Genomic DNA, 115,343 nt, shown 5'->3' with positions numbered 1-115,343 from the left:
TGAGGCTGAGCTTCTCGACCGGCCGACCGCGTCTGCGCACCTCCGCCCGCGGTGTCGAGGCGACCACCGCGCCGCCGTCCACGAGGCCGGCGACGATGTCGTACAGGGTGGTCCGGGACAGGCCGCAATGCGTGGACAACTCGGCCCGGGTGAGTGGGCCGTGCTTGCGGAGGAGGTCGAGAACGGACTGCTCATGGCTCTTGCGCAGCCGCGTCAGCGGACCGTCGTGTGCCTGCATGCCGAACAGCATGGGGAGCGCCACGTTTTTCGTCAATGATCCGGAACAAAGGAATTTCCGGCCCCGTCCGGCGGGTAGGGAGTGGGCACGGGGCCCCGCACCGCGCCTTAGCTGCGGTGTACGGCCTGCGGCGGGCAGGGGAGCGGCGGCCGGAGACATGATTATTGTTCGCACCATTGACATAAATCTTGTGAGGGCCGGAGCATGCCTCGCGTAGGACCGGTCAAGATCGCCCCTCCTCCCCGTCGTTCCGCCTTCGCCGCCCCGACGATCCGCCGCTTCCCACCGCCCTCGCCGACCCCACCGCTCCCATCGACCCTGCCGCTCCCACCGACCCCGTAACGACCGAACCGAAAGGGTCCCCGTGCGCCCCAACATGCTCTTCCTCATGACCGACCAGCACCGGGTGGACACCCTCGGCGCCTACGGCAACCCCCATGTCCGTACCCCGAACCTGGACCGGCTCGCGGCCGAAGGCACCCGCTTCGACCGCTGCTACACGCCCACCGCGATCTGCACCCCCGCCCGCGCCAGCCTCCTCACCGGGGCCGCGCCGTTCCGCCACAAGCTGCTGGCCAACTACGAGCGCAATGTCGGCTATCTGGAAGACCTCGCCGACGACCAGTTCACCTTCGCCGGGCAACTCAGCTCCGAGGGATACCGGTTGGGGCTGATGGGCAAGTGGCACGGGGGAGTGCGGCGGACCGCCGCCGACTACGGCTTCGAGGGCCCCGACCTGGCGGGCTGGCACAACCCGGTGGACCACCCGGACTACCTCGCCTACCTGGAGGAGAACGGCCTGCCGCCGTACCGCATCACCGACCCCGTACGCGGCACCACACCCAACGGCAGCCCTGGCAACCTCCTCGCCGCCCGCCTCCACCAGCCGGTGGAGGCGACCTTCGAGCACTACCTCGCCACCCGCACCATCGAGATGCTGCGCCGCTGGGTGGCGGACGGGGTGGGAACGCCGCCCGGGGAGACCGCGGCGGGATCGGGGACCGGCTCGGAACGGCCGTTCTTCCTGGCCACCCACTTCTTCGGTCCGCACCTGCCGTACATCCTCCCCGAGGCGTACTACGACCTGTACGATCCCGCCCTCGTCGAACTGCCCGCCTCGATGAGCGAGACCTTCGCGGCCAAGCCACCGGTGCAGAGCAACTACAGCAAGCTGTGGGCCTTCGACACGATGCCGCTGGAGGAGAGCCGCAAGCTGATCGCCGTCTACTGGGGGTACGTGACCCTCATCGACGAACAGATCGGACGGATCCTCGACGCGGTCCGCGAGCTGGGCCTGGAGGAGCACACGGCCGTGTTCTTCACCGCGGACCACGGCGAGTTCACCGGCTCCCACCGGCTGCACGACAAGGGCCCGGCGATGTACGAGGACATCTACCGGATCCCCGGCTTCCTGAAGGTCCCCGGCGCGCCGAGCGGCCAGGTCCGCGACGAGTTCGTCTCGCTGACCGACTGCACCGCCACCATCCTCGACCTCGCCGGGAGCGACACCGGCCCGGCCGTCGACAGCCGCAGTCTGCTTCCGCTGGCCGCCGGCGAGCGGCCGGAGTGGGACGAGCACCACCTCGCGGAGTTCCACGGCCACCACTTCCCGTACCCCCAGCGCATGTTGCGCACCCGCCGCTACAAGCTGGTGGTCAACCCCGAGTCGCTCAACGAGCTGTACGACCTGCGCACCGACCCCGACGAACTGCACAACCGCTACGATCACCCCGAACTGCGCGACGTGCGGGCCGAACTGACCCGCAGGCTCTACCACCTGCTGCGCGAGCGGGGCGACAACTTCTTCCACTGGATGACGCCGATGTACGACGTGGAGACCGATTACGACACCACGCTCTCGGCCTTCGAGAGCGAACCCGGTGGCGACCCCGCGCCGGTGGGGGTGCGGGAGGAGCACGCGTGAACCCGGCGGAGTCCGACGCGGAAACCGTGGCCCGCTCCTGCTGCGCGCCCGCGCGTCGGCCGGCCGAAGCCGTAGCAGAGGCTGAAGCAGAGGCCGAAGCCGAAGCCGCGCATGGGGGTGCGGCCTCGGTCTCGGTCTCGGTGGCGACTGCCTCGGAGGCGGTCGTGGCCGAGGCGTACCGGACACCGGTCGAGCTGCCCGGCGGCACGTTCCGGATGGGCAGCGAGGACAGCGACGTGAACCCCGGCGACGGGGAAGGACCGGTCCGCGAGACCACCGTCGCCCCGTTCGTCCTGGACGCCCACGCCGTGACCAACGCGCGCTTCGCCGCCTTCGTCGGGGCGACCGGCCACCGTACCGAGGCCGAACACTTCGGGTGGAGCTACGTCTTCGCGGCGTTCCTGCCCGAGCAGCTGCGCGAGACGTCACCGAGCCCGGCCGCCACCCCGTGGTGGCGCGGTGTGGAGGGCGCCCGCTGGGACACGCCGGAGGGGCCCGGCAGCGCGTTGGACGGGCGCTGGGACCACCCGGTCACCCACGTGAGCTGGGCGGACGCCGCCGCCTTCTGCGCCTGGGACGGCGGGCGTCTGCCGACCGAGGCGGAGTGGGAGTACGCGGCGCGCGGAGGGCTCGACCAGGCCCGCTATCCGTGGGGCGACGAGCTCACCCCCGGCGGGGCACACCGCTGCAACATCTGGCAGGGCACGTTCGCGGACACCGACACCGCCGAGGACGGGTACGCGGGCACCGCTCCGGTGCACGCCTACCCGCCCAACGGCTTCGGGCTGTTCAACGTCTCGGGCAACGTCTGGGAATGGACCGCGGACCCCTGGCACCCGAGGGCGCCGGGGCTGCGGGCGATGCGTGGCGGCTCGTACCTCTGCCACGACTCGTACTGCAACCGCTACCGCGTCGCCGCACGCACCGCCAACACCCCGGACAGCACCACGGGCAACCTCGGCTTCCGGGTGGCCCGTTCCGCTCCCTGAGCCCCCGTCCGCTCCGTTCCCCGAGCCCCCCGTCCGCGTGCTCAGTCGCCGCTCGTACGGCTCCGGTCGGGGCGCTGGACGTACAGGCGGTTGCCCTTCGGGCCTGTCCACTCCAGCCGTACGACCCCGGCCACGGCGGCGTCCGCGATACGCGACGGGTGCGACCAGTAGCCGAAGTTCGGGTTGCGGAAGAACGTCCCCCACAGGTCGCCGCGGCTGTCCACGAAGAAGTTGTTGTGGCCGGCGGCGACCCCCGCGGTCCAGCGCTTGGAGTACGGTCCCTCGAACCTGTCCGCCACGGCGACGATCGCGTCGTACTGGTACTGCACCCGTCCGTCGCCGGGCGGCTCGTACGCGTATCTCGGGCTGCCGTCGGATTCGATCGAGGTCCGGTCCCACGCGGCGTGCAGGAGGTAGTACTTGCCGCCGTGCTTGAACACGTACGCGCCTTCGAGGTACGGCTCGGGCGTGTACGGCGTCTGCCGGAACGTGGGGAGGTTCGTCGTGGTGACGATGTCCTCCATGTCGGGCCGGAACTTCGCGTACAGGTCGTTGTGGAGCACGAGCCAGGCGTTGTCCCCCTCGGAGTAGAGGCTGCCGTCGATGTGGTGGTAGGCGCCGGGCTCGATGAACGACGGCCCACCGATGAACGAGTCGCCGAACGGCTTGTCGAGGTTGCCCTCGACGAGCCGGTACGGGCCCTCCACGCCGCCCTCGCTCACCAGCATGAACGAGCCGACCTTCCGGGAGTGGTCGCCCATGCACGCGACCATGTACCACTTGCCGCGGAAGTAGTGGAGTTCCGGGGCCCAGGCCTGACCGCGCTTGCCGAACCGGTCGTCGTACCAGTACTCCTGCCACGGAGCGACCACCGTACGACCGGGCCGGTTCTCGCCGACGAACTCGGGCGACCACACCTTCCCCTTCTCGGCGCCGGGCCGGATACGGGTCGTGTCGGCCAGTTTCCACGGTCCCCGCAGGGACCGGGACACCCACACGAAGATGCCGTCGTTCCACGGGCCGGCCGCTTCCAGCCCGGGTACCCGGGTGGTGCCCGTGGCCACGTACAGCGGACGGCCGTCGACGACGAAGCAGTTGACGTAGGTGTCCCGCATCCAGACCTGGCCGCGCGCCCTGTCGCGGGGGCGCAGTTCGAGCGGGAGGACGAAGGAGTTGTCCTCGCGCGGCCACAGGTCCGACCCGGGGTCCGCGAGGCCGTACGGCTCCAGGGTGGGCCGGTTGGACGGATAGCGCCCGCCCGGCGCGCCCTGCGACGGCGCCGTCCGCGCCGGCCCGGTCTCCGCGGGCGTCGCCTGCGCGGTGGCCGCGGGCAGTACCGCCGTCACCGCCAGGGAGCCGGCGACCCCGGCCAGCAGGGACCTCCGGTCGACCTGCGACTCGCTCTCGGAACTGGTCATCAGTCACGCCCTTCTCAGTCGTCCAGGATGCCGGTGCCCTGCCGGAAAGCCGTCCTGGGGTGGCATGCCGTCCAGCATGCGAAGGCGCGCTGAATTTCGTCAACTCCCCGGAAAATTAATCCGGGGGCGTCCCCCGCTCCGGCGGACCCGGACCCGGACCCGGCCAGTCGCTGAGCAGGAGTGCGGAGCATGAGAGTGGACAGGAGCGTGGGCATGGGCATGGACGAAGCCTCTGGGGCCAGTTGGCCTCGGAGGCTTGTCCATGGCTGTATCGAGCCGTTATGCGACCGCGAATTCCGAAGGTACGGTCACTCCGGCGTCGTTGGCCGCCACGACGACGTCCTGCACCACTGCCGAGTCGGTCTCGTTCTGCGCCAGCGTGTCCCAGATCGAGGAACCGGTTGCCCCGATGAGGCACCCGGCCACTGCCCCGGCGTATGCGGCAGCTGTCACGGCCCCCGCTTCCGCCGCGATGGTGCCGAGTCCTGTGAATCCCGTCGCCTCCAAAGCCGTCAGCGTGACCTCCATGCCTCCGGCGGCCTCCGCGGCATGATGGAGTTCCTCAAGGAAGTGGAGAACCTCTTCTGCCGAGTCCACCGCCTCCGCAGGCGTTGGCAGGCTGGAGCTGTGCATGCAAAACGTGAACTCGCTTTCAAAACTCATGACATCCCCTTGGTTCGTTTGCCCCCGTCCGTGTCCGTGTCCGTGCCCGGCCGACGGCGATGCCGGTCATTCCTCGCGCTCGAGAATGGGCTCACCGGGTCCGGGTCCGGGTCCGGGGTCTGGTCCGGGTCCGGGGTCAGGTCCGGGTCCGGGGTCAGGACCGGGTCCGGGGTCAGGACCCGGATCGGGGCCCGGTCCGGGGTCTGGTCCGGGTTCCGGTCCGGGTTCGGGACCGGGTTCGGGTCCGGGTTCGGGTCCGGGTTCCGGTCCGGGTTCCGGTCCGGGGTCAGGTCCGGGTCCGGGTTCGGGTCCGGGTTCGGGTCCGGGTCCTGGGTCAGGACCGGGTTCGGGCCCCGGGTCTGGACCAGGGTCTGGACCAGGGTCTGGTCCGGGTTCTGGACCAGGGTCAGGACCCGGATCGATCGTGTTCGCGACCGTGGTCACGGTGTCGGCCGACTGCTTCAGCGTGTTGTCAGCAGCAGAGATCGCCAGCCCCAACGGCGCGGCGCTCGCCCCCAGGAAGGCGATTCCCACGTCAACAGCCACACGGCCTATTGCAACGAACGCAGCCACGATCGCACTCAGAGCCGCGGCAATGCTTGAGAGACTGCCAACGTTCGCCCTGCCGATCATGTCGAATGCCTTCTCGGCTGCGGCTTCTGCGTCTATCACGTGCTGAAGCACGACCGCGGCCGCACTGCCGAGAACGCCACCGTTCTGGGCAAGAGAGGTCTGCAGGTCCTGAACACGGCCCTTCACATCCTGCATCGACTTACCCTGGGCGACCGAGCTGAGCACGTTCGCGAACGACGTGCCGATGTCGCCGATTTGAGGATTGACGGCGCGTTGAGCAACCTCTCCGATCTGCTCGGCCAGCTTGCCCGATTGATTCAGCCTGTCCTGGACCAGTTGCGCGTCCGGTGAACCTGAAACAGGGACCTGAAAGAGTGTTACGGTGCCGTTGGACATGGCCCCTTCCCTTCTCTCACTCGATGGTTTTCGATCTCCGATCGAGGACGCGGACCTCACCGGTTGCCGAGCCGGAATCCAATTCGCACAGCGTTGCAAGTACCTGCTCCACGCTGACGATTCCGGGGAAGGTGTTGGGAGCGATGACGTTCACCCGCACTCCCGCCGGTTCGAGTTCCAGGGCCAGGTGACGGCTCGCCATGGTTAGGGCGGCTTTGCAGGAACTGTAGCCGATCTGACCTGAATCGGGATAAACGTTGAACGCTGCCACCGATGACAGGTTGACGACGTTCCGATTGGCTCGGCGATTTTCCTCGGGGGTCGCGTGCCATGATTTTCGGTACATCTCTGCGACAACCTGAAGAGGGCGCACGACATTGATGGTCAACTGACGGGGAAGTCGCTCAAGGAATTCGAGCGAGGTACCTGGCCCCCAGTCGTAGTGCACAGCGCTGTTGACGACGAGGTCGATGTGGCCGAAGGCGGCAAGGGCGAGCTCCACAATGCGCTCGCTGCTGGTCGGATCGGCCAGGTCGGCGGCGATCGGATAGAAGTGCGTGCGTATTTCGGGGGCGGGTCGGTCCGGTGCCAGGGGATCGATCACCCGCTCCTGTCGCCGCACCTCCGTTGAATTACCGTTACGGTACACCGCGGCTATACGGTAGCGTGCGCCGAGATGCTGGCAGAAACTCCTTCCCATTCGTCCTCCGGCGCCCAGGAGCAGGCACACCCTCGATTCGTTTCCGAGTTCCTGGCCAGTCATCTCCGCTGCCCCCTTGGCCACGACGCGATCGCCTGCTCACCCCAGCGGCCAGCCGCGTCCTCTTTGGGGCGGTGCCACCACAAGACCAATGAGTTGCGTGGTCTACGGCTCTCCAGATACGTATGAAAAGAACGAGGCGTGCACTCGAAGGCGAGCATGGAGTTGTCCTTCGGAGGTACCAGGGCGGCCGGTTCCGTGACGGGAACGGTGTTGCTGAGATAGAGCCCCGTTTCACCACCGTGCCCCGGGAACCATGGTCCGTTGTCCAAGTAGTAGATGAGCGCCAGGGCGCGCACCATCTCCACGACCTCCACACCGGATTCCTGCGTCGCCCCGGATTGGTAATTGCATTGCGTGGAGTCCGAAAGATTCACCGTGGCGTCAGGTGAAGGGCTGGATGACCGGGCAGGGAACCACCCCGGACTGAGGTCGTTGTGTACGCGACCACTTCGGGCTCCGGGTTTATGGTGATGTAGGCCTGCGTCGACGTCACAGGTGAGGGGCGCACCGGAAACAGCTGACATCAGCCGACGGAACTCCGCTGAGAAGAAGACGTCGAAGGATCCTCGGTAGCCCGGGCGGAAGCTGTGTCCCGTTGCGTCGTAGCCGGGCATGTTCCGCTGGAATCCATTCCCATCGGGCGCGCCGAGCAGGTGACGGAACTCCGCAATCATCTGCTCGTACCGCGTTGGGGTGAAAACAGACTCAGCCCATATGTGACGGAACGGGAACTCCCGCAACAGCCATCGGCGACCGTCCAGAAGTTGATTCAGATCGGTTCGCATGGCCCACCCTCCAGCTTGTCGACTCAAGCGATACAGATCAGGGAGAGGCGCTCAATTCAGTCTCGTGCAGCCCGGGTGGACTCGCAACCGGGGTCGACCGCGACGTCGTACGCGGGTGGAACCACATGAACTCCCCCTCGAAAACGACCGAAGCGGCCATGCCGAGCACGCCCCGTGCGCCCACCACCGCGCCCCGTGCCCCGCACATCGGGCCGTTTCCTCGACCTGGGCGAAGAAGCACCGCTGCGCGGGCACGTGGCCGGTCGCCGTGATGTGGTTCGCCGCGCCCCGCGGTATGCCGGTGTCCCCTCCGGGCAGTGGGTGACGGGCGAGTTCCCACTCCAGGTACGTGTTGTACGGGCGCGGTCGGCGGTCGAGGGCGAAGAGCGGTTCCAGCGGGAACCGGAGGCTGCCGGCGGCGTCCGGGCGAGCGGGTGTCCGTCCCGGGCGTTCTTGACATAGTGGTAGCGGGAGTTGGCGCCGAGGCGCCGCCGACCTGGCCGGCGGTCAGGACGAGGACCAAGGGCCGCCGCCGGTTGTCGGCAGCCCGGTGCCGGTCCTCATCGGCGTCGGCCTGGGCCATCAGCTGATCCAGACGAAAGGGCCTAGGGTCTTTCGTTTGGATCTGGCCGGGTCAGGGAGCGCCCGCCGCGTCAGCGGCTGATGTGGCCCGTTGGTGCCGTGGATCGCAAGGCGGAGGAGGGAGGCGACGCGGGAGCGGATGGGGTCTCCCCTGGTCGAGCGAAGCCGAGACCTTGGGGATGCGTGACGACAACGCCGCGAGGCGCGGCCCGCCGCGTCAGCGGCTGATGTCACTGCGGGCGCGCGAGCCTGGCAAGATCCAAACGAGAGGCCCTAGCCCTTGAGCGGACCGCCGTTGATGGCGACGCGCTGGCCGTAACGGCTGTACGGGTAGTAGTCGTACGTCGCGTGGTGCTGCACACAGCGGTTGTCCCAGAACACCAGTGTGTTGGGCGCCCAGCGGACCCGGCAGCTCAGCAGGGGCCGGTTGGGCACCACGTCGAAGAGCATGCCGAGCACGGCCCGGCTCTCGTCGTGGGACAGCTGGGGGATCCGCGCGGTGTACGCCCGGTTCACGTACAGGATCTTCCGGTCGGTCTCCGGGTGGCGCACCACCAGCGGATGTTCGCTCTTGGGGACCACGTAGCCCGGTGGCGGAGTCTGCCCCTGGAAGGCGACGAGACCGTCGTGCACGGCGGTCACACCGTCGAGGAGAGCGCGCAGGGCGGGGGACAGCATCTCGTAGGCGAGGTGCATGTTGGCGAACAGGGTGTCGCCCCCGCTGCCCGGCTCCGGCACCTGGGTCAGATAGAGCATGGAGCCGAGGGAGGGCTCCGCGTCGGCGGTGCCGTCGGCGTGCCAGCCGTTGCCGGCCACGTTGGCCGCCTCGGCGCTGGTGCTGATCTCCAGGATGTACGGATCGCCTTCGGGTGGCGGCGGGTTGACCGGGCGCAGCTCGCCGAAGTGACCGGCGAAGCGCTTGTGGTCCTCCTGCGTGAGGACCTGGTCGCGGAAGACCAGCACATGGTGGTCGAGGAACGCGTCCTTCACCTCGGCCAGTTGCTCCTCCGACAGCTCCCGCGAGAGATCGACGCCGGAGACCTCGGCACCGATGACGGGGGTGAGGGAAGCCACCTCCAGGGTGCGGTACTCCTTCGGGGGCCTGGTGGTGACGCGTGCGAGCGCTTCCAGTTCGTAACTCTCCACAACTTCCTCCAGTGAGGTGGGCGAACAGGTGCTGACGAGCGGGGGGTTGAGCGTGCGGTGCGACGCCCGCAGACGTCGGGTCAGCCGCTTTCCGGGGCTTCGTAGGTGGCCGCGTTGATCGCCTCGGCCACCGTGGCCACGTAAGGCTGCCGGACGACGCCGTAGTGGGTGGTGTCGAGCGGATGCCAGGAGCACGACTCCGTGAGGTACGGCCGCCACCGCCCCCACTGCTCCTCCGGCGACCCGAGTGAGGGGACGCCCGCCACCGGCTGCCGCGCCAGCCACAACCGCGCGGGGGTGGCCGTGAGCCGCCGTACCTCGTGCGTGGCCATGCTGCGCAGATTGGCCCGGCAGCACGCGGCGAGCCGTTCGGCGTAGGCCCGCGCGTGCTCACCGGACGCCGCACCCCCGCTGGAGCCGAGTTCGGCCGCGAACACCGTGTCGAGCTGGGCCTCGTCGTACGCCTGGAAGCGTGCACCGGAGCCAGGCGGGGGCGGGTCGAGCAGGTCGAGCGAGGCCACCGGGTGGCCTGCTGTCTCGGCCTCGACGGCCATCTCCGCGGCCACCCAGGCGCCGAAGGACCAGCCGGCCAGCCGGAACCGCCACTCCTCGGCGGGGAACCGCGCGACGAGCGCCGCGTGGTAGCGCCGGGCCCGATCGGCCAGCGTCCACTCGGGCAGACCGGGCCGGCGGAGCGCCGGGTCGGCGATGAGACAGACGGTCAGCCGCGGGTCGAGCGCCGTGACCAGCGACCGGTACGCCTGGATGTCGCCGCCGACCGGGTGCACCAGGCACAGCACCTCGGGCCCGGTGCCCTCCTGCCAGATCTCCAGCTCCACGTCGGGGGACGTCCCGTCGTGGGCTGTCGTGGCCAGTCGGGTCAGGATCTCGGTGAGGGAGACCCGGTGGCTGAGCCAGGACAGTTCGAGCTCGACCCCGAAGTGCCGTTTGGCCTCGCTGATCAGGTCCAGCATGGTCAGCGAGTCGGCGCCCAGGTCGTAGAGCGGGACGTCCGGGTCGAGTCGGTCCACCCCCATCCACTCACACAGCCGGTCGGTGAGCAGCTCCACCGCGTCCTTCGCGGGCCTGACCGTTTCCGCCGGGGCAGCCGGGAAGTGCTCCACCGGCTCCTCGTAGAACACCCGGGACGCGTCGAGATCCGTGGTGGAGACCAGGAGTTGCGGCAGCCGCAGCGCGAGGGCCCGCCCGAACAGCCGCTTTCCCTCCGCCACGGTCAGACCGACCGCGAGGTGCGCCTGATGGCGGGCGTCCGCGCGCGGCGCCCGCAACGCCATGCCCGCCTCGCGCCACACATCCCAGTTGACGGTGAGCCGCGCCGTGGTCTCCCCGTCACCGGACCGGTGGTGGGCGAAGCCGTCGAGCAGCGCGTTGGACGCCGCGTAGTCGAACTGGCCGACCCCGCCGAGCAGCGCCGACATCGAGGAGCAGTAGACCGCGAGCCCCGGCAGATAGCGAGCGATCAGCAGCTCCGTCAGCAGCGCGCCCCGCACCTTGGCCGCCGTCGCCGCACGCATCGCGGTGACGTCACGCCGTACGAGCAGGCCGCCCGCCGCCACTCCAGCCGCGTGGATCACACTGTCGAGGCGGCCGGTCCGTCCGCCGATCAGGGCCGCGATCTCCTCGGGCGCCGACCCCGCGAGGTCCGCTCCGATCAGCTCGACCCGGTCGGCCCAGGGCGTCAACTCCGCCGGGAGCACGGGCTTTCGGGCCAGGAGGAGAACCCGGCCGCCGGTACGCTCCAGCAGCCAGGCAGCGACGGCGGTGCCGATCCCGCCCGTACCTCCCAGGACGAGATGGACGCCGTCGGCGCCCGCCATGTCCTCCGCGCCGTCCGGGCCGCCCGTGTCGTGCCCGCCCGCGGACACCGGAAGGGTGATCCGCTCCCACCAGAAACCTTGCCGCAGGGCGAGCTGCCCCGGCAGCGCGGGCGCGGCGTCGGTGTCATCGGTTGCGGCCAGCAGCGCCGCCACCCGTGGGGCCCAGTCGGCCGGATCCGCGCTCGGGAGATCCAGCCAGTGTCCGGCCACCGCCCTTTCCTGCGGGGCTACTTCGACTGCGCCGGCCAGCAGGTTCGCCTCCGGCCGCCGTACGGGGCCGTCCACCGGCGTCGCCCCGTACGACAGCCACCACGGGCGCATCCGCGGCGCCCCGGGCGCTTCGGCCACCGCACGCAGCAGGGCGGCCGGTGTGTCCAGGCAGGCCCAGTGGGCGCGCTCCAGGGTGCCGGCGCCGACCGGTCCTTCGAGCCCCAGCGGCAGCGCGTGCAGCCAGTCGATGCCGTCGCGGCCCGCCTCGGCCAGCGCGTCGAGGAGTGCGCGCAGGGACGCGGGGTCCGCCGGGTCGACCTCGTACCCACCGTCGTCCCGCCGCGCGAACCCACCGGCGGCGACGACCCGCACCACCCGGGCGTGGGCGGCTTCGAAGGCGCGGAGCGCCTCCGGCCGTACGGCGCCGTCCGTCATCACCACCAGGAGGCGGGAGGAGGGGGACGCGGTGGTGGCGGCGTGGCGCAGCCGTACCCATTGCGGCTGGTGCAGCCACGCGGCCTCCGGAAGCCGTCGCGGCCCCTCCTCGACCGCCCGGCCGGGCGCGGGACCACTCCCGTCGGCCGGGCGCGCGGCGCGCGCGAAGTCGTACTCGGCCGTCGCGAAGGCGGGCGCGGGGAAGTCCCACGGTGCCTGCGCGGGACCCGCGGGCCAGTCGACCGGCCGCCCGGACGCGAACGCCTCGGCCAGCTCCCGCGCCGTACGACCGGCCGCCGGGACCGGGTCCCCGGCCGGGGTCACGGCGACCGGGACCGCCGTACGCAGCCACTCCACGGCCTGGGCAGCGTCCTGGCAGACCGCCGCGATCCGCCAGCGACGCGCGGGCCGGCCCGCCTGCACATGGCGCAGGACGTCTCCGTACGCCTCGGGGCGGACGGTCAGATACGCGGCGATGCGGGCGGCGTCGGCGCGCAGTCCGCTCTCGCTGCTGCTCGACAGCGTCAGACACGGTGTGACGTCGACGGGCACGGCGGGCGCGGCGGGCGCGGGCGCCGCCGAGGCGAACGCCGCGTCCCGCGCGGCCGCTTCGACGATCACATGGGCGTTGGTGCCGCCGATGCCGAAGCTGCTGACCGCCGCCACCCGGTCCCGCCCGGTGGGCCAGGGACGTGCCTCGGCCGGGATGTAGAACGGCGTCGGGTCCGGCCCGATCCGCGGGCTGAGGGCGCGGAAGTCGGAGTGCGGCGGGATGAGTCGGTGGTGGACGGCGAGAGTCGCCCGTATCAGCCCGACCACCCCGGCCGCCGCGCCGAGGTGCCCGATCTGGCTCTTGACCGAACTCAGGGCGCAGCGGCCGGACTCCGTCACGTCGAACGCCTGGCGCAGGGCGGCGACCTCGACCGGGTCGCCCAGCGCGGTGCCGGTGCCGTGTGCCTCCACATAGCCGAGGTCGGCCCCGGTCCGGCCGCCACGGCGCAGGGCGGCCCGGATCACCTCACGCTGGCCGGTGAGGGAGGGCGCGCTGTAACTGAGCTTGTCGGAGCCGTCGTTGTTGAGGGCCGAGCCGGTGATCACCGAGTAGACGGTGTCGCCGTCGCGCTCGGCCAGGCTCAGCGGTTTGAGCACCACCACCCCGACACCACTGGAACCGATGGTGCCGCTCGCGTCGTCGCTGAAGGGCCGGCAGTGGCCGTCCACCGAGAAGATGTGCTGCGGCCGGTAGCGGTAGCCGCCGGCCAGTTCCATGTCGATCAGAACGCCGCCCGCCAGCATCACCTCGGCGTCGCCCTGGCGGAGCAGACCGGCCGCGAGATGGACGGCGACCAGTGAACTGGCGCAGGCGGCCTGGGCGGTGAAGGCGGGACCCGTCAGACCGAGGTGGTAGGCGGCCTTGGTGGCGAGGAAGTCCTTCTCGTGGTGCAGGGCGAGCTGGAAGCCGTCGGGCAGGAGGGCGGGGTCGGCCTCGCGCAGCATGGCCTGGAAGTACGTGTTCTCCCCGGCGCCGGCGATCAGCCCCACGCTCAGGGCGGACGGATCGGCGATGCCCGCGTGGGCCAGCGCGTCCGCGCAGCTCATCAGCAGATGACGCTGCTGCGGGTCCATCAGCCTGGCCTCCTGCCGGCTGAGGGAGAAGTGCTCGGGGTCGAAGGCGAGCGGGTCGTCCAGCAGGCTGCGCGCCCCGACGACGCCGTCGGGGGCGTCGAAGTACTCGATACCGCTGCCGCCGGTCCGCACCATCTCCCAGAACGCGCCGAGACCGGCCGCGCCCGGTACCCGTACCGCCATGCCGATGACGGCGATGGGCTCACCGTCCGTGGCACCGGGCCGGCTCGCGGCCGGCCGTGTCGCGGGTGCCTGGCCGTCGAGGAAGCGGGCCAGCGCGCGGAGTGTGACGTGTTCGAACAGGTCGGCGACGGTGAGGCGCAGGCCCAGTTCGGTGGTGCAGCGCAGATGGAAGCGCATCAGACCGAGGCTCGACGCCCCGGCGTCGAAGAAGGTCTGGTCGGGTCCGATGGGCGAGCCAGTCGCCGCCTCGAACGCGGCGGCCAGCCGCGCTTCCCGTCCCGAAGGATCGTCCGGCGCCGTCTCCGGGGGTACGGTCGCGGCGTCGGCCGGTCCCTCGGTGTCGCGGGGCAGCTCCTCGCCGGGGGCCCGTAGCGCGCCGTCCCGGTCGAGTTTGCCGCTGGGGGTACGCGGCAGGGCGTCCAGCCGCCGGAAGCGGTCGATCCGTACGTACGGCGGCAGCAGCGGCGCGAGATGCGCCCTGAGCGCCCGGACGGTCGGTGTGCCGGTGTGGGTGTGGGTGCCGGTGTGGGTGTCGGTCTCCGGTGGCTGGGACGCCCGTGTGCCGGCCGCCGCCGACCGGTCGCGGAACTGGAGGCAGGCCACGAGACGTTCGCCGTCACGCACCACCACGGCCTGCACGATCTCCGGGTGGCGCAGCAGGGCCGCCTCGACCTCGCCCAGCTCCAGCCGGTGGCCGCTCAGCTTGATCTGCTGGTCGTCGCGGCCCCGGTAGTGCAGCAGGCCCTCCCGGTCGAAGGAGGCGCGGTCGCCGCTGCGGTAGAAGAGGCCGAGACCGGGCACCTCCACGAACCGCGCCTCGTTGAGCGCCGGATCGCCGAGGTAGCAGCGGGTGACCATCGTTCCGCCGATCAGCAGATCGCCCGTGCACCCGGGCGGAACCGGCTCGCCCGTCTCGTCCACCACACGCAGGACGGCGCCCGCGACCGGCCGCCCGATGGCGGGGCGTTCCGGCCACCGGGAGGGGGCGCCGTCGAGGCGCAGCGCGCTCACCACGTGCGTCTCGGTGGGACCGTAGTGGTTGAACAGCCGGGCCCCCGGCATCCCCGCGAACCACCGCCGGATGGCGTCGGTGCAGACGAGTTGTTCGCCCGCGGTCACCACCTCGCGCAGCCGTGTGGGGTAGCGGCCGAGGTGGACGGCGTGTTCGGCGAGGAGTTGCAGCGCCACGTACGGCATGAAGACGCGCTCCGCGCCGGCCGCCTCCAGTTGGGCGAGGAGCGCCGGGGGATCCTGTCGCCAGGCGGGCCGTACGAGGTGGAGACGGCCGCCGCCGCAGAGAGTGCCGAAGATCTCCTGGAAGGAGACGTCGAAGGAGAGCATGGAGAACTGCTGGGTGGCGGCGGGGGCCGCGAGACCGCCGGACGCGGCCTGCCACTGGAGCAGGTTGCACAGCGTACGGTCGGACACCCGCACCCCCTTGGGGACACCGGTGGAGCCCGAGGTGAACAGGGTGTAGAGCGGCCGGGCACCGCTGTGCGGTGGTACGGGCGGGACCGCCGCCTCCGCCCCGGTCGCCGTCGACAGGGTGACGGTGTGACGTGCGATGCCGCCCGGGTCGACGGCGTCGAACGCGGCCTCCCCGCCCGGCGGGAGCAGGACGCAGAGCGGACGCACCCGTTCCAGGATCTGCCGCAGCAGGGCCGGCGGGTAGGACGGGTCGAGCGGTACGACGGTCAGATTGAGCCGGGCCAGGGCCAGCAGCGCCACCACGTGCTCGACGGAGGGTTCGAGGTGGAGCGCGACATGGCAGGGGGCGTCGTCCTGCGATGGCAGCGGGTACGCGGTGCGCAGTTCGGCCGCGAGGGCCGCCGCGTAGGCGTCGAGGCCGGCGTAACTGATGTCGCGCGCACCGTCGTTGAGGGCCGGCGCGCCGGGCGCCCTGGCGACCTGGCGGGCGAACCCCTCCGCCACCGTCGTCCAGGCCAGGGGCGCGGTCACGCCCCGTCCGGGGTCGGGCAGGGTACGGCGGTACGGCGCCGCCAGTTCGGCCGGGGTCGTGGCCGCCCCGCCGGCGAGCAGGTCGAGGGCGCGGGTGAACAGGTCGGCCAGCGCCGCCACTTCGGCCGCACTGAAGTGGTCGTCGGCGTACTCCCACAGGCAGTCGAGACCGTCCGGGCGCTCGACCACGGAGAGCGTCATCGGGCACTTGGCCTCGGCGGGCGCCCACCACAGGGGCCGGGAGTCGCACCCCGGCAGGGCCAGCGCGCCGAAGTCGGTGTTCTCCAGCACGAACAGGAAGTCGAACGGCGACGTGCCGACGCCGCCCGTACGGCCGCCCGCCGCACCCGCGCCGCTCTCCCGGTCGGCCAGCGCATCTGCCAGTGCCACGTCCTGCCGCTCCAGCACCGCCCGCGCACCGGCGCCCAGCCGGGCCACCTGGCCGCGCAGGCCGTCGCGGGGCGCGACGGTCAGCGGCAGCAGCACGGTGTTGGCGAACATCCCCACACTGTCCTCGAACTCCCGCACCGGCCGGTTGGCCACGGGGCCGGCCAGCCGCGGCCGGGTCAGGCCGGTCACTCCGTACAGAGCGCACGCGAAGACACCGAACAGCAACTCGAAACGGGTCAGACCGAGTTCGGTGCGGATCCGGTCGACGGAGGCGCGGCGTCCGGTGTCGAGCGAGGTGTGCAGCAGCCGCCCGGCGGAGAGGGCGTGGCCGGTGGCCGGTACGGCCTGCTGGTCCACCGTCGCCGCCGGGCCCGTGTAGTGGTCGCGCAGCGCGCGGCGCTGCTCCCGGTAGGCGGGGCTGGTGAACCAGTCGCTCTGCCAGAGCGCGTAGTCGAGCGGGGTGGGTGCGCCGGACTCGGGCCGCGGCGCGGGCTCCGCCGACGCCGGTGTGTCCGCGTCCCGGAGCGCGTCGGCGTAACCGGCCGACAGGTCGGCCAGCAGGACGTTGAGGGACCAGCCGTCGACCGCGATGTGGTGCAGGTGCAGCAGCAGCATCCCGCCGCCGTCCCCCGGCAACCAGCACGCCCGGAACATCCGGGGCTCCGACAGCTCGAAGGGCCGGCCGAAGAACGCGTCGGTGAAGGACGGGGCGCCCGCCCCGTCGCCGGGACCGGGTTCGCTCCAGGGATCGTACGGGTCGCCCACCACCTGGCGCAGCCCCTCGGGCGCCGCCTCGAAGCCCGTACGGAGCGCCGGGTGACGCTCGACCAGTCCGCGCAGCGCCCGGCGCAGGGCGGCCGCGTCGACCGCACCGTCCAGCCGGAACGCCTGGCCCACGTGGTACGCCCGGGAGCCCGGGGAGCGCTGTTGCAGGAACCACAGGCGCTGCTGTTCGGTGGTGGCCGGCGCGGTCCGGGCCCCGGAGGGCGCGGCGGGCACCGGACGGGGCGCGCCACCGGACACACGGCCGGCCGGGGCGCCGGTCGCGCCCCCGGCCGTGTCGCCCACCGCCTCGGCGATCCCGGCGAGGGTTCCGTCGAGCACGGCCGTCTGCGGCAGCTCGGCACCCCAGCGCCGCCGCACCTCGAAGCGCAGCCGCAAGGCCTTGAGCGAGTCGCCGCCGAGGGCGATCCAGCGGTCGTCGAGGCGCGGGTCCGGTACGCCGAGGATCCCCGAGGCCAGGTCGAGCACCTCGCGCTGCCGGGCGGTGACCGCGACCGGGTCCCCGCCGTTGTCGGGGCGCCAGACCGGGACGGAGCGGCGCAGCAGAGCGGCCTGGTCGACCTTGCCGTTGGTGGTGCGGGGGAGGGCGTCGACCCGGTGGAGGCGGTGCGGGCGCATGTAGCCGGGCAGCCCGGCCGCGAGATGGCGGTCGAACTCCTCGAAGGGCACCTCCCGCCCGAACACCACGTACGCCAGCAGCTCGTTCGGCCCGTGCTCCCCGTCGCGGCGGGTGCACACGTACGCCTGGCGCACGGCGGGGTGCGCCACGATCCGCCGCTCCACCTCGCCCGGCTCGATCCGGAAGCCGCGGACCTTCACCTGGCGGTCGGCGCGCCCGACGTACTCGACGACACCGTCGGCGTCCGCGCGTACGAGGTCACCGGTGCGGTAGTGGCGCGTACGGCCGCCGTCGTGCCAGGGGAGCCGGACGAAGCGGCGTTCGGTCTCCTCGGGGAGGTTGCGGTACCCGGCCGCGAGGCCCGCGCCGGACAGCAGGAGTTCGGCCGTCTCGCCGGGCGCGGCCGTCCGTTCCGTACCGGGGACCACCAGCAGGGTCCCGGTCTCCGGCAGCGCCCGCCCGATCGGTACGCGGTCCCCGCCGAAGTCGCGCGGGACGGGATGGCACAGGGCGAACGTGGTCGCCTCCGTCGGCCCGTAGACGTTGTGGAGCCGGGTCGCGCTCGTCGCGTTGTGCGCGTACCAGCGGCGTATCAGCGCCGCGTTGAGCTGTTCGCCGCCCACCAGGACCTGGCCGGTCCCGGAGAAGCAGTCGGGCACCGTGTCGACGACCGCGTTGAACAGTGCCGTCGTGACGAACGCCGTGTCGATGCGCTCGCGCTCCAGCGCCGCCGCCAGCTCGTGCGGGGTACGGACGGCCTCGTCGCCGAGGACCACACACCGGCCGCCGGTGAGCAGCGGCACCCAGACCTCGAAACTCAGCGCGTCGAAGGCGGGGTTGGCGAGCCAGGCGTAGCGCGCGCCCTCGGCCGTGCGCAGGTAGCCGGGCATGGCCAGCCGCAGGATTCCGGCGTCCCGCACCTCAACGCCCTTGGGAACGCCTGTCGTTCCCGAGGTGTAGAAGAGGAAGGAGACCTCCGGATCCGGGAACGGCGTTTCGGGGAAGTCCTGTTGTTCCGGGCCGTCCGTGTCCGTGGCGAGGAGCGCGCCGACCGGCAGAGGGCGTACGGAGTCCGGCAGGGTGCCGGTGGTGTGAGGGGCGTCCGCTGTGCTCCGGGCGTCCGGGGGCGTCCCGTCGTGGATCACCGCCACACTGGCCGAGTCGGTGAGGATGTGGCGGCGGCGCTCCGGCGGGCTCTGGAGGTCCAGGGGGACGACACGGGCGCCGAGCCGCAGCACACCGAGCATCGCGCAGACCAGCCGCCAGGAGCGGGGCAGGGCCAGGGCCACCGCGTCCCCCGGGCGGACCCCGGCGCGGCGCAGACCCTCGGCCACCGCCCCTGCGGCGGCGACGAGTTCACCGTAGTCGAGCCGTCGCTCCCCGTCGGCCACGGCGACGGCGCGCGGGGTGCGCAGCGCCTGCTCGTACACCGCTCGGGCCAGGCCGCCTGCCGGTCTCATCGTGCCTCCCGCGTGACGGAGGCGTGCCGGGTCAGCTCCGCGGTGATCAGCTCGGCCACCCGGGGCACCTCGTCGCTCTCCAGCATGTCCCAGTGGCCGCACGCCACCGGCTCGGTCAACCACCCCTGTCCGGAGCGCCGTTGCCAGAACTCGCGCACCTCGGACCCGTCCTCGCCGTCCGCGGTGGCCTGGACGAACACCAGCCGGGCCGCCGACGGCGGGGGCAGATAGTCCCGGGCGGTCCTCCGGTTGTGGTTGTAGATACGGAAGTACCGGTCGATCTGGGCGTCCTCGATGCCCGGGTACATCCCGTTGAACCGGACGAGCTTCTCCCGGAACTCGGCCGCGTCCACCGGCTCGACCGCCGTGCGCAGGGCCGCGTCCTCCGTCCCGTGGGTGTCGAGCAGGACCACACTCAGCCGGGTGTGTCCTGCCGCCGCCAGCCGCCGCCCCATCTCGTGGGCGACCAGACCGCCGTACGAGAGCCCGCACAGCACCAGGGACTCACCGGGTTGCGGGTCGACGCGTTTCAGATACTCCTCCGCCATGGCCTCCACGCTCGGCAGCGGCAGCTCGCCCGCGTCGACACCGGGGGACTGGATGCCCTGGACCCCGACCTCCGCCGGCAGCGCGGCGGCCAGCGACAGGTAGCAGAACGCGGTGCCGCCGGCCGGATGGACACAGACCACCCGCCGCTCCCCGTCACCCGCGCGGAACTCGATGAGGTGGTCGTCGGGGCCGTCCGGCCCCGGCCGCCCCGTGGCCCCCTTGCGCAGCCGCTCGGCCAGCGCCTCGACGGTCGGATGCAGCAGGATGTCCCGGATCGGCAGCTCCTCGCCGAACTCCTCGTGGACGGCGTGGGCCACCTTGATGGCGGAGATCGACGTCCCGCCCAGGTCGAAGAAGTTGTCGGTGATGCCGATCCGGGGATGGAGCAGCAGCCGGCTCCAGATCCGGTGGAGCGCCATCTCCACATGGTCGCGCGGGGTGCCCGTGTTGACCTGGGACGGCAGCGCGGCCCTGGAGCGCTCCAGCAGCTCCGTACGGTCCAGCTTGCCGCTCCGGTTCAGCGGCAGGTGCGGCAGTTCGACGAAGACCGAGGGGATCATGTAGTCGGGCAGCCGCTCCGCGAGCGCCGCACGCCACGCGTGCGGCGGCCGGGGCTCGGCGTCGCCCCGGCCGACGCCCGCCACCAGACGCGGCTCCCCGGGGCCCGTACGGTCGACGAGTACGGCCGCCTCCCGCACGGCGTCCAGCGCCAGCAGCGCCGCCTCCACCTCGCCGGGTTCGATCCGGAAACCGCGCAGCTTGATCTGGTCGTCCACCCGGCCCGCGTAGGTGGCGTTGCCGTCCGGCAGCCACCGCGCCAGGTCGCCCGTACGGTACATCCGCTCGCCGGGCACGAACGGGTCGGGCACGAACCGTTCCGCCGTCAGGTCAGGGCGGTGCGCGTAGCCCAGGGCCAGGCTCGCCCCCGCTACGCAGACCTCGCCCGCCACCCCCGGCGGCACCGGCCGCCGCCGCTCGTCCAGCAGATAGAGCCGGGTGCCCGGCAGGGGCCTGCCGATCGGGCAGGGCCGCTCCAGCGGCCGGAAGTCGGTGTACGCGGTCGTGTACAGGGTGGCCTCGGTCGGCCCGTAGCCGTAACAGATACGCAGCGCGGGCAGGATCTGCCGCATCCGGTACAGCGCAGTCTCGGGCAGGGACTCCACCCCGGTCAGCAACTGGCGCAGGGCCAGCCCCTCCAGACGGGCCTCCGGAGCCTCGTCGATCCACTTGACGTAGGCCGGGGGCAGGAAGGCCTGCGTGACGCGGTGCTCCCGCAGCCAGCCCATCAGCGCCTGAGGGTCGCCGCGCAGCGCGTCGGGGACCAGGTGCAGTACGGCGCCGGTCGTGAGCGGCAGGAGGAGTTCGTGCACCGAGGCGTCGAAGCCGATGCTCGACCAGGCCGACGCCGCCTCGCCGGGGGCGTCCCCGAACCGCGCCAGCCACTGGTCGAACAGGTTGGTCACCGATCCGTGCGTCACCACGACGCCCTTGGGGCGGCCGGTCGAGCCGGAGGTGTAGATGACGTACGCCGGATCCGACGGGCGGACCGCGACCCGGGGGGCGTCGTCACGCGCGCCCTCCGCCTCGACCCCGGTGAGGGAACACCAGCCGGCCGGCCGCGCGGCGAGATCGCTCAGCACCAGTGCGGGCCGGGCGTCCTCCACCATCGCGGCCAGCCGGTCGGCGGGCTGGCCGGGGTCGAGCGGCAGATAGGCGGCCCCGGCCTTGAGTATGCCGAGCACCCCCACCACCAGCTCCGCCGACCGCCCGGCGTGCAGGCCCACCACCTCGCCGGGGCCGGCGCCGCGGGCGATCAGGGCGTGGGCCAGCCTGTTGACGCGCCGCTCCAGCGCGGTGCGGTCCAGCCGCGTTCCCCCGGCCACCAGGGCGGCGCCGCCGGGGCCGCGGCGTACCTGCGCCTCGAAGCGCTCGACGAGGGAGAGCCCGGGGCCTGCCGGGCTCGGCTCCGCGGTGCTCCAGTTCGCCAGCAGCTCCCGCCGCTCCCGCGTGTCCATGAGGGCAAGGTCCGCGATCTCCCGGTCGGGCCGCTCGGCCATCTGTGCCAGCACCCGGGGCAGGTAGCGCGCGTACCGCTCGACCGTCTCCCGGTCGAACAGGGCACTCGCGTAGTCCAGATCGCCGACGATCCGGCCGTCCTCCTCCGTCAGCGCGAGCACCAGGTCGAACTTGGCGGGCGCGTACGGGATGTCCAGCGGCTCCGTCTCGACGCCGGGCAGCTCCAGCAGGCCCCGCAGCGACGGGACCCACGCGAACATGGTCTGGAAGAGCGGCGAGTACGCGGGGCTGCGCGGCGGATTGACCAGCTCCACCACCCGCTCGAACGGCAGGTCGCTGTGGTGCAGGGCGCCGCGGAGCGCGCCGCGCACGCGGTGCAGCATGTCCGCGCCCGTCGGGGTTCCCGAGAGGTCGACCCGCAGGGCGAGCGTGTTGACGAAGAAGCCCATCAGCCCGGCGACATCGCCGCGGCGCCGGTTCGCCGTCGGCGCGCCGACAACGATGTCGGACTGCCGGGTCAGATGCCGGAGCACCACGGACCAGCCGGCCAGCAGGGTCGCGTACAGGGTGACGCCCTGCCGCTCCGCGAGGTCCTTCAGCGCCGCCGTGAGCGGCGCGTCGAGGTGGACCGGCACCCGGCCGCCCCGGAAGTCCTGCTCGGGAGGGCGCGGCCGGTCGGTCGGCAGCTCCAGCAGCGGCGGGGCGTCGGCCAGCGTCCCGGTCCAGTAGGCGCTCTGGGCGGCGTACTCCTGCGCGGCGCCGGGCTCCTCGCCGGCCAGCCACCGCCGCTGCCAGGCCGCGTGGTCGGCGTACCGCGAGGTCAGCGGGGGCAGCACGCTGCCCGCTACCACGTCTTCGCCCCGCGTCAACGCGGAGTGCAGCAGACCCAGTTCGCGCAGCATGATGTCCCGGGACGCCCCGTCGAACACGATGTGGTGCACCGTGATGAGCAGGACGTGGTGGTCCTCGCCCAGCACCAGCAGCCGGCCACGGGCCGGCGCGCCCCGGCCGAGATCGAACGGCGCCGCGCACTCCTCGTACCGCCGGGCGGCGAGCCGGGTGTCCGCGTCCGGATGCCCCGTCAGATCCTCCACCACGAGTCCGAACCCGGTCTCCGGCGGGTCGATCCACTGGCACGCCTCGCCGTCCACGAGGACGATCCGGGTACGCAGCGACTCGTGCCGGGCGGCCAGCGCGTCGAGGGCCCGGCGCAGTACGGTACGGTCCAGCGGCCCCCGCAGGGAGAAGGCCACCGGTTCGTTGTACGCCTCGCCGCCCCCCTCCCGCTGTGCCAGCACCCACAACCGCTGCTGCGTCGGCGACAGCGGCACCGGCGTGCCCCGCCGCGTGTGCGGCTCGCCGCCGGGGGCCCGGATCGCGCGCTGCCGCGCGGTGGCCGTGGTGCGGGAAGTGTCCGAGGAGCTGCGTATCGCCGACAAGACCAGCCCTTTCCCCTGGGGGAAGCTCAGTGGGGGAGTGAGTTCGCGGGTGGGTGTGACAGGCGCGGCGGACGTCGTCGTCACGCGCGGAGCGCTTCGCGCCTCCGCGGAGCGCCGTCGCACCTGCGGTGGTTGTCTGTCCGTGCCCGTGTCAGACAGTGTCAGTGTGCGGGGCGGTGTGCGTGTCAGTGTGCATGGCGGTGTGTATGGCAGTGTGGGTGGAGCTGTCGGTGCCGTCGGTACGGGTGTGCCGGTACCCGTACCCGTGCTGTACGCGTGCGTACGTCGGTGCGTGTCGACCGACCGGATGCCGGGCCACCGACAACCGATCGGAGTCGCTGGCTCGATGATGATTGGACATGATTCTGATCATGTCAATGGTCGCCCTGGGTGCGGCCGTTCACGGCCCGGTGCAGTTGCTGACGGCAATTGACCGTGAACGCCGGGGCGGTTGAGCGGACGGAACAGCATCTCGCGGAGGGCGCGTCAGGTTTCCGCCGGGCGGCCGCGGGACCGTACGGCTGACCCGTTCCGACCTGCTCGTGAGGCCTCAGGTCCGCTCCGCGGTGCCCGTACGATCCTGCCGCCCTGCCCTTCCGGGCACCTGGCGCGCGCGCCTTCCCCGTCCGCCCCGCGCCCCTCTGGTGTGCTGGGCCCCATGACGCCGACCTCCGCAGCGGGGCCGCTGCGCCGGATGACCGCGCGCAGCCGTACCGAGGCGCACCGCACCGCGACCCCGCTGGAACTCTTCTTCGACCTGTGCTTCGTCGTGGCGGTCGCCCAGGCGGGGACCCAGCTCGTGCACGCGCTCGCCGAGGGGCGTCCGGGCGCCGGGATCGTCGGCTACCTCCTCGTCTTCTGGGGCGTGTGGTGGGCCTGGATGAACTTCACCTGGTTCGCCTCCGCCTACGACTGCGACGACGTCCCCTACCGGATCGCGGTCCTCGTGCAGATCTGCGGGGTGCTCATCTACGCCGCCGGGGTGCCCCGGGCCTTCGTCGACGACGACTGGACCGTCACCGTCCTCGGCTATCTGGTGATGCGGGTGGCGCTGACCGCGCAGTGGCTCCGGGCGGCCCGCTCGGAGCCCGCGGGCCCTGCCCGGCGTACCGCCGCCCGCTACGCGGCCGGCGTGGTGCTCTGCCAGGCCGCGTGGGTGGCGCTGCTGGCCGCGCCGGAGCCGCTGAAGCGCTGGCTGTTCGTGGCCGTGGTCGCGGCCGAACTCCTGGTGCCGGTCGTCGCGGAGCGGGACCACCGGACGCCCTGGCACCCCCACCACATCGAGGAACGGTACGGGCTGTTCACCCTGATCGTGCTGGGCGAGACGATGTCCGCCGCGACCGTCGCCGTCCAGGACGCCCTCGACGGGAGCGAGGCGCTCGGTGGGCTGCTGCCCATCGCGGGAGGGGGCGTCCTCATCGTGTTCGCCGCGTGGTGGGTCTACTTCGCGGTCCCCGCGCACGAGCGGCTGACCAGCAACCGGCGGGCTTTCCAATGGGGTTACGGACATTTCGTGATCTTCGGCTCGGCCGCCGCGATCGGCGCCGGGCTGGAGGTGGCCGTGGAACACGCGGCCGGCGAGGCCCCCATCTCCGCGCTCGCCGCCGCCTCCGCCGTGACCGTACCGGCCGCGCTCTTCCCGATCACGGTCTGGCTGCTGCACGCACGCCACTTCAAGACCGGCGCGGCCCAGCAACTCGTCCTGCCGCTCTCGGCGGTGGCGACGGCCGCCTGCACCTTCGCGGGCGGCTGGGCCGTACTCGCCGCCGGCCTGGTGGCGACGGCGACGGTCGCGGCGGGCGTGACCCTCGCCCGGCACCCCTGACCTGCCCGGGGGCGGCAGGTCAGGGGCGTGCACCACAAGTGGTCCGTCTGCATAGGGTGTCGGCATGTCACTGAGCCGCGTAGTCCTCTCGTCCGGTCGTTCGATCGATCTCACCGTGGTGCGGATGTCCTCGACCTACGACGGGATGCTGGAGGGCTACCCGTGCAAGCGCATCAACGACATGCGGGTCAGGGGCCTCCGGCGGGAGGCCGAAAAGGCGGCTTCCTCCGCGCCGGTCCATCTCGTTCCGCCGCTCCGCGCCTACCCGGACCGGGCCGCGGGCCCCTTCGGCCCTGTCGAGGTGCTGCCGTCCGTGGCGTGCGTCGGCGTCTTCCGCTCGACGGCGGTCGCGCCTGAACTCGACCCGGTACTGCACCGTTCCGCCCTCACCGTGGCCTGGTTCCAGCCAGCCGCGGACATACCGTCGGGTGAGGGCGCCGATCCTGCGCTCCGGAGCATCCGCTGGGAGGAACTGGCCCAGGACCACGAGCTGTAGCCACCCGCGCCGGGCGCGGCCTCCCGCGGACGGCCCGTGGCCCGTGCCGGACGGCGTGGCCCGTGCCGGACGGCGTGGCCCGCACGGGCGGCCGGTGCGGCCCGTGGTCAGGGCTGTTCCGTGATGTCGAGGGTGACCTCCGACAACGGGCAGCCCACGCAGGTCAGTACATAGCCGTCGGCTTTCTGCCGCGGTGTCAGGCAGTTCGGGCCGCTCAGCGCGACCTCTCCGCCGCGGAGCCGCACCATGCAGTCGCCGCAGTTCCCCACCGTGCAGGAGTACGGCATCGGCAGCCCGGCGGCGAGCCCCGCGTCCAGGAGCGACTGGCCGGGCTCGACCACCACCTCGCCGAGCGTCTGCCCGTCCCGCTCGACGGTCATCCGCTGCGGCACGGCCGTGGCGGGCCCGCTGTCCGCCGCGCCGGCGAAGCGCTCGTGGTGCACCCGCTCGTCCGGGACCCCGAGCCCGGCCAGCACCCCCTGGACGGCGTCCATCAGCGGCTCGGGACCGCAGACGTAGTAGTGGGCGTCCGGGGCCGTGGACAGGCCGGTGAACCACCGGCGTACGCCGTCCGCGCCGAGCCGCCCGTCCCGTCGGGTCAGGACGTGTGTGACCGAGAGCCGGTCGGGGTGGTCCTTCGCCAGCCGGGCCAGCTCCCCGGCGAAGATGATCTCCTCCTCGCCGCGGCTGCTGTAGAGCAGCGCGATCCGGTCGCGGCCCCCGCGCACGGCGAGCCGGGCACGGATCATGCTCATCATGGGCGTCACACCACTGCCCGCCGCGACGAGCACGATCTCCTCCGGCGGCCGTGGCCCCGCGTGGAAGGAGCCCGAAGGACCGCGCACCGCCAGACGGTCGCCCGCCCGCAGCTCTCGGTGCGCATGGGTGGAGAAACGGCCGCCCTCGACATGTTTGACGGTGACTTCGAGCCGGCGGGACCCGGGCGCCGACGAGGCCGAGTAGGCCCGCCGCACCGTGCGCCCGTCGATGTCGGCGACGAGCGTGAAGAACTGGCCGGGCCGGAAGCCGAACCGTCCCGGCTTCCCGCCCGCGTCCTCCAGTACGAGGGTGACCGCGCTCGGCGTCTCGACGCGTACCTCGGCGACGCGCACCTCACGCAGCGGGTTCTCCGCCACGCCGCCGTCGGCGGGACGCCGGCGGAAGAGGCCACGGCGCCCGCCGTCCGTACCGGGCGCGACGTCCTCGTACCCCTCCTCGCGCAGCCCGGAGCGGTAGGCACGGTTCATCACCAGCCGCAGCAGCCGGCTCACCCCCGGGACCGCCCCGACGACCTTGAGCAGGAACGCCGGAGGAGCACCCTCGGCGCCTGACGCGTTGGCGGCCAGATGCTCGCCCGCCATCGCCATCATGTCCGGCGCCGTGGCGCGGTCCAGATGCGTGCCGGGGGACCACAGCCGTGCGCGTGCCACGGCGTCGCTGCCGGTCACCTCGGCGTGTTCGACATCGATCAGCAGCGCCAGGTGCGGGGGAGTCCCGCGCAGCGCCATCGTCTCCAGCAGCGCGGGATCGTCGGTGAGCGCGCCGCGCCCGCGGACCCGCAGGACACCGCTGCGCCCGGGGACGAGCGCGGCGAACGAGAGACGGTCGTCCCGCAGCAGGTTGTGGAGCGTGTCGGCCCGCTTGTTGCCCCGGCGGTCGGGGACGACGAGCGTGTGACCGTCCAGGATCCTCAGCGCCGCCCGCCGGTCTCCTCGGGGACTCGTGTCGCTCCCTCCCGAGGCGTCCCAGGTGGACAGCGCGAGGAACGGCGCCGCGGCCAGGAACCCGGCGACGCCGGGGGCGGACAGGGGCCCGTCGCCAGTCGGGGCGTCGGCCCGCCCCGCGGGCTCGGCCGGTACGGGCGGCTGCTGCCACAGGCGGGACCGCAGGACGGCCTGCGCGCAGTGCACGTACGCCTCCTCGACGTCGACCGTCGTCCGGGCGCCCCGGCGCGCGGCCACCGAGCCGTTGACGCGCAGGAGTTCCCCGACGCCCGGCAGGAGGAAGAAGAACGAGACCGGACCGCACGGATCGCCCGCCTCGGGCAGCGAGAACGAGATCCGCGTGGGCGAGTGGACCCGTACGAACCCCGGAGCGCCGCCGAGGAAGGTCGTTCTGCTGGTGCCGTCGGCGTCCCGGTAGCCGAAGGCAGCGACCGGACTCCGCGCGAGGACGGTCCGGCACCCCTCGTCCAGGGCGCCGATCTGCTTGAGCATGATCATCGGTGCCGGGCGGCCGACGACCGCCTCGATCTCGCCCGCCGTCGTCAGCCGGCGCAGGGTGCGGACGGGGGAGCCGGGGCGCGGCTCGGGCGGGTGCGCCCCGGACAGGTGCGGCTCCGGCAGGTGCGCCCCGGACAGATGCGGCTCGGGCAGGTGCGCCTCAGGGATCACGAGAGGCCACCTCCCTCGGGGATGGAGGTTTCTCCGCAGGTCATGAGGCTATTCTGAGCAATGGCTCAGTTCTTTGGCTACTCGCTTTTCGCGTCGAAAGGAGGCCCGCCGATGCCGTCGGCCGACCGTCGTCTTCAGCCACGTCGCAAGCCCCGTCAAGTGCGTGCCGAACTCACCCGCGAGCGCATCCTCGCCGCCGCTGCTCACGTTTTCGCCGAGTACGGCTACGCCGCCGGCACCACCAACCGCATCGCCGGACACGCCCGCGTCTCCATCGGCTCGCTGTACCAGTACTTCCCGAACAAGGACGCGCTCCTCGCCGAGTTGATGGTGCGCCACATCGACCGGGGCACCTGGACCGAGGCCGACCGGCTCGACCTGTCCCCCGGGAGCCTGGAACCGCTGGTACGGGCGCTGGTCCGGGATGCGATCGACAACCACCGCGACGATCCCCAACTGCTCCGGATCATGATCGAGGAGACCTCGTTCTCGCAGGATCTGGTCGACGCGATCGACCGGCACGGCAGGAGCCGTGTCGAGCAGGTGCGCGGCCTGCTCGCCCGGCACCCGGACGTCCATGTGCACGACCTGGGCGCCGCGGCGGAGCTGATCGTGTTCACGGTGGAGGCGAACACGCACAAGCTGATGGCCGACCCGCGGACCCTTCCGGTCGAGACGCTGGAGAACGAACTGGTCGACATGGTCACGCGCTATCTGCGCGGGAACGGTGGGGGGAACGGCGCCTAGACGAGTTGTTCCGAAGTCCCGCCTGCGGGGAGGCGCCATGCACGCACATCCGCGGCGTTGTCGTCGGTCAACGACGCTCCGCGTCGCTTCCCTCCTCCGCCTTGCGGCTGCACGCACCTGACACCTCCCCGCCCGCCCCAAGGGGCGGACGGCGCTACTTCGAAACACGCCCTAGAGGCGCCCCGCCTCCACGATCCGGCGCAGGAAGCGCCGCGTACGGTCCTGCCGTGGGGCGCCGAAGACCTCCCGCGGTGTGCCGCGTTCCAGCACCACGCCGCCGTCCAGGAAGCACACCTGGTCGGCGACCTCGCGGGCGAAACCCATCTCGTGGGTGGCCAGCACCATCGTCATCCCCTCGCCCTTGAGGTCCCGTACGACCGACAGGACCTCACCCACCAGTTCGGGGTCGAGCGCCGCCGTGATCTCGTCGAGCAGCAGCAGCCGGGGGCGTACCGCGAGGGCGCGGACGATCGCGGCGCGCTGCTGCTGGCCCCCGCTGAGCCGGTCCGGGTACTCCTGCGCCTTGTCGCCGAGGCCGAGCCGGGCCAGCAGTTCGCGGGCGCGTGCCTCCGCCTCCTCGCGGGGGACGCCGAGGACCCGGCGCGGTGCGAGGGTGATGTTGCGCAGGACCGTCATGTGCGGGAAGAGGTTGTACGACTGGAACACGACGCCGATCAGGCGGCGCACCGCGTCGGCGTCGGCCCGTGGGTCGGTGATCTCCGCCCCGTCGAGGAAGATCGCCCCGTCGTCGATCTCCTCCAGCAGGTTCGCGCAGCGCAGCAGGGTCGACTTGCCGGACCCCGAGGCGCCGATCAGCGCGGTCACGGTGTGCGGGGCCACGTCCAGGGAGACGTCGCGCAGGACGACCCGGTCCCGCCCGAAGGTCTTGCGTACGGACTCCAGGCGGAGCACGGGCGTCGCGCCGTCCCCGCCCCCGGGCGTGTCCGGCGCGTGTGCGGGCGCGGCGTCCGGGGCGTCGGCGGTCATACGGTGCCTCCTTGCGCGCGGCGGCGGTCCATCCGGGCGGTGACCCAGTCCGTGAAGCGGGTCATCGGGATCGTCAGCGCGACGAAGACGAGTCCGGCGACCACGTACGGCGTGTAGTTGAAGTACTTCCCGGTGATGATCTGCGCCGCGTACACGGCGTCCACGGCCCCGGCGATCGAGACGAGGCCGGTGTCCTTCTGGAGCGACACCAGGTCGTTGAGGAGCGGCGGCACCACCCGCCGTACCGCCTGCGGGAGCACCACGTACCGCAGCGTCCGGGCGCTGGACAGCCCCAGTGAACGGGCCGCCGCCCGCTGCGAGGGGTGGACGGACTCGATGCCCGCGCGGAAGACCTCGGCGACATAGGCGGAGTACGTCAGGACGAGCGCGGTGCCGCCGAGGAGCACCGGATCGGTGGTGACGCCCTGGAGCCGCAGCGCCGGTACCCCGAAGACGACCATCAACAGGCAGATGATCAGGGGCAGTCCGCGGAAGAAGTCGGTGTACGCGGTGGCCAGCGCCCGGACCGGGAAGAAGACCGGGCCGCGCAGGGTGCGGGCGACGGCCAGCAGCAGCCCCAGGAGGAGGACACAGACCCCGCAGACCGCCAGCAGCCGCAGGTTGAGCAGCAGCCCGTCGAGGACCCGGGGCAGCGCCATCCGGGCGTACTCGGCGCTGAAGAAGGTCTCGCGGGTGCGCTGCCAGCCCGGCGACCCGGTGATGACGACGAAGAGGACGGCGCCCGTGACCAGGGTGGAGAGCGCGGCGACGGCGGTGGCGCGGCGGGCCCGGAGACGTTTGTACCGTTCGCGTGCGAGCCGCCGCGCCGACGGCGTGTACGGATCGTCTTCGCGGGGCGCGCTGTTCGCACCTTCTTTCGCCGGGTTGTCGCCGTCGTCCTTCTCCACGCGTACGCTCCCGCCGGTCACTTGAGGACCGGCGCGTCGACGGCGTCGGAGAGCCACCGCTTCTCCAGCGCGGCGAGGGTGCCGTCCGCGCGGAGCGTGTCGACCGCCCGCGTGACGCAGGAGGTCAGCGCGCTGCCCTTGTCGAGGACCAGCCCGAACTGCTCGGTCCTGTCGGAGGAGTGGGCGAACTGTCCGACGACCTTCGCCTCGGGGACCTCGGCGGAGGTGATGTAGAACGCGGTCGGCAGATCGACGACGATCGCGTCGACCTGCCCGTTGCGCAGCGCGGACTTGGCGAAGTCGTTCTTCTGGAAGACCGCGGGCCGCCGCGCCGGCTTGATGGTCTCGTCGATCGTGTCGAGGCTCGTGGTGCCGACCTGGGCGCCGAGGGTGGCCCCCTTCAGTTCCCCGGCGCTCCTCGCCCCGGCGTACGGGGAGGACTTCAGCGCGACGACGGCCTGGCGGACGTCGTAGTAGCCGGAGGAGAAGTCGACGGCCCGCTTGCGCTCGTCGCCGATGGAGATCTGGTTGAGGTCGAAGTCGAAGCTCTTGGCGCCCGGCGCGAAGGAGTTGTTGAACGGGACGGTCTGCCAGACGACATCGCTCTTCCCGTAGCCGAGCGCCTTGGCCACGGCGTAGGCGACGGCGGATTCGAAGCCCTTCCCGTTCGCCGGGTCGTCGTCCTGGAACCAGGGCGCGTACGCGGGTCTGTCCGTGCCCACCGTCAGCTTCCCCCTGGTCCCGGTGGCGAGTCCGCCCGCGACGCAGGCGGACGCGGAAGCGCCGGCCGGCGTACCGGCGGCGGACGGCTCCTCCTGTGGGGCGCACCCCGTGGCGGCGGCGACCGTGAGGGCGAGGAGGGCGGGGAGGAGACCCCGGGCGGTGAGGCGCATGGCGGGAGAGTGCCACCGCGCGGGGGTGCCTGTCGAGATCACACCATTGCGGGCGGGTGAATTCCGCGGCGGACGCCGGAAAAGGGTTTGCCCGGCGATCGGGGAGGCTGCGAGGCTCGTCGGATGACGGTGGCCCGAGTCGATCTGCTGACCCGCCAACTCGATATGACCTGGTCGCTGTTCGAGTACTACCTGCGGGAACTCGACGACTCCGCCTGCCTCTGGGAGCCGGCGCCGGAGTGCTGGACCGTGCGTCCCGACGGCGGGGGGAACTGGGTGGCCGACTGGGAGGCGCCGGAGCCCGACCCCGCCCCGGCCACCTCGATCGGCTGGCTGACCTGGCACATCGGCTACTGGTGGACGACCACCCTCGCCCACTGCTTCGGGCCCGGCACGCCCACGCGCGAGGAGATCACCTGGCCGGGCGGCGCCGTGGCCGCCGGTGACTGGCTGCGCGGACTGAGGGACGAGTGGCGCGCGGCGCTGCTCCCGCTCACCGACGCCGATCTCGACTCCACCGAGCGGACCGCGGGGCTGCCCTGGGGTGAGGGACTGCCCCTGGTCGACGTGGCGAGCTGGGCCAACTTCGAACTGGCCAAGAACGTCGCGGAGATCGGCCTGACCCAGCGCTTCCACGCGGCACGCACCGGCTGACCTGTCCGGCTGCGCACCTTTCCACCCGCCTCCTCGTGTCAGCGGAACGGTCGAACGGGCTTCCGGCGGTGCGCACCCCGCACCGTCGGAAACCTTTTCTTCTGAGCGACAGATCTTTTGACGGATCATGAGGAAGTTTCACAGATTCGTTCCGAACCTCTGGACAGTCCCCACGCGGCGCCCTAATGTCTCGGCCCACCGGACAAGTGTTTCGTCGCGGTAACACCGCAGCCGCCCGGCGTTCCGTCGAACGCCCCTCATCGCACGAGTCTTTTCACGTCTCTCCCCCCACGGCCGGGTCAGCCCCTGTCTGACCCGTCCCGAGGCGCTGCGCGTCCGTCGTCCCGGCGGTCGCACGCTCGCACTGTGCAGCACCCCCGTCGATGTACGGGGTCACGGCCGCGCGCCCGGCGCGTCCGTCACCGCAGCGGAAGGGAAACGACATGAAGGTACGTACGTTCATCGCCACGGCCTCGCTGGTGGCCTCCGGAGGGCTCGTCGCCTTCGCCGGCTCCGCACAGGCCGCTCTCTACACCACCTGTGTCGGGGACGGCGGCGCCGTCACCGTCAACGGCGACCTGGTCGTCCCGGCGGGCAAGTCGTGCACCCTGACCGGAACGAAGGTCAAGGGCACGGTGACCGTCGAGGACGGCGCCGACCTCGTCGCCGCCGGAGCCACCTTCAACGGGGCCGTCAATGTGGGCGGGAACGCCTACCTCGACCTCACCGACACCACCGTCAAGGGCGCGCTGACCACCCGCGCCGCCTTCGGCACCCACCTCCAGGACAGCACCGTCAAGGCCGGCATCACCGCCACCGAGGGCTTCGTGTACGCCGTCGACTCCGCCCTCGGAGGGACCGTCAGAGCCGAGTCCGGCGAGCTGTACGTGTCGGGCTCCACCCTCGGCGGAGCCCTGACCGGGGACCGGAACCAGTACACCGACGTGTACGACACCACCGTCAAGGGCGCCCTCACGGTCAGCGGGAACACCCTCGGCGGTGTCCTCTGCGCCAGTGAGGTCCAGGGCGACACCGTGTACAAGAACAACGCCGACGCCCTCCAGCTCGGCGGCGAGGGGCTGCTCGGCTCCTGCCGCGGCGCCACCTACCTCGGCGGCGACCTCGCGGTCACCGGCAACACCGCCAACGCCGTACTCGACAACACGATCGTCCGGGGCGCGCTGACCGCCACCGGGAACACGCCCGCGCTCAAGGTCGGCGACCTGGCCCGGGTCCGTGGTGGAATCACCGGCGAGACCGCCCCGGCGACCTCGTCCGCCCGCGCCGCCAAGGTGGCCCCGCGGGACCGCGGCAACGAACTCGCCGGGAAGGCGGCGGAGCGCGCGGCCGAGGCACGGGCCGACGCCCACGCGGCGGGCGACTCCCGGCTGAAGTGAGCCCCGGCGGCTCATGACGGCACGTCGCCCGGCGCCCCGCCCGTACGTACGCCGCCGGGCGGGCCGCCCGGTACGTACGCCGCCCGGCGGACTCGTCCGGTACGTACGCCGCCGGCCGCCCGCCGGTACACAGACCTCGCCCCGAACACACCTCGCCCGGTACGCCCCCCGCACCGCCTCCCCGTCCACACCGCCACCTCCCCGTGACGGACACCCCCCCGCCCCTCCCTCAGGAGTGACCATGGGCCATTCGCGCAAGTCCTTCGACCGCAGGGACTTCCTGCGGGCCACCGCCGGCACCACCGTGGCGCTCGCCGCCGCCTCCGTCGTCACCGGGGCAGCGGCCGGCTCCGCCACCGCCGCCCCGAGCACCGCCACCACCAGCGGGCTCACCATCCCCAAGGACCGCATCGGCATCCAGCTCTACAGCATCCGCGACAAGGTCGCCTCCCTCGGCTTCGCCGTCGTCTTCGCGGAGCTGTCCCGGATCGGCTACCGCGAGGTCGAGTTCGCCGGATACACCCAGGACACCGCCATCCTGGGCCGGCAGATCACCCTCCCCGAGATCCGGCGGCTGCTCGACGACAACGGGCTGCGCGCCGTGGGCAGCCATGTCGGCATCGGCAATCTCCGCACGAACCTCAAGGCCGAGCTGGACGCCGCGCAGATCCTCGGCATGCCGCACGTCGGGACGGCCAACGCGCCCTCGAACCTCAACACCGTCGCGGGCTACCGCGCCGCCGCCGACGAGTTCAACGTCTGGGGCGCGGAGGCCACGGCCCGCGGTCTCAAGCTCTACCAGCACAACCACGCGGGCGAGTTCGCCTTCGCCACGGACCAGCCCTCCGTACGGCTCTACGACGTCTTCCTCAAGAACACCGATCCGCGCCATGTGTACCTGGAGCTGGACATCTACTGGGCGTACGTGGGCCAGTACCGCTTCCCGGGGTTCGATCCGGCCGCGTACGTCCGTAACCAGCCCTACCGCTACCCGCTGTTCCACATGAAGGACGGCGACGCCAACCCGTCCAACGTCAACGGCTTCGACATCGTCGAGTTCGGCGCCGGGGACCTGCCGTACGAGCGGTTCATCCGCGACATCGGCCCGCGCGCCGCCCACATCGGCATCTGGGAGCAGGACACGGCCCCCAACACCCAGCCCAACCCGCCGGGTTCGCTCGGCGCCGCGGCACGCAGCTTCGCGGCGATCGACCAGCTCCTGCGCTGAGACCCCAGCCGCCGACGACCGAGGAGACGCATTTACCGTGCACCGTTCCCTGAGACGTCTGATGGCAGGGGTCCTGCTCACGGCCCTGCCCACGCTGGGGCTGGTGGGGCTCGCCCCCGCCGCCCAGGCGCACGAGAACCATGAACACGCCCTGGACTGGGCGAACTACGAGAAAGTCACGTTGACCAAGGACACCGGCGAGCCGATCGACCTCGCCGTGCTGCCCGACAGCCGGGTACTGCACACCGCCCGCAACGGCGATCTGCGGCTCACCGACCCCGGCAGCGGGGTGACCAAGGTCGTCAACCACATCAACGTGTACCAGAACTCCGAGATGGGGCTCCAGACCGTCACCCTCGACCCGGACTTCGCCACCAACCAGTGGGTCTACCTCTACTACTCCCCGCCGCTCAGCACCCCGGCGGGCTCCGCCCCGCTCCAGCTCCCCGCCGGGCAGACCGACGCGTACTGGAAGCAGTGGGAGGGGTACGACACCCTCACCCGGTTCAAGTGGACCGGCGACAAGCTGGACCTGTCCACCGCCCAGGAGATCATCCGCGTCGACGTCAACCGCGGCCAGTGCTGCCACGTCGCCGGTGACGTGGACTTCGACGCCGACGGCAACCTCTACCTCTCCACCGGCGGAAACACACCGGCGTCGGGACCCAACGTCAACGGGTACACACCGATCAACGACGCGGCCGGCTACAACCCCGGCCTCGACGAACGCCGCGGCGCCGGCAGCACCAACGACCTGCGGGGCAAGATCCTGCGGATCGACGTGAAGGACGACGGGAGCTACACCGTCCCCGAAGGCAACCTCTTCGCCGCCGGCACCCCGAAGACCCGCCCCGAGATCTTCGTGATGGGTCTGCGCAACCCCTTCCGGATGACGGTGGACCGGGCGACCGGCGCCGTGATGTGGGGCGACTACGGCCCCGACGCGGGCACCGCCGACCCGAACCGCGGTCCCATGGGATACGTCGAGTGGCAGACCACCACCAAGCCCATGAACGGCGGCTGGCCGTACTGCACCGGTGACAACACCCACCCCTACCGGGACTTCGACTTCGCCACCCTCACCCCGGGAGCGGCCTTCGACTGCGCCGCACCCGTCAACGACTCGCGCTGGAACACCGGCGCGACCGTACTGCCGCCGTCCACCCCGGCCACCCTCTGGTACGGGGACAAGGACACCGACCAGCCCTGGCCCGAACTGACCGCGTTCCGCGGCCCCGGTGGCCCCGGCGGCCAGGCCCCGATGGCCGGACCGGTCTACCACTACGACGCGGACAACCCGGCCCCGGGCAAGTTCCCCGCGTACTGGGACGGCAAGGCGTTCTTCGGGGAGTTCTCCCAGGACTACGTCGCCGCCTTCACCCTCGAAGGACCCGACGGCCCCGTCAGCAAGCTGGAGAACGTCCTCCCCAACAGCGAGCGGTCCGCGAACGGCATCCCGCCCTGGGACAACCCGATGGACCTGGAGTTCGGCCCCGACGGCGCGCTCTACGTCCTCGACTACGGTGACGGCTTCTTCCGCCAGAACCCCGACGCCGGCCTCTACCGGATCGACTACGCCGAGGGCAACAAGGCACCCACCGCCGTGATCAAGGCCGATGTCACCTCGGGACAGGCCCCCCTCACGGTCAACTTCAGCGCCACCGGCTCCAGCGACCCGGAGAACGGCGCCCTCACCTACCAGTGGGACCTGGACGGCGACGGCACCTTCGACGCCACCGGGCCCACGGCGAGCAGGACCTACCCGGACAACGGCCAGTTCCAGGCCCGCCTGAAGGTCACCGACCCGCAGGGCAAGACCGGACTGACGAGCCGGCAGATCACCGTCGGCAACACGGCACCGACCGTCAAGATCACCTCACCGCCGGACGGCGGCTTCTTCAGCTGGGGCGACGCCGTGCCGTACGGCATCTCCGTCGACGACCCGGAGGACGGCGCCACCCCCGACTGCGCCAAGGCCGCCTGGACCTTCGGCCTCGGACACAACCAGCACGGCCACCCGGTCAACAGCGGAACCGGCTGCGCGGGCGCCGTCGTCACACCGACCGACGCCGGACACGGTGACACCGAGAACGTCTTCGGCGTCCTCGGCATCACCTACACCGACAAGGGCGCGAACGGTGTCCCGCCCGCCACCGGGGACGCCCAGGTGATCCTCAACCCGGCCGTCATGCAGGCCGAGCACTACGACTCCGCGGACGGGGTCACCGTCACCGACGACACCACCGCGTCCGGACAGCGCAAGGTCACCTCCTTCGACGCGGGGGACTGGATCGCGTACGACCCGGTCTCCTTCGCCGGCATCAACGGGGTGCGCACCCGCGCATCCGGCGCCGGAACGCTGGAACTGCGCTGGAACGCCGCCGACGCCGCGCCGTTCGCCAAGGTGTCCGTACCGGCGGGCGAGGGCTGGCAGACCGTCGACACCCCGCTGCCGAACGCCCCTTCGGGCAGCGGAGAGCTCTACGTCACCACCTCCGGCGGTGTCGACCTCGACTCCCTGACCTTCCAGGGTGCCGGTGTCGCCGACAAGACCCCGCCGAAGGCCGCCGCCACCCTCGATCCGCCCCGGCCGAACGGTGCGGGCGGCTGGTACACGAGCAACGTGTCGCTGAGCGTCACCGCCACCGACAACGGCACGGTCAGCAGCCGCCAGTACTCGGTCGACGGCGGTACGACCTGGCTGTCGGCGAACGCCGCCGTCACCCTGTCGGCGGAGGGCACCACCACCGTCCGCTACCGGGCCACCGACAGCGGCGGCAACGTCTCCGAGACCGGCAGCCTGACCGTACGCATCGACCGCACCGCACCCGCGGTCACCGTCACCGGCCTCGACGCCGACGGCGTGTACGGGGACTCCCAGCGCCCCAAGCCCGTGGTCACCACCGCCGACCCGGTCTCGGGCGTGGCCACGGCGACCACCACCCTGGACGGCGCGGCGATCACCCCGGGCCTGCCGCTCGACCTGTGGCGGCTGCCGCTCGGCGGCCATGAGCTGACGGTGAAGGCCGTGGACCGGGCCGGCAACACCACGACGAAGACGGTGCGCTTCACCACCCGCGCCTCCTTCGACGACCTCGCCGCGCTGCTCCCGCGCCTGACCGCCGAGAAGCTCGTCACCGCCCAGGGTCAGCAGCGGCTGACCGTCCGGCTCGACCAGGCGCGCGCCCACGCCGACGCGGGCAGGCTCAGCCAGGCCCGCGCCGTCCTGGACTCCTTCGCCACCACGGCCGGCGACACCGCGCTGGTGCCGAACGCGGCGGCGGGCGCGGCCCTCGCCCGCGACGCGCGGGCCGTGAAGGGAGGACTGACCGGCTGACAGCCGACGAGCACGGAAGAGCTGCCCCGCCCCGGCGGGGCAGCTCTGTGCGGGTTTCGTCAAGATGTACGCAACTTCTGCCTCGTTGTGGAAAAGTGACGGTCGGAGGAAGTGAGCCTGTGAGCATTCGGTACCGCGTTCTGTCCCTTCTGCGGGACAACGGCCCACTGTCCCGCGCCCAGCTGGCGGGCCGGCTGGAGGTGCCGCGACCACGGCTCCTCGCCGAACTCGACCGGATGCTCGCCGCCGGCACGGTCCTGGAAGCGGGCCCGGCCGCCTCGCGCGGCGGCCGCCGCTCCACCCTCGTCCAGCTCGACCCCGGACTCCGGTTCGCCGCCGTGGACCTGGGGGCCAGCTCGCTCGACATCGAGATCACCGACGGCGAACTCGAACCCGTGGCCTCCTACTCCGAGGCCGCCGACATCCGCTCGGGGCCCGTCGCCGTACTGAACCGGATCAGCGAACTCCTCCACAACCTGGCCGCCCAGGGCCACTGCACCCGGCTCGACGCCATCGGCATCGGCCTGCCAGGACCGGTCAGCTTCCGGGAGGGCGTCCCCGTCTCCCCGCCGATCATGGTGGGCTGGAACCGTTTCCCCGTACGCGACACCCTCGCCCGCGAGCACGGTTGCCCCGTGGTCGTCGACAACGACGTCAACGTGATGGCCCTCGGGGAGCAGCACAGCGGGGTCGCCCGGTCCGTCGAGCATCTGCTCTTCGTCAAGATCGGCAGCGGTATCGGCTCCGGCATGCAGCACCACGGCCGTATCTACCGGGGCGCCGAAGGATGCGCGGGCGACATCGGCCACATCCAGGTCGAGGCGGGCGGGCCCGTCTGCACCTGCGGCAACACCGGTTGCCTGGAGGCGTACTTCGGCGGGGTCGCCCTCGCCAGGGACGCCACCGAGGCCGCCCGCTCCGGGGAATCCCCGGCCCTCGCCGAACGGCTCGCGGCCCGGGGCACACTGACCGCCGTCGACGTCGCGGAGTGCGCCGTCGGCGGCGACAGCGCCTGCGTCCACCTCATCAGGGCCGGCGGCCACCGGGTCGGACAGGTCCTCGCCACCCTGGTCAGCTTCATGAACCCGTCGATGATCGTGATCGGCGGCGGGCTCTCCGGACTCGGCTTCCTCTTACTGGCGGAGATCCGCAGCGTCGTCTACCAGCGCTCACTGCCGCTGGCCACCGGCAACCTGCCGATCGTCATGTCCGAACTCGGCCCGCGGGCCGGGGTCGTCGGCGCGGCGCTCCTGGCGAGCGAACTCGCGTACGGCGAGGACGAGGAGTCCTGAGCACGGCGCCGACGGCGCGGAGGGACGGCGCTCGGCGGGTACGTCGGGACGGAGTTCCGGCGGAAGAGACCGGACGGCCTCACTCCGGCCGTCCTTTGTCCTGGCCGTTCCGGCCCTGGCCGTCCTGTCCCGGCCGTCCCGTCCCGGCCGATCGGCCGACGGGAATGGCCGATCGGCCCGTGGAGATGACCGGTCGGCCGACGCGCCGATACGGGAGCCGGGCCTAGCGTCGGTGGTCCAGGGCCGGCCACCGGCCACCGCACCCGAGGGGACCTCTCCGATGACAGAGCAGCAGAAGCCCGTCACACCCGCAGCACCCGCCGACGCCGCCCGGACCACGGAGTTCGAGGCCGACGCCGTCGACCTGCTGGTGGAGACCGCGCACGAGGCCACCACGTGCGAGAGCCGGACCGCCGGCACCGAGCACCTGGTGCACATGCTCGTCATGGGCGACTCGCCGGCCGGCGGGGCGATCGCCCCCGGCATGCGCCAGGCCGGGGGGCTCGGCGGCATCATCCAGGCCCTCACCTTCCCCGACAGCAAGCGGCCCTGGGTGCACGACGACACGGCCACCGCCCCCGACCCCCTCCCGGCCCACCCCGGCGACGAGGCCGAGGCCGATGCCGTGTGGCGCGAGGCCACCTGGCGCGCCGCCCACAAGAAGACACGGCGCGGCGCCCCCGAGGCGGACGCCCTCCCGCCCGAGCCGTCCGGGGCGCTGCGCGCCTGTCTCCTGCGCGCCCTGCGGCTGGCCCGCCAGGAAGGAACGCCGAGCGTCCGTTGCCGGCACATCGCCCGCGCCCTGCTGCAACTCCCGGACAGCCGGGCGCTGGAGGCCATGACGCTGCAACGGATCGACAGGGCCGCCGCGTCCGTCGCGCTCGACACCCTGGACGCGGGCGCCGCCACGGATCCGGACTTCCCGGAGCCTCCGAGCGTCAGGGGTATGCGCGGCGCGGGCGTGCTGGGCGAGGGCGGCGGGCTCGCCCGCGTCCTCATGTCCTGGATGTTCCGCAGCGGCCCGGACGGCGACGGAATGGTCACCTCGGTGTTCCTGGAGGCCGAACGCCAGGCCGTACGGCGCGGACACGGCGTGGTCGAGCCGGTGGACCTGCTGCTGGCCGTCGTGGCGCTGGACCGGGCGCTCACCCTCACCGGCCGCTCGTTCCCGGAGGCAACCGCCGCCGTCAACGAGGCCGCGGCCCTGCTCCGTACGTACGGCGCCCGGCCGGCCGCCCTGGTCCGCGCGGCGAGGGCGGGCGTCTCCGACCCGGTCCCCGGCCCCTTCCCCGCCTCCACCGATCTGCCGCGCTCGCGCGCCGCCGAACGCGCCCAGTCCGTCGCCCAGCTCATGGCGGCCGAGCGCGGCTCCGCCACGGTCGGAACCGTCCATCTCCTGGCCGCCCTGCTCATCGACGACGAGGGGGAGACCGGACGGCTGCTGCGCGCGGAGGGCGTCGACGTGACCGCGCTGAAGGACCGGCTGACCCCGAGCCCCGGCGCGTGAGGACGGGAACCCGCCGTCCCCCGGCCGGTCCGGCGGGCGTTACGGTCCCGGGGACAAGCACGACGAGGAACGAGGCAAGGGTGCCGGTGACACGGATACGGGAGCGGGCGCGGCGGGCCGCGCGGAAGACGCGGGCGACCGCCCGGCGCGAGGTGGTGGAGTGCGCGGCGGCCCTCCGCGCGGCCCCCCGCCGTACGGTCGTCACCGAGGCGCTGGCCTGCGTCCTGGTCGCCGCCCTCGCGCTGATCCCCCTCACCTTCCTGCCCGAGGAACTGTCCGAGGAACGGCCGGTCCTCGCCGCCCTGGAGGGGCTGTGGACGGTCGTCCTGGTGCTCGGGCGCCGCCGCCACCCCGTGCTCGCCGTGCTCGCCACGGCGCCGCTGCTCATCGGCTCCAGCGTGTGGATCCTGGTCGCGGTGCCCCTGATCGTGGTGTCCGCCACCCGCCGTGTCACCTCGCGCCGCGCCTGGCAGACCGTGGGCGCGGCCGGCGCGCTGGCCGCCGTCCTGGCCGTGGCGGACGGTCTGCTGACCGGCGGCCGGATGACCGGCGACCCGATGGCCGAATCCCTGACATGGCTCCAGATCCTCGCGGGCGACGTGGTCTCCCTGGTGCTGCTGATGGCCCTCCCCACCCTGGCCGGGACCCTGCTCGGGCAGCGCCGACCGCTCGTCAGCCTGCTGCGGGAGCGCAACGCCTATCTGGAGCAGGCCCGTTCACTGACCGCCGTGGCGGCGCGGATGGAGGAGCGGAACCGGATCGCGGGGGAGATGCACGATCTGCTCGGTCACAAACTGAGCCTGATCTCGGTGCACGCGGGCGCGCTGGAGATGGCCGCGGCCCGGCAGGCGCCACCGCTGGCCGGGCAGGCCGAACTGCTGCGTACCACCGCCGGTACGGCGATGGAGGAACTGCGCGAGATCCTGGGCGTGTTGCGCCGGCAGGAGCTCCAGGACCCCTCCGCGGACCCCGGGAGCAGCCGGGGCACCCGCGACGACATCACCGCCCTCGTGGCCGAGTCGGGACAGGCGGGCATGGCCGTCACGCTCGACTGGTCGGGACCCGACACCACGGACGCGGCCCCGCAGACCCGTCAGGCGGTGCACCGGGTGGTGCGCGAATCGCTGACCAACGCGCTCAAGCACGCGTCCGGCGCGCCCACCCGGGTGGAGGTCCGCCACGCCGACGGCCGGATCGCGGTCTCCGTCACCAACGAGCGGCCCCGGGTGGCCCGTCGGCCGCAGCCGGGGAACCGCAGCGGTCTGGTCGGCCTGGACGAGCGGATCTCGCTGCTCGGCGGCTCGTTCGGCGCGGGCCCCGCCGCGTTCGGCGGGTTCCGCGTCGAGGCCCTGCTGCCCGTACACCCCGAACCGTCCACGCAGCCGGACCCGTTCGCGTACCGGGAGCCGTCCGCGCACCCGGCGCGGCCCGCGCGCCCGGGGAAGAGAGCGCGAGGGACCGCCGGAGGGACGACGCACGAGGCCGCCGGGGCGTACCCCCCGCTCTCGACCGCGGTGCTGACCTGGCCGCGGGTGCTGGGCGCCGGTTGCGCGGCGGCCTTCGTCATCCTCCCCACCGTGGCCTTCCTCGTGATTCTGCTGGTGATGGCGGTCGTAAGATGAGGCGATGATCCGAGTCCTCATCGCCGACGACGAGACCCTGATGCGTGCCGGCATCCGGCTGATCCTGGAGAACGCGGAGGACATCGAGGTGACCGCCGAGGCCGCCGACGGCCGCGCGGCGGTCACCGCGTGCCGGGGCCAGGACATCGACGTGGCGCTGCTGGACATCCAGATGCCGGGCACGGACGGCATCACCGCCGCCGAGGAGATCGCCCGGACCTCGCCCCGTACCCACGTGGTGATGCTGACGGCCTTCGGCGAGGAGCGGAGCGTCACCCGGGCCCTGCGCGTCGGCGCGACGGGCTTCCTGCTCAAGGACACGGGCCCGACCGAGCTGATCCGTTCGGTACGGCTCGCCGCGAGCGGCGAGCCCGTGCTGGCGCCCCGGATCACCCGGCAGCTTCTGGAACGGCACGTACGCTCAGGACACGAGACCGAGACCGCCCTGCGCAGGACCGACGCGTTGACCGCGGCCGAGCGCGACGTTCTGCGGCTGCTCGGCACGGGCCTGTCGAACGCCGAGATCGCCGACCGGCTCCATCTGAGCGCGAGCACGGTCAAGGCGCACATCAGCCGCATCCTGACCCGCACCGGCTGCGCCAACCGCGTCCAGGCCGCCGTCCTGGCCCACGACGCCGGCCTCCTCGCCGACGGCTGACGTAGCGCCCCGGCGCTCCGTCACTGTCCACCGGCGCGTCGCCGACCGCCGTGACTGTCAGTGGCGTCTCGTACGGTCCTCGTATGGGAGTGACCTCAGCCTGGGCCATCAGCGCCCACGACGACGCGTTCATCGCGCACCTGGCCCCGCGCTTGCTGCCCCTGATCGAGGCGGCGGCCGCCGACCCGTCGGCCCGGGGGCGCTGGCGGCGCTGGCAGGAGAACCCGCTGCCCGACCACCGGACATGGCGGCGCGCGCACGGCGGCGGGGGCCCCGAGGCCGATGCCGTGCACTCGTTCCACGAACTGACCTCCGTCGGGGAGCACCTGGCCGACCTGTACGGGGGCGCCCCGGGTGAGGAGGGGTTCTGGCTGGTCGAGGACGTATGGGAGCGGGCCGAGGACCCGGAACGCATGTTCCTCTCGATCCATACGAAGGAGTACGCGGTCTCCGCCCTCTTCCACGCCATCGGCCCGCGCCGGGCCGCCCTGTTGCCCGGCTGGTGCGGCAACTTCCTGCTCTCCTCCGCGGAGGTCCAGGAGGCGCTGCCCCGTGTGGAGCGCGCGCTGACCTTCACCCCCGGGGAACGCGCTGTGGCGGAGAGGCGGATATGGCTGGACCACCGGCCCGGCGAGAGGGGCGAGGAGAGTCTGCTCGACGGCCCGCTGCGGCAGTTGCGCCAAGCGGCGGAAGCCGGGCTCGGGGTCTGCGGGGTCGCCGTCCATATTTACTGACGGTGTCCCGACCCGCGCGGGAAGAGCAGGGGCGAGGTCACTGAACGTCTAAGCTCTGGGCCAAGGCTTCAGTTTGGGACGGGACCGGTACCGGTACGCGCGCCCCGGCGTCGCGCCGGGCACCGTACCTGGGAGGAGCGAAGATGGCACCGCAGAACTCTCCAGAAGATCGTTTCAACACCGGGGAGGCGCATTCCGCGCGGGTGTACGACTACATCCTGGGTGGCAAGGACAACTACCAGGTCGACCAGGAGGCCGGCGACTCGATGTGCCGGGAGTGGCCCGCGCTCCCCGTCCACATGCGGGCCAACCGCGAGTTCATGCACCGCGCCGCCCGGTACCTGGCCGAGGAGAAGGGCATCAGGCAGTTCCTGGACATCGGTACGGGTCTGCCCACCCAGCCCAACATGCACGAGGTCGTGCAGAAGGCCGCCCCCGACTCCAGGGTGGTCTACGTCGACAACGACCCGATCGTCCTCGCGCACGCCCGCGCCCTGCTGACCAGCGCTCCCGAGGGCCGTACGGCCTACATCGACGCCGACATGCGGGACCCCGAGGCGATCATCGGCTCGGCCCAGTTCCAGGAGCTGCTGGACCTGCGGGAGCCCGTCGGTCTCATGATCATCGGGATTCTCCACTTCATTCTGAAGGACGACGACGACCACGGCCTGGTCCAGCGGCTGCTCGACCCGCTGCCGTCCGGCAGCTATCTGGCGATGACCATCGGCACCGCCGACTTCGCCCCGGTGGAGGTCGGACACGTGGCCGAGGAGTATGCGAAGCGCGGCATGCCCATGCAGCTCCGTACGCTGCCCGAGGCCACGGCGTTCTTCGACGGTCTGGAGCTGATCGAGCCGGGCGTGGCCCAGGTCCACAAGTGGCGTCCGGACGTCGGTCAGGAGGTCGTGGAAGACCGCGACATCGCGATGTACGGTGCCATCGCCCGCAAGGCATAGTGCCCTCGGGAAGGTTTGAGACGCACCGGTCGGGTAATCATTACAGGTCGGGGCGCTGGCCTGGTGGGTCGTGCCCGTGGGCTCCGAAGTAGAGTTCACCGCCGGACGATTGACGACTGGAAGACCTGACAGACCATGAACGTGTCATCGAACCCCCCGATCTATGACCAGCTCCTGCGGGAGCACGGCGACGTCGTCACCGAAGCTCGCGAGGCGGCCCACCAGACGACCCGGCAGGCGGAACACGTGCTGGACTGGAGCGGGCTGCACCGGCGGTTCCCCACCGAGTCGGCGCGCACCGACTGACCGCCGCCACCACCGGGCCGCCACCGCGCCGCCAAGACCGGGCCGCCCGACCGGGGCGGACGCGTCACCACCGAGCCGCCCCGTGCCACCGCGCGGGGCGGCTCGGTCGCGTCCCGCTCCCAGGCCCCCCGGCGCTCCCCGGAGTACTGTGAAGAGATCGAGGGTATGTCGCCGTCGGCCGCTTCGCCGAGGGCGTTCTCGATGAAGGACGAGGTCGGAGGCGCGGCCTCCGGGAGGCGTGGTCGACATGATCGCGGCAGCGACGTATGTCCGTGGCAGATGACTTCTCGCAGAGCCCGGTCGGGGCCATCGGCAGAGTCACCGTCCCGATCCCCGCGGACGGGCCCGGTGAGGTGCTGGTGGCCGTACGGGGCGGCTCCGAGGCCTACGCGGCCTGGGCGTACCGCCCGATCGGCCGGGACCTCCGCGTGATCGTCGTCGAGGCGATCTCGGCGCGCTCGGTGGTCGTGGAACCCCTCCCCTCCTGAAGGCCGTACTCCACCACGAGGAAGCGGTACCGAGCGGTACCCGGCAAACAGCGAGCAGTACCGGCGTCCACACGCGGTACGACAGGAGCACACCATGCTGTTCTGGCATGTCCCCGCGCCCAACGAGGCGATGCTCATCTCCGGATCCAAACGGCAGGCGCAGGACACTCAGTTCCGGATCGTCACGGGACACGGCAGTTTCGTGATGCCGGTCAAGCACAAGGTACGGATGCTCTCCCTGGCGCTCCGCGAGGCGGAGATCGTCGAGGACTGCGTCACCCAGCAGGGAATCCGTCTCAACGTCCGTGCCGTGGCCGTGTTCAAGGTCGGCGACGACACGGTGTCGATCGCCAACGCGGCCCGGCGCTTCCTGGCGGAACAGGACCGGATGGAAGAGCTGGTGGGCCGGATCTTCGCCGGTCACCTCCGCTCCATCATCGGCGGACTGACGGTGGAACAGATCATCCGGGAGCGCGACCGGGTCGCCCAGGAGGTCAAACAGGGCAGCCACAGCGAGATGGAGAAGCTCGGCATCGTCGTGGACGCGCTCCAGATCCAGGAGATCGACGACGCCACCGGCTACATCGAGAACCTGGCCGCCCCGCACGCGGCGGCCGTCGCCGGCCAGGCGCGGATCGCCCAGGCCAAGTCGGACCAGGAGGCGAGCGAGCGCGAGCAGCAGGCCGCCGCGCTGAAGGCCGAGTACGAACGGGACACCGCGATCAAGCGGGCGGGCTTCCACGCCGAGACGGAGCAGGTCAACGCCCGTGCCGCGCAGGCGGGACCGCTGGCCGAGGCACGGTCCTCCCAGGAGACCATCGAACAGCGGACGGCCCTGGCGCAGCGGCAGGCCGATCTGGCCGCGCAGCGGCTGGAGGCCGAGGTACGGCGCCCCGCCGACGCCGAGGCGTACCGTCAGCGCACCCTGGCGGAGGCCGCCAGGGACCGGGTGAAGTTCGAGGCGGACGCGTCCGCGTACAGCGCGCGCACGCTCGCCCAGGCCGAGGCCGACGCGAACTCCGCGCGCGCCGAGTCCCTGAAGGACGGCAACCAGGAGCTCATCGCCGCCAACCGCACGGTCGAGAACCTGCCGACGCTGACCGACGCGGCGGCCCGGGGCATGGCGGGCGCCCACCTGACCGTGCTGAACGGCACCGGCGGCGTCAACGACGTGGCGGCCGGACTGGTCGGACAGGGCATGGCCATCCTCAACTCGCTGAAGAGCGCGTCCGACACGTCGAGCGCGTCCGACACGGCGGGCGCGTCCGGCGCGGCCGAGGACGGCGGCGAGACCAAGGCCCCGAGCGGGAACGTGAACGGGAAGCCCACGCTCCGGGGCGACCGGAACGCGGCGTGAGGAGCGCCCGAGGAGGGCCTGCGGTGACAGGCCTCTGACCTGTGTGGTGCGGCGTGGCACGTACGGTGCCGCGCCGCACCGGTCAGAGGCCCGCCCGTCGGCCCTCGTCGGCCGGCTCCGCCGCTTCGGCGAGCCGCTTGACGGCGGCGAGCCGTGCGTCCCAGTCGGCCGCGACCCGGTCCATCCAGCGCGCGGTGACGTTGAGCCGGTCCGGCCGCACCGCGTACCGCGCCTCGCGGCCCTCCCGGTACCCGGTGACCAGACCGGCCCGGTCCAGGACGGCGAGGTGTTTGACGATGGCCTGACGGCTGACCGGCAGCTCGCCGGCCAGCACCGTCGCGGTCGACTCGCCGTGCGCGGCCAGGGCGTCGAGTATCCGGCGCCGGGTCGGGTCCGCCAGCGCGGACAGCACCTCCGCCACCGTGTCCTGCCCGGCGCCGGAGCCGGGGGCGGTCTGCCCGGTCTCCCCGCCGGCGGAGTCCGTCGTCATGCGCCGAGCCGCTCCGCGTAATCCCTGATGACGCCGACCATGTCCGTCCAGCCTGCCGTGTGGCTCTCCTTGGAGGCGGTGTCCCGCCGCTCCTCGGGGATCACGATATCGGCGAAGCCGGTCTCCACCACCCGCAGCCTGGTCCCCTCGCCCTCGGGCGTGAGCGTGAACTCCACCAGCGTGGAGTTCCCCGCGTCGGGCAGCTCGCCGGGGTACGCGCTCGCCCAGCGGTACGAGAAGTGGTGCGGCGGATCGACCTTCACGATGGTCGTACGGAACTGGCCGAACCGGCCGTGGTCCAGGAGCATGATGCCGCCGGGCCGCAGATCGACGGGCGTCGGCTCACCCTGCCCGAACCACGAGCCGACGTGTTCCGGTTCGGTGAGGACCGCCCAGACGCGCTGCGGGGGTGCCGCGATGGAGACCTCGCGTTCGATGCGGTCGTCGGATGTGGACATGAGGAACCTCCCGAGAGGAATCGGCTCTGACGTGCAACTCAAGAGTTGCACTCGTTGCCGCGTTGTGCAACCGGGAGGTTGCGCGATATCGGTGAGCCCCAGATGCCGGGCCCCAGACGTCGTGGACGGGCCCCGGGCGCTGGACGGCCCGCGGACGCTGGGTGGAGCCCGGACGCTGGACGGGGCCCGGACGCCGTCAGTGGCCGCGTGCCGCCGCCATGCCGATCGTCACCAGCCCCAGGACCACCCACCCGAACCACAGCCAGCCGTTGCTGCCGAGTGCCGCGGTGTACCCCGTGACCACCACCAGCGCGCCGACGGTCACCACACCCATCGTCTTCGTGGATCCGGACATGTACGTCCTCCTCCAGGCCGGGGCCATGACGCCCATCGTCGCCCGGGGACCCCGGTTCGCGCTACCGTCCCCGGGCCTGGAGCGCGGCCAGGTAGGCGTTGTACTCCGCCAGCTCCTTGTCGCCGTCCCGGTCCGCGGCCCGGTCGGAGCGCCTCGCCTGCCGTTGCTCCGAGTGGTACCACTGGTAGACCAGCGCGACCAGGACCAGTACGGACGGGATCTCGCTGAACGCCCAGGCGATGCCGCCGGCCGCGTTCTGGTCGGTGAGGGCGTCGATCCCGAGCGAGGCCGACGGGTTCTCGTACGCCCTGACCATCGGCTCGCTCGCCATCATCAGCGCGATCCCGAAGAACGCGTGGAACGGCATCCCGGCGAACAGTTCCAGCATCCGCATCACATAGCCGGGCCGGTGCGGCCCCGGGTCGATCCCCATGATCGGCCAGAAGAAGACCAGCCCGACCGCGAGGAAGTGCACCATCATCGCGATGTGCCCCGGCCTGGACCCCATCAGGAAGTCGAAGAGGGGGGTGAAGTAGAGCCCGTACAGGCTCGCGATGAAGAGCGGGATGGTGAACGCGGGGTGCGTGACGATCCGTACGTAGCGGCTGTGCAGCAGCGCCAGCAGCAGCTCGCGCGGGCCCTTCCGGCTCTTTCCGTCGCTGTCACGGCCCGCGACCGGCAGGGCGCGCAGCGCCAGGGTCACCGGGGCGCCGAGCAGCAGCAGGATCGGCGAGACCATGCTGATCACCATGTGCTGGACCATGTGCACGCTGAACATGACCATGCCGTAGTCGTTCAGTTTGGTGCACATCACCAGCGCGATGGTGAGCACACCGAGTACGAAGGCGACGCTGCGCCCGATGCCCCAGCCGTCGCCGCGCCGCCGCAGCCGGACGACGCCCCAGCCGTACAGGGCGAGCGCGAGCAGGCAGCCGGTCAGGAAGAAGAGGTCGGGGGAGTACTCAAGCCCTCGTCCCAGCGTGAACGGCGGCAGATCCATGGTCATGCCGTGCCCGCTGTGATCCATCCGTGCGCTCCCGGTGCTTCCCGTGGCGGGGACGACGGCGTCCACCGCGCCCGCCGTCCACCGGCGATGGTCCTCCCACCGGTGGTCCGCTTGACCGCACCAGCCTAGAACCGCCCCCGGCCGCCCTCGCGACCGGGGGCGGCCCTGTCCCGTACCGGAGGCGGGGGAGGAGCCGGGAGGCGGCTCAGAGCACGCACTCCGCCTCGGCGTACCGCTCCGGCGGCACCGTCTTGAGCGTCTCCACGGCCTCGCCCAGCGGCACCATCACGATGTCCGTGCCGCGCAGCGCCGTCAGCATGCCGAACTCGGCGCGGTGCGCCGCCTCGACGGCGTGCCAGCCGAACCGGGTCGCCAGCACCCTGTCGTACGCGGTGGGCGTGCCACCGCGCTGCACGTGCCCGAGTATGACCGCCCTGGCCTCCTTGCCGAGGCGCTCCTCCAGCTCGATCGAGAGCTGCCGGGCGACGCCCGCGAAGCGCTCGTGGCCGTAGATGTCCTTGCTGCCGGCTTCGAACTCCATCGAGCCCTCGCGCGGCTTCGCGCCCTCGGCGACCACGACGATCGCGAACCGCTTGCCCGCCGAGAACCGCTTGCCGACCAACTCGGTCAGCTCACCGATGTCGAAGGGACGCTCGGGCACGACGATGGCGTGCGCGCCCGCCGCCATGCCGGAGTGCAGTGCGATCCAGCCGGTGTGCCGGCCCATGACCTCGACGATCAGCACGCGCTGGTGCGACTCCGCGGTCGTCTTGAGCCGGTCCAGCGCCTCGGTGGCGACCCCGACGGCCGTGTCGAAACCGAAGGTCACGTCGGTCGATGCGATGTCGTTGTCGATGGTCTTCGGTACGCCGACGATCGGCAGCCCGGCCTCGGAGAGCAGATGGGCCGCCTTGAGCGTGCCCTCACCGCCGATCGGGATGATCGCGTCCAGTCCCAGATCGGCGACATGGCCCCTGGCCCGCTCCACCCCGTCACGCAGATGCGCGGGCTGCACCCGGGACGAGCCGAGTACGGTGCCGCCCCGGGCCAGGATGCCGGCCACCGCGTCGAGGTCGAGCTTGCGGTAGTCGCACTCCAGGAGGCCCTTCCAGCCGTCGTGGAAGCCGATCACCTCGTCGCCGTGGTCGACGACGGCACGGTGCACGACGGACCTGATCACGGCGTTGAGGCCGGGGCAGTCGCCGCCTGAGGTGAGCACACCAATTCGCATAGCCCGGATTACCTTTGCAACGTGGGGCCGACGGCCGGACACCGTTGTCAGGCCAGATCCTCGCCAGCCTACCGGCGGGCGCCGGGGAGACCGAAACCCCGTGTCCGCCTGCTGGACAGGCGGACACGGGGTTCCGGTCCCGGTCCCGGCACCGGCCGGGGCGCCGCTCAGGCGGGCTGGGTCGCCGAGGCGACGCGCTCGGCGCGCAGCGCCTCGTACCACCGGTCGTCCGTCGGCGGCAGCGCGTTCACGTCGAGGGCCAGCTTCAGCAGCAGGTCGGCGATCTGCGGGTTGCGCGCCATCACCGGGCCGTGCATGTACGTACCGAAGACGGTGTCGTTGTACGCGCCCTCCGTGCCGTCGCCCGTGCCGTTGCCCCGGCCGAGCTGGACCCGCGCGAACGGCCGGGCCGCCGGTCCGAGATGCGTGATGCCCTGGTGGTTCTCGAAACCGGTGAGCTGCGGCAGGTTCAGCCGCGGATCGATGTCCGCCAGTACGTCGCCGACGCACCGCGCGCCCTCGCCGCGGGTCGAGACCACGTCGAGCAGCCCGAGACCGGCCTCCCGCTCGCCCAGGTCGTTGACGAACTCGTGCCCCAGGATCTGGTAACCGGCGCAGACCGAGAACACGATGGCGCCGTTGGAGACGGCCCGGCTGAGCCCGCCGTCGCGGCGCAGCCGCTCCGCCGCCAGCCGCTGGGGCCGGTCCTCGCCGCCGCCGATCAGATAGATGTCGCCGGAGGTCGGCACCGGCTGGTCGCTGCGGACGTCCACCCGCGTGACACCGAGGCCGCGCTGGCGCGCCCTGCGCTCCACCACGAGAGCGTTGCCCTGGTCACCGTAGGTGCTCAGCAGGTCCGGGTAGATCCACACCAGCCGGAGGCTGTTGTCGCTCATTCTGGCTCGTCCTTCCGGGTTCCGGGGAGTCATGTATCCCGACATGGCTTCAGTTGCCCACCCGTCTGCGCAGATCCTGGAACGACGTGTAATTGGCGATCGCCTCGATACGGCCGGGCGGTGCCATCCGCACGGCCTCGTCGGGCGTCTCGCAGACCCGGAAGTCCAGGCCCGCGACCTCCAGACGTACGGCGAGGTCCAGCTTGCGGTCGCCGATCACGAAGATCGGGTGGCCCGCGAGCCGGGTGTAGTCCACGTCCCACAGCCACGAGGTGTCCGTACCGTCGGCGCCACGGGCGTTGACGGCGAGGATGACCGGGGTGGGCGGCGGGTCGATGAGGGAGAACGTCTCCAGCCAGCCCGCCGGGTTCTTGGCGAGCAGCAGCCGCAGGTCGCGGCCGAGGAAGCTGACCACGTCGTACCGGCCGGCGACGGCCTGCACCTGGTACATCCGCTCCAGGGCCACCTGCGGCGGCACCCCGAAGGTCGCCGCGACGGCGGCGGACGTCGCCGCGTTCGCCTTGTTGGCGCGCCCCGGGAGCTGGAGGTGGATCGGCCAGGCGGAGCCGTGCGGGTCGAGTACGTGGTCGCCGTGGAGCGCCCAGCTCGGCGGCGGCCTGCGGAAGCCGCACTCGCCGCAGAACCAGTCGTCGCCGGGGCGCTGCATCACACCGCCGCAGGAGGGGCACGACCAGGCGTCGTCCTTCCACTCCTGGCCCGCCGCCACCCAGACCACGTTGGGCGAGGAGGAGGCGGCCCAGACGATCAGCGGGTCGTCCGCGTTGGCGATGACGACGGCCTTCGTGCCGGCCAGTCCCTCCCGCCACTTCTCGGCGAGCATGCGGGTCTCCGCGGCGCGGTCGAGCTGGTCGCGGGAGAGGTTGAGCAGCGCGATCGCCTTGGGCGTGGTGTCCCTGGCGACCCCGGCGAGATACTTCTCGTCGACCTCGATCACGCCGAACCGGGCGTCGGAGCCACCGGCCAGGGCCGAGGTGATACCGGCCGGCATGTTGGCGCCGAGCGCGTTCGACACCACGGGCCCGGCGGCCCGCAGCGCCTCGGCGATCAGCCGCGTGGTCGTGGTCTTCCCGTTGGTCGCCGACACGAGGATGACGTCCAGATGCTGCGCCAGCCGCCCCAGCAGATCCGGGTCGAGCCGGAGCGCCACCTTCCCGCCGATCACCGATCCGCTGCCGCGGCCTGCGGCGCGCGACACCGCCGCCGCGGCTTTGCCCGCCGTCACGGCCAGCTTGGCCCGCGGCGTCAGCGGGTCCGTGTTGCCTGACATCGCCTTGATCCTCCTTGCGTCGGTCCGTGGGCCAGCCTATCGAGATCCGGCCAGGGCCCCGAACCGCGGCACCGGGCAGAAGGCGGGGTTCACCGTGGACCGTACCCTGACCGTCATGCGAAACCGTCCGATCCCCGGCAGTACCGGGCGAGTACGAGCCATGAGATTGCTCGGAGATCCCGTCCTCCACGCGCCCTGCGAACCCGTCACCGACTTCGGTCCCGCGCTCGGCGCGCTGATCGAGGATCTTTTCGCGACCATGTACGCCGCCCGGGGTGTCGGGCTGGCGGCGAACCAGATCGGCGTCTCCCAGCGGGTGTTCGTGTACGACTGCCCCGATGACGAGGACGTCCGCCACCTCGGACATCTCGTCAACCCCCGGCTCGTCCAGGCGGACGACATCGTGCTGCGCGGACCCGAGGGCTGTCTCTCCCTGCCGGGCATCGAGGCGGGGACGGAGCGGTACGACCATGCCGTGGTGGAGGGCTTCACCCAGGACGGAGCACCGGTCAGGGTGGAGGGCGGTGGGTTCTTCGCCCGCTGTCTCCAGCACGAGTGCGACCATCTGGAGGGCACGCTCTACTCCGACCGGCTCACCGGCTGGCGGCGCTCCAGGACACTGCGGGCGGCGCGCCGGGCGCCCTGGGCGACGGCGACGGGCGGTACGCCCGCCCCGTGAGCCGCACGCGCGCCCCGTACACCTCCACGCCGCCCCTTCGGCAAACCTCGCGCCGTCCCGGCTCAGAAGCCGGGGCCGCCCGCGCGGTCGTCGACCGCGGCCAGCCTGCCCCACAGGAGGTCCGCCAGGCTGTGTACCAACTGGGCCCGCGGGCAGGGGCGTTCGCTGAGCCACCAGTCACCGGCGCCGTGCATCATGCCGACGATGCCATGACCCCAGACCCGGGCGAGCTGTTCGCTGCCGGGGCCGAGGTCGACCCGTTCCTCTATGACCTTGGCCAGTTCCTCGCCGAGCCTGCGCAGCAGCGGCGCCGAGTGGCGGCCGACGTCGAAGCCCTGCTCGGGGAGCGGGGTGTCCTCGGCCGGATGCATCAGGAACCGGTACACCTGGGGCCTCGCCTCGATCGCCGCGAGGTACGTGTCCAGCGTGGCCTCCACCCGCTCGCGCCGCCCGGCGGGCGCGTCCAGCGCGGCCCGCAACGCGTCGAGGAGCGCGTCCGTGTGGCGCTTGGCGAGCGCCCGGTAGAGCCCGCCCTTGTCCCCGAAGTGCCGGTAGAGGATCGGCTTGGTGATGCCGGCCTCCGCGGCGATGGCGTTCATGGAGGCTCCCGGGCCGTCCCTGAGCACCACCCGGTCGGCCGCCTCCAGGAGCTGTCGGCGCCGTTGCCGGGCCGAGCGCTGCTGCTCGGCCTGCTGTGTGCTCTCCATAGGTGTGTCTCCCCGCCCGTGCGATTGCGTGACGCCCCGGCAACGTAACACCCTGTCCGCCGCCGATGCTGATCAGAAGGTGGCCGGTTGACATCCCCTACTTACGAGTAACAGACTGTTGTTACCGCAAGTAACATCTGGAGCGACACCGTGGTCCACGCGGTGCTGGAGGGGAACATGACCGAGTTCACGCTCGATCTCAACGACGACCAGAAGCAGGTCCGCGACTGGCTGCACGGCTTCGCCGCCGATGTCATCCGCCCCGCCGCCGCCGAGTGGGACGAGCGTGAGGAGACCCCCTGGCCGGTCATCCAGGAAGCCGCCAAACTCGGCATCTACTCCCTGGACTTCTACGCCCAGCAGTTCTTCGACCCTACGGGGCTGGGGATCCCGATGGTGATGGAGGAGCTGTTCTGGGGCGACGCGGGCATCGCGCTGTCCATCGTCGGTACGGGCCTGGCGGCCGTCGGCGTCCTCGCCAACGGCACCGAGGAGCAGGTCGGCACCTGGATCCCGCAGATGTACGGGGACCCGGACGACGTGAAGGTCGCCGCCTTCTGCTCCTCGGAACCCGACGCGGGCTCCGACGTCGGCGCCATGCGCACCCGCGCGGTCCACGACGAGGCCAAGGACGAGTGGGTCCTCAACGGCACCAAGACCTGGGCCACCAACGGCGGCATCGCCAACATCCATGTCGTGGTCGCCGTCGTCGACGCCGGACTCGGCACGAAGGGCCATGCCTCCTTCATCGTCCCGCCGGGCACCCCCGGACTCTCCCAGGGCCAGAAGTTCAAGAAGCACGGCATCCGCGCCTCCCACACCGCCGAGGTCGTCCTGGAGGACGTACGGGTCCCCGGCCACTGCCTGCTCGGCGGAAAGGAGAAGCTGGACGAGCGCCTCGCACGGGCCCATGAGCGGGCCAGGGCCGCCGAGAGCGCGGGCGGCGGCAAGGGCGACCGGGACCGCGTGAAGAACGCCGCCATGGCGACCTTCGAGGCGTCCCGCCCGGCCGTCGGCGCGATGGCGGTGGGCACGGCGCGCGCCGCGTACGAGGTCGCCCTCGACTACGCGAAGACCCGCAGCCAGTTCGGCCGCCCGATCATCGACAACCAGGGCATCGCCTTCCAGCTGGCCGACATGCGCACCCGTATCGACGCCTCCCGCCTGCTCGTCTGGCGCGCCTCCTGGATGGCGGCCACGGGGAAGCCCTTCACCTCCGCCGAGGGCTCGATGTCCAAGCTGTACGCGAGCGAGACGGCGAAGCAGGTCACGGCGCAGGCCGTGCAGATACTCGGCGGCAACGGCTTCACCCGGGAGTACCCGGTGGAGCGGATGCACCGGGACGCGGCGATCTACACGATCTTCGAAGGTACGAGCGAGATCCAGCGCCTGGTCATCGCCCGCACCCTGTCGGGCATGCCCATCCGCTAGAACGGCGGCGCCGGGTCCTCGTACAAGGGTCGAGGACCCGGCCGACGGGGTGTCAGGCGGGGAGCTGGGCCTCGATGGCCGCGACGACCTCGGGGGCCTCCGGCTCCGTGCGCGGCCGGATCCGGGCGACGACCTCGCCCTTGGGGGAGATCAGGAACTTCTCGAAGTTCCACTGGACGTCCCCGGCCTCGCCCGCCGTGTCGGCCGTCTTCGTCAGCTCCGTGTAGAGCGCGTGCCGGGTCTCGCCGTTCACGTCCGTCTTCGCGAGCAGCGGGAAGCTGACGCCGTACGTGGCCGAGCAGAACGTCTGGATCTCGTCCGCGCTGCCGGGCTCCTGCCCCATGAACTGGTTGCAGGGCACCCCGAGGACGGTGAAGCCCCGGTCCCCGTAGCTCTGCTGAAGCCGCTCCAGACCGGCGTACTGCGGGGTGAGGCCGCACTTGGACGCCACGTTCACCAGCAGTACGGCCTTGCCCTCGTAGGCGGCCAGGGAGGTCGGCTCGCCGGTCAGGGTGGTCAGGGGGATGTCGTACAGCGTCATCGGGATCTCCTCGTTCGACGGCGGTCTGCCCTCATTGTGGACCCGTGGCCGCGGCGACCGGCGGCCGGGCTGGTAGAGGTGGTCCGTGGACGAAACACCGCTCGACCCCCCGCCGCCCGCCGACGACGGCCGGCTCCCCGGCTCCGCGCCGGACGTGACCGGCCCCCGGCCCGTACGGTGCCGTATGTGCGGCAGACCGCTCACCGGCACGGCCTCGCGCCGCACCGGCCTCGGCCCCGCCTGTGACGCCAAACTCCACCCGCCCGCGCCGGACATCAGGACCCGGCGCCGCGAGGCCGAACAGGACCCGCTGCCCGGAGTCTGAGCGCGGGCGCTCCGGCGACGCGGGCCCCGACAGGGATCAGGCGCGGGCCACCCGGTGGCAGGAGGGGGAACCGGGTGCGGGTCATCCGACGGCGGGAACCTCGATGATCTTGCCGCTCTCGTCCACGGTGTGGGTCTGCCAGTAGACGTCCCACTTGTCGCCGACGTGCTCCGGCACCTTCCCCTCCGGGTAACGGACGTACCCCTTCGGCGGATCCTCGTCCTCGGGTACGCAGGCGCTGCCGGTGCTGCCCACGGTCATGACCGGGTACTCGCCGCCGCCGCAGGTCGCGTCCTCCATCGAGCAGCCGGTCAGCGCCGCGACCGCCGCGCAGGCCAGGACGAGACCCGCGACCGACCGCGTCGGGCGCCGGCGGCGCACGGACGACGGGGTGCGGAATCGGCTGGTGGTACGCATGGTGGGCTCCCTCGGTGTGGGTCGATGCGGCCATCTTGCGGGAAGGTCCGAAGCCCGGCGTGAGTACCCGTACTCACGTGGCGCGGCAATGTCACTCGGATGCGCGCCACCGGTTCGCTCACCGGGCCGCGGTGGCGGTTCCTGCGCGCCGCCTGAACTTTCGTCAGCGTCGCAAATTCCCGGCACTTCTTGCAGATCACTTACGTTTCCCTGCTCGTGGGCGTTGAACGACGAAGCGGCGGCCCGCACAAGGGGCATGACCGTCAACTCCCCAGGCCTTGCGAGGCATTTGGTTCGGTCGGACTGGTGGACGACCTCGCATTTCTCTGCAACTCTCTCACCGCAAATCGCAAAATACTCCGTTCATCAGTGCAGAAACGCATGCCGCGCAGGCGTGCTGCCAGAGCCGCGCCCTCGCCGCTCCGCGCCGAGGCCGAAGATCGGGGATCCATGAGATCGCTACGCCGGAGATGGCGAGTCCTCGCCGCCACCCTTGCCAGCAGCCTGTTGATGGCCGGCTGGCCGACGCTCACCGCCGCTGCCGCCGACGGCCCCCGGGCCAAGGGCCCCGACATCGCCGCGGGACGGGCCGCGACGGCGAGCGCGACCACGGGCGGGAAGGCCGCCAGGAGCGTCACGGACGGTGACCCGTCGACGTACTGGGAAGGCGGCGGGAAGAAGTTCCCCCAGTGGGTGCAGTCCGATCTGGGCGCCACCCGGCGCGTCGACCAGGTGGTGCTCAGGCTCCCCACCGGATGGGCGGCCAGGAAGCAGACCCTGTCCCTCCAGGGCAGCGCCGACGGCACCAGCTTCTCGACCCTGAAGACCTCGGCCACGTACACCTTCAGCCCCGGGACGGGCAACAAGGTGACGGTCACCTTCCCGGCCACCAGGACACGCTTCGTCCGGGCCCATTTCACCGCCAACACGGTGGGGAAGAAGGCCCAGCTCGCCGAGTTGGAGGTACGCGCGGCAGCCGCGGCCTCCGTCAACCTGGCCCTCGGTAAAACCCTCACCGCGAGCAGCTTCACCGAGGTCTACGGGCCCGGCAACGCGAACGACGGCAACAGGGCGACCTACTGGGAGAGCCGGAACAACGCCTTCCCGCAGTGGATCCAGACCGACCTCGGCTCCTCCGCCCGGATCAACCAGGTGGTGCTGCGGCTGCCCGACGGCTGGGGCGCCAGGGACCAGACCCTGAAGCTCCAGGGCTCCACGAACAACACCGCCTTCACCGATCTGACGGCGTCCAAGGCGTACACGTTCAACGCGGCGGGCAGCCAGTCGGTGACGATCCCCCTCGACGTCACGACCACGCGCTACCTCCGGGTGCTGATCACCGCCAACTCCGCCCAACCCGGCGGCCAGCTATCCGAGTTGGAGATCTACGGACCCGAGACCGGGGACACCGAGGCGCCCACCGCGCCGGCCGGGCTGTCGTACACCGAGCCCGCCACCGGCCGGATCGTGCTGGCCTGGAAGGCGTCCACCGACAACACCGGTGTGACGGGGTACGACATCTACGCCGACAACGAGCTGCGCAGCAGCGTCGCGGGCACCGTGACCGCCTTCACGGACACCCAGCCCGCCGGGACGACGGTCTCCTACTTCGTACGGGCGAAGGACGCGGCCGGCAACGTGTCGGCCAACAGCAACACCGTCACCCGGCGCGGCGACAGCGGGGACACCGAGGCGCCGACCGCGCCCGCCGGCCTCGCCTTCACCGAGCCGTCGGCCGACGAGATCAAGCTGACCTGGGGCGCCTCGACGGACAACAAGGGCGTGACCGGCTACGACATCTACGCCGACAACGTCCTGCGCAAGAGCGTGGCCGGCGACGTCACCACGTACACGGACACCCAGCCGGCCGGAACGACCGTCTCGTACTTCGTACGGGCGAAGGACGCGGCAGGGAACGTGTCGATCGACAGCAACACGGTCACCCGGAACGGCAGTTCGGGCTCGGCGTCGAACCTCGCGGTGGGCCGGCCGATCTCCGCCTCCTCCGTGGTCCACACCTACGTCGCGGAGAACGCCAACGACAACAGCCTCACCACCTACTGGGAGGGCGCGGGCGGCAGCTACCCCAACACGCTCACCGTGAAGCTGGGCGCCAACGCCGACACCCGGGGCGTGGTCGTCAGGCTCAACCCGGACAGCGCCTGGGGAGCGCGGACGCAGAACATCCAGGTGCTCGGCCGTGAGCAGAGCGCGTCCGGGCTCACCAGCCTGGTGGCGGCCAAGGACTACGCCTTCGCCCCGGCGACCGGCAACGCGGTGACCATCCCGGTGGCCGCCCGCGTCGCCGACGTCCAGCTCAAGTTCACCTCCAACACCGGCTCGGGCGCGGGCCAGGTGGCGGAGTTCCAGGTGCTCGGCGCCCCCGCGCCCAACCCCGACCTCACGGTGACCGCGCTGAGCGCGTCGCCCTCGGCGCCGGTCGAGTCCGACGCGATCACCCTGTCGGCGACCGTGCGCAACGCGGGACGGGCCGCCGCTCCCGCGGGACCGGTGGAATTCCGGCTCGGCGGCACCAAGGTGGCCAGCGCGCAGGCGGGCGCGCTGGCGGCCGGCGCCTCGGCCACGGTCATGGCGAACATCGGTGCGCGGGACGCGGGTTCGTACCAGCTCGGCGCCGTCGTCGACCCGGGCGGTCTGATCGCCGAGGAGAACGAGACCAACAACACCTACACCAGCCCCACCCCGCTCGTGGTGCGTGCGGTCGACAGCTCCGACCTGGTCGCCGCGACGGTCGCGACCTCCCCGGCCTCCCCCTCCGCCGGTGACACCGTCACCTTCTCCGTCGCGGTCAGGAACCAGGGCAACGTGGCCTCGGCCGCCGGGGCGCACGGCATCACGCTCTCCGTGCTCGACGCCAAGGGCGCCACGGTCAAGACCCTGACCGGCGCGTACAACGGCACCATCGCCCCGGGAGCGACCACGCCGCCGGTCGGCCTCGGTACCTGGGCGGCCGTGAACGGCTCGTACACACTCAAGGCGGTCCTCGCCGCCGACGCCAACGAACTGCCCGTGAAGCGCGACAACAACACCAGCACCCAGCCGCTCTTCGTCGGCCGCGGCGCCGACATGCCGTACGACATGTACGAGGCGGAGGACGGCGTCACCGGCGGCGGTGCGCGGGTCGTCGGGCCCAACAGGACGATCGGCGACATCGCGGGCGAGGCGTCGGGCCGTAAGGCGGTCACCCTCGACGCCACCGGCGACTACGTCGAGTTCACCACCAAGGCCAGTACGAACTCGCTGGTCACCCGGTTCTCCATCCCGGACTCCGCGGGCGGCGGCGGCATCGACGCCACCCTCAACATCTACGTGGACGGAACCTTCCTCAAGGCCGTCGACCTCACCTCCAAGTACGCCTGGCTGTACGGGGCGGAGGCCGCCCCCGGCAACTCGCCCACCTCCGGCGCGCCCCGTCACATCTACGACGAGGCCAACGTCCTGCTGGGCAGAACCGTCCCCGAGGGCAGCAGGATCAGGCTCCAGAAGGACGCGGCCAACACCTCGAAGTACGCGATCGACTTCGTCAGCCTGGAGCAGGCCACGCCGATCGCCAACCCGGACCCGGCCACGTACGCGGTGCCGGCCGGACTCGGCCACCAGGACGTGCAGAACGCCCTCGACAAGGTTCGGATGGACACCACGGGGAAGCTGGTGGGCGTCTACCTGCCCGCCGGTGACTACGAGACCTCCAGCAAGTTCCAGGTGTACGGAAAGCCGGTGCGGGTCGTCGGCGCCGGGCCCTGGTTCACCCGCTTCCGCGCCCCCGCGTCGCAGGAGAACACCGACATCGGCTTCCGTGCCGAGGCCGCGGCGAACGGATCGTCCTTCAGCGGCTTCGCGTACTTCGGCAACTACACCTCACGCATCGACGGCCCCGGCAAGGTGTTCGACTTCTCCAATGTCGCCGACATGGTGATCGACAACATCTGGAACGAGCACATGGTGTGCCTCTACTGGGGCGCGAACACGGACCGGATCACCATCAAGAACTCCCGGATCCGCGACATGTTCGCCGACGGCGTCAACATGACCAACGGCTCCACGGACAACCACGTCGTCAACAACGAGGCACGGGCCACCGGTGACGACAGTTTCGCCCTGTTCTCGGCGATCGACGCCGGGGGCGCGGACATGAAGAACAACGTCTACGAGAACCTGACGACGATCCTGACCTGGCGCGCCGCGGGCATCGCCGTCTACGGCGGCTACGACAACACCTTCCGCAACATCCATGTCGCGGACACACTGGTGTACTCGGGCATCACGGTCAGCTCCCTGGACTTCGGGTATCCGATGAACGGCTTCGGAACCGGTCCGACGACGATCGAGAACGTGTCGGTCGTACGGTCCGGAGGCCACTTCTGGAACGGGCAGACCTTCCCCGGAATCTGGCTGTTCTCCGCGTCCAAGGTGTTCCAGGGCATCCGGATCAACGACGTCGACATCGTCGATCCGACCTACAGCGGCATCATGTTCCAGACCAACTACGTGGGCAGCGCGCCGCAGTTCCCGGTCAAGGACACCATCCTCAACGACATCTCGATCACCGGCGCGCGCAAGAGCGGTGACGCCTTCGACGCGAAGTCCGGCTTCGGGGTGTGGGCCAACGAGATGCCGGAGACGGGACAGGGGCCGGCCGTGGGCGAGGTGACCTTCAACCGCCTGAAACTCGACGACAACGCAGTGGACATCAAGAACACGACCTCCACCTTCAAGATCAACATCAACCCGTAGGGCCCGTCACGTCATCGCGGGGACGGGACGGTGCCGGCCGGTACGCCCGGCCGGCACCGTCCCGTACATGGTGGTCGCACCCGCGGGGCAGAGTGAAGCAAGTGGCTTGCAATTCTTGCGATAGTCTTGCGCGCATGACGCGACGACTTGCTCAGGTGGCGAAGAAGGTTGGAGTCAGCGAGGCCACGGTCAGCCGGGTGCTCAACGGCAAGCCCGGTGTCTCGCCGGCCACACGGCAGTCCGTACTGACCGCCCTGGACGTCCTCGGCTACGAGCGCCCCACCCAGCTCCGCGGTGAGCGCGCCCGGCTCGTCGGCCTCGTCCTGCCGGAGCTTCAGAACCCCATCTTCCCGGCGTTCGCGGAGGTGATCGGCGGCGCGCTCGCGCAGCAGGGCCTCACCCCCGTGCTGTGCACCCAGACCAAGGGCGGCGTCTCCGAGGCCGACTACGTGGAACTCCTCCTCCAGCAGCAGGTCTCCGGGGTGGTCTTCGCGGGCGGTCTCTTCGCCCAGGCGGACGCCCCGCACGACCACTACCGGCTGCTCGCCGAGCGCCGTATCCCGGTCGTCCTGATCAACGCGCCGATCGAGAACCTCGACTTCCCCTGCATCTCCTGCGACGACGCCGTCGCGGTCGAGCAGGCGTGGCGCCATCTGTCCTCGCTCGGCCACGAGCGCATCGGGCTGGTGCTCGGCCCCGCCGACCACGTACCGTCCCGGCGCAAGCTCGCGGCGGGGCACGCGGCGTACGCGGCGACGGGCGGCGCCGGTCCGGCCCTCCCTGACGAGCGGGTCGAGCGGACCATGTTCTCCCTGGAGGGCGGCCACGCGGCGGCCACGCGCCTGCTGGACCGGGGCGTCACGGGGATCATCTGCGCGAGCGATCCGCTGGCCCTGGGGGCGGTGCGTGCCGCGCGGCGGCGCGGTCTCACCGTCCCCGGCGAGGTCTCGGTCGTCGGTTTCGACGACTCCGCGTTCATGAACTGCACCGAGCCGCCGCTCACGACGGTCCGTCAGCCCATCGAGGCGATGGGCCGGGCGGCCGTCGAGATGCTCAACACCCAGATCCAGGGCGCCGCCGTGCCCCACGGCGAGCTGCTGTTCGAACCGGAGCTGGTGGTACGGGGCTCCACGGGCCAGGCGCCCCGCGGCTGACCGCACCACCTCGCCCTTCAGGCGGCCGACCCGGCCCCGCACGCCCACGCGTGCGGGGCCGGTGGCGTTCGGGGGTGGTTCCGCCGCCACGCCGCGACGCGGACGTGGTTCCGCCACCACGCCGCGATGCGGACGGACGCCTGTCAACTATTTGCGAAATTGGAGCGACATATTGCGAGCATCCGGTGTTGATGGTTGAGTGAGCGCCGCCACACAGCGAGCTGCTGTGGGCTTCCCGCGCTCCTGCCCAAGAGGGGTCCCGCAGATGAGTAGTTCCGGGTTCCGCCGTACCTTCGTCACCGCCACAGCCACCGCACTCGCCCTCACCGGGCTGGCCGCCTGCGGCTCGGGCGGGGACAGCCCGGCCGACGGCAAGACGCACATCACCGTCAACTGCATGCCGCCCAAGAGCGCCAGGATCGACCGCCAGAACTTCGAGGACGACATCGCGGCGTTCGAGAAGGCCAACCCGGACATCGACGTCGTCGGCCGCGACGCCTTCCCCTGCCAGGACCCCAAGACCTTCGACGCCAAGCTCGCCGGCGGCCAGATGGAAGACGTCTTCTACACGTACTTCACCGACGCCCGACACGTCGTCGACATCAACCAGGCGGCGGACATCACCTCGTACGTGAAGGACATGAAGGGCTACGGCGACATCCAGCAGTCGCTGCGCGACGTCTACACCGCCGACGGCAAGGTGTACGGCGTCCCGCGCACCAACTACTCGATGGGCCTCCTCTACAACAAGAAGCTCTTCCGGCAGGCCGGCCTCGACCCCGACAAGCCCCCGGCCACCTGGGAGGAGGTCCGTACCGCCGCCAAGAAGATCGCGGGCCTCGGCAAGGAGTACGTGGGCTACGCCGACTACAGCGCCCAGAACCAGGGCGGCTGGCACTTCACCGCGGAGATGTACTCACAGGGCGGCGACATCGTCGCCCCGGACGGCAAGAAGGCCGCCGTCGACAGCCCCGAGGGCAAGGCGGTCCTCCAGAACCTCAAGGACATGCGCTGGAGCGACGGCTCCATGGGCACCAAGCAACTCCTCATCCTCAACGACGTCCAGCAGATGATGGGCTCCGGCAAGCTCGGCATGTACCTCTCCGCCCCGGACAACGTGCCGATCCTGGTCAAGGAGAAGGGCGGCAAGTACCAGGACCTCGGGCTCGCCCCGATGCCCGGCGGCAAGGGCACCCTCATCGGCGGCGACGGGTACATGTTCAACAAGAAGGCATCCCCGGACCAGATCAGGGCCGGCCTGAAGTGGCTGGAGTACCAGACCAACACCCCCGGATCCGGACTCAACGACTGGAAGCGCGCCGCCGACCTCAAGGCCCCGGTCGGCCTCCCCGAGCCCCGGCTGTGGAGCGGCGCCACCGACACCCGCGACCAGGAGCTGAAGAAGCGGTACGCCAACGTCCCCGTGGAGAACTACCAGGCGTTCCTCGACGGAAGCCAGGGGCTGACGGCGAAGCTGGAACCGCCGAAGGCCCAGCAGATCTACTCCGTCCTCGACGGCGCGGTCTCCGCCGTCCTCACCAAGAAGGACGCCGACATCGGCCGGCTCCTCAAGGACGCCCAGTCGAAGATCGACGGAATCCTGGCCCGGGGCTGACGTACCCGTGAAGGCTGACGCGCCCATGAAGTCCGCCCGGGCTCCCCGGCGGCCCGCACCGCCCCCCGTACCGGCGCCGGTACGGAGCACACCCGCGCACCACGGAGCCCCCGGCGCCCTGCGCCGCGCCCTCTCGCACCAGCTCCGCGCCTACGCCTTCCTCATCGGCGGCCTGATCTGCTTCGCGCTGTTCTCCTGGTACCCGGCGATCCGCGCGGTGATCATCGCCTTCCAGAAGTACACCCCCGGATCCGCGCCGGAGTGGGTGGGCACCGCCAACTTCACCCAGGTGTTCCACGACCCCGAGTTCGGCGCGGCCTGGCGCAACACACTGACCTTCACCGTGATCGCCCTGCTCGTCGGCTTCGCGGTCCCGTTCCTGATGGCGCTCGTCCTCAACGAGCTGCGCCACGCGAGGTCCTTCTTCCGGGTGGTCGTCTACCTGCCGGTGATGATCCCGCCGGTCGTCAGCGCGCTGCTCTGGAAGTGGTTCTACGATCCGGGCGCCGGACTCGCCAACGAGGCCCTGCGCTTCCTCCACCTCCCCACGTCGAACTGGACCAACGGCGCCGACACCGCGCTCTTCTCCCTGGTGGCCGTCGCGACCTGGGCGAACATGGGCGGCACGGTCCTCATCTATCTCGCCGCGCTCCAGGGCATCCCGGGGGAGCTGTACGAAGCCGCAGAACTGGACGGGGCCACCATCTGGCAGCGGGTGCGCCATGTGACCGTCCCGCAGACCCGTTTCATCATCCTGATGCTGATGCTCCTCCAGATCATCGCCACGATGCAGGTGTTCACCGAGCCCTTCGTGATCACCGGCGGTGGTCCGGAGAACTCGACCGTCACCATCCTCTACCTCATCTACAAGTACGCCTTCCTCTACAACGACTTCGGCGGGGCGTGCGCCCTGAGCGTGCTGCTGCTGATCGTGCTCAGCCTCTTCTCCGCCCTCTACCTGTGGCTCACCCGCACCGACGACTGAGAGGACCCGCTCCACCATGACCCGAGCGGAACACGGCCAGGCCGTACGCACTCTCGTCTCCCCGCTCGCACTCGCGAGCACCCGGGGGAAGGCGCTGTACTGGACCGTCTTCGGCGGTGTCGTCCTCGCCTTCGTGGTCGCCTTCCTCCTCCCCGTGTACTGGATGGTCTCCGGCGCCATGAAGTCCCCGGACGAGCTGGTACGGACGCCACCGACCCTGGTCCCCGGCACCTGGCACATCGGCGCGTACACCGACGCGTGGGAGCTGATGCGGCTCCCCACCCATCTGGGGAACACGGTGGTGCAGGCCACGGGCGCCTGGATCCTCCAGCTCGTCTTCTGCACGGCGGCGGCCTACGCCCTGTCGAAGCTGCGGCCGGCCTTCGGCAAGGTGATCCTGGGCGGCATCCTCGCCACCCTGATGGTGCCGGCCCAGGCGCTGCTCGTACCGAAGTACCTGACGATCGCCGATCTGCCACTGATCCACGTCAGCCTGCTCAACGACCCGCTGGGCATCTGGCTGCCCGCTGTCGCCAACGCCTTCAACCTCTACCTGCTCAAGCGCTTCTTCGACCAGATCCCGCGCGATGTGCTGGAAGCCGCCGAGATCGACGGGGCGGGCCGGCTCCGTACGCTCCGGTCGATCCTGCTGCCCATGTCCCGGCCGGTGCTCGGAGTGGTGTCGATCTTCGCGCTGGTCGCCGTCTGGCAGGACTTCCTCTGGCCGCTGATGGTCTTCTCGGACACCGACAAGCAGCCCATCAGCGTCGCGCTCGTCCAGCTCTCCCAGAACATCCCGCTCTCGGTACTCATCGCGGCCATGGTGATCGCCAGTATCCCGATGGTGCTGATGTTCCTGGTGTTCCAGCGGCACATCATCGCCGGGATCAGCGCCGGCAGCACCAAGGGCTGACCGGTACCAAGGGCTGACCAGTACCCCTCACCCTCCCCGAAAGGAACCACCGCATGGAAGGCAGTCCGCCGGCGCCCGCCGACACCCTCTGGTGGCGCGGCGCCGTCATCTACCAGGTCTACGTACGCAGCTTCGCCGACGGCGACGGCGACGGCACCGGGGACCTCGCGGGTGTCCGGGCCAAGCTGCCGTATCTGGTCGAACTCGGCGTCGACGCGCTCTGGTTCACTCCCTGGTACCTCTCACCGCTCGCCGACGGCGGCTACGACGTGGCGGACTACCGCACCATCGACCCGGCCTTCGGCACCCTCGCCGAGGCCGAGAAACTCATCGCCGAGGCGCGCGAGCTGGGCCTCCGTACGATCATCGACGTCGTGCCCAACCACGTCTCCGACCGGCACATCTGGTTCCGGGCGGCCCTGGCGGCCGGACCGGGCAGCCCCGAACGCGCCCTCTTCCACTTCAGGACCGGGCGCGGCGAGCACGGCGAGATCCCGCCCAACGACTGGGTCTCCGAGTTCGGCGGCCCGGCCTGGACGCGGCTCGACGACGGCGAGTGGTACCTGCACCTCTTCGCCCCCGAGCAGCCCGACCTCAACTGGGCCCACCCGTCGGTGCGCGGGGAGCACGAGGAGGTGCTGCGCTTCTGGTTCGAGCGGGGCGTCTCGGGGGTACGGATCGACTCGGCCGCGCTCCTCGCCAAGGACCCCGCGCTGCCGGACTTCACCGCCGGCCGCGACCCGCACCCGTACGTCGACCTCGACGAACTGCACGCGATCTACCGCTCCTGGCGCACCATCGCCGACGCGTACGACGCGGTCTTCGTCGGCGAGGTGTGGCTGCCCGACACCGAGCGCTTCGTCCGCTACCTCCGTCCGGACGAACTCCACACCGCGTTCAACTTCAGCTTCCTGGCGTGCCCCTGGGACGCCGGCCGGCTGCGGGCCGCCATCGAGGCGACGCTCGCCGAGCACACGCCCGTCGGCGCACCCGCCACCTGGGTGCTCTGCAACCACGATGTGACCCGCACCGTCACCCGGTACGGGCGGAAGGCCACCGGATTCGACTTCGCGGCCAAGGAGTTCGGCACCCCGACCGACCACGGACTCGGCACCCGCAGGGCGCGCGCCGCGGCCCTGCTCTCGCTGGCCCTGCCCGGCTCCGCCTACCTCTATCAGGGCGAGGAACTGGGCCTGCCGGAGGCGGACGTACCGCTGGACCGGATCCAGGATCCGATGCACGCGCGCTCCGGCGGCAAGGATCCGGGGCGCGACGGCTGCCGGGTGCCGCTGCCGTGGACGGCGGACGCGCCGTACGCGGGGTTCGGCCCGGCCGCCGAACCGTGGCTGCCGCAGCCGGAGTTCTGGCCCTTGTACGCGGCCGACCTCCAGGCGGCCGACCCCGGCTCGATGCTCACGCTCTACCGGGAGGCCCTGCGGCTGCGGCGTACCGGACCCGGCTTCGGGGACGGGCCGATGAGCTGGCTGGAGTCGGCGCCGGGGGTGCTGTCCTTCGTACGGGACGGGGGCGCCGGGGCCGCGGACGACGGGGCCGGCGCCGGTTCCGGGACCGCCCTGATCTGCGTGGTCAACTTCTCGGCGGAGCCCGCGCCGTTGCCCCCGTACGCGGAGGTGCTGCTCACCAGCGGCCCACTGGCGGCGGGCCGCCTTCCCCAGGACACGGCAGTGTGGCTGCGCGCCGCCCCGTGAGGGGAGCACACCGCACGTTGCCGCCGGTCGACAGCGCACCGGCGGCAACGGGGAACGGGAGCGGCGCGGGTCAGGCCGCCACCTGGGGCTTCTCCTCCCGCGCCAGCCTGGCCGCCCGGGTCCTGGGGCCGAAGACCGCCAGGGCCACGGCGCCGAAGAGCCAGGTGCCGGCGATGAAGTAGAAGACGCTCTGGTAGCCGGAGCTGTTGTAGAGGGCCGCGATGATCAGCGGCCCGGCCGCGTTCGACAGCCGCCCCAGCCCGTACGAGACACCGGTGCCCAGGGAACGGCTGCGATCGTCGAAGACCTCGGGCGAGTACGCGTACCCCAGCGCGGTGTAACCCCGCTCGAAGAGGTTCACCAGGAAGCCGAACACCACGATCAGGATCGGGTCGAAGGTGAGCCCGTAGAGCAGACCGCAGACCGCGATGACCGTACCGAAGGCGACCAGACACCACTTGCGCTCGAACCGGTCGGTGACCAGGGAGGCCAGGAAGGAACCGAGCGGCGCGCCGACCGTCGTCAGGGCCACGTAGAACACCGACTTCTCGACGCTGAAGCCCTCCTTCGCCAGCAGGGTGGGCGCCCAACTGGAGTAGCCGAAGAAGCCGATGGTCTGGGTCACCCACACCACGGTGAGCAGCAGTGTCGGCGCGAGGTACTTCTTCCGCAGCAGCAGACGCAGGGTCGCCTTGGCGACCGGCTCCTCGTCGACCGGCGGCGCGGGCTCGGGCAGGGGGCCCTTCTCCGCGGTGGCCCCGGCCTCCAGCTCGGTCAGGATCGCGTCGGCCTCGGCGTGCCGGCCCCGGCTCTCCAGCCAGCGCGGGGACTCCTTGAGGCCGCGTGCGAAGAAGACGAAGAGCAGGCCGACCGCACCCCACAGGTAGACCAGCCGCCACGACCAGTCGCTGAGCGGCACCACCACACTGGCGATCAGGTTGGTGACGGGCGTGCCGCAGATGCCGATGACGATCGCGTACGCCTGGTACTTGCCGCGGACGGCGGCCGGATAGATCTCGTTGACGTAGATGACCGCCACCACGGTCATCGCGGACAGCCCGGCCGAGGTCAGCACCCGGAACACACCGAGGGAGACGATGTCCCAGGAGAAGACCGAGATGAACGAGAACACCCCGAAGAACACCGTGGTCATGGTGAGCGCCTTCTTGCGGCCCCACCGGTCGGCGATGCCGCTGGCGATGACGGAACCGAAGAACATGCCGACGAACGACAGCGAGGTGACGTAGGCCACCTGGTTCACGGTGACGCCCCACAGATTGATCAGCTTGGGCGCCGTGGTCGCGAAGCTGTTGATGTCCGCGAACTCGAAGAAGTAGGCGAAGGACACCACGAGCAGGGTGGTCCTGTGGAACCGGAAGACCGGCAATCGGTTCAGCCGGTTCAGCGCGTTGGAGTGGGACATGGGGGCCTCTGTCGGAGTGAGGAGAGGAAGAAGGAGTGGGGTGGACGGGGCGGACGGGGCCGGCCGGCAGCGGTGACAAGGTGGGGGGTGCGGTGCGGGGGTGGCCGTCAGCCGGTGGACCCGCCGGGCCAGTAGAGCCGCATCGGGTTGTCGGCCAGCAGCTTCCGCTGCTGCTCGGCGGTGACCGCGACCTGCGGTACGTAGTCGACGAGGAGTCCGTCGTCGGGCATGTGGCCGGTGAGGTTGGGGTGCGGCCAGTCGGTGCCCCACAGCACGTCGTCGGGGAACTCCTCGACGACCCGGCGGGCGAAGGGCACCACATCGGTGTACGCGTGCCGCTCGCCGTCGAGCGCCGGGGGACCGGTGACGCTCAGCCGCTCGGGGCAGCTCACCTTCACCCAGACGTCGTTGCGTTCGACGAAGCGCAGGAAGCGGCTGAACTCCGGTCCGCCGGCGGGCTCCGTGACCTCCGGCCGCCCCAGGTGGTCCACGACCAGGGGCGTGGGCAGCGAGCCGAAGAAACCCTCCAGCTCCGGCAGATCGGCGCTCTCGAAGTAGAGGACGACATGCCAGCCCAGCGGCGCGATCCGCCGTGCCACGGCGGCCAGTTCGTCCTGGGGCGCGGTGTTGACCAGCCGCTTCAGGAAGTTGAACCGTACGCCCCGTACCCCCGCCTCGTGGAGGCGGCGCACCTCGGCGTCGTCGATGTCCGGACGTACGGTGGCGATGCCCCGGGCCCGGCCGCCGGACGCCTGGACGGCGTCGACCATGGCGCTGTTGTCCGCGCCGTGGCAGGTGGCCTGCACGACGACGTTGCGGCTGACGCCGAGCCGGTCGCGCAGCGCGAAGAGCTGGTCCTTTCCGCCGTCGCAGGGCGTGTACTTCCGTTCGGCGGCGAACGGGAACCGGTCCTGGGGGCCGAACACATGGCAGTGGGTGTCGACGGTTCCCGGCGGGAGTGTGAAGGCGGGCCTGGACGGGTTCGGGTACCAGTCCAGCCAGCCGGGGGACTTGGGGGCGCGGGTGCTCATCGGAACTCCGGTCGTACGGGTGCGGGCGTGGATGCGGGCGGACGGAGAGGGGCCTGGGCTCTGTCTGACGAATAGCGCCGTCCGCCCGTAGGGCGGGGCGCTGGGCGTCCGGTGCGCTGCACTCGCTCCGTCTCGGCGCACTGAATTGCCCTTCGGATGCCGAGCGCGATCGCAAGGAGGAGGATCGGCGCTCTCGACGGCCCGGACGTACGTGGCCGACTCCGACAACGCGGCGAGCGTGCGTGCCAGGCGTCGCGTGGCAGGCGGGATTTGTCAGACAGAGCCTGGGCCGGGAGCCTCAGTCGAGGTAGCGGAGACCGGCTTCCCGGAGCGGCTCACGCATCGCGTACATGTCGAGACCGAGTTCCCCGGCCGCGAACCGCTGCCGCTTCCCCTCCTCGTTGGCCTCGCGGACCCGGGACGCCTCGGCGACCTCCCCGGCCCGCTCGGCCGGTACGACGACCACGCCGTCGACATCGGCGACCACCACGTCACCGGGCCGGACCAGCGCGTTGCCGCAGACGACCGGCACGTTGACCGAACCCAGGGTCGCCTTGACGGTGCCCTTCGCGTTGATGGCCCGGCTGAAGACGGGGAAGTCCATCTCCCGCAGCGCGTCCACATCGCGGCAGCCGCCGTCGATGACCAGACCGGCGCAGCCCCGGGCGCGGACCGACGTGGCCAGCAGCTCACCGAAGAACCCGTCCTCGGACTCGGTGGTGCACGCCGCGACCAGGACGTCACCCGGTTCGAGCTGCTCGGCCGCCACATGCAGCATCCAGTTGTCGCCGGGCTGGAGCAGGACGGTGACGGCCGTCCCGCGGAAGGCGGCGCCGGGGTAGACGGGCCTGAGGTACGGGCGCATCAGGCCGGTGCGGCCCATGGCCTCGTGGAGGGTGCTGACACCGAACGGCGCGAGCGCGTCGACATCCGCGCGCGGGGCCCTGGTGATGTTCCGGTGGACGACTCCGAGTGTGTTCACGATGTGCTGTTCCTTCCGCTCGGGTCAGCGTCCCTGCCGCTTCAGCAGGGCGTCGAGGCGTGGGTAGACGGTGCGCGCGTTGTGTTCGCAGAGGTCGGCCAGTGTCTCCGGGGGCAGCCCGGCGGCCTCCACATAGCGGCGGGTGTCGTCGAAGTGGTGGCCGGTCTCCGGGTCGACGCCGCGGACGGCGCCGATCATCTCCGAGGCGAAGAGGATGTTACGGGCGGGGACGACGTCGAGGAGCAGGTCGATGCCGGGCTGGTGGTAGACACAGGTGTCGAAGAAGACGTTGCCCAGCACATGCTCGTCGAGCGGCGGTTTGCCGAGCGCCGCCGCCAGCCCGCGGAAGCGTCCCCAGTGGTACGGGACGGCTCCGCCGCCGTGCGGAACGATGAGCCGCAGGCCGGGGAAGTCGGTGAAGAGATCGCCCTGGACGAGCTGCATGAACGCCGTGGTGTCGGCGTTGAGGTAGTGGGCGCCGGTGGTGTGGAACGCCTGGTTGACACTCGTACTCACGTGGACCATGGCGGGGATGTCGTACTCGGCCATCTTCTCGTAGACCGGGTACCACGAGCGGTCCGTCAGCGGGGGCGCCGTCCAGTGGCCGCCGGACGGGTCGGGGTTGAGGTTCAGGGCGACCGCCCCGTACTCCTCGACGGAGCGGACCAGCTCCGGGACGCAGGTGGCCGGGTCGGTACCGGGGGACTGGGGGAGCATCGCCGCGGGCGCGAAACGGTCCGGGTACAGCGCGCAGATCCGGGCGATCAGCTCGTTGCAGAGGGCCGCCCACCGGGCGGAGGCGCGGAAGTCACCGATGTGGTGGGCCATGAAGGACGCCCGCGGGGAGAAGACCGTCAGATCGATGCCGCGCTCGTCCATCAGCCGCAACTGATTGTCCTCGACGCTCCGGCGCAGCTCGTCGTCGCTGATCCGCAGATCGGCCGGGTCGGGGTCGAGCGCGGGATCGGTGAGTCCGGCGATCTGCCGGTTGCGCCACTCCTCCAGCGCCGGGGGCGCGGTGGTGTAGTGGCCGTGGCAGTCGATGATCATCGCTGCTCCTCCTGGGGCTGGTTCGGGTCGTTCGGGTCGTTCGGGTCGTTCGGGTGGATCAGGCGTGGTCGGGGTGGAGGGCACGGCGGGGGACCAGGACGTCGCCGGCCATGATCAGCCGCGCGGTGCGCACCAGGGCCGAGGTGGTCACGCGTCGCGGGGCGTCCGCGCTCAGGCCGAGTCGTACGGTGAACTCGCCGGCCGGATGTTCCACCGAGACGCTGACGTCGGTGCCGGGCGGGACGTCGGCCAGTCCGGCCGCGACCGATCCGTCGAGCACACAGGCGGTGGCCGCGGTGACGGCGGCGAGCACCCCGATCGACCCGTGGCAGACGTGCGGGATGAAGCTGCGGGTGGTGATCGTGCCGCCGCGCGCGGGCGGGGAGACCAGCGTCATCTTGGGGTAGTTCTTCGCGGTCACGTCCCCGAGCCCCATGAGCTCGCCGCAGACCAGCCGCAGCGCTTCCAGGCGCTCCTTGAGTTCGGTGTCGGCGTTCAGGGCCTCGGCGGACTCGTGGCCGGTGCGTCCCAGGTCCGCCGCGTCGACGATCACGAGGGGCTGCCCGTTGTCGACACAGGTGACGTCGACGGGGCCGACACCTGCGGCCTCCACCCGGTCTCGGACGTTCCCGGTGGGCAGCAGGCCGGAGCAGATGGAGCCCGCCGTGTCGAGAAAGCCGATGGTGACGGTCGCGGCGGTGCCCGGCACGCCGTCGATGGCGGTGTCGCCCGCGTACGCGACGTACCGGCCGGCCGGTATGCGGTCCCCGGGCGACGCGGCCGGCGGCGTACGGATGGAGATCTCGGCGACCAGTCCGGTGTTACGGGTGAGGACGCGGGCCGTCGTGGTGTCGCCGTCCGGGACCAGCAGGCCGGACTCGACGGCGAAGGGGACCACGGCCGCGAGCATGTTGCCGCAGTTCGCCGTGGTGTCGACGAGATCGCTGCCTGGCTGCACCTGCGCGAACGTGAAGTCGAGGTCGACGTCCGGCCGGGTGCCGGGGCCGACGACGCCGACCTTGCTCGTCAGGGGGTTCGCCCCGCCCAGCCCGTCGATCTGGCGCGGGTCGGGTGATCCCATGGCCGCCAGGAGTACGGCGTCCCGGGCGGCGCGGTCCGCGGGCAGGTCGGCGGAGCGGAAGAACGGTCCGCGTGAGGTGCCGCCGCGCATGAACCAGCAGGGGACGGCCACCTGGTCGCCGGGTGTCCGGGGGCCGGGCTCGGGGGCGGCTTCGGCCGCCGTGGGCTGCGTCATCGCATTCCCTCCGTACGATTTCGCTCGCCAACTTAACCGTCGACCAGATTGTTGACAATATGCTTGACGAAAAAGTTTCCGGCGTTGTTCACGTGGCTCATGACGCCCCATAGACTGCGGTGCGACGGAGATCGACGGTGGACCGGGGAGGCGGTAGGGGTGGCGCAGAAGCAGGTCACCGGGCAGGCGGGCCGGAGTGTGGTCGGCACGGGGATCCGGGCGGCGCTGGCCACCGGGGACATGGTCCCCGGGCAGCGGCTCATCGAGCAGGAGCTGTCCGAGACGTTCGGGGCCACACGTAGTTCGGTCCGCGAAGCGCTGCAGGACCTCGCCGCCGAGGGGCTCGTCGAGCTGATCCCGCGCCGGGGCGCCCGCGTCCGGGTGATCCCGGTGGAGGAGGCCGTCCAGATCACGGAGTGCCGGGCCTCGCTGGAGGGGTTGTGCGCCCGGCGCGCCGCCGAGCGGGCCACGCCGCGCCACCACGAGCGGTTGCTGGAGATCGGCGCGGCGATGCGCGCGGCGGTGGCCGGCGGTGAACTCGACACCTACTCGGGGCTCAACCGGCGCCTCCACGACCTGGTCGCCGAGGTGAGCGGGCAGGACGTCGCGAAGACGCTGCTGGAACGGCTGAACGGGCAGATGGTCCGCTACCAGTTCCGGCTCGCCCTGCGGCCGGGCCGCCCGAGCCGGTCGCTGCCCCAGCACCTGGCGATCATCGACGCGATCGTGGCCGGCGACCCCGAGGCGGCGGAAGCGGCGGCGAGGGCGCACCTCGACAGCGTCATCGAGGAACTGGGAGCCACCCCGGACCGGGGCGGCGAGGGGGCCCGTACCGCTTGAGGGGCAGGCGCGGCCGGCACCGGGGCCCGTCCGGAGCGGCTGTCAGGAACGGGGCCCGTGCGGACGGGCCCCGGTGCCGAGTGGCCGTCAGGGACGCCGTGGCGGCCGTCCGCTGCCGCTCACGACCGGCTGGCGGTCCCGCACTCGGTGTCGCCGGCCTCCCGCATGTGCGCGTCCATCGACGTGCTCCGGTCGTAGGGGTCGACCTCGGGGCCGCTCCCCGAGGCCGTGCGGTCGGTGCCGAACGCGGGGGTGAAGTAGCCGGTGGAGGCGGAGCAGCCGCCGTTGGTGGTGTCCACCTTGTAGGAGGTGAGGGAGAAGGTCCCCGGCTCGATGACCACCTTCTCCGGGTCGTCCCAGCTCATCACCGTCTCGCGGCGCACGATGGTCCGTGCGACCTCGTCGCTTCCGGCGGCGGCGCGTACGACCGGGTAGACATAGGTGACGTCGGCGGTCACCTCGACCGCGCCGCGCTCGCCCTCCCGGTACGTGATCCGCCCCTGCGTCTTGACCACGTCCCCGACGAGCCGCACCTCCGTCTTGGCGAAACGGCTGAACAGCAGCAGGGGATCGTTCTCCCGGCCGGGCTCCCGGAAGGCGGCCGACAGGTAGTCCTGGACGTCCTTCTGATGGGGATTGAGCAGCGCGATCGCCTTCACCGGACGCTCCCCGCGCAGCACCCCGGCGTCCAGAGCGGACGCGGCGAGGAAGTCCCGGCTCCGGCCGAGGGCCCGCGCGACCTCTTCCTCGCTCATCCAGCCGGTCGCCCGTGCCTCGGGCAGATGGACGGCCGCCATCCCGTCCCCCCAACGGGCCGCGGGTGAACCCCTGAACGGCTCCTCCAGGGTGGGCCGTTGGACTGCCGCCTCCGTCGCCGGCGGATGGTCGGGGCGCTCCGACTCCGCGGCGAGCGGTGTGTTCCCGCCGTCTCCGCCGCCGAACCAGCCGGCCACCCGCCCCGGCATCAGCGACACGACCAGCAGGGCGACCGCGACGAACAGGCCGACGGCGTACCAGGTCATGCCCCGTCGCCGCCGGGCCGGCCGATAGGTCCGCCAGCCCTCCGGCGGGCCGGGCTCCTCCCGCAGCCGCCGCGTCACCATCCGGGCCCGCGCCGAAGGCTCCTTCGGCGCGTCCTGTGTCCCGGCCCCGGCGTCGCGCAGGAAACGCTCCCACTCCTCGTCCGGTATGGACCCCTCGTCCTTGGTCATGCTGCGGCCCCGCCCCATCTCGCATGCCCGGTCACGCCTGAGTACCGGTCGGCATCCCCGCATCATCACACAGCCCACCGACACCGCCGGGAACCCCAAGTCCGGCAGCCCCGCCGGGAGTCAGACGCCTCGGTCCGGGTGGCGTTCCGGCGGGCCGTGGTAGCCCGCGAGGAGCTGCCGGGGCAGCGGCCCCTTGATGCGCGCCCCGTTCTCCGTCTCCTCCCAGGCGTGGGCGAGGATGCCCACGCTGCGGGAGAGGACGAACAGGCCCCGGCCGAGCTGGGGCGGGAAGCCGAGTTCCGCGTAGATGATCGCGGTGGCCCCGTCGATGTTCATGGGTACGGGGCGCTCCCGGCCCGCGGCGAGCGCCGACTCCAGCGCCAGCCCGGCGTCCAGGGCCCGGCCGGGGATCTCACCGGCGTCGACGGCCTCCCGTACCAGCGCGAGCAGGGGGTCCCGCCGGGGGTCCCGGGGGTGGAAGCGGTGGCCGAACCCGGGGATGTAGGCGCGGCGACCGCGGTATTCGGCGACGACGGCGGAGGCGTCCTCGCCGTCGGTCACCCGGCGCAGCACCTCCATGCACTGCTGCCCCGCTCCGCCGTGGACGTCCCCGAGCAGGCCCGTCCCGGTGGCGACGGCGCTGTTCAGCCCGACGCCGCAGGTCGCCGCCATACGCGCCGCCGCGATCGACGGGGCCTGCGGTCCGTGGTCGACGGCGGCGACCAACGCGGCCTCCAGCAGGCGCCCTTGGAGGGGAGTGGGCAGTTCGCCGCGGAGCATGAGCCAGATCTGTTCGGCGAAGGTGACCCGGCCGATCAGTTCCTCGACCGGGTAGCCGCGCAGCCGGATCTCGCCGGGCTGGATCTCGCTGACCGCCGTGGACCACCAGTCGGTCACGGTGCGTTCGGCGATCATCGCCTCGCCCCTGTCCGCGGTGTCAGGCGCCGGTTCGCCGCTCGCCGGTAGGGCTGTGCCGGTCACACCGCACCGCCTTCGCGCAGCGCGGTGATCTCCGCCGGGGTGTAGCCGAGTTCCGCCAGTACCGTGTCGGTGTGTTCGCCCAGCAGCGGTGGAGGGGAAGGGGCCGCGGCCGGTTCGTCGTCCACGCGCACCGGGCTGCCGAGGACGTGCAGGGAGCGCTCGCGTCCGTCGGGGAAGGGGAGATCGTGGACGAAGCCGCGTGCGGCCAGGTGGTCCAGGCCCAGGGCGTCCGGCACCGACAGCACGCGCGCCGCCGGGACCCCGGCGTCGGAGAGGATCTCCTCCCACCGCGCCGCCGGCCGGGCGGCGAGCCCCGCCTCGATCTCGTCGCGCAGGGCGTCGCGGTGTGTCTTGCGGTCGGCGGGATGCGTGAAGCGCGGGTCGGTCGTCAGGTCCTCACGTCCGATCAGCCGGCACAGGGTGGTGAACTGCTGCTGCCGGTTGGCGGCGATGTTGAGGTGGCCGTCGGCGGTACGGAAGGTGCCCGACGGGGCCGCCGTGAAGTTCTCGTTGCCCATGGGCTGGGGCACGCGTCCGCTGATCAGGTAGTTGGACGTGACCCACCCCATGGCGGTGAGCGCGGACTCCAGCATCGACACATCGACGAAGGCGCCCTCCCCGGTGCGGCCACGGCGTACGAGCGCGGCCGCGACCGCGTAGGCCGCCGCCATGCCGCCGAGTGTGTCGGCGACGGGGAACCCGGCCCGCAGCGGAGCGGTCCCCGGGGTGCCGGTGACGCTCATCATCCCGCTGAGGCCCTGGATGATCTGGTCGTACGCCGGGCGGTCCCGCAGGGGGCCCGTCTGCCCGAAGCCGGAGATCGCGCAGTAGACGAGCCGGGGGTTCTCGGCGCTCAGCGTCTTCCAGCCGACGCCGAGCCGGTCCATCACACCGGGGCGGAAGTTCTCCAGCAGGACGTCCGCGTCGCGGACCGCGCGCAGCAGTGCCTCGCGCCCGTCCGGGTCCTTCAGGTTGAGGGTGAGTGAGCGCTTGCCGGCGTTCTGCGCCAGGAAGGAAGCTCCGAGCAGTTCTTCCCCGAGCGCGCGGTCCGCGCCCAACTGGCGTGCGAGATCGCCGGATTCGGGCATCTCGACCTTGATGACGTCAGCGCCTTGCAGCGCGAGCTGATATCCGGCGAAGGGGCCGGCGAGGACGTTGGTCAGATCGAGGACCCGTACGCCCTCCAGGAGGGGGGTCGTCATCAGGCGGTGCCTCCGATGCAGTCGAGCGCGGTGAGAGCGCGTGCGGTGTCCAGCAGTGCCGGGGTGAAACCGGCGATGGCCCCGTCGGTGAAGCGGGTGGTCGGGCCGCCCAGCGCGACCGCCGCGGTCAGGCGGCCCGACGCGGCGGCGAACACGGGGGCCGCGACACCGGAGACGCCGGGCTCCCGTTCGCCGTGGCTGACGGCCATGCCGTCCTCGGCGGCCTTCCGGGTGTGCTCCCAGAGCTGTTCGTCCCGGTCGTCGTCGGGTGCGCGGGAGGCCACCGCGGTGATGTCGGCGCGGTCCGCTTGGGAGAGGAGGACGTGGCTCGCGGCCCCCGACCACAGTGGCATCTCCGCCCCGATGCGGACGATGTGGCGCAGGGTGCGGGTGCCTTCGTGGCGGGCGACGCAGACACGGGTGTTCTGCTGGCGGACGTAGACCGAGGCCGTTTCGCCCCCGCTCGCCTCGCTCAGTTCGGCGAGGCGGCGCAGCGCCTCCTCCGGCAACCGCCAGGTCCGGCCGGCCAGTTCCGCCCATCTCAGGAGTCCGGTGCCGGGAACGAGATGGCCGTCCCCCCGGCTCCAGAGCAGGCCGCACTGTTCCAGGGTGTGGACCAGCCGCACGACGGTGGTCTTCGGCAGTCCGGTCGCGTCGACCAGTTCGCGTACGGGCCGGCTGGGGTGCTCGGCGTCGAAGAGGGCGAGCAGGTCCACCGCGCGCTGCACGCTGCGGACCCCGCCGGTGTCGGATTCGGGCATGCCGTTTCCCTCGTGTCTCGGTGTCTCGACCGTCCGGGTGTCCCGACACGCGGCGAGGCGGACACCTCGCCGGTGAGTGGGCCGCGCCATCACACCATGAAACCATCCAGTGGAACAAGTGAACCACCTGGTGGTTCGCCCTTGGTGCGGTGCGAGGGCGCGCGCCCGGCGTCGGGTCAGGTGATGTGGGCGATGATGTGGTCGGCGGCCTCGGTCGCCATACGGCGCAGGGCCTGCGCGGTCTGCGCGCCGGTGTGCGGGGTGATGACGACCGACGGCTCGCCGCGCAGAGGGTGGTCGGACGGGAGCGGTTCGACGGCCGTGACGTCGAGGCCGGCACCCGCCAGATGCCCCTGCCGGACTGCCGTGAGCAGCGCCGACTCGTCGAGAATGCCCCCACGCGAGGTGTTCACCACCACCGCGCCCTCGGGCAGCGCCAGCAGCTCCGGCAGACCGATGAGATGACGGGTCTCCTCGACCAGCGGAACATGCAGGCTGAGGTTCTCGGACAGGGACAACAGCGTGGGGAGGTCCACGGGTTCGACACCGGCGTCCGTCATGACGGACCCGGGCACCATCGGGTCGTGGGCCAGGACCCGCATCCCGAAGCCCTGGCCGGCGATCGCGGCGAGCTCGCGGGCGATGCGGCCGAAGCCGACGAGCCCGAGCGTCGCGCCACCCAGCTCCCGGCCCTGGATCGCGGCGCGGGTGTCCCCCTCGTCGCGGACCGCGATGCCGATGCCCCGGCGCACCGCGAGCAGCAGCGCCACGGCGTGCTCGGCGACGGACCGGCTGTTGGCGGTCGGGGTCGTGGTGACGGTGATCCCCAACTCCCGCGCGGTGTCGAGGTCCACGGTGTCGAGACCGACGCCGTGCCGTGCCACGACGCGCAGGCGGGGCGCGCGGCGCATCATGGCGCCGTCGACACGTTCCGTACGCAGCAGAATGGCGGTGACCCGGTCGCCGACCTGGTCGAACGTGACGCCCTCGGGGCCGTATCCGGGACACACCTCGGCGTGCGGGCGCAGCCGGGCCAGAGCGTCGTCGTGGACCGGCCGGGGTATCCAGACGAGCGGGCGGTCAGCCACGGGGCACCAGCCGCTGGTTGGCCGCGCGGCGCTCGGCCTCGCCCTCGATGAGCTGGTGCGTCCGTGCGACGACGTCGTCGGCCTGCCCGGCCGGGACGACCGCCACGCCGTCGTCGTCACCGAGCACCCAGTCCCCGGGGCTGACCGGGACACCGCCGACGGCGACCGGGACGGCCGTGCGGTACGGACCGGTCTTCCACGGTCCCGCCGGCGTGACGGCGCGGGCGAACACCGGGACGCCGAGCCGCGCCAGCTCGACGACGTCCCGGGCGGCGCCGTCGAGTACGATCCCGCCGATCTCCAGCGCCTTCGCCTTCTGCACCACCAGCTCACCGATCAGCGCGCGGGTCGTGTCCCCGCCCCCGTTGACGACGAGCACCTCCCCGCGCCGGATCGTCTCGAACGCGGCGTGCAGGCCTTTGTTGTCACCCGGCCGTGTCCACACGGTGAACGCGGGTCCGGACAGGACCGCACCCGGCCACAGCGGGCGGATGCCGTCGGCGACGCCGAACCGGTCCATCGCGTCGGACACGGTGGCGACGGGGAGCGCCCCGGGAGGCGGATAGTTGTGCACGGTTCTCCTTCGGTGAGGTCAGTACAGTGCGGGCGGCAGACCGGTCCTGGCGATGTCCTCGGCGCAGCGGCGGACCGCGTGCACGAAGCCGGGGATCTTCTCCTCGGTGAACCGCACGGTGGGGCCGCCGACGGCGAGTACCGGCGGGCGGGCGGGGGCGCCGCCGCCGGGGAACGGGACGGGGACCGCCAAGCCGCTGTTGCCCGGTTCGCGCTCGCCGTGGGTGACGCACCAGCCCCGCTCGGCCGCGGCCCGCGTCCCGGCCCGCAGCGCCTCGGCGTCACCGCCCCACTCCGCGGCGATGCGCGCGACGAGCAGCTCCCGCTCCGCGGGCGGTTCGAGGCTGAGCAGGACGTACGCGGCGGACCCCACGGACATCGTCAACGCGTCGCCGGGCTCCACCACATGGCGCAGGGTGCTGGGGCTGGGGGCCTGGCCGACCACGACGCGCCGCGTGCCCTGCCGTACGTACAGGCTCACCGTCTCTCCGGTCTCGGCGGCGAGGGCCCGCATCCGTGCCAGTGAGGCGGGCGGAACCGTCCAGGCCGTGTCGGCGAAGGCGGCGAAGGCGATCAGGCTGGTGCCGACCCGGACCCGCCCGTCCGCCCCGGACTCCACCAGCCCTTCCCCGGCCAGCGTCTCCACCAGCCGCAGGACGGTGGTCCTCGGCAGGCCCGTCTCGCGGACGAGGTCGGTCAGCGTGAGCGACATGCGTTCCGGGGTGAACGCGCGCAGCACCTGCCACGCCCGGCTCACGGCCCGGATGCCGCCACCGTCGGTCGTCGGGGACATCGGTTTCCCTTCTTTGTCGTGCCGTCTCCATTGCTTCGTCCCGCAGATGATGTTTACCATCTGGCGGTCATTAATATCCACCAGATGGACACGTTGGGGTAACGCCACCGGCCATCACAGACAGCTCGGTACGAGATCACAAGGGAGTGGTCGTGCAGAGGAAACGTTTCATGCTCGGCGTCGCCGGTGCCCTGAGCACCGCGGTGCTCGCCGGGGCAGCCGCCGTGGACGCCAGCAACTCCACCTCGGGCGCCACTCCGAGGTCGAAGCTGACCGTCACGGCCCCGGCCGCGCCAGGCGGAGGCTGGGACCTCGCGTCACGCGAGTTCCAGCAGTCCCTGCGGGCCGGTTCGATCGTCAACAACGTGCAGGTCGTCAACGTGCCAGGCGCCGGCGGCACCATCGGGCTCGGACAGTTCGTCGAACTCGGCAAGGACCCGACACGGCTGATGATGACCGGCACCGTGATGGAAGGCGCCATCACGGTCAACAAGTCGCGTGTGGACCTGGAGAACACCACACCGATCGCCCGGCTCGCCGAGGACTACCAGGTCTTCATCGTCCCCGCGGACTCCCCGTACCGGACGCTGAAGGACTTCATGGCGGCCTGGAAGAAGAATCCGCGCAGCCACGCCGTCGGCGGCGGCGGACTCGGCGGCACCGACCACCTGCTCGCCGGACTCGCCGCGCGGGAGGCCGGCATCGATCCGAAGGACGTCAACTACATCTCGTTCGCGGGCGGCGGCGAGGTGCTCACGGCGCTGCTGTCGAACACCGTCGAACTCGGGGTCAGCAGCTACAACGACTTCCGCGACCAGATCGAGGCGGGCAACCTGCGGGCACTGGCGGTCTCGGCCGACACGCCCGTGCCCGGCATCGACACCCCCACCTTCATCGAGCAGGGCGTCGAGGTGTCGCTGCCCAACTGGCGCGGCCTGGTCGCCCCGCCCGGCATCAGCGACGCGCAGCGCAAGGAACTGACGGACATCGTCACCGAGGCGACCCGTACCCCCGAGTGGGAGGACGCGCTCTCCCGCAACAAGTGGGTGGAAAGCCTCCTGACCGGTGACGAGTTCGCCGACTTCATCCGCCAGGACCAGGCGAGGGTGAACACGATCATCGAGGAGCTGGGTCTGTGACCACCCACCCCGCGCCGGCGGACACCACCCCCGCGGACACCCACCCGGCGGACACCGGCCCGGCCGCCTTCCTGCGCCGACGCACCGGCCTGGTCGTTCCGCTGCTGCTGCTCGTCACCGGCATCGTGCTGGGCGCCGGAACACTCACCATGGACGTACCGGCCAACGTCGCCTCGCCGGGACCGCGGATGTTCCCCACCGTGGTCGCCGTCGCGTGCCTCGTCTTCGCCGTCCTCCTGGGCGTCGACGTACTGCGCCGCCCCGAGCCCGAGCGGGCCGCCGCTCCGGCGGACGGAGTCGCCGCACGGGCCGCCGACGCCGTCACTCCGCTCACTCCCGCCGCTGAAACCGCGGCCGGCGACACCGACCCGGCGGTCCGGATCCGCAGCAACCACCGGGCGCTGGCCGGACTGGTCGGTACGATCACGGCCTTCATCGCCCTGCTCGTCCCCCTCGGCTGGCTGCTCTCCGGCGCGCTGCTGTTCTGGGGCGTCGCCCGTGCCCTCGGCAGCCGGCGGACGGTGTTCGACATCTTCCTGTCGATCGCCATCTCGTCCACCGTCCAACTGGCCTTCTCCGCGGGGCTGGGCCTCAACCTTCCCCCGGGTGTCCTGGCAGGAGTTCTCTGATGGAATCACTGAGCAACCTCGGTGACGGGTTCCTCACGATCCTGACACCCATGAACATGCTGTGGGTGCTCGTCGGCGCCCTGCTGGGCACGGCCGTCGGCGTACTGCCCGGCCTCGGTTCGGCGATGGCGGTGGCGCTGCTGCTGCCCGTGACCTTCTCGCTCGACCCCATCGGCGCGTTCATCATGTTCGCCGGCGTCCTGTTCGGCGGCCTCTTCGGCGACTCGACCGCCGGAATCCTGATGAACACCCCGGGCAACAGCACCGCGATCGCCGGGTCCATCGAAGGCCACCGGATGGCGAAGTCCGGGCGCGCGGCCCAGGCCCTCGCGACCGCCGCCATCGGCGCGTTCATCGGCGGCATCCTCTCCTCCGTGCTCGTCGTGTTCTTCGCCCCCTCGCTGGCCGAACTCGCCACGCTCTTCGGCCCCGCCGAATACCTCGCGCTCGCCGTGTTCGCGTTCGTCGCGATCTCGGCCGTGGTGAGCGACTCGATCCTGCGCGGTCTGGCCGCCCTGGTCATCGGCCTCGCGATCGCCCTGGTCGGCGTCGACGGCATGTCCGGCGCCGCACGCTTCACCGGAGGACTCCCGGAGCTGTTCGACGGCATCAACATCGTGGTCATCACCGTGGGCCTGCTCGCGCTCGGTGAAGTCATCTCCGTCGCCGCGCGGCGCGGAACCCAGGAGGACCTGCGCGTCATGCCGTCCACCGGCCGGCTGTGGCTCTCCCGCGGGGAGTTGCGCCAGGCGATGCCCGCCTGGCTGCGCGGCACCGCGATCGGCGTCCCCTTCGGGATCATCCCCGTCGGCGGATCCGAGGTGCCCACCTTCCTGTCCTACGGCACCGAACGCAGGCTCGGATCACGCCGCAGCGACTCCATGTTCGGCAAGGGCGCCATCCAGGGCGTCGCCGGCCCTGAAGCGGCGGGCAACGCCACCGCGGGCACCGCGATGGGGGCCCTGCTCGCCCTGGGCCTGCCCACCTCCGCGACCGCCGCCGTAATGCTGGCCGCGTTCCGTCAGTACGGCCTCCAGCCCGGCCCGCTGCTCTTCGAGCGGGCGAGCGAGCTCGTATGGGCCCTGCTGGCGAGCTTCTTCATCGCCATGGTCGTGCTGCTCGTACTCAACCTGCCCTTCGCGCCGCTGTGGGCGAAGCTCCTCAAGGTCCCCCGCCACTACCTCTACAGCGGCATCACCGTCTTCGCCATGCTCGGCGTCTACGCGACCAGCAGTAAAATCCTCGACCTCGTCCTCGTCCTGGCCATCGGACTGCTCGGCTTCGCCATGCGCCGCTACGGGCTGCCCGTCGCCCCGGTCCTCATCGCCGTCATCCTCGGCCCCCTCGCCGAAACCGAGTTCCGCCGCGCGATGGCGGTCAGCGAGGGCGACCCCACGACGCTGGTCTCCAGCCCCATCACCATCACCCTCTACCTGGTCCTCGCCCTCGGCATCGCCGGCCTGCTCATTCAGCGCACCCGCGCCGCCCGGCGATGACTATGCGGGCAGAGGCCGGTCGTCGACGACGTGCTTCATGACCAAGGTGGAGGTCAGGCGCTGGACACCGGGCAGTCCGGCCAACTGCTCGTCGTAGAGCCGCTGGTAGGCGGCGAGGTCGGTGGTCGCCACGCGCAGGAGGTAGTCGGGTTCACCGAAGAGGCGCTGGGCCTGGATGACATGGGGGAGGGCGGTGACGGCCTCCTCGAAGGCCGTGACGGTGTCGGGGCTCTCCCAGCGCAGCGTGGCGAAGACGAGGGCTTCGAAGTTCAGACCGACGGCGGCCGGATCGACGACCGCGCGGTAGCCGCGGATGGCACCCGCGCGTTCGAGGTCGCGCAGGCGGCGGTGGCAGGGCGAGACGCTGAGCCGCACGCGAGCGGCCAGCTCGGTGACCGTCAGACGGCCGTCCAACTGGAGCTCGGTGAGAATCTTGCGGTCCATGGCATCCATGAAGAAGATTCTCCCCCAAACAACGGGATCATGAGGTAAGAACGCAAACATATTCGGGCATATTCGACCTAATCTTCCCTCTCAGGGCGAGAAACATGAGAGGGAACGATCGATGGACACGACAACACTGGCGGCCTTCCTGGCAGTGGACCTGCTGCTGGTGTGCACCCCCGGCGCGGACTGGGCCTACGCGATCTCGGCCGGTCTGCGGGACCGGTCGGTCGTGCCGGCGGTCGCCGGGCTGATAGCCGGGTACGCCGGGTACACGCTCCTCGCGGTGGCCGGCCTGGTGGTGATCGTGGCGAGCTCACCGGCCGCGCTCACCGCGCTGACCGTCGCCGGGGCCGGCTACCTGATGTGGCTGGGCTGGGGGGCGCTGAGCCGGCCCGCCCCGTTGACGGCCGCCGGGGAGGCCATGGGCTCCTCCCGGACGCGGATCATGCTCAAGGGAGCCGGGATCAGCGGCCTGAACCCCAAGGCGCTGCTGCTGTACTTCTCGCTGTTCCCGCAGTTCATCGATGCCGGCGAGGGCTGGCCGATCGCCGCGCAGACCGGCCTGCTCGGCGCGCTCCACATGACGGCCTGCGCCGTGGTCTACGTCGGCGTCGGCGTCCTCGCCCGCACCGTCCTGAGGGCCAGGCCCTCGGCGGCGCGGGCCGTCACCCGGGTCTCCGGTGCCATGATGATCGGCATCGGCGGGTTCCTGCTGGTGGAACGCCTGGCCGGCCGGTAACTCCGCCCCATACCGTTGGCGGGGCGTGCATCCCGTCGAAGGGCAGAGACGCCGAAGGAGAGAGACGTGGAAGACCCGACGCGGCAGGAACAGGCCGGACCCGCGGTCCGCGCGCGCATCGAGGAGAGCTTCGGACGCCAGGGTCTCATGGCCCACCTCGGCGCTCGGCTCACCCACATCGGGACCGGCCGCGTACACATCGTGCTTCCGGCCCGTCCCGAGGTGACCCAGCAGCACGGTTACGTCCACGCCGGCGCCACCAGCGCCATCGCGGACAGCGCCGGCGGCTACGCGGCGCTCACCCTGTTCCCCGAGGACTGCGAGGTGCTCACGGTCGAGTACAAGATCAACCTCCTCGCGCCCGCCGCCGGTGACCGTGTGGAGGCGGTCGGGACGGTCCTGAGGTCCGGACGCACGCTGACCGTGTGCCAGTTGGAGGTGTACGGCGTCCGGGACCACGGCGAGCGGAAGCTCGTCGCGAACGGCCAGCAGACACTGATCCGCGTCGACGGCCCGCGCCGGTGAGGCCGCGGCCCGTCCTCGGCAGGACGGTCCACGACCTCACGCCGAAGGACGGGCCGGCCTCACGCCGGGCCGGCCTCGCGCCGAAGTGCGGGCCGGGCTCACCAGTCGTGTACGGAGCCGTCCTGGAGCCGGTTGACCGGCAGGTACGCGGCCTCGTACGGGTGCGCGGCGGCCAGTTCCTCGTTCAGCTCCACTCCGATTCCCGGCGTCTCCCCCGGGTGGAGGTGCCCGTCGGTGAAGGTGTAGGCGTGCGGGAACACCTCATGGGTCAGCGGTGTGTGCCCCGCGTACTCCTGGATGCCGAAGTTGTGCACCGCCAGGTCGAGATGGACGGCCGCGGCCATGCCGACCGGCGAGATGTCCTCCGGGCCGTGGATGGCGCTCTTGATCTGGTACTGCGCGGCGAAGTCGAAGAGCTTCCGCAGCGGGGAGACGCCGCCGAAGTGCGTGACGGCCGAGCGTACGTAGTCGATGAGCTGCTCGCCGATGAGCGTCTGATAGTCGTACACGGTGTTGAAGACCTCGCCGATCGCGAGGGGCGTGGTGGTGTGGCGCCGGACCAGCCGAAGGGCCTCCTGGTTCTCGGCGGGGGTGCAGTCCTCAAGCCAGAAGAGACGGTAGGGCTCAAGGTCCTTGCCGAGCTGGGCCGCCTGTGCGGGGGTGAGCCGGTGGTGCGCGTCGTGGAGCAGGGGCAGCTCGGGCCCGAACTCGCCCCGCACCGCCTCGAACACCGTGGGGATGTGGCGCAGGTAGGCGGCGGTGTCCCAGTCCTCGACCACGGGGCGGGCCTGCTGGTGGGCGGCGGCCTCGGTGCGGTCGGGGCTGCTGTGTACGCCGTACACGGTCTTCAGCCCCGGTATGCCCGTCTGGACCCGGATCGCGGGATACCCCTCGGACAGGCGGGCGCGGATCGAGTCGAACAGCTCGGGAACGTCCCTCCCGTCGGCGTGTCCGTACGTTCCCACGCGCTCCCGGCTCGCGCCGCCGAGCAGTTGGTACAGGGGAAGGCCGGCGGCCTTCGCCTTGATGTCCCACAGCGCGACGTCGACCGCGGCGATCGCGGCCATCGTCACGGGCCCGCGGCGCCAGTAGGCGCCGCGGTACAGCGACTGCCAGGTGTCCTCGACGCGGTGCGGGTCGGTGCCGATGAGCAGGGGGGCCACGTGGTCCCGCAGATACGAGGCGACGGCCAGTTCACGCCCGTTGAGGGTGGCGTCCCCGAGGCCGGAGAGGCCCTCGTCGGTCGTGATCTTCAGGGTGACGAAGTTACGGCCGGGGCTGGTGACGACGACCTTCGCGTCGACGATCTTCATGAATACGTTCTTCCTGAGCTGTGTGGTGCGGACGGTGAACGGTGGGGCAGGACGGGGCGGTACGGGGGAGGGGTCAGCCCTTCGAGGCGCCTGAGGTCAACCCCGCCACCAGGTATTTCTGTCCGAGGACGGCGGCGAGGAGGACCGGCACCGTGATGAGGCCGGCGGCGGCCATCAGGCCGCCCCAGTCGGTGCTCGCGTAGGAGATGAAGTTGAACAGCGCCACGGGCACCGTCTGCGTGTGTTCGTCGGCGAAGATCAGCGCGAACATGAAGTTGTTCCAGCTGAAGACGAAGGCCAGCAGGGACGCCGTGGCGGTGCCCGGCGCGGCCAGCGGCAGAGTGATGCGCCGGAACGCGCCGAACGCGGACAGCCCGTCCGTGCGCGCCGCCTCTTCGAGTTCGACCGGCAGCCCCTCGAAGAAACTGATCATGATCCAGAGGATCAGCGGGACCGAGACGAACATATGACTGAGGATCAGCACGGTGTAGGAGCCCACCAGGCCCGCCTGTGCGAACAGGTAGTACCAGGGGACCAGCAGGGAGACCGCCGGAACGATGCGCGCGACCAGGATGAGGGAGCCGGTACGGCGCATCCTGAACCGTCCCACGGCCCAGGCGGCCGGTACGGCGATGAGCGCGGAGAGCGCGGTGGACACCACGCCGACGAGCAGGGAGTTGCCCATCGGCCGCAGGATCTGCCCCGTTCCGAGGACGTTGCGGAAGTTGTCGAGGGTGGGGGAGAACCACAGGCCGACGGTCGGGTCGGTCACCTGGACGTTCGTCTTGAAGGCGGCGGCGAACATCCAGATGACCGGCAGCGCGAAGACGAGTGTCACGACGGCGATGGCGACGCCCCGCAGCCAGGACCCGTAACGGCGCCGGCGGGCGGCCCGTGACGGGCCGGGGCCACCGCGGGGAGCGGCGGTGCCGGTGCTCCGTACGGAGGAGAAGGCGGCGGCGGGGCTCATGCGGTCTTCCTTCCGGTACGGCGGCGGAGCAGGACCACGACGCCGATGATGAAGAGCGTGAACAGGGCCAGGACCGCCGACGCGAGCCCGTACTCCTGGTAGTCGAAGGTCAGGCCGTAGGCGTAGACGTTGAGGGTCTCCGCCTCGAAGTCGGAACCTCCGCCCGCCCCCTTCGTCGCGTACAGGACGTCGAACGTCTTGAGCGCGTCCACGGCGCGCAGCACCAGGGCGGTGGCGAGCGTCGGGCCGAGCATCGGCAGGATGACGTGCCGGAACCGCTGCCAGCCGTTGGCCCCGTCGACCAGGGACGCCTCTTCCGGCTCCTCGGGGAGGGTCGTCAGCCCGGCGAGCAGGAGCAGCGTCATCATCGGTGTCCACTGCCATACGTCGATGAGCATCAGGGTCGGCAGGGACTGGCTCACCGAGCCGAGGAACTCCTGCGGGGGCAGCCCGAGCGAGGTGAGCAGATGGTTCGCGATGCCGTTGCTCGGGTCGAGGATGAGCAGCCACAGGATGCCGATCGCGACCGGCGTGGTGAGCAACGGGATGATGAGGACCGTACGTACCCAGCGCATGGCGCGGAACGGCTTGCGCATGAGCATCGCGAGGGCCAGGCCCAGCACGGTCTCCACCAGTACGGCGCCCACGGTGAAGATCACCGTGCGCTGCGCGGCGGGCCAGAAACGGCGGGAGTCGCCGAGGGATTCGGAGAAGTTCTGGAGGCCGACGTAGTTCTTGTCGGCGTTCACCGCGCCGAAGGCGTCGGTGAAACCGAGGTTGAGTGTGAAGGCCAGCGGAAAGACGATCATCAGGCCGACGAAGGCGAGCGCCGGTGCGAGCATCGCCCACCTGAGACGCCGGTTGGCCTGCTCGAAGGTCCGGGCCGCGCGCGGGCGGGACCCCCGGGCGGGCGGCTTCCGCGCTTCGGAGGCGGCGCCGGGCGTCCCGTCCGGCATCGTCGTGGTGACCTCGGTCGTGCGCATCAGGACTCCCTGTGGCGGTTGTCGCGGACCAGGAAGTCGTTGAACTCGGCGTCCGCGTCGCGGGCGACCGGCGCCACCCGCTTGCCGAGGATTCCGGCCACCAGCGGGCGTCCGACGATGTCGCGTGAGCGGCCTACCTGGAGGACCTGGGGCCGGTCGTAACCGATGCCCCGCCGCGCGTTGGTCCGCATCGCCGCGGCGAGGTCGGGCGGGAACGCGGCGAGCGTCCTCGGGTCCGACCACGCCGACCGGCGGGCTCCGGGGATGCCGGCCGCCTGCAACTCCGCCACCATCTCCGGCCCTGAGGCCCACCGGATGAACTCCCACGCCTCGTCGCGCAGAAGGGAGAAGCGGTTGATGCCCAGGCTCCAGGAGGGGATGTTGTGCGGCCGGGCCCCGGCCGGACCGGCCGGGAAGGGGGCGAACCCCACGGTCTTTCCCACGGTGGAGATCTTCGGGTCGAGGAAGTTGCTGTAGATGGCGTCGGCGTCCACGTAGAAGGCCGCCTTGCCCTGCGCGAAGACCGGCATGGCCTGTTCGAGGCTCATGTTGGTGGCCCCGGGCGGACCGGTCCGTTCCAGCAGCGCGCCGTAGTAGGTGTACGCGGCCACCGCCTCCGGCGATCCGATGCCCGACGCGCCGTCGACGATGAAGTCACCGCCGAAGGAGTAGAGGAAGCTCGACCACTGGCTGACGGCGCCGTTGCGCTGCCCCCTTCCGACGTAGCCGAAGAAGTTCCGGCCGCGGTCGGCGAGTTCGAGCGACATCTCCATCAGATCGTCGAGCGTTCCGGGCGGCCCGCCCAGCGACTCCACCAGATCCTTGCGGTAGTAGAGCGTCGGCCGTTCGGTCACCACGGGGACGCTCAGGACCTTGCCCGCGGTGACCGACACCTCGCGCGGGGCGTCCTGGAAGTCCGGCCAGTCGTAGGCGGTCTCGCCCTTCACCAGGCCGGTGAGATCGGTGAGCCAGCCGTTGCGCCCGAAGAGCAACTGGTCCTGGAGCGCCCGGACCATCATGACGTCCACGTCGGTTCCGGAGGCGTTGAGCTTGACGTTGTAGCTGTTGGAGAGCTGGTCGGCGGTGAGCAGGGTCATGGAGACCCTGCGTCCGACCCGGTTCTCGAATTCCTTGAGGCGGTGTCTGATCGCCTGCGACCAGACGTGGTTGATCGCCATGATCCTCAACGGCGCGTTCGCCGAGGCGGTGCCGCCCCCGGTCGAACAGGCGCCGAGCGACCCCACGCCCGCCGCGGCCGCGAGGCCGGCGGCAGCCTTGCCGAAGGAGCGCCGGCTGAGGAACTGGCTGCTCGTGGACATCATCGTCCTCGTCTTTCCGGTGTGATACGTCCCGATCCATCCGATCCGACTGGTCCAACTGGTAGGACCAGTCGGGCCGGTGACAGGGACCGTAGCAAGAGACACCACACGCTGAACAGACTCTGTCGCCGGTGTGACGCTGTGTCCGGTGACACGCCACGGAACGTACTGGGGGTGGCGGCCTGTGGGGCCTGATCCGTGCTGAGGGTGGCGGCCCGCAGGACCTAACCCTGGTGGTCGGCCCGGCCGAGCAGTGACTCGATGTGCTGCCGGGCCATCGCGTTCACACTGACATCGAGATCGGCGCCGTACGTGCGCAGCCCGAGCGTCAGATGGGCCCGCATCCGCGCGCAGGCCAGCTCCACGTCACGGGCCTGGATCGCTTCGAAGATCTCAGGGTGGTGCGGGACGCCGGGCTCGCCGATCGACGGGTCGGAGTTGGAGCGGAGCATCATCTCGAACATCATCCCGCTGATCGAGGACAGCATGATCCGCAGGACGGGGTTGCCGCTCGCCGCGGCGATCGCGTCGTGGAAATCGACGTCCGCCCGGGCCTTGGCGACGACATCGGTGGCCGTCTCCACGGCGTCCCTGGCGGCCCGCATCGCCGACATGTCCTGCGCGGTGGCGCGTTCCGTCGCCAGTCTGACGATCTCGACCTCAAGGGGTACGCGTGCCTCGATGAGCTGCCGGACCGTGGGCCGGCCGGCGCGGTACAGGGCGTCGTAGCTGCGGGCCTGGCCGGGCGCCTGCTCCCGGACGAACGACCCGCGGCCGGGCGCGACCTCGATCAGGTGCTGGGCCTCAAGGCGGCGCAACACCTCGCGGACCACGTTCCGGCTGGAGCCGAACCGGGCGGCGAGTTCACGTTCGGACGGCAGTTTCGTGCCGACGGCGATGTCTCCGGACCGGATGTCATGCTCCAGCTGACGCGCGATGCGTTCGGTCAGGAGCCCGCGCTGGGCGGGAGGTGCACCACGATCCGGCTGCGGGGAAGGGGCAGACGGCATACGCAGCAGAGTACAGGGGGTGACGCGCACCCGTGGGGCGGGAGCGGGAGACGCGGTGATGCCCGCCGAGGGGCCCAGGGCGCCGCAGGGACTCGGGACGCCGCAGGGCTCGGGACGCCGAGGGACTCGGGACGCCGCGGGGCCCGGCGGAGGGCGGCATCGTACGCGCGGGGTCGGAAGTCCCGCATCGCGCCCGTGATCCGGTCCGGGCTGTTGGCACGGAGGTGTACGCCGTAGGGGCGCCCGAGCGGGCCGGAAAGCGCCCGGACCGCACCAGGCGTCCGCGTGCCTCCGCGTGGAGCCTCCGGTCCGCCGGCCGGCCCCCGCGCGACGGTCGGTGGGTGAAGCGCGTCGCGGAAGAGGCCGGTGGCCAGAATTGGCGTGTACATCACATTGTTCCTGCGCGCCTCTTGTCTCCCCCCGGCCACTCTTTGTAGCGTGACGCAGGCGCCGCTGGAAGCGCTTTCTACGCACTTTCCACGCACTGCGAACCGATGAGGTGAGCGGAATGCCCAAGTCCGGCCGAAGCCGGTTGGTGATCGCTGCGGGTGTGCTGCTGATGGCGCTTCTCGCGCCACCGGCCCTCGCGGAGGACGGCGCGCCGATCGACGACCCCTTGCCGGACCCCGCCGTCTCCCGGCACGGTCTGGTGCTCAAGGAGTTCGCGGCCCTCCCGAGGTCGGAATCGGTACCGCCGCCCACGGATACCCGGCTGAACCGCTGGGCCCGTATCAACTACCTCGGTGAACTGCCCGACAGCTCAAGGCGGTTGTACGTACCCGATCTCAACGGCAAGCTCTATCTGCTGGACCGCGAGGGCGCCTCGCGCGAGTACCTCGACGTAGGGGCGGCCGTGGGCCCCGACTTCTGGTCGCACCGGGGACTGGGCAGCGGGTTCGGCTTCGTGGCCTTCCACCCGGGCTTCGCGCGGAACGGCCTCTTCTACACCGTTCACACCGAGGCGCGCGACGCGCTCACCACCAAACCGGTGGATCTCCCGGCACCGGCCACCACGCGCGTGCACTCCGTGATCACCGAATGGACCGCCGACGCCCCCGCGTCCGGCACGTTCAGCGGGACCCGGCGCGAGGTGATGCGTCTTGGATTCCAGGACGTCTTCCACAACATCCAGGAGATCGGCTTCGATCCGAACGCCCGCCCCTGGCAGAAGGACTTCGGCCTCCTCCACGTCGCCGTCGGGGACGGCGGAGCGGGCGCGGGAGGCACGGTTCCCCAGGACCTGACCGCGCCGCAGGGCAAGATCCTCAGGATCGACCCCCTCGGCCACGACGGACCGGGCGGCAAGTACGGGATCCCGGCCTCGAATCCCTTCGTCGGGCAGCCCGGCAAGCTCGGCGAGATCTACGCCTACGGGCTGCGTGACCCCCACCGCTTCAGCTGGGACACCGGCGGGCGCCACCAGATGTTCGTCGGGCACATCGGCGAGCACCGGGTCGAGTCCGTCTACGAGGTCAGGGCGGGCGACAACTTCGGCTGGAGCGAACGCGAGGGCCCCTTCGCCTACCGCAAGGCGGACAACCCCACCTGCGGGGTCTTCCCCCTCCCGGACGACGACGCCAAGAACGGCTACACCTACCCGGTCGCGGCCTTCGACCACAACCCACCGGCGGACCGCCCCTGCGCCGACAGCGGGAACGCGCTCATCGGCGGATTCGTCTACCGCGGGTGGCGGATTCCCGAGCTGTACGGAAAATACGTCTACTCCGAGGGCGTGAGCGGCCGGATCCTCTACTCCGAGGTGCGCGAGATGCGCCGCGGCGGCCCCCTCGCATCCGTCCACCAGCTCCAGATCTTCGACGCCCAGGGCGCGGTGACCTCGATGCGGGCGCTGGCCGGCGACGAGCGGGTCGACCTCCGCTTCGGTACGGACCGCGCGGGTGAGCTGTACGTGCTCTCGAAGGCCAACGGCAAGATCTGGAAGGTGACCGATGCGCGGTAGCGGCGTTCTGCGAGCCGCGGGGGCGCTGGCGCTGGCCGCAGGGTTGCTGGGCGGCGCACTCGCCCCCGCCCAGCAGGCGACCGCCGCCTCCGCTCCCGTACCGGCGGGCCTCCGCCCGAACCTGGTCGCGTATTACGACTTCGCCCATCCCGTACGCGGGAATCCGGGCTGGGAGCGTGATCGCGGCGGGTCAGGTACCGACATCCAGCTCGTCAACGGCGGAACCCGGATGCGTGTCTGGGACAGCGCCCGCGGCCCTGTCCTGCGGACCGGGCAGATCTCGCCCACCACCGCCGGCAACGACGACTGGAAGGCCGGGGTCTACGCCCCGGACGGCGTTCCCTCCCTGCGCGCGTTCAGCGGGGTACGCGAGACCACCGTCATGGGCTGGTTCAAGATGACCGGCGAGAACCCGGGCCTCAACTCGAACTCCACCGACCCCACCGACCGTTACGGTGCGATCGGACTGGCCGGCATCCTCACCGGCACGTCCCAGGGCCACGATGTGCGCGCCCTCCTCGAACTCATCACGGTGAACGGTGAGATGAAGGTGGTCGCGCTCGGCCGCCGCGTCGACGGCGGTGGTTCGGGGACCTTCGCCGCCGACGCCGACTGGACGACGCTGCTGCCCCGGGGGGAGTGGGTGTTCCTCGCGGCCACCTTCGACTACGACGACGGCACGATGGCGCTCTACCGCAACGGCCGCCCGCTGCCCGGCTCCTACACCACCACCGGCGACCCCTGGTCCGTCGAGGGCGAACCGGAGCCCGACCTCGCGTCGCCGACCGACCCGCGCGGCATCAAGATCGGTGGCAGCTATCCGCAGAACACCAGGGAGGCCAACTCCTGCGACTGCCGGATGGACGACCTGATGTTCCTCGACCGGGCCCTGACCCCGGACGAGATCCTGGCCCAGTACCGGCGGAGCAGGTGAGGAGTTCCGGCCGGCCGGTCAGCCGTTCAGCCTGCGGAACAGCCCCTCCTGCACCACCGACACCAGCAGCCTGCCCTCGCGGTCGTAGATCCGGCCCCGGGCCAGGCCCCGGCCGCCGGTCGCGATGGGGGACTCCTGGTCGTACAGGAACCACTCGTCCGCCCGGAACGGCCGGTGGAACCACATCGCGTGGTCCAGCGACGCCATGTCGAAGCCGCGCGGCCCCCACAGCGGCTCCACCGGGATGCGCACGGCGTCCAGGAGCGTCATGTCGCTCGCGTACGTCAGCGCGCAGGTGTGCACCAGCGGGTCGTCACCGAGCGGGCCCACCGCGCGCATCCACACCGCGCTGCGCGCGTCCGCGCCGCTGATCTCCTCCTTGGTCCAGCGCAGCCGGTCCACGTACCGGATGTCGAACGGCTGGCGCCTGGCCATCCGCTCCAGCGGCTCGGGCAGCTCCCCCAGGTGCTCGCGGACCTCCTCGGAGACCGTGGGCAGCGACTCGGGGTCGGGGAATTCCAGCCGGGGCGGGAGCTGGTGCTCGAAGCCGCCCTGCTCGGGGTGGTGGAAGGAGGCCGTCAGATTGAAGATCGTACGGCCCTGCTGGACGGCCGTGACCCGGCGCGCGGTGAAGGCACGCCCGTCCTTGATCCGCTCGACCTGGTAGACGATCGGGACGCCGGGGCGCCCGGGCCGCAGGAAGTAGGCGTGCAGCGAGTTGACCGGCTGGTCGCCGTCGGTGGTGCGGCCGGCCGCGACCAGCGCCTGGCCCGCCACCTGCCCTCCGAAGACCCGCTGCAAGGACTCCTCGGGGCTGCGCCCGCGGAAGATGTCGACCTCGATCCGCTCCAGGTCGAGCAGATCGACCAGCCGCTCGGCGGGGTTCGTCATGGTGCCGTGTGCTCCCGTTCTCGGTTCACGATCGTTCTCGAAGGGCTGTACCACGCCGTACAGCCGTGGGTGGGTGGGTCAGAGCTGGCCCACGGACGTGACCCGTACGACCGCGAGCCCCTCCTCGTCCGAGGCCGCGAGGTCGACCTCGGCGCCGATGCCCCAGTCGTGGTCGCCCTTCGGGTCCGCGAAGGTCTGCCGGACCCGCCACAGCCCGTGCTCCGGGTCCTCCTCGATGGCGAGCAGCTTGGGCCCGCGGGCGTCCGGCCCGGTGCCCAGGTCCTCGTACTCGTCCCAGTACGCGTCCATCGCCTCGCCCCAGCGGTCCGCGTTCCAGCCCGAGTCGCCGTCCAGCTCGCCCAGTTCGTACACCTTGTCCAGGGCGGCCAGCTCGACCCTGCGGAACATCGCGTTGCGTACGAGGACCCGGAAGGCACGGGCGTTGGCCGTGACCGGCCGGACCTGGTCGGCCTTCTCCTGCGCCTGTTCGGCCGTCTCCACCTCGGGGTTGGCCAGTTGCTCCCACTCGTCCAGCAGACTGGAGTCGACCTGCCGGACCATCTCGCCGAGCCAGGCGGTGAGATCCTCCAGGTCCTCCGACTTCAGGTCGTCCGGAATGGTGTGTTCCAGCGCCTTGTACGCGCCCGCGAGGTAGCGCAGCACGATGCCCTCGGTGCGCGCCAGCTCGTAGTGGGAGGTGAACTCCGTGAAGGACAGCGCCCGTTCGTACATGTCCCGGATCACGGACTTCGGCGAGACCGGGTGGTCACCGACCCACGGATGGCTCGTGCGGTAGGTGTTGTACGCGTGGACGAGCAGCTCCTCCAGCGGCTTGGGGTACGTGACCTCCTGGAGCCGCTCCATCCGCTCCTCGTACTCGATCCCGTCCGCCTTCATCGCGCCGATGGCCTCGCCGCGCGCCTTGTTCTGCTGGGCCGCGAGGATCTGCCGCGGATCGTCCAGCGTCGACTCGACGACCGAGACCATGTCCAGCGCGTACGACGGCGATTCGGGGTCCAGCAGCTCGAACGAGGCCAGCGCGAACGTCGACAGCGGCTGGTTGAGCGCGAAGTTCTGCTGGAGATCGACCGTCAGCCGGACGATACGGCCCTCCGCGTCCGGGGTCTCCAGCCGCTCCACCACCCCGCCGTCCAGCAGCGAACGGTAGATCGCGATGGCCCGCCGGATGTGCCGGAGCTGCTGCCTGCGCGGCTCGTGGTTGTCCTCCAGCAGCCGGCGCATCGCCTCGAAGGCGTTGCCGGGGCGGGCGATGACCGACAGCAGCATCGTGTGCGTGACCCGGAAACGCGAGTTCAGCGGCTCGGGATCGGAGCCGATCAGCTTGTCGAAGGTCGTCTCCGACCAGGCGACGAACCCCTCGGGCGCCTTCTTGCGCACCACCTTGCGGCGCTTCTTGGGGTCGTCGCCCGCCTTGTTCAGCGCCTTCTCGTTCTCCACGACGTGCTCGGGCGCCTGCGCCACGACGAAGCCCGCCGTGTCGAACCCGGCCCGCCCCGCGCGCCCCGCGATCTGGTGGAACTCCCGGGCGCGCAGGGTGCGCACGCGGGTGCCGTCGTACTTGGTGAGCGCGGTGAACAGCACGGTACGGATGGGTACGTTGACGCCGACGCCGAGTGTGTCCGTACCGCAGATGACCTTCAGCAGCCCCGCCTGGGCCAGCTTCTCCACCAGCCGGCGGTACTTGGGCAGCATGCCCGCGTGGTGCACCCCGATGCCATGGCGTACGTACCGGGAGAGGTTGCGGCCGAACTTGGTGGTGAAGCGGAAGCTGCCGATCAGCTCGGCGATCTTGTCCTTCTCCTCGCGCGTGCACATGTTGATGCTCATCAGCGACTGCGCGCGCTCGACGGCCGCCGCCTGCGTGAAGTGCACGATGTAGACCGGCGCCTGCCGGGTCTCCAGCAGCTCGGTCAGCGTCTCGGTGATCGGGGTGAGGCGGTACTCGTAACTGAGCGGCACCGGGCGGGTCGCGGACCGGACGACGGAGGTCGGCCGGCCCGTGCGCCGGGTCAGGTCCTCCTCGAAGCGCGAGACGTCCCCGAGCGTCGCGGACATCAGGACGAACTGGGCCTGCGGCAGCTCCAGGATGGGGATCTGCCAGGCCCAGCCGCGGTCCGGCTCCGCGTAGAAGTGGAACTCGTCCATCACGACCTGGCCGATGTCCGCGTACTTCCCGTCGCGCAGCGCGATCGACGCCAGCACCTCGGCCGTACAGCAGATCACCGGGGCGTCGGCGTTGACGGAGGCGTCGCCGGTCAGCATGCCGACGTTCTCCGTGCCGAAGAGCTTGCACAGGTCGAAGAACTTCTCCGAGACCAGCGCCTTGATCGGCGCGGTGTAGAAGGTGACCTTGTCCTGCGCCAGCGCCGTGAAGTGCGCACCCGCCGCGACCAGGCTCTTTCCGGAACCGGTGGGAGTGGAAAGGATCACGTTGGCCCCGGAGACCACCTCGATCAGGGCCTCCTCCTGAGCCGGATAGAGCGTGATGCCCTGGCCCTCGGCCCAGGAGGAGAAAGCCTCGAAGAGGGCATCGGGGTCGGCATCCGGCGGCAGGCGATCGATAAGGGTCACGCCCCCCATCTTGCCTTCCTTCCGGCCGGATGAGGGAACCGGACAGCGGGCAGAAGATCATGAGAGATACGCTGCCGTGTCAACTGGGCATCAGGACAACTGGCTTCAGAGCCCTGAGTCCCACGACACGAGGCTTCACCTCGGACGCTTCAGGACCTCACGGCACAACGGATTCACCGGACGGAGCCCCCGCACCAGGGGGCTCACGACAACTGCAACGGGACGGGACGGATACGACCATGATGGGACCGGCACACTCTCTGTCAGGGGCAGCGGCCTGGCTGGGGGTGGGGGCCGCCGCGACCGCCGCGGGGTACACGATGCCCTGGCCCGTGCTGGTCGTCGGGGCGCTGATCTGCGCGGGAGCCGCGCTCGCCCCGGACCTCGACCACAAGGCCGCGACGATATCGCGGGCGTTCGGCCCGGTGTCGAGAACGCTCTGCGAGGTCGTCGACAAGCTGTCGTACGCGGTCTACAAGTCGACCAGGAAGCCGGGTGACCCCCGCAGGACCGGCGGCCACCGCACGCTCACCCACACCTGGCTCTGGGCCGTTCTGATCGGCGCCGGCGCCTCGGCCATCGCGTACACGGGCGGCCGGTGGGGGGTCCTCGCGATCCTCTTCGTCCACCTCGTCCTCGCGGTGGAGGGCCTGCTCTGGAAGGCCGCCCGGGTCTCCAGCGACGTCCTGGTCTGGCTGCTCGGCGCGACCAGCGCCTGGATGCTGGCGGGCATCCTGGACCAGCCGGGCAACGGCGCGAACTGGCTGTTCACCGAGCCCGGCCAGGAATACCTCTGGCTGGGCCTGCCGATCATCCTCGGCGCGCTGGTGCACGACATCGGCGACGCGCTGACCATGTCGGGCTGCCCGATCCTGTGGCCCATACCGCTCGGCCGCAAGCGCTGGTACCCGATAGGCCCGCCGAAGGCGATGCGCTTCCGCGCCGGCGCCTGGGTGGAGGTGAAGGTGCTGATGCCCGTGTTCATGCTGCTCGGCGGGGTCGGCGCCGCGTTCGCCCTCAATCTGGTCTGAGGGGCCTGGCGGCGGCGCCGACCCGCACGGGTCAGGCGCGGCGTGCCGCCCACACGGTGCGTTCGGTGCGTACCGTGAGGTCGTCGCGGCGCAGGATGCTGAGGGGGCTGTCGGCGTCGAGCAGTTGGTCGAGGACGGTCAGGTCCTCGGCGCCAAGGGTGGCGACGCCGCCGCGCAGGCGCTTCAGGCTGCTCAGCGCGTAGCGGCCGACCGCCTCGTCGCGCGAACCGTCGACGTTCACGGTGATCGTGCGCTCGCCCTCGACGGTGAACCCGGCGGCGGCCAGCTTGGGCCCCCAGTCGGCCCCGCGGTGCGGTACGTGCTCGGCGTGGTGGTGCGCGAGGGCGGCGTGGCAGCGCTCCTCAAGGCCGGGCCGCTCCGCCGGGGCGTTCTCGGGCAGGAAGCGCGGGAAGTCGGCCAGCTCGACGACGGCGAACAGGCCGCCGGGCGCGAGCAGGCCGTGGACCTCGCGCAGGGCCCGGTCGGGGTCGGCCATGTGGTGCATCGACGCCGACGCCCACACCAGGTCGGGCCGGCCGAGCTCGGGCCAGTCCGCGTCGAGATCGGCCGGCACCGTGCGCACGCGGTCGGCCACGCCGAGCGCCTCGGCCCTTTCCCGTAGGCGGTGCAGATGGCCGGCCGATGTGTCGACGGCGGTCACTTCCGCTTCCGGGAAGCGCGCGAGCAGGGCGAAGGTGCCGGTCCCGGTCCCGCATCCGAGATCGACGATGTGGCGAGGCCCTCGCTCGACGGGCAGCCACGCGGTGATGGAGGCGATGTGCTCGGCGAGCACTTCCGCGTCCAGGTCGAGGGTCTCCGCCTGGTCGATCTCTTCTTGATCGCTCTTCGCCCGGTCGGTCTCCGCCCGGTCGGTCTTCGCGCGGGCGTCGGGGCCGGGGGTGTGCGGGGGAACGGGGCGCGCGTCGTCGTGTGCCGCGTGTGCGGAAGCGTGAGTCATGACCGCCACGCTAGGAGGATCATGCGCTCGCGGCATCATGGTTCCCCGTATGCGCAAGACGATGGCCGGTTGGCCTGCCGAACGCGCAAGGGGCGTCTCCGCGGAGCGGGCCGACCGCCTTCTCAGGCGTCGTCGCCGCGCTGGTGGCCGCGGCGGGCGTCGCGGTCGAAGACGCCCAGGACCTCGCAGGGCCCGCCCTCCGCGCCGATGGCGTGCGGCAGCATCGTGGGGAACTCCGCCGCCTGGTTCGTCTCCACGCGAATGCGCCGGTTGCCCAGCAGCAGGACCGCGGTGCCGGACAGGACGACGAGCCATTCGCGGCCCGGATGGGCGCGCATGCGGGAGGGGCTGTCGGGCGGGGGGTCCGTCATGCGCTGGCGCACGACGCTCATACCGGAGTACGCCTTCATGGGCCAGCGCATCTGCCCACGGTTCGCGTCGATCGTCGGGCTGATGACGACATCGTCGGTCGCCGTCTCCACGAGCTGGTCCAGCGAGGTGTCCAGGGCGCGGGCGAGCGTGACGAGCTGGTCCAGGGCCAGTCGGCGCCCGCCCGTCTCGATACGGCTGAGCGTGGACTGGCTGAGCCGGGCACGGCCGGCCAGCTCCTCCAGGGACCAGCCCTGCGCCAGGCGCAGCGCCCGGATCCGTTTGCGTACCAGACTGTCCAGCTCGTCACTGTCTTGCGTCATGAGCGGCACTGTATGCCTCAAACGCAAGACGGGTGACCGGCCCCGGACGGCGGGGCCGGGCGCCGGGGACAGCACCGTGCGCTGTCCCCGGCGGCCGTCAGCCGTGCCAGGAGCGCCACAGCGCCGCGTACGGGCCGTCCGCCATGACCAGTTCGTCATGGCTGCCCTGTTCGCTGATCCGGCCCTCCTCGACCACCACGATCACATCAGCGTCGTGCGCGGTGTGCAGCCGGTGGGCGATCGCGATGACCGTACGGCCCTCCAGCACCCGGGCCAGCGAACGCTCCAGATGCCGGGCCGCGCGCGGGTCCAGCAGCGAGGTCGCCTCGTCGAGCACCAGCGTGTGCGGATCCGCCAGCACCAGCCGGGCCAGCGCGATCTGCTGCGCCTGGGCGGGCGTCAGCGGCGCCCCGCCGGAGCCGACCTCGGTGTCCAGCCCCGTGCCCAGCGCCCGCGCCCAGCCGTCCGCGTCGACCGCCGTGAGCGCGGCCCACAGCTCCTCGTCCGCCGCGCCGGTACGGGCCAGCAGCAGGTTGTCGCGCAGCGACCCCACGAAGACGTGGTGCTCCTGGTTGACCAGAGCCACCTGCTCGCGTACGCGCTCCGCAGGCATCCGGGACAGCTCCGCGCCGCCCAGCGCGACCCTGCCCTGCCGCGGCCCGTAGATGCCCGCGAGCAGCCTGCCCAGCGTCGACTTCCCGGCGCCCGAGGGGCCGACCAGCGCCAGTCGGGTGCCGGGGCTGATGTCCAGGGTCACCCGGTGCAGTACGTCGACGCCCTCGCGGTAGCCGAAGTGCACCCGGTCGGCGGTGACATCGCGGCCCTCGGGCACGACCGACGCGTCACCGGCGGCGGGCTCGATGTCCCGTACGCCGACCAGCCGGGCGATGGACACCTGGGCGACCTGCAGCTCGTCGTACCAGCGCAGGATCAGTCCGACGGGGTCCACCAGCATCTGCGCGAAGAGCGCGCCGGTCGTGAGCTGACCGACGGTGAGCCAGCCCTGGAGGACGAAGACCCCGCCCAGCACCAGCGAGGCCAGGAAGATCGTCACATGGGTGAGGTTGATGACCGGGAACAGCACCGACCGCAGATGGAGCGTGTACCTCTCCCACGCGGTCCACTCCCGGATCCGCTGCTCCGACAGCGCGATGCGGCGCCCGCCGAGACGGTGCGCCTCCACGGTCCGCCCCGCGTCGACGGTCTCGGCGAGCATCGCCGCGACGGCCGCGTATCCGGCGGCCTCCGAGCGGTACGCCGCCGGGGCCCGCCGGAAGTACCAGCGGCAGCCGACGATCAGCAGCGGCAGCGCCACCAGCACCGCGAGCGCCAGCGGCGGCGCGGTCACCGTCAGGGCGCCGAGCAGCAGGATCACCCACACGACGCCGATCGCGAGCTGCGGCACGGCCTCACGCATCGCGTTGGCCAGCCGGTCGATGTCCGTGGTGATCCGGGAGAGCAGATCGCCCGTCCCGGCCCGCTCCAGCACGCCGGGCGGCAGCCCGACGGCCCGGACGAGGAAGTCCTCGCGCAGGTCCGCGAGCATCTTCTCGCCGAGCATCGCCCCGCGCAGCCGCACCATCCGTACGAACACGGTCTGGACGACCAGCGCGATCACGAACACCGCGACGACACGCTCCAGACGCAGGTCGCGCGTGCCGTTCGACAGGTCCTCGACGATGGTGCCGAGGAGGTACGGGCCGACCATCGAGGCGATCACCGAGACGGCGTTGACCGCGACGAGCACGACGAACGCCGTACGGTGGCGCCGCAGCAGCTCGCTCACATACGTCCGTACGGTCGCCGGTGTCCCGACGGGCAGGGTGGTCGCCGACTCCGGTGCCGCCGGGTCGTACGCCGGGGGTGCCAAGCCGATCACGCTGATTCCTCCATGCCGCTCGTGGTCCGTGCCACCCGTGCCGCGACGGGGGCCATGACGTGTTCCGCCTCTTCGGCGGCGGCCTCCGGGCCGTCCGGCTTCCCGGTGCCCGCCGCCGCGTCGTCCGTCTCGCGGGTGACGACCGCCCGGTAGCCGGAGTCACCGCCCAGCAGCTCCCGGTGCGTGCCCACCGCCACGGCCTCGCCCTCGTGGACGAAGACCACGCGGTCCGCGTGGTCCAGCAGCAGCGGCGAGGACGCGAACACCACCGTCGTACGCCCGGCGCGCAGTTCCTTCACCCCGCGCGCGATCCGTGCCTCCGTATGCGAGTCGACGGCGGAGGTCGGCTCGTCGAGCACCAGCACCTCCGGGTCGGTGACCAGCGAACGGGCCAGAGCCAGCCGCTGGCGCTGCCCACCGGAGAGCGAACGTCCCCGTTCGGTGATCCGGGACCGCATCGGGTCCCCGCTGCCGTCGACCGACGCCTGGACGAGCGCGTCCAGCACGTCCCCGCACTGTGCGGCGGTCAGCGCCGCCGCCGGGGCGACCGCGCCGGAGGCCGGGATGTCCAGCAGCTCCGTCAGCGTCCCGGAGAGCAGCACCGGATCCTTGTCCTGTACGAGGACGCTCGCCCGTGCCGAGTCCAGCGGGAGATCGTCCAGCGCCACCCCGCCGAGCAGCACGGACGGGCTCTTCTCCGCCTCGGCCGCATGGCCGCCGAGCCGTTCGGCCAGCCGTCCCGCCGCGTCAGGGTCCCCGCACACCACGGCCGTGAGCAGCCCGGACGGGGCGAGGAGTCCGGTGGCGGGGTCGTACAGATCGCCCGTCGGCCGGGCGTCGTCGAGCCCGCCGCGCTCGTCCTCGTACGCCGTACGCTCCAGGGACAGCACCCGGGCCGCGCGCTTCGCGGAGGGCCGGGAGAAGGAGTACGCCATCGCGATCTCCTCGAAGTGCCTCAGCGGGAAGAGCATCAGCGTCACCGTGCTGTACACGGTCACCAGCGCGCCGACCTCGATCCGTCCGTCCAGGGCGAGCCGGGCCCCGTACCAGACGACCGTGACCAGCAGGACGCCCGGCAGCAGGACCTGGATCGCCGAGATCAGGGCCCACATACGGGCGCTGCGTACGGCGGCCTCGCGCACCTCCTGCGAGGCGGTGCGGTAGCGGCCGAGGAACAGCTCCTCGCCGCCGATACCGCGCAGCACCCGCAGCCCGGCGACGGTGTCGGACGCCAGCTCGGTGGCCCTGCCCGCCTTCTCGCGCTGGATGTCGGCGCGTTGGGTGGCCCGGGGGAGCAGCGGCAGTACGGAGAGGGCGAGCACCGGCACGCCGACGGCGACGAGCACGCCCAGCTCCGGCAGGTACAGGACCAGGCCGACACAGATCAGGGCGATGGCGATGACGGCGGCCAGGAAGCGCGAGAGCGCCTCCACGAACCATCCGATCTTCTCGACGTCGCCCGTGGACACCGCGACCACTTCACCGGCGGCGACCCGCCGGGTCAGCGCGGACCCCAGCTCGGCGGTCTTGCGTGCCAGCAGTTGCTGGAGACGGGCGGCGGCCGTGATCCAGTTGGTCATGGCGGCGCGGTGCAGCATGGTGTCGCCGACGGCGATGGCCAGGCCGAACAGCGCGATCAGGCCGCCGGCCAGCGCGAGCCGGCCCCCGGAGCGGTCGATGACGGCCTGGACGGCGACTCCGGCGCCGATGGGCAGTCCGGCGATGCCCAGTTGGTGCAGCAGGCCCCAGGAGAGCGACTTGAGCTGTCCGCCCAACTGGTTGCGCCCGAGCCACAACAGGAACCGGGGGCCTGACCGGACATCGGGAATCCCCGGATCGGGATACGGAAGGTCGCGAATCTGCATGATGTCCCATGACTCGTGGGTGGCCCGAACCGTGCCAGGTTCGCGGTTTTCGAAGGCCCGAGGCAATGGGTTTTCCGCGGGGGGAGGCCGGTTCCGGCCGTCCGGCCGCGCTCAGCAGGGGCGCTCGGAGCCCCCGTCGACCAGGGTGGACAGCAGCCCGCCGAGCACCTCGCGCTGCTCGGCGGTCAGCGGCGCCAGTACGTCCTCGGCGGCGGACCGGCGCGCGCCGCGCAGCGCGCGTACCGTCGCCCGGCCGGTGTCGGTCAGCTCGATACGGATCACCCGGCGATTGGTCGCGTCCGGGGCGCGGCGCACCCAGCCGCTCGCCTCCAGGCTGTCGACCAGGGTGGTCACGGCCCGGGGAACCACTTCGAGCCGGGCGGCCAGATCGGTCATCCGCGGCGGTGTGTCGTAGAGCGTGAGAGCGCGCAGCAGCCGCGCCTGGGCCGGGGTGATGCCGATCGGTTCGAGCTGCTGCTTCTGGATGCGGTGGAGCCGCCGGGTCAGCCGCAGGAGCTGCTCGGCCAGCATGCCGTCGACATCGGGGGTGCTCATGCCCGGAATATTATCAGGACCAAGGTGATTGTGAACATAGGTAACAGTGAGCTAGGGTCGGTAAAGTTGACCGGTCCCGCCCCTCCGGAGACGGAGCGCCCGCCGCCGTGGAAATCCTCCCGCGGCATCGGGCGGCGGAAGCCGAACGGCGGACATCGGTCGTCGGACATCGGCCGTCGGACATCTGATACCGGTCGTCGGTCGTTGGACATCGGTCACCGAAGATCTGTCGTCGGACATGCGTCATCGAAGGAGCCCATGAAACCCGAACCATCCACCTGGACACCCCCGCTCCGCCCCGCCCCCGAGGGCCCCGATCGGCCGGATCGATCAGGTCTGCCGGGACCGAAGCCGGGACCGGGGAAGGGCCCGGGGCCGGGAGCGGAGCCCGAGCCGGGGGCGGAGTCCGAGCAGCCTGCCCAGCTACGGCGGATCTTCGGCCTCTTCCGTCCCTACCGCGGCCGGCTGGCCCTGGTCGGCCTGCTCGTCGCGGCATCGTCGCTGGTCACGGTCGCCTCGCCGTTCATGCTGCGCGAGATCCTCGACACGGCGATCCCGCAGGGCCGTACCGGCCTGCTGAGCCTGCTCGCCCTCGGCATGATCCTGACGGCGGTCGTCAACAGCATCTTCGGCGTGCTCCAGACGCTGATCTCGACGACCGTCGGCCAGCGGGTCATGCACGATCTGCGGACCGGCGTCTACAGCCGGCTCCAGAGCATGCCGCTCGCCTTCTTCACCCGGACCAGGACCGGAGAGGTCCAGTCGCGCATCGCCAACGACATCGGCGGCATGCAGGCGACGGTGACCTCCACCGCGACCTCGCTGGTCTCCAACCTCACGGCCGTGATCGCCTCGGTCGTGGCGATGCTCGCCCTGGACTGGCGGCTCACCGCCGTCTCGATGGTGCTGCTTCCCGTCTTCGTCTGGATCAGCCGCAAGGTCGGCCGCGAGCGCAAGAGGATCACCACGGAGCGCCAGCGGCAGATGGCCACCATGGCCGCGACCGTCACCGAATCGCTCTCCGTGAGCGGCATTCTCCTCGGCCGCACGATGGGCCGGGCCGACTCGCTCACGCGCTCCTTCGCCGACGAGTCCGAGCGCCTGGTCGATCTGGAGGTCCGCTCCAACATGGCGGGCCGCTGGCGGATGTCGACCATCGGCATCGTCATGGCGGCCATGCCCGCCGTCATCTACTGGGCCGCGGGCATCGCGCTCGGCGGGGGCGGCACCCCCGTCTCCATCGGGACGCTCGTCGCCTTCGTCTCGCTCCAGCAGGGGCTCTTCCGGCCCGCCGTGAGCCTGCTGTCCACCGGAGTGGACATGCAGACCTCCCTCGCCCTCTTCCAGCGCATCTTCGAGTACCTGGATCTCCCCGTCGACATCACCGAGCCCGAGCGGCCGGTCCGGCTGGAGCGGATCCGCGGCGAAGTCCGCTTCGACGGTGTCGACTTCAGCTACGACGACAAGGACCGGCAGACCCTCAGCGGGATCGACCTGACGGTCCCGTCCGGCGGCAGCCTCGCCGTCGTCGGCCCCACGGGCTCCGGCAAGTCGACCCTCAGCTACCTCGTACCCCGGCTGTACGACGTGACGGGCGGCCGGGTCCTCCTCGACGGCGTGGACGTACGCGATCTGGACTTCGACACCCTCGCCCGGGCCGTCGGAGTCGTCTCCCAGGAGACTTATCTGTTCCACGCCTCGGTCGCCGACAACCTGCGCTTCGCCAAGCCGGACGCCACGGACGAGGAGATGCGGACCGCCGCGGAAGCCGCCCAGATCCACGACCACATCGCCTCGCTGCCCGACGGCTACGACACCCTGGTCGGTGAGCGCGGATACCGCTTCTCCGGTGGCGAGAAACAACGCCTCGCGATCGCCCGTACCATCCTGCGCAACCCGCCCGTACTCATCCTGGACGAGGCGACCAGCGCGCTCGACACCCGTACGGAACACGCGGTGCAGCAGGCGATCGACGCGCTCTCCGAAGGTCGTACGACCATCACCATCGCGCACCGGCTCTCCACGGTCAGGGACGCGGACCAGATCGTCGTCCTCCACGCGGGTGCCGTCGCCGAACGGGGCACGCACGAGGAACTGCTCCGGCGGGACGGCCGCTACGCCGCCCTCGTCCGCAGGGACGAGCGCCCGGGGCACGCGCACGAGCCCGGGGCCGGCGATCTCGCCCCCGTGGCTCTCGAACCCCGGTGAACACGGCAGTGCCGCCGCTCCCTGGGACGGGAAGCGACGGCACCGCGTTCGGTGAAGGTGTGTCAGACGAGCCAGCCCACGGAGTGGACGATGCCGGCGAGCGGGTTGGTGATGACGTTCATCGAGGTGGTTCTCCCTGTACGTGACGCGACTGCGGGACAGCGCGCTTCGCGGTCTGCGGCCCGTCGAACGCGCTCCGTAAGCATCACCTGTCGCATCGGTGCGGCGCGCCGGCATCCGATGCGATCACACGTTCTGACGAATAACCGATTCCATGTTCGTGTGTTCTTCGTACCTTGTTCGTCCGCCAGGCGTCCGTCCGAACGCGCGCCATCCGTGGCACCCCGCCCGAGATGTCGGAATTGACGATCGCTCCGGGTTAGCGTGCCCATATGACGAACGAGCCTCCGGTGGCGCGCCCCGGACGCGGCACCCGCCTGACCCGCCGTGGCCGGCTGGTGCTGATCGCCGGCGCGGCCCTGGTGGCGACCGTCGCGGTGCTGGTGCCGGTGGCCCTGCTGACCGGCGAGGACGAGAGTGCCCGGCGCGCGACGTCCCTGATCGTTCCCGAGGGCCGGCGCGCGACCCAGGTGTACGCCTCGGTCGACCGCGCGCTCGACGTGCCCGAGGGCACCACCCGGAAGGCGCTGACGAGCGCCCGGCTCGAACTGCCCGAGGCCGCCCGGTCCAACCCGGAGGGCTATCTCTTCCCGGCGACGTACCCGATCGCCCCCTCGACCACCCCCACCGGACTGCTCGGCTACATGGTCAGGACCGCGAACCAGCGGTTCGGCGGCGACCACATCACCGCCGGCGCGCGGTCCCACGGGGTGACGGCCTACCAGACGGTCACCATCGCCAGCATCGTCCAGGCGGAGGCGGCCACGACGGGGGACATGGCCCGGGTCGCCAGGGTCGTGCACAACCGGCTCGCCCTGGGCATGCCGCTCCAGATGGACTCGACGCTCAACTACGCGCTGAACCGCTCCACACTGGACACCACCCACGCCGAGACCAGGACGAAGAGCCCGTACAACACCTACGAACACAAGGGACTGCCGCCCACGCCGATCGGGAACCCGGGGGAGGAGGCGATGCGCGCGGCGGTCAGTCCCGCGCCCGGGGACTGGCTGTACTTCGTGACCGTGAAGCCCGGCGACACCCGCTTCACGAACCGGTACGCCGAACACCGCGCGAACGTCGAGGAGTTCAACAAACACCGCGCGAACGCCTCGTAGGAAGGGCGTCCAGCCTCACGAAGGCCCCCGCCTCTCGCGGAGGCCCCCGCCTCTCGCGAAGGCACCCCGACCCTCGCGAAGGCACCCAGCCCTCACGCACGCAGCGCCTCCGCCTTCTCGCCCCCCGCCGGTTCTCCGCCGTCTGCCGTTTCCTCCCCGGGCGCACGCTCCAGCAGCCGCCCGATCTCCCGTACGGCCGCGCGTCCGGCCCGGTTGGCGCCGATCGTGGAGGCGGAGGGCCCGTACCCGACGAGATGGACCCGCTCGTCCTGCACGGCGCGCGTCCCCTCGACCCGTACGCCGCCGCCCCGCTCCCGCAGCCCCAGCGGTGCGAGATGGTCGATCGCGGGCCGGAACCCGGTCGCCCAGAGGATCACATCGGCGTCCACCGTCCGGCCGTCGTCCCAGGCCGCGCCGCCCGGCGTGATCCGGTCGAACATCGGCAGCCGGTCCAGCACCCCCTCCTCGCGCGCCCGCGCGAGGGCCTCCGTCACCGGCAGCCCGGTGACCGAGACCACGCTCCGCGGCGGCAGCCCCCGGCGCACCCGCTCGTCGACGAGCGCCACGGCCGCCCGGCCCCACTCCTCGGTGAACGGGCCCTCGCGGAAGACCGGCGGGCGGCGCGTCACCCAGGTGGTCTCCGCCGCCACCCGCGCGATCTCCATCAGGTGCTGGGTGCCGGAGGCCCCGCCGCCGACCACGATCACCCGCAGCCCCGCGAACTCCTCGGGCCCCGGATAGTCCGCCGTGTGCAACTGGCGCCCCCCGAAGGTCTCCTGTCCCCGGTAGCGCGGCCAGAACGGGCGGTCCCAGGTCCCGGTGGCGTTGATCACCGCCCGGGCCGACCAGTTCCCCTCCGAGGTCTCCACCCGCAGCCGCCCGCCGGCCCCCTCCCGTACGGCACGGACATCGACCGGCCGGCGGACCCGCAGGCCGAAGCGCCGCTCGTACGCCGTGAAGTACGCGCCGATCACCTCGGACGACGGCCGGCCGTCGTCGTCAGGACCGGTGACCAGCTCCATGCCGGGCAGCGCGTGCATGCCGTGGACCTTGCCGTACGTCAGCGACGGCCAGCGGAACTGCCAGGCGCCGCCGGGTCGCGGGGCATGGTCCAGGACGACGAACTCGCGGTCCGGCTCCAGCCCCGAGCGCCGCAGATGGTAGGCGCCGGACAGGCCCGCCTGCCCGGCGCCGATGACCACCACGTCGATGTCACGTACCCCAAAGTCGTTCACGGTTCTACCAACAGTCGGGGTTCCGGCAATCTTCCCCGCCCGGGACCTTCTCGCCCCCGCCCGGCGGCTCAGCGGCCCCCGGCCAGCAGCAGCGGCGCGCCGCCCCCGCTCCCGCCGCCGGGCGCCTGCGCGCCGCCCGCACCCGCCACCCCGAGCAGCGGGGACGCCGGGACGCGCGCCAGCAGTCCGCGCTCTGCCAGCACCGGCGTCACCCCCTCCCCGAACCAGTACGCCTCCTCCAGATGCGGGTAGCCGGAGAGCACGAAGTGCTCGATGCCCAGCTCGTGGTACTCCTCGATCCGGTCCGCGACCTCGGCATGGCTGCCGACCAGCGCGGTGCCCGCCCCGCCCCGTACCAGACCGACCCCCGCCCACAGGTTGGGCGAGATCTCCAGATCGTCGCGCGAGCCGCCGTGCAGGGCGAGCATCCGCTGCTGGCCCACCGACTCGCTCCGGCCCAGCGCCCGCTGGGCCGCGGCCACCGTCTCGGGGGCGAGATCGTCCAGCAGCCGGTTCGCCGTGGCCCAGGCGTCGCGCGCCGAGTCCCGCGAGATGGTGTGCATCCGGATGCCGAACCGGACCGTACGGCCGCGGTCCTCGGCGAGCGAGCGGATCCAGTCGATCTTCTCCTTCACCTGGGCCGGCGGCTCGCCCCAGGTCAGATAGACATCCGCGTGCTGCGCCGCGACGGGCCCCGCCGCCGCCGACGAGCCGCCGAAGAAGATGTCCGGCAGCGGGTCGGGCGGCAGCGCCGTCAGCCCGCCCTCCACCTGGAAGTGCTCCCCGTCGAAATCGTACGGACGCCCCTCCCACGCGCCCCGCACCACGGACAGGAACTCCGCCGTCCGCGCGTAGCGCCGGTCATGGTCGAGGTGGTCACCGAAGCGCCGCTGCTCGGTGGCGTCGCCGCCGGTCACCACATTGAGCAGCAGCCTGCCCCGGGTGACGCGCTGGTACGTGGCCGCCATCTGCGCCGCCAGCACCGGTGAGATCAGTCCCGGCCGGAAGGCGACCAGGAACTTCAGCCGCTCCGTCTGCTGGGCGAGCGCCATCGTCGTCAGCCAGGCGTCCTCGCACCAGGTGCCGGTCGGCGTCAGCACCGCCTCGAAGCCGAGATGCTCGGCGGCCTTGGCGATCTGCGCCAGATACTCGATGTCGGGCGCCCTGACCCCGCTCACCGGGGTGATCTTCGACCGCTTGATGCCCCCGTCGGTGTACGCGTGACGGTCCACCAGGGTGCGCCCGTCGCCGCCGGTCGGCAGGAACCAGTGCAGATGAACACTCATCGGGAGGAAGCCTTTCCGTAGCTGCGCGCGGGTGAGGTCGACGGCGGCAGATCCTTGTTGAAACGGTCGTCGACGTAGTCGGCGAAGTCGAAGCGGCGGGGGATGAGCCCCAGCTCGGCGAAGGTGTCGGCGATCTTCTGCTCGGAGGCGACCGCGGCCGCGTCCAGCGCCACCGGCACCCGCGTCCCCCAGGTCAGCTTCACCGCGTCCAGCGCCACGTCGTACGGCAGCCCGGTGTCCTTCGCCCAGACCTTCGCCCATTCCCGCGGATGCTTGTGGACCCAGTCCTGGGCCCGGCGCAGCCGGTCGATGAAGTCGCCGAGCGCCGCCGTCTTCGCCTTGTCCTTGAGCGCGGCGTCGGCGGCGACCTGGAAGTTCAGCCCGTTGACCACACCCTGTCCGTCCGTCAGCACCCGGCCCTGTCCTGCGCGGAGCACCTGCGACGTGTACGGGTCCCACACGGCCCAGGCGTCGACCTTGCCCCCGGCGAACGCGGCCAGCGCGTCGGCCGGTTGCAACAGGGTGACCTTGATGTCCTTGAGGGTGAGGCCTGCGCGCCGGAGCGAGGCGATCAACTGGTAGTGCGCCGAGCTGCCCTGGGCGACCGCGACCGACTTCCCCCTCAGGTCGGCCGTCTTCCTCAGCTTCGAGTCCTTCGGTACGAGAATGGTCTCGCCCCGGGCGTCACCGTGCGTGGCACCCACGACCGTGATCTTCGACTTGGCCCCGGCGGCGAAGACCGGCGGGGTGTTGCCGACCGAACCGACGTCCACGGCACCGGCGTTGACCGCTTCGAGCAGTGGCGGCCCGGAGGTGAACGTCGACCACTTCACCTTGTACGGCAGATCGTCGAGTTCACCGGCGGCCCGCAGTACCGCCTCGGAACCGCCCTTCTGATCACCGACGTCGAGGGTCACCGATCCCTTCCCGTCGGTGGAGCCGCCCGCCCCGCCGGAACCGTCGGCGGACGAAATGCCGGAGCAGGCGGTGAGAAGCAGGGCGAGGGGCAACAGGGCAGCGGGCAGAAAACGTTTCATGAGCGGTCTCTCAGGTGGGGGAGGGGTGGACTGGGCTACGCGGTGACGCCATCGGGACCGACGGAGTGTTCGTCGACCCCCAACTCGGCCAGCAGCCGCGAGCGGAGAGCGGCGAAGCCCGGATCGCCCACGGAACGCGGCCGGTCCAGCGCGACCGGTGTCTCGTACGCGATGACACCGTCCCGCATCACCAGCGCCCGGTCCGCGAGCAGCAGAGCCTCCTCCACGTCGTGGGTGACGAGCAGCACCGCGCAGCCGCGCCGCTGCCACAACTCGGCGACCAGCCGCTGCGCCGTGAGCCGGGTCAGCGCGTCCAGCGCCCCGAACGGCTCGTCGAGCAGCAGCAGATCGGGCTCCCGTACCAGCGCCCTGGCGAGCGAGGCGCGCTGGGCCTCGCCGCCCGAGAGCGTCTTGGGCCAGGCGCCCGACCGGTGCGCCAGGCCGACCTCCGCCAACGCGCTCTCGGCCACGGCCCGTTCGGGCCTGCCGTCCAGACCGAGCAGCACATTGCGCCAGACCCGCTTCCACGGCATCAGCCGCGGCGCCTGGAACGCGACGGCGCGCCGCTTCGGTACGAGTACGGTGCCCTCGATCTCCCGGTCGAGGCCCGCCAGGACCCGCAGCAGGGTCGACTTGCCGCAGCCGCTGCGGCCCAGCAGCGCGGTGAACTCCCCGGGCCGCAGGGACAGATCGAGCCGGTCGATCACCGGCCGCCCGCCGAAGGACCGGGTCAGCCCCTCGACCCGTACGGCCGCCGCGCCGTCGAGTTCCGGCGCGTTTTTCACTGGCCCGTGAAGGTCGGTCGCCATTGCAGCAGCAGCCTTTCGAGAGTACGGACGACGGCATCGGCGAGCAGGCCGAGCAGGGCGTAGACGACCAGGCAGACCACGATGATGTCGGTACGGAAGAAGTCCCTGGCCTGGTTCATCAGGAAGCCGATGCCGGCGTCCGCGTTGATCGACTCCCCGAAGACCAGCGCGAGCCAGGCGGTGGCGAGCGAGTACCGCAGACCGGTCATCGCACCGGGCAGCGCCCCGGGCAGGACCACATGCCGGATCAGCCCCCAGCGGCCGAGCCCCAACGACTCGCCCGCTTCGACGAGTTGTTCGTCGACGCCGCGGATCCCCGCGTACACGTTGAGGTAGAGATGAAAGGCGACCCCGAGCGAAATGAGCGCGATCTTGGGCGCCTCGCCGATGCCGAGCCAGATGATGAACAGCGGGATCAGACCGACCCAGGGGACGGTGCGCAGCATCTGCACCGTGGCGTCGACCAGATCCTCACCGAGCCGGGAGAGCCCCGACACCAGGGCCAGCGAGACCCCGATCACCCCGCCGAGCAACAGCCCGGCGGCGACGCGCTGGAGCGAGACCCCCATGGCGGCGGGGAGGGTCCCGTCGGCGATCAGATCACCGGCGGCCCGGGCGATGGTGCCGGGCGAGGCGAGAATGTCACGGTGCAGCACCCCCGCCGCGCTGAGCACCTGCCAGCAGAGCAGAAGCAGCAGCGGTCCGACCGTGCGACGCAGCCACCGGGGGACGGCCCGCGGCCGCGAGCCGCGCGCGGAGACCGGTGTCACGGCCTCCAGGACAGGCGAGGGGAGGGTGGAATCAGGTGATATGTCGGGCGGGGCATGATCGAGCGTCATGGGCACTCCACGGACAGCGACAGAGCGGGGGAGGGGGGAGGCGTCAGGACCCCGCCCCGGCGTCCGCGCACAGTGGTGCTACGGCACGGTCAGCCGGGTACGACGGGGTGGTGGGGAGACGCGGGGCTCGGGGCAGGAAGGCGCCGGAGCCGAAAAGTGCTCAGCGGCCGCGACAACACGCGGCGGAGGCCACCCGCAGCAGGTCGATGTGACCGCGCGTGGTGAGCAGAGCTGATCGCGACATGGCGCAGAACGTAGCGAGACTTTCCGGATCCGGTCAATGGCGTCTCGCCACGCGGACGCGCGTTCTCGTCCAGCGGTCGGCAAGATGGAGGTATGCCTCACGCGTTCACCACCAAGGTCCTTCGTCTCACCACCGGCACCGAGGAGACGGTCACCGATCTGACCCACGCCTGCGCCGAATTCCTCCGGGAGGCGGCGACGGACAGGGACGGCCTCCTGAACATCTTCGTGCCGCACGCCACCGCGGGAGTGGCGGTCATCGAAACGGGCGCGGGCAGCGACGACGACCTCCTCGCGTCCCTGCGCACCCTGCTCCCCGCCGACGACCGCTGGCACCACCGCCACGGCACCCCGGGCCACGGCAGGGACCACGTCCTCCCCGCCCTCGTCCCGCCCCACGCGACACTGCCGGTGATCGCGGGCCGCCTGGAACTGGGTACGTGGCAGTCGGTCTGCCTGGTCGACACGAACGTCGACAATACGAACCGTCAGGTCCGGCTCAGCTTCCTGGGCTGACCAAGATCGCTCCCAGGGGTCGTGCCGCCGATTCTCCGTACCATGCGCGCGCGAACGGAGAGAAGCTTGCACGGTGCGGCCCCACACGCGATTGAACGTCCCTATGGCGGATGCGGTAAATGCCTGCTCGGAGTGCGGCGACGGTCGCGCGTGAAGTTGGCGACGTCGTCCCTGAGCGCCAGCGGGAGAACGTGCTCACGGCTGCGGCGTCCGTTGGCGCGCACATCATCGGCTGGGCCGACGACTGGGAGGTCTCGGGCGCCACGGACCCCGTATCCCGCCCGAAACTGAGCCCCTGGCTGCGTGACGAAAGGGGTCCTTACGGCGGTCTCGTTGCGCCCGGCATGGTCCGGCGTCCGACGGGTGGAACTGTCGCGGACCGTTGGTTCCGCGCACCGGATGTACCGGCTCGCAAGGAGATTCTCATTGGTTTCGGTATCCGGGCGACCCTCTTCCCTGCCGGTGCACCGGTGCGTTGGGCGCCCGGTTTCATGCACGGACCCGAACAGAATCCGACGGACGTGCTGTAGCGGAAGGATCGAGTCGGCGGTGAGTTGGAGAGCGGACCACCCACGTCGCCCTCCCTCCACCCCGCATCTCCGGCACAGCCAAGCCGGACGCCGTTGGAAGGGTGAAGCGCCCAGGTAGGCGAGAGGAGGGTTCGAGTGGTCGGGATCGATGAGCAGACAGCGCGTGAAGCCTCGGTGGCGGAACCTCACATCGACCGATCGGCTTCCGGCGAGACGTGGATGATCACGTCTCGTGACCGCCTGATCGACCAGGCCGTTGCCGAGACCCTGCCTTCGCGTAGGCGCGGTGGACTTGTGAGTCACGGTGGGTTCTACGGCGACCCGCTCAGCTCCCCGCGCACCCGGGCGAGGCCGCCCGTCGCCTGCAGGCCGGCACGAGCCAGCGCAAGACGGCGGACAACCGCACCAGCGCTCAGAGGCCACCCACGGTTGCCCCTCACCCCGCCGCCTCCGACCCTCGCAGCCGCCCACCGCGCCGATGACGGGAGTCCGGCAGGCGGGGGGCCGGCCGGCGGGAGTCCGGGACCCGGTCTGGTAGTACAGGGGCACCAAGAGGTTGGG

At 71.5% G+C, this 115,343-nt stretch carries 94 protein-coding genes (1 of these 94 cut by a window edge); 41 read left to right on the top strand and 53 right to left on the bottom strand.

Translation table 11 applies throughout. The annotated features are described in order from the left end of the window. Window positions 1–250: the beginning of an ROK family protein gene (locus ACFXPL_RS04120; RefSeq protein WP_384912428.1), read on the bottom strand. The gene continues 998 nt to the left of window position 1, outside the view; the window shows 250 of its 1,248 coding nt (coding positions 1–250); the start codon lies at window positions 248–250; its stop codon lies beyond the left edge, outside the window. Window positions 251–626: 376 nt separating this feature from the next. On the opposite strand from ACFXPL_RS04120, the gene ACFXPL_RS04115 reads away from it, so the two are divergent. After that, a complete protein-coding gene (locus ACFXPL_RS04115) occupies window positions 627–2,162 on the top strand; it encodes a sulfatase-like hydrolase/transferase (RefSeq protein ID WP_384912119.1) in 1,536 nt (511 codons plus the stop codon). A gap of 140 nt (window positions 2,163–2,302) precedes the next feature. After that, window positions 2,303–3,151, top strand: a complete 849-nt coding sequence (locus ACFXPL_RS04110) for a formylglycine-generating enzyme family protein (RefSeq protein WP_384912425.1) — start codon at window positions 2,303–2,305, stop codon at window positions 3,149–3,151. A 41-nt stretch (window positions 3,152–3,192) separates the two neighbouring features. Here the strand turns inward: ACFXPL_RS04110 and ACFXPL_RS04105 are convergent, their stop codons facing one another. Then, the gene (locus tag ACFXPL_RS04105) at window positions 3,193–4,569 is read right to left on the bottom strand and encodes a family 43 glycosylhydrolase (protein WP_384912116.1); all 1,377 of its coding nucleotides are present in this window, start codon (window positions 4,567–4,569) and stop codon (window positions 3,193–3,195) included. Between the two features lie 279 nt (window positions 4,570–4,848). Further along, window positions 4,849–5,232: a hypothetical protein gene (locus tag ACFXPL_RS04100; protein ID WP_384912114.1), complete on the bottom strand. Its 384-nt coding sequence runs from the start codon at window positions 5,230–5,232 to the stop codon at window positions 4,849–4,851. Window positions 5,233–5,904: 672 nt separating this feature from the next. Between ACFXPL_RS04100 and ACFXPL_RS04095 the strand changes: the two genes are divergently transcribed. Continuing rightward, window positions 5,905–6,156 (top strand): hypothetical protein, encoded by a 252-nt coding sequence (locus ACFXPL_RS04095; RefSeq protein ID WP_384912111.1) that lies wholly within the window; start codon window positions 5,905–5,907, stop codon window positions 6,154–6,156. 61 nt (window positions 6,157–6,217) lie between these two features. Here ACFXPL_RS04095 and ACFXPL_RS04090 read toward each other — a convergent pair whose 3' ends face one another. The 5 genes from ACFXPL_RS04090 to ACFXPL_RS04070 form a co-directional block, all read right to left on the bottom strand. Then, window positions 6,218–6,964: an SDR family NAD(P)-dependent oxidoreductase gene (locus ACFXPL_RS04090; RefSeq protein ID WP_384912108.1), complete on the bottom strand. Its 747-nt coding sequence runs from the start codon at window positions 6,962–6,964 to the stop codon at window positions 6,218–6,220. Further along, the gene (locus ACFXPL_RS04085; protein WP_384912104.1) at window positions 6,961–7,749 is read right to left on the bottom strand and encodes a 2OG-Fe(II) oxygenase; all 789 of its coding nucleotides are present in this window, start codon (window positions 7,747–7,749) and stop codon (window positions 6,961–6,963) included. The genes ACFXPL_RS04090 and ACFXPL_RS04085 overlap by 4 nt, the downstream gene beginning before the upstream one ends. Before the next feature lie 855 nt (window positions 7,750–8,604). Further along, window positions 8,605–9,477 carry a TauD/TfdA dioxygenase family protein gene (locus ACFXPL_RS04080; RefSeq protein ID WP_384912101.1) on the bottom strand — a complete coding sequence of 291 codons (873 nt, stop codon included), beginning with the start codon at window positions 9,475–9,477 and terminating at the stop codon, window positions 8,605–8,607. Window positions 9,478–9,557: 80 nt separating this feature from the next. Further along, window positions 9,558–18,980: an amino acid adenylation domain-containing protein gene (locus ACFXPL_RS04075; protein WP_384912097.1), complete on the bottom strand. Its 9,423-nt coding sequence runs from the start codon at window positions 18,978–18,980 to the stop codon at window positions 9,558–9,560. Further along, entirely contained in the window at window positions 18,977–22,984 is a 4,008-nt protein-coding gene (locus ACFXPL_RS04070) for an amino acid adenylation domain-containing protein (protein WP_384912094.1), read from the bottom strand. The genes ACFXPL_RS04075 and ACFXPL_RS04070 overlap by 4 nt, the downstream gene beginning before the upstream one ends. Window positions 22,985–23,642: 658 nt before the next feature. On the opposite strand from ACFXPL_RS04070, the gene ACFXPL_RS04065 reads away from it, so the two are divergent. Further along, complete coding sequence (locus ACFXPL_RS04065) at window positions 23,643–24,809, top strand: low temperature requirement protein A (protein WP_384912091.1); 1,167 nt, start codon at window positions 23,643–23,645, stop codon at window positions 24,807–24,809. A gap of 64 nt (window positions 24,810–24,873) precedes the next feature. Beyond that, window positions 24,874–25,305: a hypothetical protein gene (locus ACFXPL_RS04060; RefSeq protein ID WP_384912088.1), complete on the top strand. Its 432-nt coding sequence runs from the start codon at window positions 24,874–24,876 to the stop codon at window positions 25,303–25,305. Window positions 25,306–25,412: 107 nt separating this feature from the next. Here the strand turns inward: ACFXPL_RS04060 and ACFXPL_RS04055 are convergent, their stop codons facing one another. After that, window positions 25,413–27,584 (bottom strand): 2Fe-2S iron-sulfur cluster-binding protein, encoded by a 2,172-nt coding sequence (locus ACFXPL_RS04055; protein WP_384912422.1) that lies wholly within the window; start codon window positions 27,582–27,584, stop codon window positions 25,413–25,415. A 225-nt stretch (window positions 27,585–27,809) separates the two neighbouring features. Between ACFXPL_RS04055 and ACFXPL_RS04050 the strand changes: the two genes are divergently transcribed. After that, window positions 27,810–28,445, top strand: a complete 636-nt coding sequence (locus ACFXPL_RS04050) for a TetR/AcrR family transcriptional regulator (RefSeq protein WP_384912085.1) — start codon at window positions 27,810–27,812, stop codon at window positions 28,443–28,445. Between the two features lie 171 nt (window positions 28,446–28,616). Here the strand turns inward: ACFXPL_RS04050 and ACFXPL_RS04045 are convergent, their stop codons facing one another. The 3 genes from ACFXPL_RS04045 to ACFXPL_RS04035 are packed head-to-tail and all read right to left on the bottom strand — an operon-like array spanning window position 28,617 to window position 31,233. After that, window positions 28,617–29,432, bottom strand: a complete 816-nt coding sequence (locus ACFXPL_RS04045; RefSeq protein ID WP_384912081.1) for an amino acid ABC transporter ATP-binding protein — start codon at window positions 29,430–29,432, stop codon at window positions 28,617–28,619. Next, entirely contained in the window at window positions 29,429–30,340 is a 912-nt protein-coding gene (locus tag ACFXPL_RS04040; RefSeq protein ID WP_384912076.1) for an amino acid ABC transporter permease, read from the bottom strand. The genes ACFXPL_RS04045 and ACFXPL_RS04040 overlap by 4 nt, the downstream gene beginning before the upstream one ends. A gap of 17 nt (window positions 30,341–30,357) precedes the next feature. Then, window positions 30,358–31,233: an ABC transporter substrate-binding protein gene (locus ACFXPL_RS04035; RefSeq protein WP_384912073.1), complete on the bottom strand. Its 876-nt coding sequence runs from the start codon at window positions 31,231–31,233 to the stop codon at window positions 30,358–30,360. Window positions 31,234–31,356: 123 nt separating this feature from the next. Between ACFXPL_RS04035 and ACFXPL_RS04030 the strand changes: the two genes are divergently transcribed. From ACFXPL_RS04030 to ACFXPL_RS03970, 13 genes are all read left to right on the top strand, one after another. Then, a complete protein-coding gene (locus ACFXPL_RS04030) occupies window positions 31,357–31,887 on the top strand; it encodes a DinB family protein (protein WP_384912069.1) in 531 nt (176 codons plus the stop codon). Window positions 31,888–32,330: 443 nt separating this feature from the next. Continuing rightward, window positions 32,331–33,284 (top strand): hypothetical protein, encoded by a 954-nt coding sequence (locus ACFXPL_RS04025; RefSeq protein WP_384912066.1) that lies wholly within the window; start codon window positions 32,331–32,333, stop codon window positions 33,282–33,284. A gap of 241 nt (window positions 33,285–33,525) precedes the next feature. Then, window positions 33,526–34,512 (top strand): sugar phosphate isomerase/epimerase family protein, encoded by a 987-nt coding sequence (locus tag ACFXPL_RS04020; protein WP_384912063.1) that lies wholly within the window; start codon window positions 33,526–33,528, stop codon window positions 34,510–34,512. Between the two features lie 37 nt (window positions 34,513–34,549). Next, complete coding sequence (locus tag ACFXPL_RS04015) at window positions 34,550–37,849, top strand: PQQ-dependent sugar dehydrogenase (RefSeq protein WP_384912060.1); 3,300 nt, start codon at window positions 34,550–34,552, stop codon at window positions 37,847–37,849. Between the two features lie 119 nt (window positions 37,850–37,968). Beyond that, entirely contained in the window at window positions 37,969–39,141 is a 1,173-nt protein-coding gene (locus ACFXPL_RS04010; protein WP_384912056.1) for an ROK family protein, read from the top strand. 280 nt (window positions 39,142–39,421) lie between these two features. After that, on the top strand, window positions 39,422–40,648 hold the full coding sequence (locus ACFXPL_RS04005; RefSeq protein WP_384912053.1) for a Clp protease N-terminal domain-containing protein: 1,227 nt from the start codon (window positions 39,422–39,424) through the stop codon (window positions 40,646–40,648). A gap of 80 nt (window positions 40,649–40,728) precedes the next feature. After that, on the top strand, window positions 40,729–42,270 hold the full coding sequence (locus ACFXPL_RS04000; protein WP_384912050.1) for a sensor histidine kinase: 1,542 nt from the start codon (window positions 40,729–40,731) through the stop codon (window positions 42,268–42,270). Between the two features lie 4 nt (window positions 42,271–42,274). Continuing rightward, window positions 42,275–42,928 carry a response regulator gene (locus ACFXPL_RS03995; RefSeq protein WP_384912047.1) on the top strand — a complete coding sequence of 218 codons (654 nt, stop codon included), beginning with the start codon at window positions 42,275–42,277 and terminating at the stop codon, window positions 42,926–42,928. Window positions 42,929–43,011: 83 nt separating this feature from the next. After that, window positions 43,012–43,662, top strand: coding sequence for a hypothetical protein (locus ACFXPL_RS03990; protein WP_384912044.1), 651 nt, complete (start codon window positions 43,012–43,014; stop codon window positions 43,660–43,662). Between the two features lie 143 nt (window positions 43,663–43,805). Continuing rightward, on the top strand, window positions 43,806–44,618 hold the full coding sequence (locus ACFXPL_RS03985) for an SAM-dependent methyltransferase (RefSeq protein ID WP_384912042.1): 813 nt from the start codon (window positions 43,806–43,808) through the stop codon (window positions 44,616–44,618). A gap of 141 nt (window positions 44,619–44,759) precedes the next feature. Further along, the gene (locus tag ACFXPL_RS03980; protein ID WP_384912040.1) at window positions 44,760–44,924 is read left to right on the top strand and encodes a hypothetical protein; all 165 of its coding nucleotides are present in this window, start codon (window positions 44,760–44,762) and stop codon (window positions 44,922–44,924) included. 266 nt (window positions 44,925–45,190) lie between these two features. Then, window positions 45,191–45,412 (top strand): hypothetical protein, encoded by a 222-nt coding sequence (locus ACFXPL_RS03975; RefSeq protein WP_384912038.1) that lies wholly within the window; start codon window positions 45,191–45,193, stop codon window positions 45,410–45,412. Between the two features lie 94 nt (window positions 45,413–45,506). After that, window positions 45,507–46,769: an SPFH domain-containing protein gene (locus ACFXPL_RS03970; RefSeq protein ID WP_384912035.1), complete on the top strand. Its 1,263-nt coding sequence runs from the start codon at window positions 45,507–45,509 to the stop codon at window positions 46,767–46,769. An 82-nt stretch (window positions 46,770–46,851) separates the two neighbouring features. On the opposite strand, the gene ACFXPL_RS03965 is transcribed toward ACFXPL_RS03970, so the two are convergent. The 7 genes from ACFXPL_RS03965 to ACFXPL_RS03935 all read right to left on the bottom strand — a co-directional run bounded on the left by ACFXPL_RS03965 (window position 46,852) and on the right by ACFXPL_RS03935 (window position 52,493). Further along, window positions 46,852–47,190 carry an ArsR/SmtB family transcription factor gene (locus tag ACFXPL_RS03965; protein ID WP_384912419.1) on the bottom strand — a complete coding sequence of 113 codons (339 nt, stop codon included), beginning with the start codon at window positions 47,188–47,190 and terminating at the stop codon, window positions 46,852–46,854. A 65-nt stretch (window positions 47,191–47,255) separates the two neighbouring features. Continuing rightward, window positions 47,256–47,717, bottom strand: a complete 462-nt coding sequence (locus ACFXPL_RS03960) for an SRPBCC family protein (RefSeq protein WP_384912032.1) — start codon at window positions 47,715–47,717, stop codon at window positions 47,256–47,258. 196 nt (window positions 47,718–47,913) lie between these two features. Beyond that, a complete protein-coding gene (locus ACFXPL_RS03955) occupies window positions 47,914–48,072 on the bottom strand; it encodes a hypothetical protein (RefSeq protein WP_384912028.1) in 159 nt (52 codons plus the stop codon). A 61-nt stretch (window positions 48,073–48,133) separates the two neighbouring features. Continuing rightward, window positions 48,134–49,099 (bottom strand): cytochrome c oxidase assembly protein, encoded by a 966-nt coding sequence (locus tag ACFXPL_RS03950; protein WP_384912025.1) that lies wholly within the window; start codon window positions 49,097–49,099, stop codon window positions 48,134–48,136. Window positions 49,100–49,283: 184 nt separating this feature from the next. Continuing rightward, the gene (locus tag ACFXPL_RS03945) at window positions 49,284–50,309 is read right to left on the bottom strand and encodes a 6-phosphofructokinase (protein WP_384912023.1); all 1,026 of its coding nucleotides are present in this window, start codon (window positions 50,307–50,309) and stop codon (window positions 49,284–49,286) included. Window positions 50,310–50,476: 167 nt separating this feature from the next. Next, window positions 50,477–51,205 (bottom strand): type 1 glutamine amidotransferase, encoded by a 729-nt coding sequence (locus tag ACFXPL_RS03940; RefSeq protein WP_384912020.1) that lies wholly within the window; start codon window positions 51,203–51,205, stop codon window positions 50,477–50,479. Window positions 51,206–51,254: 49 nt separating this feature from the next. Beyond that, window positions 51,255–52,493, bottom strand: coding sequence for a MurT ligase domain-containing protein (locus tag ACFXPL_RS03935; RefSeq protein ID WP_329825446.1), 1,239 nt, complete (start codon window positions 52,491–52,493; stop codon window positions 51,255–51,257). Between the two features lie 115 nt (window positions 52,494–52,608). On the opposite strand from ACFXPL_RS03935, the gene def reads away from it, so the two are divergent. Beyond that, window positions 52,609–53,172 carry a peptide deformylase gene (gene def / locus ACFXPL_RS03930; RefSeq protein WP_384912017.1) on the top strand — a complete coding sequence of 188 codons (564 nt, stop codon included), beginning with the start codon at window positions 52,609–52,611 and terminating at the stop codon, window positions 53,170–53,172. A gap of 62 nt (window positions 53,173–53,234) precedes the next feature. On the opposite strand, the gene ACFXPL_RS03925 is transcribed toward def, so the two are convergent. Continuing rightward, the gene (locus ACFXPL_RS03925; RefSeq protein WP_384912013.1) at window positions 53,235–53,879 is read right to left on the bottom strand and encodes a TetR family transcriptional regulator; all 645 of its coding nucleotides are present in this window, start codon (window positions 53,877–53,879) and stop codon (window positions 53,235–53,237) included. A 177-nt stretch (window positions 53,880–54,056) separates the two neighbouring features. Here ACFXPL_RS03925 and ACFXPL_RS03920 point away from each other — a divergent pair, with 177 nt between their 5' ends. After that, window positions 54,057–55,310 (top strand): acyl-CoA dehydrogenase family protein, encoded by a 1,254-nt coding sequence (locus ACFXPL_RS03920; protein WP_384912010.1) that lies wholly within the window; start codon window positions 54,057–54,059, stop codon window positions 55,308–55,310. Window positions 55,311–55,362: 52 nt separating this feature from the next. On the opposite strand, the gene ACFXPL_RS03915 is transcribed toward ACFXPL_RS03920, so the two are convergent. Further along, window positions 55,363–55,851, bottom strand: coding sequence for a glutathione peroxidase (locus tag ACFXPL_RS03915; protein ID WP_384912007.1), 489 nt, complete (start codon window positions 55,849–55,851; stop codon window positions 55,363–55,365). Between the two features lie 154 nt (window positions 55,852–56,005). Here ACFXPL_RS03915 and ACFXPL_RS03910 point away from each other — a divergent pair, with 154 nt between their 5' ends. Next, window positions 56,006–56,176 carry a DUF6011 domain-containing protein gene (locus tag ACFXPL_RS03910; RefSeq protein ID WP_384912416.1) on the top strand — a complete coding sequence of 57 codons (171 nt, stop codon included), beginning with the start codon at window positions 56,006–56,008 and terminating at the stop codon, window positions 56,174–56,176. An 81-nt stretch (window positions 56,177–56,257) separates the two neighbouring features. On the opposite strand, the gene ACFXPL_RS03905 is transcribed toward ACFXPL_RS03910, so the two are convergent. Continuing rightward, a complete protein-coding gene (locus tag ACFXPL_RS03905) occupies window positions 56,258–56,593 on the bottom strand; it encodes an SCO0607 family lipoprotein (protein WP_384912004.1) in 336 nt (111 codons plus the stop codon). Window positions 56,594–57,043: 450 nt separating this feature from the next. On the opposite strand from ACFXPL_RS03905, the gene ACFXPL_RS03900 reads away from it, so the two are divergent. The 6 genes from ACFXPL_RS03900 (at window position 57,044) to ACFXPL_RS03875 (ending at window position 67,724) form a co-directional block, all read left to right on the top strand. Continuing rightward, window positions 57,044–61,348: a discoidin domain-containing protein gene (locus ACFXPL_RS03900; RefSeq protein ID WP_384911999.1), complete on the top strand. Its 4,305-nt coding sequence runs from the start codon at window positions 57,044–57,046 to the stop codon at window positions 61,346–61,348. Between the two features lie 134 nt (window positions 61,349–61,482). Beyond that, window positions 61,483–62,502: a LacI family DNA-binding transcriptional regulator gene (locus tag ACFXPL_RS03895; RefSeq protein ID WP_384911996.1), complete on the top strand. Its 1,020-nt coding sequence runs from the start codon at window positions 61,483–61,485 to the stop codon at window positions 62,500–62,502. A gap of 265 nt (window positions 62,503–62,767) precedes the next feature. Beyond that, window positions 62,768–64,117, top strand: a complete 1,350-nt coding sequence (locus tag ACFXPL_RS03890; RefSeq protein WP_384911993.1) for an extracellular solute-binding protein — start codon at window positions 62,768–62,770, stop codon at window positions 64,115–64,117. A 25-nt stretch (window positions 64,118–64,142) separates the two neighbouring features. Further along, complete coding sequence (locus tag ACFXPL_RS03885) at window positions 64,143–65,102, top strand: carbohydrate ABC transporter permease (RefSeq protein ID WP_384911989.1); 960 nt, start codon at window positions 64,143–64,145, stop codon at window positions 65,100–65,102. A gap of 16 nt (window positions 65,103–65,118) precedes the next feature. Beyond that, a complete protein-coding gene (locus ACFXPL_RS03880; RefSeq protein ID WP_384911985.1) occupies window positions 65,119–66,015 on the top strand; it encodes a carbohydrate ABC transporter permease in 897 nt (298 codons plus the stop codon). Window positions 66,016–66,068: 53 nt separating this feature from the next. Further along, entirely contained in the window at window positions 66,069–67,724 is a 1,656-nt protein-coding gene (locus ACFXPL_RS03875; protein ID WP_384911981.1) for a glycoside hydrolase family 13 protein, read from the top strand. Window positions 67,725–67,794: 70 nt separating this feature from the next. Here the strand turns inward: ACFXPL_RS03875 and ACFXPL_RS03870 are convergent, their stop codons facing one another. The 5 genes from ACFXPL_RS03870 to ACFXPL_RS03850 form a co-directional block, all read right to left on the bottom strand. Beyond that, entirely contained in the window at window positions 67,795–69,147 is a 1,353-nt protein-coding gene (locus ACFXPL_RS03870) for an MFS transporter (RefSeq protein WP_384911979.1), read from the bottom strand. Between the two features lie 107 nt (window positions 69,148–69,254). Next, window positions 69,255–70,178, bottom strand: a complete 924-nt coding sequence (locus ACFXPL_RS03865) for an amidohydrolase family protein (protein ID WP_384911976.1) — start codon at window positions 70,176–70,178, stop codon at window positions 69,255–69,257. A gap of 298 nt (window positions 70,179–70,476) precedes the next feature. Next, window positions 70,477–71,160 carry a 4-carboxy-4-hydroxy-2-oxoadipate aldolase/oxaloacetate decarboxylase gene (gene ligK, locus ACFXPL_RS03860; protein WP_384911974.1) on the bottom strand — a complete coding sequence of 228 codons (684 nt, stop codon included), beginning with the start codon at window positions 71,158–71,160 and terminating at the stop codon, window positions 70,477–70,479. 24 nt (window positions 71,161–71,184) lie between these two features. Further along, window positions 71,185–72,210, bottom strand: coding sequence for an amidohydrolase family protein (locus ACFXPL_RS03855; protein ID WP_384911971.1), 1,026 nt, complete (start codon window positions 72,208–72,210; stop codon window positions 71,185–71,187). Window positions 72,211–72,268: 58 nt separating this feature from the next. Then, the gene (locus ACFXPL_RS03850; protein WP_384911968.1) at window positions 72,269–73,465 is read right to left on the bottom strand and encodes a 4-oxalomesaconate tautomerase; all 1,197 of its coding nucleotides are present in this window, start codon (window positions 73,463–73,465) and stop codon (window positions 72,269–72,271) included. Between the two features lie 159 nt (window positions 73,466–73,624). Here ACFXPL_RS03850 and ACFXPL_RS03845 point away from each other — a divergent pair, with 159 nt between their 5' ends. After that, the gene (locus ACFXPL_RS03845) at window positions 73,625–74,305 is read left to right on the top strand and encodes a GntR family transcriptional regulator (protein ID WP_384911965.1); all 681 of its coding nucleotides are present in this window, start codon (window positions 73,625–73,627) and stop codon (window positions 74,303–74,305) included. Window positions 74,306–74,424: 119 nt separating this feature from the next. Here the strand turns inward: ACFXPL_RS03845 and ACFXPL_RS03840 are convergent, their stop codons facing one another. The 7 genes from ACFXPL_RS03840 to ACFXPL_RS03810 all read right to left on the bottom strand — a co-directional run bounded on the left by ACFXPL_RS03840 (window position 74,425) and on the right by ACFXPL_RS03810 (window position 80,914). Beyond that, the gene (locus tag ACFXPL_RS03840; RefSeq protein ID WP_384911962.1) at window positions 74,425–75,516 is read right to left on the bottom strand and encodes a hypothetical protein; all 1,092 of its coding nucleotides are present in this window, start codon (window positions 75,514–75,516) and stop codon (window positions 74,425–74,427) included. A 120-nt stretch (window positions 75,517–75,636) separates the two neighbouring features. Continuing rightward, the gene (locus ACFXPL_RS03835) at window positions 75,637–76,497 is read right to left on the bottom strand and encodes a citryl-CoA lyase (RefSeq protein ID WP_384911959.1); all 861 of its coding nucleotides are present in this window, start codon (window positions 76,495–76,497) and stop codon (window positions 75,637–75,639) included. After that, window positions 76,494–77,699 carry a CaiB/BaiF CoA transferase family protein gene (locus tag ACFXPL_RS03830; RefSeq protein WP_384911957.1) on the bottom strand — a complete coding sequence of 402 codons (1,206 nt, stop codon included), beginning with the start codon at window positions 77,697–77,699 and terminating at the stop codon, window positions 76,494–76,496. Before ACFXPL_RS03830 ends, ACFXPL_RS03835 begins: the two co-directional genes overlap by 4 nt. Continuing rightward, window positions 77,699–78,460 (bottom strand): IclR family transcriptional regulator, encoded by a 762-nt coding sequence (locus tag ACFXPL_RS03825; protein WP_384911955.1) that lies wholly within the window; start codon window positions 78,458–78,460, stop codon window positions 77,699–77,701. The genes ACFXPL_RS03830 and ACFXPL_RS03825 overlap by 1 nt, the downstream gene beginning before the upstream one ends. A gap of 176 nt (window positions 78,461–78,636) precedes the next feature. Beyond that, on the bottom strand, window positions 78,637–79,548 hold the full coding sequence (locus ACFXPL_RS03820) for an NAD(P)-dependent oxidoreductase (protein WP_384911952.1): 912 nt from the start codon (window positions 79,546–79,548) through the stop codon (window positions 78,637–78,639). Then, entirely contained in the window at window positions 79,541–80,122 is a 582-nt protein-coding gene (locus tag ACFXPL_RS03815) for an RraA family protein (protein ID WP_384911949.1), read from the bottom strand. Before ACFXPL_RS03815 ends, ACFXPL_RS03820 begins: the two co-directional genes overlap by 8 nt. An 18-nt stretch (window positions 80,123–80,140) precedes the next feature. Beyond that, window positions 80,141–80,914 carry an IclR family transcriptional regulator gene (locus ACFXPL_RS03810; protein ID WP_384911946.1) on the bottom strand — a complete coding sequence of 258 codons (774 nt, stop codon included), beginning with the start codon at window positions 80,912–80,914 and terminating at the stop codon, window positions 80,141–80,143. 152 nt (window positions 80,915–81,066) lie between these two features. Between ACFXPL_RS03810 and ACFXPL_RS03805 the strand changes: the two genes are divergently transcribed. From ACFXPL_RS03805 to ACFXPL_RS03795, 3 genes are read left to right on the top strand one after another with little or no spacing between them, the layout of a single operon-like run. After that, window positions 81,067–82,053: a Bug family tripartite tricarboxylate transporter substrate binding protein gene (locus ACFXPL_RS03805; RefSeq protein WP_384911943.1), complete on the top strand. Its 987-nt coding sequence runs from the start codon at window positions 81,067–81,069 to the stop codon at window positions 82,051–82,053. Continuing rightward, window positions 82,050–82,682 (top strand): tripartite tricarboxylate transporter TctB family protein, encoded by a 633-nt coding sequence (locus ACFXPL_RS03800; RefSeq protein WP_384911941.1) that lies wholly within the window; start codon window positions 82,050–82,052, stop codon window positions 82,680–82,682. The genes ACFXPL_RS03805 and ACFXPL_RS03800 overlap by 4 nt, the downstream gene beginning before the upstream one ends. Beyond that, window positions 82,682–84,178, top strand: coding sequence for a tripartite tricarboxylate transporter permease (locus tag ACFXPL_RS03795; RefSeq protein ID WP_384911938.1), 1,497 nt, complete (start codon window positions 82,682–82,684; stop codon window positions 84,176–84,178). Before ACFXPL_RS03800 ends, ACFXPL_RS03795 begins: the two co-directional genes overlap by 1 nt. On the opposite strand, the gene ACFXPL_RS03790 is transcribed toward ACFXPL_RS03795, so the two are convergent. Further along, the gene (locus tag ACFXPL_RS03790) at window positions 84,179–84,631 is read right to left on the bottom strand and encodes an Lrp/AsnC family transcriptional regulator (RefSeq protein WP_384911935.1); all 453 of its coding nucleotides are present in this window, start codon (window positions 84,629–84,631) and stop codon (window positions 84,179–84,181) included. It abuts the gene before it with no gap. A 112-nt stretch (window positions 84,632–84,743) separates the two neighbouring features. On the opposite strand from ACFXPL_RS03790, the gene ACFXPL_RS03785 reads away from it, so the two are divergent. Then, window positions 84,744–85,364 (top strand): LysE family translocator, encoded by a 621-nt coding sequence (locus ACFXPL_RS03785; RefSeq protein WP_384911932.1) that lies wholly within the window; start codon window positions 84,744–84,746, stop codon window positions 85,362–85,364. A gap of 66 nt (window positions 85,365–85,430) precedes the next feature. Continuing rightward, window positions 85,431–85,889: a PaaI family thioesterase gene (locus tag ACFXPL_RS03780; protein ID WP_384911929.1), complete on the top strand. Its 459-nt coding sequence runs from the start codon at window positions 85,431–85,433 to the stop codon at window positions 85,887–85,889. Window positions 85,890–85,987: 98 nt separating this feature from the next. Here ACFXPL_RS03780 and manD read toward each other — a convergent pair whose 3' ends face one another. The 4 genes from manD to ACFXPL_RS03760 form a co-directional block, all read right to left on the bottom strand. Then, the gene (gene manD / locus ACFXPL_RS03775; protein ID WP_384911926.1) at window positions 85,988–87,202 is read right to left on the bottom strand and encodes a D-mannonate dehydratase ManD; all 1,215 of its coding nucleotides are present in this window, start codon (window positions 87,200–87,202) and stop codon (window positions 85,988–85,990) included. A gap of 73 nt (window positions 87,203–87,275) precedes the next feature. Continuing rightward, window positions 87,276–88,172 (bottom strand): carbohydrate ABC transporter permease, encoded by an 897-nt coding sequence (locus tag ACFXPL_RS03770; RefSeq protein ID WP_384911923.1) that lies wholly within the window; start codon window positions 88,170–88,172, stop codon window positions 87,276–87,278. Continuing rightward, the gene (locus ACFXPL_RS03765; RefSeq protein WP_384911920.1) at window positions 88,169–89,155 is read right to left on the bottom strand and encodes a carbohydrate ABC transporter permease; all 987 of its coding nucleotides are present in this window, start codon (window positions 89,153–89,155) and stop codon (window positions 88,169–88,171) included. Before ACFXPL_RS03765 ends, ACFXPL_RS03770 begins: the two co-directional genes overlap by 4 nt. After that, window positions 89,155–90,333 (bottom strand): ABC transporter substrate-binding protein, encoded by a 1,179-nt coding sequence (locus ACFXPL_RS03760; RefSeq protein ID WP_384911917.1) that lies wholly within the window; start codon window positions 90,331–90,333, stop codon window positions 89,155–89,157. The genes ACFXPL_RS03765 and ACFXPL_RS03760 overlap by 1 nt, the downstream gene beginning before the upstream one ends. Between ACFXPL_RS03760 and ACFXPL_RS03755 the strand changes: the two genes are divergently transcribed. Then, window positions 90,332–90,499: a hypothetical protein gene (locus ACFXPL_RS03755; RefSeq protein WP_384911914.1), complete on the top strand. Its 168-nt coding sequence runs from the start codon at window positions 90,332–90,334 to the stop codon at window positions 90,497–90,499. The two genes, ACFXPL_RS03760 and ACFXPL_RS03755, sit on opposite strands and share 2 nt — an antisense overlap. Window positions 90,500–90,698: 199 nt before the next feature. On the opposite strand, the gene ACFXPL_RS03750 is transcribed toward ACFXPL_RS03755, so the two are convergent. After that, window positions 90,699–91,484, bottom strand: a complete 786-nt coding sequence (locus tag ACFXPL_RS03750; RefSeq protein ID WP_384911911.1) for a FadR/GntR family transcriptional regulator — start codon at window positions 91,482–91,484, stop codon at window positions 90,699–90,701. Between the two features lie 508 nt (window positions 91,485–91,992). Between ACFXPL_RS03750 and ACFXPL_RS03745 the strand changes: the two genes are divergently transcribed. Together ACFXPL_RS03745 and ACFXPL_RS03740 are read left to right on the top strand one after the other, a co-directional pair. Further along, window positions 91,993–93,444, top strand: coding sequence for a PQQ-dependent sugar dehydrogenase (locus tag ACFXPL_RS03745; protein ID WP_384911908.1), 1,452 nt, complete (start codon window positions 91,993–91,995; stop codon window positions 93,442–93,444). Next, on the top strand, window positions 93,434–94,378 hold the full coding sequence (locus ACFXPL_RS03740) for a LamG-like jellyroll fold domain-containing protein (RefSeq protein WP_384911905.1): 945 nt from the start codon (window positions 93,434–93,436) through the stop codon (window positions 94,376–94,378). The genes ACFXPL_RS03745 and ACFXPL_RS03740 overlap by 11 nt, the downstream gene beginning before the upstream one ends. An 18-nt stretch (window positions 94,379–94,396) precedes the next feature. Here the strand turns inward: ACFXPL_RS03740 and ACFXPL_RS03735 are convergent, their stop codons facing one another. Beyond that, a complete protein-coding gene (locus tag ACFXPL_RS03735; protein WP_384911902.1) occupies window positions 94,397–95,269 on the bottom strand; it encodes an acyl-CoA thioesterase in 873 nt (290 codons plus the stop codon). Window positions 95,270–95,347: 78 nt separating this feature from the next. Further along, window positions 95,348–97,861, bottom strand: a complete 2,514-nt coding sequence (locus ACFXPL_RS03730) for a DEAD/DEAH box helicase (protein ID WP_384911898.1) — start codon at window positions 97,859–97,861, stop codon at window positions 95,348–95,350. 239 nt (window positions 97,862–98,100) lie between these two features. Here ACFXPL_RS03730 and ACFXPL_RS03725 point away from each other — a divergent pair, with 239 nt between their 5' ends. Then, entirely contained in the window at window positions 98,101–98,892 is a 792-nt protein-coding gene (locus tag ACFXPL_RS03725; protein WP_384911895.1) for a metal-dependent hydrolase, read from the top strand. 31 nt (window positions 98,893–98,923) lie between these two features. On the opposite strand, the gene ACFXPL_RS03720 is transcribed toward ACFXPL_RS03725, so the two are convergent. From ACFXPL_RS03720 to ACFXPL_RS03700, 5 genes are all read right to left on the bottom strand, one after another. Continuing rightward, entirely contained in the window at window positions 98,924–99,850 is a 927-nt protein-coding gene (locus tag ACFXPL_RS03720) for a class I SAM-dependent methyltransferase (RefSeq protein WP_384911892.1), read from the bottom strand. A gap of 122 nt (window positions 99,851–99,972) precedes the next feature. Next, the gene (locus tag ACFXPL_RS03715; RefSeq protein ID WP_384911889.1) at window positions 99,973–100,542 is read right to left on the bottom strand and encodes a helix-turn-helix domain-containing protein; all 570 of its coding nucleotides are present in this window, start codon (window positions 100,540–100,542) and stop codon (window positions 99,973–99,975) included. A gap of 97 nt (window positions 100,543–100,639) precedes the next feature. After that, window positions 100,640–102,421, bottom strand: coding sequence for an ABC transporter ATP-binding protein (locus ACFXPL_RS03710; protein ID WP_384911885.1), 1,782 nt, complete (start codon window positions 102,419–102,421; stop codon window positions 100,640–100,642). Beyond that, on the bottom strand, window positions 102,418–104,286 hold the full coding sequence (locus tag ACFXPL_RS03705; RefSeq protein ID WP_384911883.1) for an ABC transporter transmembrane domain-containing protein: 1,869 nt from the start codon (window positions 104,284–104,286) through the stop codon (window positions 102,418–102,420). Before ACFXPL_RS03705 ends, ACFXPL_RS03710 begins: the two co-directional genes overlap by 4 nt. Window positions 104,287–104,397: 111 nt before the next feature. Then, window positions 104,398–104,841, bottom strand: a complete 444-nt coding sequence (locus tag ACFXPL_RS03700; protein ID WP_384911880.1) for a MarR family winged helix-turn-helix transcriptional regulator — start codon at window positions 104,839–104,841, stop codon at window positions 104,398–104,400. Between the two features lie 258 nt (window positions 104,842–105,099). Here ACFXPL_RS03700 and ACFXPL_RS03695 point away from each other — a divergent pair, with 258 nt between their 5' ends. Then, a complete protein-coding gene (locus ACFXPL_RS03695; protein ID WP_384911877.1) occupies window positions 105,100–107,049 on the top strand; it encodes an ABC transporter ATP-binding protein in 1,950 nt (649 codons plus the stop codon). Between the two features lie 392 nt (window positions 107,050–107,441). Continuing rightward, window positions 107,442–108,287 (top strand): endolytic transglycosylase MltG, encoded by an 846-nt coding sequence (mltG, locus tag ACFXPL_RS03690; protein WP_384911874.1) that lies wholly within the window; start codon window positions 107,442–107,444, stop codon window positions 108,285–108,287. A gap of 92 nt (window positions 108,288–108,379) precedes the next feature. Here mltG and ACFXPL_RS03685 read toward each other — a convergent pair whose 3' ends face one another. From ACFXPL_RS03685 to ACFXPL_RS03660, 6 genes are all read right to left on the bottom strand, one after another. Beyond that, window positions 108,380–109,522 carry an NAD(P)-binding domain-containing protein gene (locus tag ACFXPL_RS03685; protein WP_384911871.1) on the bottom strand — a complete coding sequence of 381 codons (1,143 nt, stop codon included), beginning with the start codon at window positions 109,520–109,522 and terminating at the stop codon, window positions 108,380–108,382. A 68-nt stretch (window positions 109,523–109,590) separates the two neighbouring features. Further along, window positions 109,591–110,808: an LLM class flavin-dependent oxidoreductase gene (locus ACFXPL_RS03680; protein WP_384911869.1), complete on the bottom strand. Its 1,218-nt coding sequence runs from the start codon at window positions 110,806–110,808 to the stop codon at window positions 109,591–109,593. Then, window positions 110,805–111,845 carry an ABC transporter substrate-binding protein gene (locus ACFXPL_RS03675; RefSeq protein WP_384911866.1) on the bottom strand — a complete coding sequence of 347 codons (1,041 nt, stop codon included), beginning with the start codon at window positions 111,843–111,845 and terminating at the stop codon, window positions 110,805–110,807. Before ACFXPL_RS03675 ends, ACFXPL_RS03680 begins: the two co-directional genes overlap by 4 nt. Before the next feature lie 35 nt (window positions 111,846–111,880). Beyond that, on the bottom strand, window positions 111,881–112,654 hold the full coding sequence (locus tag ACFXPL_RS03670) for an ABC transporter ATP-binding protein (protein ID WP_384911863.1): 774 nt from the start codon (window positions 112,652–112,654) through the stop codon (window positions 111,881–111,883). Beyond that, window positions 112,627–113,493 (bottom strand): ABC transporter permease, encoded by an 867-nt coding sequence (locus ACFXPL_RS03665; RefSeq protein ID WP_384911859.1) that lies wholly within the window; start codon window positions 113,491–113,493, stop codon window positions 112,627–112,629. The genes ACFXPL_RS03670 and ACFXPL_RS03665 overlap by 28 nt, the downstream gene beginning before the upstream one ends. Before the next feature lie 160 nt (window positions 113,494–113,653). Beyond that, on the bottom strand, window positions 113,654–113,737 hold the full coding sequence (locus ACFXPL_RS03660) for a putative leader peptide (protein ID WP_382893431.1): 84 nt from the start codon (window positions 113,735–113,737) through the stop codon (window positions 113,654–113,656). A 92-nt stretch (window positions 113,738–113,829) separates the two neighbouring features. Between ACFXPL_RS03660 and ACFXPL_RS03655 the strand changes: the two genes are divergently transcribed. Further along, on the top strand, window positions 113,830–114,252 hold the full coding sequence (locus ACFXPL_RS03655; protein WP_384911856.1) for a YjbQ family protein: 423 nt from the start codon (window positions 113,830–113,832) through the stop codon (window positions 114,250–114,252). The last annotated feature ends 1,091 nt before the right edge of the window (window positions 114,253–115,343 follow it).

This window comes from Streptomyces sp. NPDC059092 (assembly GCF_042756365.1).
Classification (GTDB): domain Bacteria; phylum Actinomycetota; class Actinomycetes; order Streptomycetales; family Streptomycetaceae; genus Streptomyces.
Note: the sequence above shows the minus strand (reverse complement) of the source record. Positions and strands in the feature narration are given on the sequence as shown.

Coding starts and splice junctions, on each gene's coding strand:
- ACFXPL_RS04115 (WP_384912119.1), top strand. CDS start 627: ATGACCGACCAGCACCGGGTGGACACCCTCGGCGCCTACGGCAACCCC.
- ACFXPL_RS04105 (WP_384912116.1), bottom strand. CDS start 4,569: ATGACCAGTTCCGAGAGCGAGTCGCAGGTCGACCGGAGGTCCCTGCTG.
- ACFXPL_RS04100 (WP_384912114.1), bottom strand. CDS start 5,232: ATGAGTTTTGAAAGCGAGTTCACGTTTTGCATGCACAGCTCCAGCCTG.
- ACFXPL_RS04090 (WP_384912108.1), bottom strand. CDS start 6,964: ATGACTGGCCAGGAACTCGGAAACGAATCGAGGGTGTGCCTGCTCCTG.
- ACFXPL_RS04085 (WP_384912104.1), bottom strand. CDS start 7,749: ATGCGAACCGATCTGAATCAACTTCTGGACGGTCGCCGATGGCTGTTG.
- ACFXPL_RS04075 (WP_384912097.1), bottom strand. CDS start 18,980: ATGAGACCGGCAGGCGGCCTGGCCCGAGCGGTGTACGAGCAGGCGCTG.
- ACFXPL_RS04065 (WP_384912091.1), top strand. CDS start 23,643: ATGACGCCGACCTCCGCAGCGGGGCCGCTGCGCCGGATGACCGCGCGC.
- ACFXPL_RS04060 (WP_384912088.1), top strand. CDS start 24,874: ATGTCACTGAGCCGCGTAGTCCTCTCGTCCGGTCGTTCGATCGATCTC.
- ACFXPL_RS04050 (WP_384912085.1), top strand. CDS start 27,810: ATGCCGTCGGCCGACCGTCGTCTTCAGCCACGTCGCAAGCCCCGTCAA.
- ACFXPL_RS04045 (WP_384912081.1), bottom strand. CDS start 29,432: ATGACCGCCGACGCCCCGGACGCCGCGCCCGCACACGCGCCGGACACG.
- ACFXPL_RS04035 (WP_384912073.1), bottom strand. CDS start 31,233: ATGCGCCTCACCGCCCGGGGTCTCCTCCCCGCCCTCCTCGCCCTCACG.
- ACFXPL_RS04030 (WP_384912069.1), top strand. CDS start 31,357: ATGACGGTGGCCCGAGTCGATCTGCTGACCCGCCAACTCGATATGACC.
- ACFXPL_RS04025 (WP_384912066.1), top strand. CDS start 32,331: ATGAAGGTACGTACGTTCATCGCCACGGCCTCGCTGGTGGCCTCCGGA.
- ACFXPL_RS04020 (WP_384912063.1), top strand. CDS start 33,526: ATGGGCCATTCGCGCAAGTCCTTCGACCGCAGGGACTTCCTGCGGGCC.
- ACFXPL_RS04005 (WP_384912053.1), top strand. CDS start 39,422: ATGACAGAGCAGCAGAAGCCCGTCACACCCGCAGCACCCGCCGACGCC.
- ACFXPL_RS03995 (WP_384912047.1), top strand. CDS start 42,275: ATGATCCGAGTCCTCATCGCCGACGACGAGACCCTGATGCGTGCCGGC.
- ACFXPL_RS03990 (WP_384912044.1), top strand. CDS start 43,012: ATGGGAGTGACCTCAGCCTGGGCCATCAGCGCCCACGACGACGCGTTC.
- ACFXPL_RS03985 (WP_384912042.1), top strand. CDS start 43,806: ATGGCACCGCAGAACTCTCCAGAAGATCGTTTCAACACCGGGGAGGCG.
- ACFXPL_RS03975 (WP_384912038.1), top strand. CDS start 45,191: ATGTCCGTGGCAGATGACTTCTCGCAGAGCCCGGTCGGGGCCATCGGC.
- ACFXPL_RS03970 (WP_384912035.1), top strand. CDS start 45,507: ATGCTGTTCTGGCATGTCCCCGCGCCCAACGAGGCGATGCTCATCTCC.
- ACFXPL_RS03960 (WP_384912032.1), bottom strand. CDS start 47,717: ATGTCCACATCCGACGACCGCATCGAACGCGAGGTCTCCATCGCGGCA.
- ACFXPL_RS03955 (WP_384912028.1), bottom strand. CDS start 48,072: ATGTCCGGATCCACGAAGACGATGGGTGTGGTGACCGTCGGCGCGCTG.
- ACFXPL_RS03950 (WP_384912025.1), bottom strand. CDS start 49,099: ATGGATCACAGCGGGCACGGCATGACCATGGATCTGCCGCCGTTCACG.
- ACFXPL_RS03945 (WP_384912023.1), bottom strand. CDS start 50,309: ATGCGAATTGGTGTGCTCACCTCAGGCGGCGACTGCCCCGGCCTCAAC.
- ACFXPL_RS03940 (WP_384912020.1), bottom strand. CDS start 51,205: ATGAGCGACAACAGCCTCCGGCTGGTGTGGATCTACCCGGACCTGCTG.
- ACFXPL_RS03935 (WP_329825446.1), bottom strand. CDS start 52,493: ATGTCAGGCAACACGGACCCGCTGACGCCGCGGGCCAAGCTGGCCGTG.
- def (WP_384912017.1), top strand. CDS start 52,609: ATGCGAAACCGTCCGATCCCCGGCAGTACCGGGCGAGTACGAGCCATG.
- ACFXPL_RS03925 (WP_384912013.1), bottom strand. CDS start 53,879: ATGGAGAGCACACAGCAGGCCGAGCAGCAGCGCTCGGCCCGGCAACGG.
- ACFXPL_RS03920 (WP_384912010.1), top strand. CDS start 54,057: ATGACCGAGTTCACGCTCGATCTCAACGACGACCAGAAGCAGGTCCGC.
- ACFXPL_RS03915 (WP_384912007.1), bottom strand. CDS start 55,851: ATGACGCTGTACGACATCCCCCTGACCACCCTGACCGGCGAGCCGACC.
- ACFXPL_RS03905 (WP_384912004.1), bottom strand. CDS start 56,593: ATGCGTACCACCAGCCGATTCCGCACCCCGTCGTCCGTGCGCCGCCGG.
- ACFXPL_RS03900 (WP_384911999.1), top strand. CDS start 57,044: ATGAGATCGCTACGCCGGAGATGGCGAGTCCTCGCCGCCACCCTTGCC.
- ACFXPL_RS03895 (WP_384911996.1), top strand. CDS start 61,483: ATGACGCGACGACTTGCTCAGGTGGCGAAGAAGGTTGGAGTCAGCGAG.
- ACFXPL_RS03890 (WP_384911993.1), top strand. CDS start 62,768: ATGAGTAGTTCCGGGTTCCGCCGTACCTTCGTCACCGCCACAGCCACC.
- ACFXPL_RS03885 (WP_384911989.1), top strand. CDS start 64,143: ATGAAGTCCGCCCGGGCTCCCCGGCGGCCCGCACCGCCCCCCGTACCG.
- ACFXPL_RS03880 (WP_384911985.1), top strand. CDS start 65,119: ATGACCCGAGCGGAACACGGCCAGGCCGTACGCACTCTCGTCTCCCCG.
- ACFXPL_RS03875 (WP_384911981.1), top strand. CDS start 66,069: ATGGAAGGCAGTCCGCCGGCGCCCGCCGACACCCTCTGGTGGCGCGGC.
- ACFXPL_RS03870 (WP_384911979.1), bottom strand. CDS start 69,147: ATGTCCCACTCCAACGCGCTGAACCGGCTGAACCGATTGCCGGTCTTC.
- ACFXPL_RS03865 (WP_384911976.1), bottom strand. CDS start 70,178: ATGAGCACCCGCGCCCCCAAGTCCCCCGGCTGGCTGGACTGGTACCCG.
- ACFXPL_RS03855 (WP_384911971.1), bottom strand. CDS start 72,210: ATGATCATCGACTGCCACGGCCACTACACCACCGCGCCCCCGGCGCTG.
- ACFXPL_RS03850 (WP_384911968.1), bottom strand. CDS start 73,465: ATGACGCAGCCCACGGCGGCCGAAGCCGCCCCCGAGCCCGGCCCCCGG.
- ACFXPL_RS03840 (WP_384911962.1), bottom strand. CDS start 75,516: ATGACCAAGGACGAGGGGTCCATACCGGACGAGGAGTGGGAGCGTTTC.
- ACFXPL_RS03830 (WP_384911957.1), bottom strand. CDS start 77,699: ATGACGACCCCCCTCCTGGAGGGCGTACGGGTCCTCGATCTGACCAAC.
- ACFXPL_RS03825 (WP_384911955.1), bottom strand. CDS start 78,460: ATGCCCGAATCCGACACCGGCGGGGTCCGCAGCGTGCAGCGCGCGGTG.
- ACFXPL_RS03810 (WP_384911946.1), bottom strand. CDS start 80,914: ATGTCCCCGACGACCGACGGTGGCGGCATCCGGGCCGTGAGCCGGGCG.
- ACFXPL_RS03795 (WP_384911938.1), top strand. CDS start 82,682: ATGGAATCACTGAGCAACCTCGGTGACGGGTTCCTCACGATCCTGACA.
- ACFXPL_RS03790 (WP_384911935.1), bottom strand. CDS start 84,631: ATGGATGCCATGGACCGCAAGATTCTCACCGAGCTCCAGTTGGACGGC.
- ACFXPL_RS03785 (WP_384911932.1), top strand. CDS start 84,744: ATGGACACGACAACACTGGCGGCCTTCCTGGCAGTGGACCTGCTGCTG.
- manD (WP_384911926.1), bottom strand. CDS start 87,202: ATGAAGATCGTCGACGCGAAGGTCGTCGTCACCAGCCCCGGCCGTAAC.
- ACFXPL_RS03770 (WP_384911923.1), bottom strand. CDS start 88,172: ATGAGCCCCGCCGCCGCCTTCTCCTCCGTACGGAGCACCGGCACCGCC.
- ACFXPL_RS03765 (WP_384911920.1), bottom strand. CDS start 89,155: ATGCGCACGACCGAGGTCACCACGACGATGCCGGACGGGACGCCCGGC.
- ACFXPL_RS03755 (WP_384911914.1), top strand. CDS start 90,332: ATGATCCTCAACGGCGCGTTCGCCGAGGCGGTGCCGCCCCCGGTCGAA.
- ACFXPL_RS03760 (WP_384911917.1), bottom strand. CDS start 90,333: ATGGCGATCAACCACGTCTGGTCGCAGGCGATCAGACACCGCCTCAAG.
- ACFXPL_RS03750 (WP_384911911.1), bottom strand. CDS start 91,484: ATGCCGTCTGCCCCTTCCCCGCAGCCGGATCGTGGTGCACCTCCCGCC.
- ACFXPL_RS03745 (WP_384911908.1), top strand. CDS start 91,993: ATGCCCAAGTCCGGCCGAAGCCGGTTGGTGATCGCTGCGGGTGTGCTG.
- ACFXPL_RS03740 (WP_384911905.1), top strand. CDS start 93,434: ATGCGCGGTAGCGGCGTTCTGCGAGCCGCGGGGGCGCTGGCGCTGGCC.
- ACFXPL_RS03735 (WP_384911902.1), bottom strand. CDS start 95,269: ATGACGAACCCCGCCGAGCGGCTGGTCGATCTGCTCGACCTGGAGCGG.
- ACFXPL_RS03725 (WP_384911895.1), top strand. CDS start 98,101: ATGATGGGACCGGCACACTCTCTGTCAGGGGCAGCGGCCTGGCTGGGG.
- ACFXPL_RS03720 (WP_384911892.1), bottom strand. CDS start 99,850: ATGACTCACGCTTCCGCACACGCGGCACACGACGACGCGCGCCCCGTT.
- ACFXPL_RS03715 (WP_384911889.1), bottom strand. CDS start 100,542: ATGACGCAAGACAGTGACGAGCTGGACAGTCTGGTACGCAAACGGATC.
- ACFXPL_RS03705 (WP_384911883.1), bottom strand. CDS start 104,286: ATGCAGATTCGCGACCTTCCGTATCCCGATCCGGGGATTCCCGATGTC.
- ACFXPL_RS03700 (WP_384911880.1), bottom strand. CDS start 104,841: ATGAGCACCCCCGATGTCGACGGCATGCTGGCCGAGCAGCTCCTGCGG.
- ACFXPL_RS03695 (WP_384911877.1), top strand. CDS start 105,100: ATGAAACCCGAACCATCCACCTGGACACCCCCGCTCCGCCCCGCCCCC.
- mltG (WP_384911874.1), top strand. CDS start 107,442: ATGACGAACGAGCCTCCGGTGGCGCGCCCCGGACGCGGCACCCGCCTG.
- ACFXPL_RS03680 (WP_384911869.1), bottom strand. CDS start 110,808: ATGAGTGTTCATCTGCACTGGTTCCTGCCGACCGGCGGCGACGGGCGC.
- ACFXPL_RS03675 (WP_384911866.1), bottom strand. CDS start 111,845: ATGAAACGTTTTCTGCCCGCTGCCCTGTTGCCCCTCGCCCTGCTTCTC.
- ACFXPL_RS03670 (WP_384911863.1), bottom strand. CDS start 112,654: ATGGCGACCGACCTTCACGGGCCAGTGAAAAACGCGCCGGAACTCGAC.
- ACFXPL_RS03665 (WP_384911859.1), bottom strand. CDS start 113,493: ATGACGCTCGATCATGCCCCGCCCGACATATCACCTGATTCCACCCTC.
- ACFXPL_RS03660 (WP_382893431.1), bottom strand. CDS start 113,737: ATGTCGCGATCAGCTCTGCTCACCACGCGCGGTCACATCGACCTGCTG.
- ACFXPL_RS03655 (WP_384911856.1), top strand. CDS start 113,830: ATGCCTCACGCGTTCACCACCAAGGTCCTTCGTCTCACCACCGGCACC.